This window comes from Streptomyces sp. NPDC044003 (assembly GCF_056435185.1).
Genome location: NZ_JBWKFA010000007.1, coordinates 1 through 111,317 on the forward strand (window position 1 = coordinate 1; position 111,317 = coordinate 111,317).

The following is a 111,317-nucleotide window of genomic DNA, read 5'->3' on the forward strand; positions in this document are numbered from 1 at the left end:
GCCCGGTTACATTCCGAACCCGGAAGCTAAGCCTTTCAGCGCCGATGGTACTGCAGGGGGGACCCTGTGGGAGAGTAGGACGCCGCCGAACAATTATTAGCCTCAACCCCCGGACATTGTCCGGGGGTTGAGGCTTTTTTGCGTTCTGCCGCCAGGTGGTGCCCCTGTGCGCGGCGGTGTTGTGGCTGAGGGTAAGGTCAGGGGGCATCGTCCGTACGTTCCCAGCAGGAGGCCCCCGGGTGGAGGTCCAGGAGACTCGCGTTCAGACCGACCGGGTCCTCACCATCCCCAATATCCTGAGCATGGCTCGGCTCGTGGGTGTGCCACTCTTCCTGTGGCTGATTCTCCGACCTGTGTTCGGCGGTCCCAACAGCGATGGCTGGGCGCTGCTCGTGCTGATGCTCAGCGGCATCAGCGACTATCTCGACGGCAAACTCGCCCGGCGCTGGAACCAGATCAGCAACCTCGGCCGGCTGCTCGACCCCGCCGCCGACCGTCTGTACATCCTGTCCACTCTCGTCGGACTCACCTGGCGGGAGATCCTGCCGCTGTGGCTGACCGCCGCGCTTCTGGCGCGCGAGGCCATGCTGCTCGTGATGGTGGGAATCCTCCGCCGGCACGGTTACCCGCCGCCGCAGGTGAACTTCCTCGGGAAAGCTGCCACTTTCAACTTGATGTACGCGTTCCCGCTGCTGCTTCTCAGTGACGGAACGGGCTGGCTCTCGTCACTCGCTGAAGTTTTCGGGTGGGCCTTCGCCGGATGGGGTACAACTCTGTATTGGTGGGCAGGGATCCTCTACGTGGTCCAGGTCCGTCGACTCGTGAAGGCGGATACCGCGGCCGATTGAGCCCGTCTGTCCTGTGTCGAGCAGCGTCGCCGGCAACAACGAGGACGTCCGAGGGCCCCTGAGCGGACAGGTGAAGTCGGCAGGACCGTCGTCTCTTCAAGGAGGACGCTTCCGACATGAAGGCCGTCGTGATGGCCGGTGGCGAAGGAACCCGCCTTCGCCCCATGACCTCGAGCATGCCCAAGCCTCTGCTGCCGGTGGTGAACCGGCCGATCATGGAGCACGTCCTACGACTGCTCAAGAGGCACGGTCTCAACGAGACCGTCGTCACCGTGCAGTTTCTCGCCTCTCTCGTCAGGAACTACTTCGGCGACGGAGAAGAGCTCGGGATGGAGCTCACGTATGCCAACGAGGAAAAGCCACTCGGTACAGCGGGAAGTGTGAAGAACGCCGAGGAAGCGTTGAAGGACGACGCTTTTCTCGTCATCTCGGGGGACGCGCTCACCGATTTCGACCTCTCCGATCTCATCGCCTTCCACAAGGAGAAGGGCGCCCTCGTCACGGTCTGTCTGACCCGGGTGCCCAATCCGCTGGAATTCGGGATCACGATCGTCGACGAAGAGGGAAAGGTCGAGCGCTTCCTGGAGAAGCCGACCTGGGGGCAGGTCTTCTCGGACACCGTGAACACGGGCATCTACGTGATGGAGCCCGAGGTCTTCGACTACGTCGAAGCGGATGTTCCGGTCGACTGGTCGGGTGATGTCTTCCCGCAGCTCATGAAGGAGGGCAAGCCGATCTTCGGCTATGTCGCCGAGGGCTACTGGGAGGACGTCGGCACTCACGAGAGCTATGTGAAGGCCCAGGCGGACGTCCTGGAGGGCAAGGTCCAGGTCGACATCGACGGCTTCGAGATCTCGCCCGGGGTCTGGGTCGCGGAAGGCGCCGAGGTGCACCCCGACGCCGTGCTCCGTGGACCGCTCTACATCGGCGACTACGCCAAGGTCGAAGCGGACGCCGAGATCCGTGAGCACACCGTCATCGGCTCGAACGTGGTCGTCAAGAGCGGTGCCTTCCTGCACAAGGCGGTCGTCCACGACAACGTCTACATCGGGCAGCAGAGCAATCTGCGCGGCTGTGTGATCGGGAAGAACACCGACATCATGCGGGCCGCCCGGATCGAGGACGGCGCCGTCATCGGGGACGAGTGCCTCGTCGGGGAAGAATCGATCGTGCAGGGCAACGTGCGCGTCTACCCCTTCAAGACGATCGAGGCCGGCGCCTTCGTCAACACCTCCGTCATCTGGGAGTCCCGCGGGCAGGCCCATCTCTTCGGAGCGCGCGGGGTCTCCGGCATCCTGAACGTGGAGATCACCCCCGAGCTGGCCGTACGGCTGGCGGGGGCGTACGCGACGACCCTGAAGAAGGGCTCGACCGTCACCACCGCGCGCGATCACTCCCGGGGTGCCCGGGCGCTGAAGCGGGCGGTGATCTCGGCGCTGCAGGCCAGCGCCATCGACGTACGGGACCTGGAGAACGTACCGCTGCCGGTGGCGCGGCAGCAGACCGCGCGGGGAAGCGCCGGCGGGATCATGGTGAGGACCTCGCCCGGGGTGCCCGATTCCGTGGACATCATGTTCTTCGACGAACGGGGAGCGGACCTCTCGCAGGGCGGGCAGCGGAAGCTCGACCGGGTGTTCGCGCGCCAGGAGTACCGGCGGGCGTTCCCGGGGGAGATCGGCGATCTGTCCTTCCCGGCGAGCGTCTTCGACTCGTACACCGGGTCGTTGCTGCGGAACGTCGACACCACGGGGATCGCCGAGGCGGGGCTGAAGGTCGTCGTGGACGCCTCCAACGGCAGTGCCGGGCTCGTCCTGCCCAGTCTGCTCGGGCGGCTCCAGGTCGACTCGCTGACGATCAACCCCGGGCTCGACGAGTCCCGCCCCACCGAGTCGGCCGAGAGCCGGCGGGCCGGGCTCGTGCGGCTCGGGGAGATCGTGGCCTCGGCGCGGGCCGCTTTCGGTGTGCGGTTCGACCCCGTCGGCGAGCGGCTCTCGCTCGTGGACGAGCGGGGGCGGATCATCGAGGACGACCGGGCGCTCCTGGTGATGCTCGACCTCGTGGCGGCCGAGCGGCGGTCCGGGCGGGTCGCGCTGCCGGTCACCACGACCCGTATCGCCGAACAGGTCGCCGCGTACCACGGCACCCAGGTCGAGTGGACGACCACCTCGCCCGACGACCTCACGAGGGTCGGACGCGAGGAGTCGACGATCTTCGGCGGCGACGGGCGCGGCGGGTTCATCGTGCCCGAGTTCAGCAGCGTCTTCGACGGGGCCGCCGCCTTCGTGCGGCTGATCGGCCTCGTCGCGCGGACACAGCTCACGCTGAGCCAGATCGACGCCCGGATCCCGCGGGCGCACGTCCTGAAGAAGGACATCGCGACCCCGTGGGCCGTGAAGGGTCTGGTGATGCGTCGGGTGGTCGAGGCGGCGGGCAGTCGGTCCGTGGACACCACCGACGGAGTGCGGGTGGTCGAGGCCGACGGGCGGTGGGTGATGGTGCTGCCCGACCCCGCCGAGGCCGTCACCCATCTGTGGGCGGAGGGGCCCGACGACGCCTCCGCGCAGGCCCTGCTCGACGAGTGGGCCGAGGTGGTCGACAGCGCAGGTCGCTGACGGTAGGGGAGGTTCCGGCCGGGAGGCGCCCGAGGGGTGTCTCCCGGCCGTACATGGGGGCCATTCGGCGGTAGGCCGTGCGACGTGCGACGATGTGCGGCATGTCGCAGCAGCCCCCCGTTCGGAGCACCGGATCACCGCCGCCGCGTCCGGACGCGTCGATGTCGCTGCTGAACAACGTGATCGACCACGCGCTCGACGACGGCTACGCCGAGGCGACGGCCCGGCGAGCGGCCGAGGGCGGCGGGATGCCCCGTAACCTTCGGGCCAAGCTGGGTGTCGCCGCGGGTCTTCTGCTCGCCGCCGTCGTGGTGACCGTGGGGGCGGCCGAGGCGCGGATCTCCGCGCCGGTCGTCGCCAAGGAGCGGCAGGAGCTGATCGACCGGATCGAGCGGGAGACGTCGACCGCCGACCAGCTGGAGGCGGACGTCGAGCGGATCCGGACCGAGGTCGGGGACCGGCAGCGGCAGGCTCTGCAGCAGCACGGCGGCGACCAGGCCGAGCTCGTGGCGCTCCTCTCGGGCGCGACGGCCGTGCACGGCCCCGGTGTGAAGCTCGTCGTCGACGACGCCAAGGGCACCGACTCCGGTGGCGGCGGTCCGAGGGAGAGCAGCGGCTTCTCCGACACGGGCCGGGTCCGTGACCGGGACATGCAGCGGGTGATCAACGGGCTGTGGGAGTCGGGTGCCGAGGCCGTCGCGATCAACGGGCAGAGGCTGACATCGCTGTCCGCGATCCGGGCCGCCGGTGACGCCATACTGGTCGACAACAAGCCGCTGGTGCCGCCGTACACCGTCCTCGCGATCGGGGACGGACAGCGGCTGAGCACCGCGTTCCAGGACAGCGCCGACGGGCAGTACCTGCACGCGCTGGTGGAGAACTTCGGGATCAGGAGCAGGATCTCGGCCGAGGGCGATGTGCGCCTGCCGGCCGCGCCGAGCCTGACCGTACGTACCGCAGAGCCGAGGGGGGCCGGGGTGGCGACGCCCTCCGGTCGGGCCACGGCCGACACAGGGAAGGGCACATCGTGATCGCCGTACTGGGCCTGATCGTCGGAGTCGTGGTCGGACTGTTGGTCCGCCCCGAGGTTCCGGCGGTGGTCGAGCCCTATCTTCCGATCGCCGTGGTCGCCGCCCTCGACGCGGTGTTCGGCGGCCTGCGGGCCATGCTCGACGGGATCTTCGTCGACAAGGTCTTCGTGGTCTCGTTCCTGTCCAACGTGGTCGTGGCCGCGCTGATCGTCTTCCTCGGCGACAAGCTGGGCGTGGGCGCGCAGCTGTCGACCGGTGTGGTCGTCGTGCTCGGCATCCGCATCTTCTCCAACGCGGCCGCCATCCGGCGTCACGTCTTCCGGGCGTGAGGCCGATGAGCGAGAACCCTGAGAACTCCGAGCGGCCCGAGCCCGAGCAGCCTCGAAGCCCCGAGAAGCCCGAAGCGTCCGAGACGCCTGAGACGCCCAAGACGCCTGAGGTACCTGAGGCGGCTGAGACGCCCGCGGTCGCGAAGCCCGAGGCCGCGGGTGCCGAGTCGCAGGTGCCCGTCGCGGCCGGGCCGCCGGCCGCGGCCGCGCCGGCCGCCGCCCAGCCGAGTGGGCGGCGGAGGCTCGCCTCCGCGCTGTGGCCGCCGCGGCTGACCCGGGCCCAACTCGTCGTCGCGCTCCTGCTGTTCGTCCTCGGTCTGGGCCTGGCCATCCAGGTCTCCTCGACGAGCGAGAACAGCGCGCTGCGCGGGGCCCGTCAGGAGGACCTCGTGCGGATCCTCGACGAACTCGACGACCGCACGCAGCGCCTGGAGGACGAGAAGTCGCGCCTCGAGAAGCAGCGCTCCGAGCTGGAGTCCAGCTCGGACCAGGCCGAGGAGGCGCGCAAGCAGACCCAGGAGAAGGAGCGGCAGCTCGGCATCCTGGCCGGCAGCGTCGCCGCCGAGGGGCCGGGCATCACCCTCACCGTGGGGGATCCCACCGGGGCGGTCGAGTCGGACATGCTGCTCGACGCCATCCAGGAGCTGCGCGCTGCCGGTGCCGAGGCGATCCAGGTCAACGGTGTCCGGGTGGTCGCGGACAGTTATTTCACCGGTAGCGGTGATGACATGCGGATCGATGGAACGAAGGTGGCCGCTCCGTACGTCTTCAAGGTCATCGGCAAGCCGGAGGATCTCGAGCCCGCGCTCAACATCCCCGGCGGTGTCGTGCAGACCCTGGAGAAGGAGCAGGCCACAGCCACGGTGGAGCGGTCGACGAAGATCGTCGTCGACGCCTTGCGACCCGCGAAGCGGCCTGACTACGCTCAGTCGTCCTCCCAGTGAGAGGGGGACGGAGGGGGTCCCGCGACAAGGGCAAGACGTTGCGGGGGGTCGGCGCACCACAACGGTGGTGCGTGGTGGAAACTGTCCGGAGGATACGGACGTTGTGAAAGTGTCCGGGTCGGCAGGTGTGAAGGATCTCGGTTCGTCCTGCCCCACGGGCGGGTCTGTTTCGGTCAAGGGGAATCGCCCGTGAGTTTTTTTGCGAAGTTGTTCGGCAAGAGCGGACGTGAGGACAGCGGCAACGCCAGGCACGCCGCGCCGCGCCACGCCCAGAGCGAGGAGCAGGGCGGCGAGCGCCCGCTCTTCCGCGACGAGGTCGAGGGTCGGGGCGGTGACATTCCGGGCACACAGGGCGCGTCTTCTGTTGACCCCGCCGGTGCCGCCCGCATAGGTTTCGGAGAACCATCAACCTCAGGTACGGGTGGAGGGTTTGCGTCCGACCCGTACGCGACACAGACCTCCGCGGGGCAGCCGCGGCAGGAGGATGCGTCCATGCCGGTGTGTACGAGGTGCGGTCACCGCAACACGGCCGACAGCCGTTTCTGCTCCCACTGCGGCACGCCGCTGCGGGGCGGGGTCGCCGCCGAGCGTGCGTCGGAGACGACGTCGACGATCTCCATCTCGGGCCTTGAGGCGTACGACGCGGAGGTCACCGGTCAGACCGCCGTTCCGTCGCTGTCTCCCGAGGCGATCGCCGCCGTGGAGGCGCTGCCCGCGGGCAGCGCGCTCCTCGTGGTGCGCCGGGGTCCGAACTCGGGCAGCCGGTTCCTGCTCGACGGCGAGCTGACGACGGCCGGCCGTCACCCGCAGAGCGACATCTTCCTGGACGACTTCACCGTCTCCCGGCGTCATGTCGAGTTCCGCCGGGCCCAGGACGGCAGCTTCACCGTCGCCGACGTCGGCAGCCTCAACGGCACCTACGTCAACCGTGAGCCGATCGACTCGGTCGTTCTGTCCAACGGCGACGAGGTGCAGATCGGCAAGTACCGGCTGGTCTTCTACTCGAGCCAGCGAGGCGTGTGACGCCTCGGGGAATCCCCTTCAGGGAAGGTCCATGCTGCGAACACCGACGGGCGGTGCCGGATCCGGCACCGCCACCGCGGGCGACCGGCTGGTCAGCATCGGCACGGTGCTGAACCAGCTGCGCGACGAATTTCCCGAAGTGACGATCTCCAAGATCCGGTTCCTGGAGGCCGAGGGGCTGGTCGAGCCCCGGCGGACGGCCTCCGGATACCGGAAGTTCAGCCCGCAGGACGTGGAGCGGCTCGCCCGCATCCTGCGGATGCAGCGGGACCACTACCTTCCGCTGAAGGTCATCCGCGAGCACCTCGACGCCCTGGAGCGGGGCGAGCAGATCAAGCTTCCGGCGCCCGGGCGGCGGCGGGACCTCCTCGAAGGGGCCTGGGAGCAGGACGAGACGGAGTCGCCGACCGTCGCGCGGCTCGGGCGGGACGAGCTGATCGCCGCCGCCGAGGTGACCGAGACCGAGCTCGCCGAGTGGGAGTCGTACGGTCTGATCGCCGAGACGGCGGGCGGTGGCTACGACGCCGAGGCCGTCACCGTCGCCAGACTTGTCGCGGATCTGGGGAGGTTCGGTCTGGAACCCCGGCACCTGCGGGCCGTCAAGGCGGCCGCCGACCGGGAGGCCGGGCTGATCGAGCAGGTGGTCGCACCACTGCGCCGGCACCGTAACCCGCAGACCAGGGCCCACGCGGAGGCCACCGCGCAGGAGCTCGCCGCGCAGTCGGTGCGGTTGCATGCGGCACTCGTCCAGACGGCTCTGGGGATCCGCCTGCAGTGACCCGGTTTCCCGGGCACGGTTCCGGTGGCCCGGTTCCCGTGGCACGGGGTGCTCGGGGAGGCCTCGGAGGGTACTCGGGGAGGGGGCCCGGAGGGGCCCGACTATCCAAACCGGTCGGGCACGTCCTAGGGTTGCTGTGTGAACGAGCTCGACGTTGTGGGTGTCCGGGTGGAAATGCCCTCCAACCAGCCGATCGTGCTCCTGCGTGAAGTGGGAGGCGATCGGTACCTCCCCATCTGGATCGGACCGGGTGAGGCGACCGCGATCGCCTTCGCCCAGCAGGGCATGGCTCCTCCGCGGCCGCTGACGCACGACCTGTTCAAGGACGTGCTGGAAGCCGTGGGACAGGAGCTCACCGAGGTCCGCATCACGGATCTGCGTGACGGGGTCTTCTACGCCGAGCTGGTCTTCGCCAGTGGCGTCGAGGTGAGCGCGCGACCGTCCGACGCGATAGCCCTCGCCCTTCGGACCGGAACGCCGATCTTCGGCAGCGACGGTGTGCTGGACGACGCCGGCATCGCGATTCCGGACGAGCAGGAGGACGAGGTGGAGAAGTTCCGCGAGTTCCTCGACCAGATCTCACCGGAGGACTTCGGGAGCAGCAGCCAGTGAGGCGGAGCGGGGCGGCCGGAGGCCGTTCGCGGGGTGCCGTCAGAGCATTCGAGTAGCCTTTCCCCGGAGAGGGACACGCGAAACCACTCTCAGGGTGATTATCACTCGGCGTGCCGAGTGTGGCGATCGTTGACGCACCCCGAGTGACTGCCTACCTTCGTGTGGGCAGGTCAAGGACGGAGGGTCGGCGTGATGAGCAGCGCGGACGGTACGGCAGGGAGCTCGCTCGGACGCGTGTCCGGGGAGAGCGGTCCGTATCCGCTTCACGGCAGTGTGGGCGACTTCGGGACGGACACCGGTGCCGGCGTCGCCGACGCGGCGATCGGATACCGCGGACCGACGGCCTGCGCGGCCGCCGGGATCACCTATCGCCAGCTGGACTACTGGGCACGCACCGGACTCGTGGAGCCGAGCGTGCGGCCCGCGTACGGGTCGGGGACACAGCGGCTGTACAGCTTCCGCGACGTCGTCGTACTGAAGATCGTCAAGCGTTTCCTCGACACGGGGGTGGCCCTCCAGAACATCCGGGCCGCGGTGCAGCACCTGCGCGCCCGGGGCTTTCGGGACCTGGAGCGGATGACGCTCATGAGCGACGGGGCCACCGTGTACGAGTGCTCCTCGCCCGACGAGGTCGTCGACCTCCTCCAGGGCGGGCAGGGCGTCTTCGGTATCGCCGTCGGCGTCGTCTGGCGTGACGTCGAGGCCGCGCTGTCGCAGCTCCACGGGGAGCGGGTCGACACCGGCGAGACGCTGGTCGGGCACAATCCGGGCGACGAGCTGGCGCGGCGGCGGCGCGACAAGGCGGTCTGAGGGCGCGCGTTCCGTGGTTCGGAGCGGTGTGGGGTGCCTTGGGCGTCTTGGAGTGCCTCGGGCGCCTTTCCGGGGGCGGAGGTGGGCCCCTGGCGGGCCTCGGGGGCGTTGTCAGTGGCGTAGGGCAGCATCGGACGTGTGAGAGCCGCGCCCACCATCCTGCATCTCGACATGGATGCCTTCTTCGCCGCCGCCGAGCAGGCGTCGAAGCCCAGCCTGCGCGGGAAACCCGTGGTCGTCGGTGGCCTCGGGCCGCGCGGTGTGGTCGCCACCGCCTCCTACGAGGCCCGTCGCTTCGGGGTGCACTCGGCCATGCCGATGGGCCAGGCGCGGCGGCTCGCGCCGAACGCCGCGTATCTCGTGCCGCGCTTCGCCTTCTACCGTTCCATCAGTGAGCAGGTCATGGAGCTGCTCCGGCGGCTCTCTCCGCTCGTGGAGCCCCTCAGCCTCGACGAGGCCTTCGTCGACCTCGAAGCCGGTGGCGTCGCCGAGGACAGCGCGAGCGCGCGGGCCGTGGGGGAGCGGCTGCGGGCCGACATCCTCGCGACGACGGGGCTCACCGGGTCCGTGGGGCTCGCCGGGTCCAAGATGATCGCGAAGATCGCCTCCGAGGAGGCCAAGCCGGACGGGCTCGTCCTCATCGAGCCCGGCACCGAGCGGGAGCTCCTCGGGCCTCGATCGGTACGGATCCTGCCCGGGGTCGGGCCGGCCACCGGGGAGCACCTGCGGCGCGCCGGGATGACCACCGTCACCGACCTCGCGGAGGCGGGCGAGGACGAGCTCGTACGGCTCCTGGGGCGGGCGCACGGGGCCTCGCTGTACCGGATGGCCCAGGGGTACGACGACCGGCCCGTGGTGGCCGAGCGGGACGCCAAGTCCGTGTCGGTCGAGGACACCTTCGACGTGGACATTCACGACCGGGTACGGATCCGGATCGAGGTCGAACGGCTCGCGGAGCGGTGCGTGGGGCGGCTGCGGGTTTCCGGGCACTCCGGGCGGACCATCGTCCTCAAGGTGCGGCGGTACGACTTCTCGACGCTCACCCGGTCCGAGACGCTGCGGGGGCCGACGGACGACCCGGGCGTCGTACGGGAGGCCGCCGGGCGGCTCCTGGAGGCGGTGGACACGACGGGGGGCGTGCGGTTGCTGGGGGTCGGGGTGAGCGGCCTGGCGGACTACACGCAGGAGGACCTGTTCGCTCAGGCGGACGCGGGGGCCGGTGTGGGGGCTGGTGCTGTTGCCGGGGCTGGTGCTGGGGCTGGGGGCGGTGTGGTGGCTGAGGCCGAGGAGGTCGTCGAGGCCGAGGACCACGGGCCCGTGGAACGGCACTGGGCGCCAGGGCACGACGTACGGCACGCCGTGTACGGGGCCGGGTGGGTCCAGGGGAGCGGGGTCGGGCGGGTCACGGTGCGGTTCGAGGAGCCGTGGTCCGGGCCCGGGCGGGTGCGGACGTTCTCCGTGGACGACCCGGAGCTGGAGCCGTCGGAGCCGTTGCCGCTGGTGCGGGGGGATGCGGCGGCGTGAGGCCGGGGCCGCGGGGCCTTGCGGCCTGGCGGCCGGGCCGTGGTTCCCACCCGCACCGCCCGTGCGGCTTGGTGCACAGAGGTGCGGGTCTTCTTGTGCCGGGGGAGCGCCGTTGGCGGGCGGCGGTGGTGGGTGGGTGGGTGTGCCCGGCCTGGCGGCCGGGCTGTGGGCCCCATCCGCACCGCCCGTGCCGGTGGGCAGAGGTGCAGGTCTTCTTGTGCCGGGGTAGCGCCGTTGGCGGGTGGTGGGTGGGTGTGCCCGGCCTGGCGGCCGGGCTGTGGGTCCCATCCGCACCGCCCGTGCGGGTGGGTGGGCAGAGGTGCGGGTCTTTCTGTGCCGCGGAGCGACGTCGGCGGCGTTCGGAGCGTGCGTGATTCGGGCCGGCCTGAGCCCGGCCCTCAGGCCGGTCTGGGCGGCGCCCTCGGTGGCCTTCTGGGGTGAGCCCTCAGGGCGGGTCTGGGTAGCCCGGCCTCGGTGGGTGGTCCCGGCGTCTCAGGCGCCGTCCTGGCCTGCCAGGTGGCCGAAGTCCTTGTCCGGGGTGTCCGGGGGTGGGGGCGGGAGGGTCAGGCTGTAGTGGCGGTACAGCTGGAGTTCCTGCTCCGGCGAGAGGTGGCGGCCCACTCCGAAGTCCGGGGCGTCCTTGATCAGGGCCCTCTCGTACGGGATGTGGAGGCCGTCGTCGAGCAGCGCGCTCGGCTCCAGGGGGACGAAGGCGTCCCTGCTGAACAGGCCCGTGCGGACCGCGGCCCACTCCGGGATGCCGGTCGCGTCGTCCAGGTACACCTCGTCCACGGTTCCGATCTTGTGCCCGTTCCGGTCGAACGCCTTGCGGCCGATCAGGCTGCGCGGATCGATATCGGTCTGCACGGTCCCTCCAACTGGTCGCAACTGCTCTACACCCCTACGAAAGTGCACAACTGGGATGTCGGCCACTTGAGCGATGGGAGCCGCAACCTCGCTGGTAGGCTGGTTGTGGCTGTCGACCCTGTGCGGGAGAGTCCCCCGGAGAAACCTTCCGGTGGGCGCCGAAGGAGCAAATCCTCCCCGGAATCTCTCAGGCCCCTGTACCGCGCGGACGAGGTCACTCTGGAAAGCAGAGCGGATGCCCGACGGCATTCCGCTCTCACCGACGGTGAAAGCCGGCGGGCCGCGAGGCGTGCCGGTGAAACTCTCAGGTTGAGATGACAGAGGGGGAGGCCGTCCGGGTACCCGCGCCGTGGTGCCCCTCGCAGGTCGTGACGACCAGGAGGCCTCCGTACATGACCGCCAACCGCACTCCGCTCTCCGAGCTCGAACAGGGCATCCCGTTCGAGCAGCGGCACATCGGGCCCGACGCCGAGGCGCGGGCCAAGATGCTCGCCCAGGTCGGTTACGGCTCGCTCGACGAGCTCACTGCCGCCGCGGTGCCGGACGTCATCAAGAACGCCGAGGCGCTGGGTCTGCCGGCCGCGCGCACCGAGGCCGAGGTCCTCGCCGAGCTGCGCACGCTCGCCGACCGCAACCAGGTCCTCGCCCCGATGATCGGTCTCGGCTACTACGGGACCTTCACCCCGCCGGTCATCCTGCGGAACGTGATGGAGAACCCCGCCTGGTACACGGCCTACACGCCGTACCAGCCGGAGATCTCCCAGGGCCGCCTGGAGGCCCTGCTCAACTTCCAGACCATGGTCGCCGACCTCACCGGTCTGCCCACCTCCGGTGCCTCCCTCCTCGACGAGGGCACGGCCGCCGCCGAGGCCATGGCGCTGTCCCGCCGTGTCGGCAAGGTCAAGAACGGTGTCTTCCTCGTCGACGCCGACGCCCTGCCGCAGACCATCGCCGTCATCGAGACCCGTGCCGAGCCGACCGGTGTCGAGGTCGTCGTCGCGGACCTGAGCGAGGGCATCCCCGCCGAGGTCGCCGAGCGCGGTGTCTTCGGTGTGCTCGTCCAGTACCCCGGCGCCTCCGGTGCCGTCCGTGACATCAAGCCGCTGGTCGACGCGGCCCACGAGCTCGGCGCGATCGTCACCGTCGCCGCCGACCTGCTCGCCCTCACCCTGCTCACCTCGCCCGGCGAGCTCGGCGCCGACATCGCCGTCGGCACCACGCAGCGCTTCGGCGTTCCCATGGGCTTCGGCGGCCCGCACGCCGGCTACATGGCCGTCCAGGACAAGCACGCCCGCTCCCTGCCCGGCCGCCTCGTGGGCGTCTCCGTCGACGCCGACGGCAACCGCGCCTACCGCCTGGCCCTGCAGACCCGCGAGCAGCACATCCGCCGCGAGAAGGCCACCAGCAACATCTGCACCGCTCAGGTGCTGCTCGCCGTCATGGCCGGCATGTACGCCGTCTACCACGGTCCGGACGGCCTGAAGCAGATCGCCGAGCGCACCCACCGGTACGCCGCGATCCTCGCCGCCGGTCTCACCGCCGGTGGCGTCGAGGTCGTGCACGGCTCGTACTTCGACACCCTCACCGTCCGCGTGCCCGGCAAGGCCGACGAGGTCGTCGCCGCCGCCCGCGAGGCCGGGGTGAACCTCTACCGCGTCGACGCCGACCTCGTCTCCGTCTCGTGCGACGAGACCACCGGGCGTGAGCAGCTCACCGCCGTCTGGGGCGCCTTCGGCGTCACGGCCGATGTCGAGGCCCTCGACGCGGCCATCGAGGACACGCTTCCCGCCGGACTGCTGCGCTCCGACGCGTACCTGACCCACCCGGTCTTCCACGCGCACCGCTCCGAGACCTCGATGCTGCGCTACCTGCGCAAGCTCGCGGACCGCGACTACGCGCTCGACCGCGGCATGATCCCGCTCGGCTCCTGCACCATGAAGCTGAACGCGACCACCGAGATGGAGCCGGTGACCTGGCCCGAGTTCGGCCAGATCCACCCCTTCGCGCCGGTCGACCAGGCCGCCGGATACCTCACGCTCATCAACGAGCTGGAGGAGCGTCTCGCCGAGGTCACCGGCTACGACAAGGTGTCGATCCAGCCCAACGCCGGATCGCAGGGTGAGCTCGCGGGTCTGCTCGCGGTGCGCGCCTACCACCGTGCCAACGGGGACGAGCAGCGCACGATCTGTCTCATCCCGTCCTCCGCGCACGGCACCAACGCCGCCTCCGCGGTGATGGCCGGTATGAAGGTCGTCGTCGTCAAGACCGCCGACGACGGCGAGGTCGACGTCGAGGACCTGCGCGCCAAGATCGCCCAGTACCGTGACGAGCTGTCCGTGCTGATGATCACCTACCCGTCCACGCACGGTGTGTTCGAGGAGCACGTCGCCGACATCTGCGCCGAGGTCCACGAGGCCGGCGGCCAGGTGTACGTCGACGGTGCCAACCTCAACGCGCTGGTCGGTCTGGCCAAGCCGGGTCACTTCGGCGGCGACGTCTCGCACCTGAACCTGCACAAGACCTTCTGCATCCCGCACGGCGGCGGCGGCCCCGGCGTCGGCCCGGTCGGCGTCCGGTCCCACCTCGCCCCGTACCTGCCGAACCACCCGCTCCAGCCCACCGCGGGCCCGGAGACCGGCGTCGGTCCGATCTCGGCCGCCCCGTGGGGCTCCGCCGGCATCCTGCCGATCTCCTGGTCGTACGTGCGCCTCATGGGCGGCGAGGGCCTCAAGCGCGCCACCCAGGTCGCCGTCCTCGCGGCGAACTACATCGCCAAGCGCCTCGAGCCGCACTTCCCGGTGCTCTACACCGGTCCGAACGGCCTGGTCGCGCACGAGTGCATCGTGGACATCCGCCCGCTGGCCAAGGCCACCGGCGTCAGCGTCGACGACATCGCGAAGCGCCTCATCGACTACGGCTTCCACGCGCCGACGATGTCCTTCCCGGTGGCCGGCACGCTGATGATCGAGCCGACCGAGTCCGAGGACCTCACCGAGCTCGACCGCTTCTGCGACACGATGATCGCGATCCGCGCCGAGATCGAGAAGGTCGCCTCGGGCGAGTGGCCCGCCGACGACAACCCGCTGCACAACGCCCCGCACACCGCGGCCGCGCTGGGCGGCGAGTGGAACCACCCGTACACGCGCGACGAGGCGGTCTTCCCGGCCGGTGTCTCGGCCGCCGACAAGTACTGGCCGCCGGTGCGTCGCATCGACGGTGCCTTCGGCGACCGGAACCTGGTCTGCTCCTGCCCGCCGCTGGACGAGTACGACAACTGAGCACGTGCCGAGGGCCGGTTCGGAGGATCTCCTCCGGGCCGGCCCTCGGCGTTTCCCTCGTACGGTGTCCTGCCGCGCGCCTTCAGGCGGCGGTCGTCACCTGTCCCGCCGTCAGCGGCCGGTGCGGGGCGATGATCTGCCCGTCCGGCAGCAGTTCACCGGTGTCCTCGAAGAGCAGGACACCGTTGCACAGCAGGCTCCAGCCCTGCTCCGGGTGGTGTGCCACCAGTCGGGCCGCCTCCCGGTCGGCGGAGTCGGCGGTGGGACAGGCAGGCTGATGCTGGCACATGGGTGGGTTCTTTCGCTGCGTCGTGGTGGATGTCCTGCGGCTCTGCGCGCTCATGGCCGCCCCCGTCGGTCGGTTCGGTTCCGATCCCAGTCTTGCCCCACGGACGGTCTTCCGCAGGTATTTCGCGGCAGCTCGTCCTCTCCAGGGAAGACGCATCACCCGCAGGGGCGGTTCAGGTCAACTGCACCGTCTCTTCGGGTGGTTCGGGGTGGTCCCAGCGGGCTAGTCCGTACGGGAGGGGCGTTCGGGAGGCGCGTTCGGGCGCACGGCTCGGACAGCAGTGCGCCCCGTGACCCGGCCGGGTCACGGGGCGGCGACGCGTGGGGTCGATCAGGCGGGCGCCGGCGAGCCCAGGAGGGGCGGCGGCGCGAGTCGCGTACTGAGCACGGGCAGGAGATCGGCGACCTGGTACGGGCGGTGGGCCGCGATCCCCGGGGGTGCGGGGGCCAGCGGCACCATCAGATCGGCCGCGGCCGGGGCGACGGTGGTGCCGTCCGCCTCCGGGTCCGCGTGCAGCCAGAGCGTCAGCATGTAGAGCTCCGGTACGGACAGCAGCTGTGGCCGGTACGTGACCGGCAGTGCCTCGGCCTGGAGCAGGGCCCGTTCCGTGGCGGAGACGTACGGACCTTCGAAGAAGTGCGAGAAGGTCCAGCCGTCCGGGGTGAGCATGGTGTCCGCGGCGGCGATCGCCCGGTCCCCGTTCCGGATCAGGAAGCGCCAGCCGGTGAGCCGGGTGCGGGGTGCGAGCCCCGGTGCTCCGGTGACGTCGAGGACGTGCACGGGCAGGGGTCGTTCGGGGCTCAGCGGTCCCTGTGCGGCCCGCAGCGCGGGAGTTCGCGGCTCGCGGACGGCGGTCGGTGAGCCGAGGGCCGCGAGGACACTGCGGAGGGCCGGCGCAGGGGCCGGGGAGGGTCGGAGCATGGTGGGTCGCCTCTCACTCAGGAGACACGGTGATGCGTGGGCAGGTACGACGGCGCTGTCGGCGGCGGGGCCAGAGAGGGGCCATGGGGCCATGGCCGGGCGCCAACACTCTGCCTCGTCCGCGGAGTTTATACGACACGTGTTCACACAGTGTTTCCGCTAGACCTCGCGGATATTCCTGACAAGACGTCATCAGGCCGTAATCGTGGGGAGTTGAAGCGGAATCACGAGGAAGATACCGCTCTCACCTGCGTATTCCTCGCGAAGGCGGACGGCTGAATTCCGACCCGGGGTCTCCGGACAATATGACATTGGTATATGTCGCGCGTTGCTTGCCCTCGGGATGTGCCTGTGGAGCGCTCCGTCCAGCCTATCCTCCGACAGGCCGGTTCCGCAGGCGTTGTGGATCAGCGGGGTGGGCATCATCGTCCGTGACGCGCGGCCGTCCCGCCGGCCGCCCATTCGGGGAGGGACGCTTCGATGGGGCAGAAGGTCGTGGCCGACGGGTTCGGCCCGTCCGACCGGCAGCAGTACCGCAGAAAGCTCCAGCAGTGTCTCGCGGGGCTCGCGCGGCTGTTGGCGGAGAAACGGTTCGACCGGCCCCGCAATCTCATGGGCGTGGAGATCGAACTCAATCTCGCCGGCGCCGACGGGCTGCCCAGGATGCTGAACGGCCCGGTTCTGGAAAAGATCGCCAGCGCCGATTTCCAGACGGAACTCGGAATGTTCAACCTCGAAGTGAACATCGCGCCCCACCAGCTCCACGGCCGCGTATTCGACCGGCTCGCGGAAGAGATCGGGACCGGCATCGGATATGCCGACCGCAAGGCGGCGGAACTCGACGCGGGCGTCGTCATGATCGGCATACTTCCCACGCTCGCCCAGCGCGACCTGGTCCCCGAGAACCTCTCGGACAACGCCCGTTACACGCTCCTCAACGACCAGATACTCGCCGCCCGCGGCGAGGACTTCACCCTCGACATCCACGGCGTCGAACGCCTGTCGTGCACCACCGAGTCGATCGTGCCCGAGGCGGCCTGCACCTCGGTGCAGTTGCACCTCCAGGTGACACCGGCCCGGTTCGCCGCCGTGTGGAACGCGGCCCAGGCCGTGTCCGGCGTCCAGATCGCGCTCGGCGCCAACGCGCCCTTCGTCTTCGGCCGTGAGCTGTGGCGCGAGTCCCGGCCGCCGCTCTTCATGCAGGCCACCGACACCCGGCCGCCCGAGCTGCAGTCCCAGGGCGTACGGCCGCGCACCTGGTTCGGCGAGCGGTGGGTGGACTCGGTGTACGACCTCTTCGAGGAGAACGTCCGCTACTTCCCCTCACTGCTGCCGCTCTGCGACGAGGAGGACCCGCTGCTCGTCCTCGACGGGGGCGGGGTCCCGCGCCTCCAGGAGCTGGTCCTGCACAACGGCACCGTCTACCGCTGGAACAGGCCGGTGTACGGCTGGGTCGACGGGGTCCCGCACCTGCGCGTCGAGAACCGGGTGCTGCCGGCGGGGCCGACCGTCACCGACGTGATCGCGAACGCGGCCTTCTACTACGGGCTCGTCCGCTCGCTCGCCGACGACCCCCGGCCGGTGTGGAAGCGGATGACCTTCCAGGACGCCGAGGCCAACTTCGACACCGCCTGCCGTCATGGCATCGAGGCGGAGCTGCGCTGGCCCCGCTCGGGGCGGGCCGGCGGCATCGCGACCCTGCCGGCCGTACGCCTCGTCCTCGACGAGCTGCTGCCGCTCGCCGCGGCGGGGCTCGACGCCTGGCACATCGAGCCCGCCGACCGCGACTTCTATCTCGGGGTGATCGAGCAGCGCTGTCTGCGCCGGGTGAACGGCGCCTCCTGGCAGGCCGACACCTTCCACCGGGCCCTGGACTCGGGCCTCGACCGGGAAGAGGCCCTCGCGGCGACGACCCGGCGGTACCGGACGCTCATGCTCGCGGGCGAGCCGGTGCACACCTGGCCGGTCGGTATCGACTGACCTCCTCCTCGTCCCCCTCCATGGGCGATCATGTCCAGGTGGTCCCGGCCGACCGGGACCACCGGAACGGCGTGAGCCCGCGACGGGGAAGTGGAGACAGGTGTGGTGTCGGAGCAACGACTGAGGGACGGTTCCCAGCCCCCCGACGGCCTGCCGCGCGGTGTGCTGCGCTCCGAGACGCTCATCGTGCTCGCGCTCTCGCTCGGGGCGAGCGCGGTGTCGGCGCTCATCAGCTTCATCGGCTCGCTGACCAAGCCGGGGTCGCTGAAGGAGCAGGCGGCCACGCTCAACGGCTCGTACGCCCCCGGGCGGCCCTGGCTCGACCTGACCTGGCAGCTCTTCGGCATCGCCACCGCCCTCGTGCCGGTCGTCCTCGTGGCCCATCTGCTGTGGCGTGAGGGACCGGGAGTACGGGGGCTGCGGGCCATCGGCTTCGACCGGAGCCGACCGTGGTCCGACCTCGGGCGCGGGGCGCTGGTCGCGGCCGGGATCGGGAGCGCGGGACTCGCCTTCTACCTGGCGGCGCGGGCGTCCGGGTTCAACCTGACGGTGGTGCCCGAATCGCTGCCCGACGTGTGGTGGAAGTACCCGGTGCTCATCCTCTCGGCGATCCAGAACGCCGTCCTGGAGGAGGTCGTCGTCGTCGGCTATCTGCTGCGCCGGCTGGGCCAGTTGGGGTGGTCGCCGATGGCCGCCCTGGTCGCGAGTTCGGTGCTGCGCGGCTCGTACCACCTCTACCAGGGGGTCGGCGGCTTCATCGGCAACATGGTGATGGGCGTCGTCTTCGTGCTGCTCTACCGCCGCTGGGGGCGGGTCGGGCCGCTGGTCGCGGCGCACGCGCTGCTCGACATCGTGGCCTTCGTCGGGTACGGGCTGCTGGCCGGGAGGGTGGGCTGGCTGCCCACGGTGTGACGGGACGCAGAAGAGGGGGTGTACGGCCGGTCGAGCCGTACACCCCCTCTCGTGCGTCTTGGTGCGTCTTGGTGCGTCTTGGTGCGTCCTCGTGCGTCCTCGTGCGTCTTCGTACGTCTTCGCGCGTCTTCGTGCGTCAGACCCGCAGGTCGCCCTCGATGACCGTGACGGCGTGGCCGTTCAGGAGGGTGCGGTCGCCGCGCAGTCGGGTGCGGACGTGGCCCGTACGGGCGCCGCCCTGGAAGCCGGTGAGCTCCTCGCGCCCCAGCCGGGCCGACCAGAGCGGGGCGAGCGCGGTGTGGGCGCTGCCCGTCACCGGGTCCTCGTCGATGCCGACGGCGGGGAAGAAGCCGCGCGAGACGAACTCGTAGCCGCTGTCCGGGTGTTCGGCGGCGGCGGTCACGATGACGCCGCGCGAGGAGAGACCCTTCAGGGCGGCGAAGTCCGGGGAGAGGGAGCGGACGGTGGCCTCGTCGCGCAGCTCGACGAGGAGGTCGCCGATGTGGTCGGCCGTGTCGTGGACGGCGACGATCTCGGCACCGAGCGCCTTCTCCAGACCCTCGGGGACGGGGATCGGGGTGAGGGAGGAGGTCGGGAAGTCCATCGTGATCGTGCCGTCGGCCTCGGCGGTGGTGATCAGGAGGCCGCAGCGGGCCGCGAAGCGGACGGTACCGCTCGCGATGCCGGTGCTGTGCAGGACGTGGGCCGTGGCCAGGGTGGCGTGGCCGCACATGTCGACCTCGGTGGTCGGCGTGAACCAGCGCAGGGCCCAGTCCGCCTCGCCGCCGGCGGGCAGCGGGTGGGCGAAGGCCGTCTCGGAGAGGTTGACCTCGGCGGCGACCTTCTGGAGCCAGGCGTCGTCGGGGAAGGAGTCGAGGAGCAGGACTCCGGCGGGGTTGCCGGAGAAGGGCCGGTCGGTGAAGGCGTCGACGATTCGGATGCGCATGCGACCGACCGTACCGGGGGAGGAAAACAGCGGACCAAGGCCAATCGCGGAGAACTGGACCCGTTCCCTCGTGTGCCGGCCTGGAAGGTCGTACGTGGGGGCGAGTGGGCCGGGGGGCTTCGATGATGTTCGGGTACGGGGACGAGTGGTGGGCGCTGCTGTTCTACCCGGTGCTGCTGTGGGTGCCGTTCGGGCCGTTCCTCATGGCCGGGACGGGCGTGTGGTGCGCCCGGCGGCCCGGTCCGTGGCCGTGGCTGTGGACGGTGCTGCTGCCGCTGGTGCCGGTCGGCGTCTCGGCGACCGCCCTGCTCCTGCCCTGGGACCAGCCGACGCGGACCGACGACCTCGTCGGCTACCTCCTCGTGTACGTCCTCGGGATCACGGTGCTGCCGTGGGTGCTCGGGTACGGGATCACCCGGGTGGTGCGTGCCGTGCGGGCACGGCGTGGCGGGAGCGGTGGGGCGTGCCCGGACGGGGGACCGGACGTCACAGGGGATTCAGGACCATGAGGATCTCGTCGCGGTCGTCGTCGGCGGTCAGGCGCAGGGCTCCGGGCCAGCGGCCGATCTCCCGCCAGCCGAGCCGGCCGTAGAAGTCCTCGAGGCCGACCCCGCCGCGTGCCGCGAGGCGCAGCTGCTCCAGGCCCATCTCATCGCGGGCGATCGCCCGGGCGTGCCGCACGAGCCCCGCGCCGATGCCCAGGCCTCGTACCCCGAGGCGGGTCTGGACGTGGTGCAGGGTGCCCCAGTGCGCGATCAGGGCGAAGGTGTCGCGGCGGAGGCACAGCCAGCCGGCGAGGGCGCCGTCGAGCGTGGCGACCACGAGACGGCTGCTCGCCGGGTCGAGTCCCGTGACGATGCGGTCGACCGCGGCGGCGACCTCCGCCGGGTCGACCGGCGGGAAGGGGAACCCGGCCGCCCCGCCGGCGTCGCTCACCTCGGTCCAGCAGTCCACGAGGGCCGGCACGAGCCCGTCGGGCAGCTCCTCGGGGGAGGTGAACTGGGTGAAGAGCGGGGCGGTGTCCTTGGCGATCATGGAAGGAGTGTCGCAGACCCTCTCGGTGCCGGCTCTTTCAGGTGAGTTCCAGGGAGAGTTGGGTGCCGAGTTCCTCGAAGCCCAGGGTCGCGGCGACCCGCCGGGAGGCCGGGGGACGCGCACGCCACTGCGGCAGGAGACCGGCGGCGAGGGCGTGGGCGACCGCCGCCGAGGCCGCCGTCCGCGCCAGTCCGCGGCCTCGGGCCTCCGGGGCCGTCAGCACGCTGATGTGGGCGGTCCGACGGGGCCAGGCCTGGTATCCGGCGGCGGCCACCACCCGGCCGTCCTCGCGGACCACGAACGCGGGCGAGGTGATCTCCTCCAGGGAGGCCTCTGCGGAGTCGTCCTGCCCGGCGGCCTCTTCGAGGGCGCGCAGGGCCGGATGGTCGGCGGGCAGTCGTTCCACCGGCGATGGTCCGGTGGCCGGGCGGAAGCCCTCCGGGGACACGTACGCCAGGGTCGCGGGTCCGAGCATCCTGGCCACGGGCAGGACGGCACGGACGGAGGCGGCGTCCACCAGGGCCTCCACCGGCAGGCCCGCCAGGGCGGTGCGCACGGTCGCGGCGCTCTTCTCGCCGGGCACGGTCACGATCGCCGATCCGCCGAGAGCGACCACACCGACCCATCCAGGCGGGCACAGGGCTGATTGCGGCGAAACGATCAGGCGCACAGCGCCCCCGGGTGTGAACGACTGTGCTGCCCCGGCCAGTTCCTCCCAGAGCTCGCGGGCCCTGAGCACGAGGGGATGCGTCGACATGGTGTCGATCATGCCAGTCGGAGGCGGCTCATCCGCGCGCGCGGAGGTACGCCTCCAGTTCGGCGGCCCCGGACAGCATCGCGCGACCACGGGCGGACAGGCGGGTGTGCCAGTCGGTCAGTGTGACCTCCAGGGGTTCCAGGCCGCCGGCCGTCCGTACGTGGGCGATCAGTGGGGCGATCCGCTCCAGCAGGTAGCCGCCGCGCCTGAGTTGGTGGGCCAGCCGGGCGTCCCGTACGGCGGCCTCGTCGTACACGCGGTACCCGGTCCGAGGATCGCGGTGCGGGTGGACCAGGCCGGCGTTCTCCCATGTGCGCAGGGTCGCGGGACGGATGCCGAGCCTCCTCGCCAGCGGGCCGATGAAGGTGCCGCCGGGGTCGGTGCGCGTCGTGGGCTCCAGGTCCAGGTCGCGCAGGGCGTTCTCCACGGCGCGGAGGGTCTGCCGGTCGTCGAGGAGCTGGGCGTGGCTCTCGTCGATCAGCCGGAACGCCTCGTCGACCGCGCCCTCGTTCACGGCCCGCATGATCGCCGTCGCCGTCGGGTGGCCGTGGCCGGGCAGCAGGGCCAGGAACGCGCGCAGGGCCCCGGCATGCAGCGGGGTGTAGGTGCGGTAGCCGTGGGGCGTCCGAGCGGCGGCGGGGAGGATGCCGGCCTCCTCGTAGTTCCTGACCGCCTGCGTCGACAGACCGTGCTCGCGCGCCAGATCGACCGGTCTGAGCCTGAGCCTGATGCGTTCCCCGGTTTGAAGGTTTTTCCCCATGAGATCGATGCTATCGGGGGTTCCACGCTCAAAAGTTTCCACCGAAAGTTCAACGATAGCGTTGAAGGCATGGCGACTGACATCAAGGACACCACCCATGCCGTCGACGCTGCCTCCGTCCTGGGGCTGCTTCCGGCCCGGCCCCGGCTGCTCGCCCTCGGCGAGCCCACGCACGGCGAGGACACCCTGCTCGAACTGCGCAACGAGCTCTTCCGGCAGCTCGTCGAGCAGGAGGGCTACCGGACGATCGTGCTCGAGACCGACTGCCTGCGGGGCCTGGTCGTGGACGACCACGTCACCTCCGGCACCGGCACCCTCGACGAGGTCATGGAGCACGGATTCAGCCACGGCTGGGGCGCCTCCGCGGCCAACCGCGAACTCGTGCGCTGGATGCGTGCGTACAACGAGGGCCGGCCCGCCGCCGAGCACCTCCGCTTCGCCGGATTCGACGGCCCGCTGGAGATCACCGCCGCCGAGAGCCCCCGGCAGGCCCTCACCGCACTCCACGCATACCTCGCGGCCCACGTGGACGCGGACCTCCTCCCCTGCACCCCGGACGCGCTCGACGAGCTGCTCGGCGGCGACGACCGGTGGACCGAGCCCGCCGCGATGATGGACCCCTCCCGGTCCGTGGGGCGGTCCGCCGAGGCCGGCCGGCTGCGGCTGATCGCCGACGACCTGGTGGCGCTGCTCGACGAACAGCGGCCGCACCTGAACGCGGTGAGCCCGCCGGAGGACCTGGACCGGTTGAGCCTGTACGGGCGCACCGCGCTCGGTCTGCTGCGGTACCACCACTGGATGGCCGACACCTCGCCGGCCCGCCTGGCCCGGCTGGTGGCCGTACGGGACCGGATGATGGCCCTCAACCTGCTCGCGCTCGCCGATCGGGGCCCGACGTTCGTCTATGCCCACAACTCCCACCTCCAGCGGGAGAAGAGCTCGATGCGGATGGGTGGGCGGCCGCTGGAGTGGTGGAGCGCCGGCGCGCTGGTGAGCGGTGAGCTCGGCGAGGAGTACGCCTTCGTGGCGATGGCCCTGGGCACGATCCGGCACCAGGGTGTGGACGCGCCGCCGCCGGACACCGTCGAGGGGCTCCTGTACGCGCTTCCGGAGGACCGCTGTGTCGTCGACGCCCGGCGTCTTGCCGCCGTCCTCGGCGATACGCGGTCCGCGCCGCGCGTGTCTCCCTGGTTCGGCTACGCCCCCTTCGACCCGGCCCATCTCCCGGACTGCGACGGGCTCGTGTTCGTCAGGGACGTCCCGCAGCGGTAGAGCCCTCCTTCCGTGACCGATCTGTCGGGTCTTGCTCGGTGAACAGTTCCGATATATCGTTGAGGCATCGCGACAGTTCGACGATGGATTCTCGATGGAAGGAGCGTTGCGATGCGTTCACATGGACACGAGTACGGAAACGGACACGGCCACGGTCGTGGAGGCTGCGGCCCCGGTCCTCGGGGGGACTTCGAGGGGCGGCGTGCCGCGTTCGGGCCGTTCGGGCCCGGGTTCGGCGGCGGGCCGTTCGGTGGCAGCCCCTTCGGCGGGCGCGGTCGCGGTGGCGGCCGGGGGAGGGCGCGGCGCGGTGACGTGCGTGCCTCGATCCTGGCGCTCCTGAAGGACCGCCCGATGCACGGCTACGAGATGATCCGGGAGATCGGCGAGCGCAGCGACGGGGCCTGGAAGCCCAGTCCGGGCTCGGTCTACCCGACCCTCCAGATGCTGGAGGACGAGGGGCTGATCACCAGCGCCACCGAGGGTGGCAAGAAGCTGTTCACGCTCACCGACACCGGGCGCGCCGAGGCCGAGGAAGGTCCCGAGGCGCCGTGGGAGGAGGCCGGGCGCGGGGTCGACTGGGACGCTGTGAACGAGATCCGGCAGGCTGGCTTCGGTCTGATGGAGGCGTTCGGGCAGGTCTGGAAGACCGGCACCCCCGAGCAGCGGCAGAAGGCGGTCACCGTGATCAACGAGGCCCGCAAGAAGCTGTATCTGATCCTCGCCGACGAGAACTGAGATCGGCGAGTCATGGGTTCGGCGCGCACCGAGATCGGCGCGCACCGAGATCGACGCGCACCGAGATCGACGCGCACCGAGATCGACGCGCACCGAGATCGACGAGTGCCGAGATCGGTGAGGGCTGAGATCGACGAGTGCCGAGATCGAGCGGAAGGGCCCCGCGGCCGTGGCCGCGGGGCCCTTCCGTCTTTCCTGCGGTACGGGTCAGGCCACCAGGCCCGCGAGCTTGCGCAGGGACTCGGTCAGCGCCGCCGTTGCCGAGTCCTTGAGCTTGCCCGCCATCAGGGAGACCGCCGCACCGGTGAACTCCCCGTCGATCCGTACCGTCGTCGCGTCCCCCTCCGCCGCCAGCGAGTAGCGGGTGGCGACCACGACCCCCATCGGGCCCTTGCCCCTGATGGCGAAGGCCCGCTCGGACTCCAGCTCCTCCACCGTCCACAGCACCTCGGCGGGGAAGCCCATCAGCTTCATGTTCTCCGTGAAGGTGGCGCCCGCCTCCAGGGCGGTCGGGCCGCCGTTCGGGAAGCTGGTGTGGGTGGCGTTCCACTCGCCGTACGAGGAGAAGTCCGTGAGCCGCGCCCAGACCTTTCCGGCCGGCGCCTCGATCCGTGCCTCCGCGCTGACTTCGGCCATGAGACCACCCCTTCACGCGTGCCAACTGGGTTCCGGTGTCGCGGAACGTAGCGGGGTGGCCGTGAACATTCAATACTGATGAACCGTCAGTTCTGCGGTCGTCGGTCCCGCGCCGTCACCGATCCACCAGATCTCCGCGGCGTCGAAGCTGTCGGAGGCCCGTGGCGCCCCGTCCTCCTCGTGGCAGTGGAAGGCCGCCCAGAACAGATCGGCCGGCAGCGCCTCCCGGGGTGCGTACACCCGGTACACGTACTGCCGCCCGTCGCGTGAGGGCAGAGCCACCATCCAGAACACGCTCGGAGGACGTCCGGGGAGGGGGTCGTGGTTGCAATGGGGGCGCAAAGCAAGGCGGCGCGCGCCCCTCGGGGTCGATGCGCGCGATCTCATCCGTAAGGAGGAGGAACCGTGCGCCCGTGCCCAACTCCGGTGGGATGCGGACATGCTTCTCCCCGGTGATGTTCCGGCCGTCCCGGCCTGATGAGGTGGGAGGGTGCACCATCCCGTCCCGCGCCCTCAGCCGCTCCCGTCCTCCGTCGCCCCACGCGCGGAGCTCGCGCCCTTCCTGACGCCGTCGCTCGCGACGGTCGTGTCGGGCGCGCGCCGCAGAGCCCTCAGGGACGGCGACCGTCAGATCGACACCGCCCACCTCCTGCACTCGCTCGTCGAGTCCGACCCCGAGGTCGGCGCCGCCTTCGAGGGCGGGCACCAGCTCGCCCGCGTCCTCGGCTATCTCGTCCAGCGCTCCATCGGCTACGGCCTGCGCTGGCAGCGCACGGAGGAGCAGTCGGCGGCCCGGCGTCTGCTGCCCGCCGCCCGCGGGGCCGAACCCGCGGGCACCCGCCCCTCCCCGTGGTCGCCGGCCGCTGCCGCCGCCCTGGAAGGCGCCTTCCGGCGGGCCGCCGAGCGCGGCGAGCCCCAGGCCCGCGGCCTCGACCTGCTCGCCGCCGTCGCCGCCGATCCCGAGAGCCGGGCCGTCGAGGTGCTGCGCCGCGCGGGGGTCGAACCGGCCGCGCTGACCGCCCGTGTCACCGGCCTTCTGGCCGCCCGCGACGAGGAGCCGTCTCAACAGGTGTAACGGGGGTTACGCCCCTGACGGCGTCCTGTCATGATGGCCCGATGCACGCGTCTCAGGGGAGAAGCGCCGGCCTGGGACTCGCCCTGGCCTCGGCCTTCGCATTCGGTGGTTCAGGAGTGGCGGCCAAGCCGCTCATCGAGGCGGGACTCGACCCGCTCCATGTGGTGTGGCTCCGGGTCGCCGGCGCCGCGCTCGTCATGCTGCCGGTGGCCTGGCGCCACCGGGACCTCCTGCGCCGCAAACCGGCCCTCCTCGTGGGCTTCGGCCTGCTCGCCGTCGCCGGAGTCCAGGCCTTCTACTTCGCCTCGATCTCCCGCATCCCCGTCGGCGTCGCCCTCCTCATCGAGTACCTGGCCCCCGCCCTCGTCCTCGGCTGGGTCCGCTTCGTCCAGCGCCGGCCCGTCACCCGCGCCGCCGCTCTCGGCGTCGTCCTCGCCGCCGGCGGCCTCGCCTGCGTCGTGCAGGTCTGGTCCGGGCTGAGCTTCGACCTCGTCGGCCTGCTCCTGGCCCTCGCCGCCGCCTGCTGCCAGGTCGGCTACTTCGTCCTCTCCGACCAGGGCGCCGACGAGGCCGAGCAGGCGGAGCGGGCCGATCCGGTGGGAGTCATCGCGTACGGACTGCTCATCGGCGCGCTCGTCCTCACGGTCGTGGCCCGGCCCTGGGGCATGGACTGGGGCGTCCTCGGCGGGCGGGCCGACATGAACGGGGTCAGCGTGCCCGCGTGGCTGCTGCTCGGCTGGATCGTGCTGATCGCCACCGTCCTCGCGTACGTCACCGGCGTCATCTCGGTGCGCCGCCTCTCCCCGCAGGTGGCGGGTGTCGTGGCCTGTCTGGAGGCGGTCGTCGCGACCGTCCTGGCCTGGGTCCTGCTCGGTGAGCACCTGGACGCGCCGCAGATCATCGGCGGTGCGGTGGTCCTGGTCGGGGCCTTCATCGCCCAGTCCTCGACGCCGAAGGCGCCCCCGAGCGAGCCGGTGGCCGGCTCCGCCCCGGCGGCCGGAGCCGGGGATTCCGCGGAGCGGGACGCGGAGTTGTCGGCCGGCCGGACCGCCCCTTAGGGCATGCCTGACCCTTCCCGTCGGGTCCGGCCCGCCCGGCACGCACGCTCGCCGCACGGCCGAAACGCCCAAGTAGCTCCTCCCCCACTCTCGGCTTCGCTCGAGCGGGGGGACCCCCATCAAGGGCGCCCCGGCCGCACGCCGATCGCACGCACCGAACGACCCGGCCTGATCCGTCGCGAATGGTCAGGCATGCCCTAGGATGCCGACCATGCATTCGACCGTGCTTCCGCCTCCCGCCGCCTAGCGCGCGCGGAGACTCTCCTCGACGAAGACCGGGCTCGGCAGGCGTTCCTCGCCGCCGAGCGGTTCGTCGCTGCCCGCGCGCGGAGCCCAGCGACCACCTTTCACTCCTGTCTTCCACGGAGAACTCACGTGTCGAACTCCTCGGGATCCGCCCTGTCCGTCGGGCGGAGCCTCCTCTATCTGATCGTCGCCGGCATCGCCTGGGGCACGGCCGGCGCCGCCGCCTCGCTGATCTTCCGCGTCAGCGACATGGGCCCGCTCGCCCTCTCCTTCTGGCGCTGCGTCGGCGGCCTCGTCCTGCTGCTCGGCGCGCTGGCGCTGCGGCCCCGGCGGGCGGCCGCCCGCGCCGAGCGGGAATCGCGCGGCCGGAAGACGGCCCGCATCCTCGGCACGGGGATCGGTCTCACCGTCTTCCAGAGCGCGTACTTCGCCGCCGTCGAGGCCACCGGCCTCGCGGTCGGCACCGTCGTCACCCTCGGCGCGGGGCCCGTCCTCATCGCGCTCGGCGCCCGGCTCACCATGGGGGAACGCCTCGGCCGGGGCGGGATCGTCGCGGTCACCGGGGCGCTCGCCGGGCTCTTCGTGCTCGTCCTGGGCGGCGGGGCCGCTGAGGTGCGGCCGCTCGGCGTCGTCCTCGCGGTGGTCTCGGCGGCCGGATACGCGGCGATCACCCTGCTCACCCGGTGGCTCGGCCGTGACGGCGGCGGTTCGGACGCGCTGGCGACGACCACCTGGGCCTTCGCGATCGGGGCCGTCGGGCTGCTGCCCGCCGCGGTCGCGGAGGGGCTCGTCCCGCACACCGACGCGCCGGTGAGCGTGGTGCTGCTGCTCGTGTACGTGGCGGCGGTGCCGACGGCGCTCGCCTACGCGCTGTACTTCGCCGGGGCGGCCGTCGTCCGGGCCGCCACCGTCTCCGTGATCATGCTCCTCGAGCCGGTGAGCGCGGCCCTGATCGCGGTCTCGCTGCTGGGCGAGCGGCTCACCGTCGCCATCGTGCTCGGCACCCTGCTGCTGCTCGCCGCCGTGACGGGCCTCGCCCTCGCGGAGGCACGGACGGCGGCGGAGGCGCGCAGGCGGGAGCCGGTGGCGGTGTAGGAGGGTGCCGGTGGGGCGGGTGGCCGGTGCTGCCCGCCCCACCGGTCTCATCCGTTCGTACGGCGGCGCCGCTGGTGGGCCCGGGCGTTCAGGTCGCCGGGTCCCGCCCGCTCGGCGAGCCGCTCCGAGACCCGGTCCTGGACCTCCTGCGGCTTGTTGCCGGCGTACTTGAACTTCGCGCGTACGTCGGTCACCTCCAGGCTCAGCACCCGGATCCCCGACAGGAGCCTGCCGAACGGGGCCTCGCCCGGGGCGGCGGCCGCGGTGCCGCCCTCCGGCTGGAAGTGGGCCACCTGGCGGTTGAGCAGCGCGGCCTTCTCCGCCGGATCGTCGACCACGCGCGCGGTGCAGCGCAGCTGGACGGCCGCGTAGTACGAGGTCGGGGTGCCGTGCTCGGACGGGGCGCCCTCGGGGGCCGTCCAGTGCCCCGGGACGTAGACGTAGTCGTCGACCACGCTCAGGAGCACCGTCGGGTTCGCCTCCAGGGCGCGCCAGAGCGGGTTGGGCCGCGCCAGATGGGTCAGGGCCCTGCCGTACGGGCCGGGCTCGGCGTCGTACCGGAAGTGCAGGGGCTGCACCCACGGCGGCTCGCCGGGCAGGCCGTTGACGGCGAGCTGGCCGAAGTCGTGCCGGGAGAGCCAGTCGCGCCACTCGCCCTCGTCGTGGGCGGCGTCCCAGGGGTGGATCAGCATCGCCGGTCCGTCCTTCCTCGGTCGGAGCGCGGTGTCAGAGCGCGGTGAGGTAGGCGGGCAGGGCGACGGACGGGTCGAGGTCGTCCGACGGGACCGGAGCGCCGTAGCCGCCCTGGACGGGGATCACGCCCGCCCAGTGGGGGAGGCCGAGGTCCTCGGGGTCGTCGTTGGGGCCGCCGGTGCGGACCTTCGCCGAGACCTCGTCCAGGTCGAGCCGGATCACGGCGGTGGCCGCGAGCTCCTTGGCGTTCCCGGGGCGCGAGTCGGCGGAACGGCCGGGGACGACGTGGTCCACCAGGGCGTCGAGGGCCGTCCGCAGCTCCTCGGGGTCGGTGACCTGGTGGGCGGTGCCGTGGACGACGACCGAGCGGTAGTTGAGCGAGTGGTGGAAGGCGGAGCGCGCGAGCACGAGGCCGTCGACGTGCGTCACGGTCAGGCAGACGGGCAGGCCCGGGGCCGACACGCCGTCGCCGGCCGCGCGCAGCGGCCGCGAGCCGGTGGAGCCGTGGACGTAGAGGCGGTCGCCGACCCGGCCGAACAGCGTCGGCAGGACGACCGGAGCGCCGTCGCGGACGAAGCCGAGGTGGCAGACGTAGGCCTCGTCGAGTATCGAGTGGACGAGGTCCTTGTCGTACGAGGCGCGGTGGCGGGAGCGCGTGGGCACGGTCCGGTCGGTCGGCGTGTAGGCGTCGCTCGGCGCGGACGTGTCCGGGGAGGTGCTCGTGTCGGCGGCGGCACTCATTGCGTACTCCATTGCACTAGTGCATAATCATGTTTGTGCTAGGAGAGTATCGGATCGAAGGTCGTCGCGCATCGGACATCGCCGCCAGCGTCGAGCGGGGAGTGGGCACGGGCGCGCTTCAGCCCGGTCAACTGCTGCCGCCCATGCGGGAATTGGCGCTCACCCTCGGCGTGAACCCGAACACCGTCGCCGCCGCCTACCGCACCCTGCGCGAGCGCGGGGTCATCGAGACCGACGGACGGCGCGGCAGCCGGGTGCGGCCGCGCCCCGCCACGACCGCGCGCGGCTCGATCCGCGTGGAGGCGCCCGCCGGGGTCCGGGACGTGGGCAAGGGCAGCCCCGACCCGGCCCTGCTGCCGCCCCTCGGCGAGGCCTTCGCGGAGGTCGCCCGGCGGTACGCCGAGCGGCCCGGGATGTACGGAGAAGCCCCCGTCGACGAGGAGTTCGGCCGCCTCGCGCGCGCCGCCTTCGACGCGGACGGGGTGCCCCCGGGGCCGATCGGCGTCACCTCGGGCTCCCTCGACGCCGTCGAGCGCGTGCTCATCGCCCACCTCAGGCCCGGCGACGCCGTCGCTGTCGAGGACCCGGGCTGGGGCAGCCTCCTCGACCTCGTGCCCGCCCTCGGGCTGCGCCCGGTGCCGGTCGCCGTCGACGACGACGGTCCGCTCCCCGAGGCGGTCGAGCGCGCGATCCGGCAGGACGGGGCGCGGGCCGTGATCGTCACCGACCGGGCGCAGAACCCGACCGGGGCCTGCGTCACCGAGGACCGGGCCCGGGAGCTGCGGCGGGTCCTCGCCGCGCACCCCGGCGTGCTGCTCGTCGAGGACGACCACGGGCACGGCATCGTCGCCCAGCCCCTCCACCCCCTGGCCGGCGTCACCGACCGCTGGGTCCTCGTCCGTTCGGTCGCCAAGGCGTACGGGCCCGACCTGCGGATCGCCGCCTTCACCGGCGACGCCGAGACCGTCGACCGGGTGCTCGGACGGCAGCGGCTCGGCCCCGGCTGGGTCAGCAGGCTGCTCCAGCGGACCGTCGCCCACCTCTGGGCCACGGACGCGGTGGACCCGGCCGCCGTCGCGGGCGCGTACGGCAAGCGGCGCGACGGGCTGGTGCGGGCCCTGGCCCGGCGCGGCGTCGAGGCGCACGGACGGAGCGGCATGAACGTCTGGGTCCCGGTCTCCGACGAGACCGGCGCGGTGGCCCGGCTCCTCGCCGCGGGCTGGGCGGTCGCGCCGGGCGCCCGCTTCCGGATGGAGGCGGGGCCGGCGATCCGGCTCACCGTCTCGGGTCTCGCCGCCACGGACGTCGAGGCGCTGGCGGAGGCCGTGGCGGGGGCGGTGGGGCCGGCGCCCGCGCGGAGCTACGGGTAGGGGCGCGTCGTCGGCTTCGCCGCCTCGTACTACGGGCTCCCGGACATCGGCTTCATCGCCTGGCCGGACATGGTGGCCTTCGTGCAGCGGCTGCGCGGAGCCTTCCCCCGCCACCACCTGCTCGTGGACATCGACGACGGCTACGTCGACCCCGAGGTCGCCTGCCATGTCGTGGAGGGCCTGGAGCGCATCGGCGCCTCGGGCGTGATCCTGGAGGACAGTCTGCTGACCGTCATCGACAACTCGCACGCCGACTCCGTCGTGGAGATCGACCGGGCGGCCAACGTCCAGTACGGCAGCAGCGGTACGGCAGGGAGCGATCACGACGGCAGTGCCGTGGACGCCCTGCACACCCTCTTCGGCGGGGCGCGATCGGGCGGCGACTGACGCCCGGAGCGAACGGAACGGCCGGACACCGCCCTCGTGGTGTCCGGCCGTTCCCGTGCCCCGCCGCTCTGTGCGGTCAGTCCTCCAGCAGGTCGGGGAGGCCCAGCTCGTCGAGCTCGACGGGCTCCGGACCGTCCATGGGGGCGACGGCCGCCACGACGCCGGCGGTGGCGGTGGCCGCCTGCGCCGCGCCGGCGAAGCCGAGGAGGGCGCCGGTCACGGCGAGGGCGGCGACGAGGGTTCGGGGGAGTGCGGTGAGGTTCATGCCCGGGGAACGATCTTGTCCTCGCGGGGGTCGCGGAGAGTGACACGGGAGAGGGAGAGGCGCCCGCCCGAGGCCCGCACGCCCGACGTACGGGTGGAGGCGCGGGTCTGGGTGAGGGCCGCGCCCGCCAGGACCACGAGCGCGCCGACCGGGGTGTTCCAGGTGAGCCGCTCGTCCAGGAGCGCGACGCCCGCCGCCGTGGCGATGACCGGGATGAAGTACGTGACCATGGAGGCCGTCGTCGGGCCGACCTCCGCCACGACGCCGTACTGGAGCAGCATCGCGTACCCCGTACCGAGCGCGCCGAGGGCGATCACGGACAGCAGCGGCATGAGTTCGACCGACGTCGGGACCGAGGTGAACAGCGGGGTGACCACGGCCAGCTGCAGGGTCGCCAGGCCGACCTGGGAGCCCGCGAGCGAGAGGTTCGAGGCGCCGGTGCCGCTCAGGGTCCTGCGGACGTAGATCCAGCCGACCGCGTAGCTGAACGAGGCGAGCAGGGCCAGGGCCGTGCCGGTCACGTCGAGGCCGGAGAAGCCCTGCCAGGCGCCGAGCACGGTGAGGACGCCGATGAAGCCGATGCCCAGACCGGCCGCGCGGACCCGGGTCGGGCGGTCCTCGGAGAGCGCCACGAGCGAGAGCAGCATGCCCCAGAGCGGGGTCGTCGCGTTGCAGATGCCCGCCAGGGTGGAGGGGATCGTGAGCTCCGCGTACGCGAAGAGGGAGAACGGCAGCGCGTTCAGGAGGAAGGCCGCGACCGCAAGGTGGCCCCAGACGCGGGCCGTGCGCGGCAGCCGGTCCCGCTTCACGACGATCGCGACGGCGAGCACCGCCGTACCGAAGAGGAGTCGCCCGAAGGTGACCTGGAAGGGTGCGAAGCCCTCCGTACCGACCTTGATGAAGAGGAAGCTGCAGCCCCAGATGAGGGCGAGGGTGCCGAAACGGACGCGCCAGTCGAGCAAGTGGGAGGGGGAGGGTGAGGGCGGGGCTGCGGGGCTCATGCACTCAGGGTGACCGGAACGATGTCTTAGAACAAGCGAGAATTCCTCGACCCTTCCCCTTAGTATCGCTTACATGTCGAACCTGGAGCGGACATGTTGAACCTGGAGCGCCTCCGCACCCTCGACGCCGTCGCCCGGCACGGCTCGGTCAGCGGCGCGGCCGACGGCCTGCACGTCACGACCTCGGCCGTCTCCCAGCAGCTGTCCAAGCTGGAGCGCGAGGTCGGACAGCAGCTGCTCGCCAAGAACGGCCGGGGCGTGCGGCTCACCGACGCCGGGCTGCTCCTCGCCGAGCACGCCGCCCGGATCCTGTCCCAGGTCCAGATGGCCCAGGCGGACATCGAGGCGCAGCGGGGCCGGGTCGTGGGCGAGGTGCGGCTCGCGGCCTTCCCGACGGCGGCGCGCGGACTGTTCCCGACGGCCCTCGCCGCACTGCGCGCCGGCCATCCCGAACTCCGCGTCCGTACGTCGGAGCTGGAGCCGGAACCCGGCGTGCGGGCGGTCATGCGCGGCGACGCCGACCTGGCGATCGTCCTGGAGTGGAGCAACAAGCGGGCACCCGCCCCCGGCGGTCTGGCGCGCGCCCATCTCCTCGACGACTCCGCCGACGTCGCCCTGCCCGCCGGGCATCCGCTGGCCGGCCGGGAGGCGGTGGACCTGGAGGACTTCGCCGACGAGGAGTGGGTCTCCTGGCCCGAGGGCGAGTTCTGCCACGACTGGCTGATGTTCACGCTGCGCTCGCAGGGCATCGAGCCGCGCATCGGGCACTTCGCGGGGGAGCACCACACCCAGCTGGCCCTGGTCGCGGCCGGGCTCGGGGTGTGCGTCACACCCCGGCTCGGGCGTCCGGTGCCGGACGGGGTCGTCTTCGTTCCCGTACGGCAGAAGGTCCGGCGCCACATCTACGCCACCTGGCGCGCCGACGCGGGCCGCCGGCCCTCCGTACGGGCGGTCGTCGCGGCGCTGCGGGCGGCGGCGGAGCCGCTGTCGAGCTGAGGCGGGGGTCTCAGAGGCCCGCGAGCTTGCGGAAGTCCCAGGACGCGACGGCGTCCGGGGTCAGCCGGAGCCAGGCGTGCCGGCCGTCGTGCGGCATGGCGTCCAGGCCGAAGTTCTTGGCGGCGAAGAGCTGCTCCGGCACGTCGAGTTCGGGGCAGGGCTCCCCGGTGCGGGGCGCCTCGCCGACGAAGACCGCCGTCCCCGACAGCTCCACGCCGCGCAGCTCCCCGTACTCCTCGCCGTCGTCCACCACGACCGCGATCCTCGGATCGGCGCGCAGCTCCGCCCAGCGCCGGCTGCGGGTGATCGAGTACAGCCACAGCGAGGAGCCGTCCCACACGAACCAGAGCGCGCTCACGTGCGGGCGGCCGTCGGCGGAGACCGTCGCGACCCGGCAGGTGCGCTGTTCGGCGAGGAAGGAGTCGAGCTCGGCCGGGGTCATCATGATCCGGCGTCCACGGCGCTGTGCGACGGTCATCGTCCGCACCCTTCTGGATTTCTGATGAGACGTCAGAAAGCATGGGGGGCCAACCGCGCGCGTGCAAGGGGAAGCCATGGGACAGAGTCCGAGAGAACGGCTCGGGGAGCGGATCCGCCCGGACGGCGGAGTCGTCCTGCTCACCGTCGAGTGCCAGCAGGGGGTCGTCGGACCCGACAGCGCCCTGCCCGAACTGGCCGCCGTCGCCCGCGCGTCGGGCGCCCTGCGGAACGTCGCCCGGCTCGTCGCCGCCGCCCACGCGGCGGACGTCCAGGTGATCCACGCCGTCGCCGAGCGGCGCCCCGACGGGCGGGGCGCCAACACCAACGCCCGGCTCTTCACGGCCGCCGCCCGGCTGCCCGTGCAGCAGCACAGCGGCAGCAGGGCCGTCCGGATCGCCGAACCGATCGAGGTCGCCGACGAGGACCTGGTCGTCCGGCGCCTGCACGGGCTCTCGCCGCTCGCCGGCACCGACGTCGACGCGCTGCTCCGCAACCTCGGCTGTCGCACGTTGATCGTCACGGGGGTCTCCGCCAACGTGGCCGTGCCCAACGCGGTCTTCGACGCCGTGAACCTCGGCTACACGGTCGTCGTGCCCGGGGACGCCATCGCGGGGGTGCCGGCCGACTACACCCCCGCGATGATCCGCCACACCCTCGCGCTCGTCGCCACGATCACCACGACGGACGAGGTGCTGGACTGCTGGAAGGCCCCCAGGGGCGCCGGGGGTGCCGTCAGCCGGAGCTGATCTCCTCGCCCACCACCTGGATCGGCTCGGGCGGCAGCGGCGAGGGCGCCGGACCGGCCTTCACGCTGCCGTCCGAGATGTCGAAGTGGCTCTGGTGGCACGGGCAGACGATGACGCCGTCCTTCACGCTGCTCACGGCGCAGCCCTGATGCGTGCACTTCGAGGAGAAGGCCTTGAACTCGCCGGCCTTCGGCTGGGTGATCACCAGGCCCTTGTCGGCGAGGATCTTCCCGCCGCCCACCGGGATGTCCCCGGTCCGCGCGAGGGCGCCGCCCTCCGGGGCGGCGCTCTTGTCGTCCGCGCCGCCCCCGCAGGCGGCGAGCGCCGCCACCAGGCCCGCGCTGCCCGCCGCCGCGACCACCGTCCGGCGTGCCACTCCGCTCATGTACTGCCCCTCTTTCCTCGGTGTGCTTGCTGCATGGGTGACGGTACGTCTGTGAGCTGTGTCCCGTTCACAGGATGCGTACTTCGAGAGCCTTACAGTTCTGAGTAGAGTGTCGGGAACCTGGACATCCTTCGATGAAAGTGTCTAGCTTCGGTGAACTCGTCGGTCAGCACCCATCACGTACGGGCCGTACTGTTCGGCGCCGAGCGGCGCGGGCTGGCTCCCGGGCCGCTCCTCGCCCGCGCCGGACTGCCCGCCGGGCTCCTGGAGGAGGCGCACCGGGCCAGGGTCCCCGCCGAACAGTTCGGACAACTCGTCAGAACACTCTGGGCCACCCTCGACGACGAGCTGATCGGCTTCGGCGGCGCGCCCAGCAAGGTCGGGACCTTCGCGATGATGGCCCACGTCGTGGTCCACGGCAGCCGGGACCTGCGCGAGGCGCTCCGGCGCGCCCAGACCTTCTACTCCCTCTTCCCGGCGGGACCGCGCTTCCGGCTCCTCGAACCCGACACCGGCGCCGGTACCGGCGAAACCGGCGGACTCGACGAGGCGCGGATGGAGTTCGACGTCTCCGGGTACGACGACCCCCTCCACTTCGGCGCCGAGTCCACCGTCCTGGTGGCACACCGCTTCGCCGGCTGGCTCGTCCGGCGCCGGATCGGCCTGCGGCGGGTCGAGTTCGTCCACCCCGCGCCCCGGCACGCGCGCGAGTACGCCCTCCTGTTCGGCGCGCCCTGCGTCTTCGGCGCGGAACGCACGGCGGTCGTCTTCGACCGGGCGGACCTCGACGAACCCGTCCTGCGGGACGCCGCGGCGCTCAAGGTCTTCCTCCGCCGCGCCCCGGTCGACGTCCTGGTCTGCGCCGACTACGGCAGCACGGTGACCGGGCGGGTACGGCACCTGATCGGCCGGGCGCTGCCCGCCGGGCCGGTGCCGACGCCCGAGGAGCTGGCCGACCGGCTGTCCGTCAGCCCGCAGACCCTGCGGCGCCAACTGGCCGCCGAGGGAACCACGTACCAGCGGCTCCGTGACCAGGTGCGGCGCGATCACGCCATCGCCGAACTGACCGGCGGCCGGGTGTCGATCGAGGGGCTCTCCCGGCAGCTCGGCTTCTCCGAACCCAGCGCCTTCCACCGGGCGTTCAGGCGCTGGACCGGCGAGACGCCCCGGTCCTATCAGACGCGCGGTCAACAACCCTGAGCGGTACGGTCACAGCCGCCGCCCACCGCCCGGCCTACCGTCCCGCCATGACCGAAATCGACCGGTCCGGCGCTGTACGGCCGCCGGACCGCACCCGACGCCGATGAACCCGCGCCGGGCGGCCGGCGCCGTCCTCGGGACCGGTGTCCTGCTCTGCCTCCTCGCCGGGGTCGCCGTCACGGCCCTCGGCGTCCGGGTCGACGGCACCAGCATGAGCCCGACCCTCCACCAGGGCGACCGGATCCTCGTCGCCCCGGGCTCGGCGGGCGAGGCGCGCCGGTTCGACGTGGTGCTGCTGCGGGCCACCGGGAAGGACGCCCTCCTGGTGAAGCGGGTGATCGCGCTGCCGGGCGACCGGGTCGCGATCGTCTCCACGCCGGACGAGCCCTTCCAGGTGCTCCTCCAGGAGGGGGGCCGGGGTCCGGTACGGCGGGTGATGGCGCCCGCATGGGCGGCGCAGGCCCACCGTACGGGCGCCTGCTGCGGGCCCGACGGCACCCGGTCGGCCCGGCCCGAGCTGCGGACCGTGCCCGCGGGGGCGTTCTTCTACCTGGGCGACAACCCCGACCTGTCGGACGACTCGCGGGCGTACGGCTGGGGCGCGCTCGACCGGGTCGAGGGCAGGGTCGGCGTACGGGCCTTCCCCGTCTCCGCGTCACCGGACATCGGCAACCGGCCGGTCCTGGAGGAGTACCGGGGGCCGGGCCCCTGACGGCTAGTCGGGGATCCGCTCCCGGCCGGTGCTCAGGGCGACCCGGACCACGGTGTCCGCGATGCGGCGGGCCGACTCCTCCGGCGAGGGGCCGGCCTGGACGATGTGGCTGGCGGTCAGCCGGACCGCCGCGTCCACGGCCAGTTCGCGCGCCACCGGGTCGATGGTGGGCCAGGCCTCCGTGACGTACGCGTCGCACATCGCCGTCGCCATGTCGAAGGCCGCGGCGGACCGGGTCGTGAGGTACGAGAGGAGTCCGTCCTCGCCGGTGCTGGTCAGCATGGCCTTGATCAGCGGGTTCCGGCCGGCCAGCGTGAGCGTGAAGCCGACGGCCGCCTCGACGGCCGCGCGCAGGTCGTCCCGGTGCGCGTCCAGGCCCTGCTGGATGCCGACGAGGCAGCGCTCCAGCTCGCGCTGGAAGAGGGCCTCGCCGACCGCCTCCTTGGAGGGGAACTCCGAGTACAGCGTCTGCCGGCTGACGCCGACCGCGCCGGCCAGGTGTGCCATGCGCAGCTTGTCGAAGCCGCGGTCGGCGACCGCCTCGTACGCGGCGTCGAGCAGCCGCTCGCGCAGCAGTGTCCGGACCGTCTCCCTGAACCGTGGCATCGGCCAAGCCTAGTCCAGGGGGAATTCTCCGCGGGATTGTCAGAAGTGTTGACACTTCTCAATAAAGTGTCCAATTCTCGAACAGGGAGCCGCGAAGTGTCATTCGACCCCAGCGGCACGACGGTTGGAGATCACATGCAGCACGAGACCAGAGGCGTCACCCGCTGGCGCAGATCGGCGTTCCTCGCCGTGCCCGCGACGGCCGCCATCGCCGCCATGGCCACGGCCATGGTCCAGGGCGCGCTCGCCGCGAACCTCTCGCTCACCAGCGTCCCCTTCACCCTCAGCTCCAAGACGGTCGCCGCGCCGCAGGGCATCGGCGCGGTCATGCACACCATCGACGCCGGCGGGGCCAAGGGCGCCGCCGAGGTCGGCATCGCCAAGGCGGGTCTCGACGGCATCTGCGTCCACGCCGTCCAGTCGGTCAACCTCCCGGTGATCGGCAGCCTCGGCACCTGGTCCCTCAACATCTCCTCGCCCGCCGCCGCGACCCCGCTCACCAGCGACCAGCTCGTCGCCGGTGCCGGGCTCCAGGCGAACAAGCTCGTGCTCGACGCGCAGGCCCTCAAGGCGGCGACGGCCACGCTCAACGCGAGCGACACCACCCCGAACGTCATCGGCGCGGCCGCCGACGGGTCCGGGATCAAGGGCACCGGCATCAACGACGGCACGCCGGGCCAGTTCGGCCTCGACGCCACCGGCGGCCGGACCGACATCAAGAACCTCAACGCCGACGCCAACGGCGCCACGATCGCCGGCGCGATCACCCTGCCGGACCTCGCGATCGGAATCGCCCACGGCGACAAGACCTGCGGCGCCTGACCGCACGCACCATCCCGGGGCCCCGTGTCCTTCGTACGGCGCGGGGCCCCGGCCCTCCCACCCCGACCCACCGCTGCGAGGCCTCCATGACCACCGACCCGCCGCCCGAGCCGACCCGAGAGCCCACCCCGGGCGGGCCGCACCGCGCGCGCAGCGCCTTCCGCCGCTGGCGCCGCACCCGCCCGTTCTGGGCGGCCGTCTGGACCGGACTCGGCGGCTTCGTCGTCTTCTTCCTGCCGATGGCACCCCTCGGCCAGATCCTCCAGGTCGGCGTCGGAGGCATCGCGGGCATGGCCGGCGGCGTCCTCCTGATGGCGATGGCGCTGCTCATCCTGCTGCTGCCCGGACAGCGCCACACCGCCGGAGTCATCGCGGTGATCGCGGGCGTCGCATCTTTCCCGCTGTCGAACCTCGGCGGCCTCTTCGTCGGAATGTGCCTGTCGGTCCTCGGCGGCTCCATGGCCTTCGCCTGGCTGCCGGAGAAGCCCGCCAAGCGGCGCCGCCCGCGCCGTACCACCCCGACCGCGTCCGTGGGGAGCGGATCCGCATGAGCGACCTCCTCTCCGGTGCCCGCCGCGCCGCCGCCGACTGGAACGCCCGGATGCTCGCCCAGGCCGCCGACGGCACCCGCCGCGGCACCCGCTGGGGGCGCGGCGCCTTCGCCCTCGTCCCCTCGGCCCTCGCCATCGGCGTCCTCGGCACCGCGCTCGCGCAGGGCGCGCTCGCCGCCAACTTCAGCGTCACCGGGCAGCCCTTCACCCTGACCTCCAACGGCGTCGAGGGCAGTGGCTTCGGCGCCATCGTCCACACCCCGGCCGTCGGGCGCCCCGACGGCACCACGACCACCAACACCGCCATGGCGCGCGTCGGCTTCGCCAGCGCCCATCTCGCCGGACTGTGCGGCATCGTCCACCAGACGATCGCCGGCGTCCCGTACTCGCTGCTCCTGACGGGCGGCCAGACGGTGACGGCGACCCCGCCCGCGACCTTCACCACCGACATCGACGCCTCGAACCTCTACATCCAGGCCACCGAACTCCAGGCGTACGGGCCCACCACCCTCCAGAACGCGGTGCTCGGCCAGTCCGCCGACCAGGTCACCGTCGCCGGCAAGCCGCTCACCGGCGCCCTGCCCGGCGGCTTCGGACTCGGCTCGGCCGGCGGCGAGGGCGGCAGCTCCATCGCGCTGCACGGACTGAACGCCACCGCGTACGACGCCGAGATGGCAGGCGCGCTCGTGCTGCCCGACCTGAAGATCAGGGTCGTCGCGGGAACGGCGACCGCATGCTGAGCCGGGCGAGGGCCGCGCACGTCTGGTTCCGCGCGTTCCGCCGCACCCGGCCGTTCTGGGGCGGGGTGTGGCTGGTCGCCGGCGGCTGGACCGTGCTCAAGTTCTCCCTCAGCTCCCTGCAGTTGATCGTGAGCACCGGCTTCGGGGGAGTGGCGGGCTATCTCGTCGGCGGCGGGATGATCCTGTGCGGGCTCATCCCGCTCGCGCTGCCCGCCCAGCGGTACACCTTCGGGCTGATCGGCGCGGTCCTCGCCGTCGTCTCGCTCGTCGTCTCCAACCTGGGCGGCTTCCTGCTCGGCATGATCCTCGGCGTGCTCGGCGGCTCCATGATGGTCGGCTGGGGCGTCAGACGCCCGCGCGGCCGGGCGGTGGAAGGATGACGGCCCGGGTGCGCGGGGCGCGCCACCGGGCCCTCGCCGTGGCGGCCGCGCTGCTCCTCGCGGTCGTCACGGCGGTCTGGTCCGGGCAGCCGAGCAGCGCCTTCGGGGAGACCGCCGCCGTCGAGCCCCTCGGCGTGCCCTTCCTGCCCTCCCCGGACCCGCTGCACGTCACCATCGACAGCATGGTCGCGGTCTCGATGACGGTCGACAAGAACGTCACCATCCGGCTCTCCGACGGCTCGACCCGCACCACCACCCAGTACACCTTCACCAAGCTGAAGATCCGCTCGCACATGAACGTGGTCCAGCGGGCGGCCGGACACACCGTCACCATCGACGTGCCCGGGGAGGGCTCGCTCGGCGGCTACGACAGCGCCGGGAAGGCCGAGACGACGACGATGTGGGGGAACATCACCAACGTCTGCGTCCGCGTCCTCCTCAAGATCTGCGGCGTGCAGGGGCTGCTCGACTTCTTCGGCTCCCTCATCCCGCTCACCGCCGGAGCCGAGGACTTCACCGGCGACATCTACGCGATCCGCACGGTCGACGACCACGCGGCCCTCGACTCCACCGACAACCCCGTCCACCTCCCCGGAACCATCACGGTGACCACACCATGAGCACCCGTGACATCAGCATCCGTGACATCGGCACCCGTGATATCAGCGCCCGGGAGGAAGGGCGCACCCACTGGCGCCGGTCCCTCGCCGTCGCCGTGCCCGCGCTCCTCGCCGCCGGCGGCCTCGGCTCCGCCATGGCGACCGGGGCGCTCGCCGTCGGCCTCCGCATCCAGGACCGGCCCGTCGACTTCACCACCAGCAGCCTGTACGGGACGCAGTACGGCGCCGCCGTCGTCGACCAGAGCGTCGTACGGCCCGACGGCAGCACCGGAACCGAACGCGTGCTCCGCATGGGCTTCGCGGACGGCGTCATCAACGGCCTCTGTCTGAGCCGGCGGCAGCAGATCGCGGGAGCCACGTACACCCTGCTGCTCACCCTCGGCGACGACAACCCCGGCTCCTGGGAGATCAGGACGAAGAACACCGTCCTCGACCTGCGCAGCGCCACCGGGGTCCTCGACATGGACGGCATCGTCGACCTCAACACGAACGGGGCGGACGTGAAGACCGTGAAGGACGCCACCGGCGCGTACGTCGTGAACCCGCTCGACAGCCCGCAGCACCGCTTCGGCATCCAGGCGCGCTACGCCAAGTTCGACCGGATCACCGGCACCGCCCAGGACTTCCAGATCCCGGGCCTCCTGACGACTCCGAAGCTCTCCCTCTCCGTACGGCCGGGCACGGTCGCCTGCCCCGCCCCGGCGGCCCCCACGGGGACACCCGGCACGCCGTGACGGTCGTCTGACGGATTTCTGACGTTGCTCGGCAACTTCTTGACGTCCGCTTTCAGTTCCTGAATCCGGCTGCAAGGGCAGCCGTGAAATCTGATGGAAGTAGCCACAGTCCTGCACCGGAAGGCGTTGCCGGGATCATCCGGAGCGGGACAACCTTGAATTCATGACCGGCTTCACCGCGGCCTGTTCGAGTTCAAGTGATTTCTGAGGCAGGAGAACTTCCATCGTGCGAAAGGTGCTGATCGCCAACCGCGGCGAGATCGCTGTCCGCGTGGCCCGGGCCTGCAGGGATTCGGGGATCACGAGTGTGGCCGTGTACGCGGATCCGGACCGGGACGCCCTGCATGTGCGGGCGGCGGACGAGGCGTTCGCGCTCGGCGGTGACACGCCGGCGACGAGCTATCTCGACACCGCCAAGGTGCTGCGGGCGGCGGCCGATTCCGGCGCGGACGCGGTGCACCCGGGCTATGGGTTCCTTTCCGAGAATGCCGAATTCGCCCAGGCGGTCCTGGACGCCGGGCTGATCTGGATCGGGCCGCCGCCGCAGGCCATTCGGGATCTGGGCGACAAAGTGTCGGCCCGTCATATCGCCCTGCGCGCCGGTGCGCCCCTGGTCGCCGGGACCCCCGACCCCGTGTCCGGTGCCGAGGAGGTCGTGGCCTTCGCCGAGGAGCACGGACTGCCGGTCGCCATCAAGGCCGCGTTCGGTGGTGGGGGGCGTGGTCTGAAGGTCGCCCGCACCGTGGAGGAAGTGCCGGAGCTGTACGAGTCGGCGGTACGTGAGGCCGTCGCCGCGTTCGGTCGCGGCGAGTGCTTCGTGGAGAGGTACCTCGATCGGCCACGGCATGTGGAGACCCAGTGCCTCGCGGACCGGTACGGCACGGTCGTGGTCGTGTCGACCCGGGACTGCTCGCTGCAGCGTCGCCACCAGAAGCTGGTCGAGGAGGCGCCCGCGCCGTTCCTGTCGCCGGAGCAGAACGCCGAGCTGTACGCGGCCTCCAAGGCCATCCTTCGCGAGGCGGGGTATGTGGGCGCCGGCACCGTGGAGTTCCTGGTCGGCGTGGACGGCACGATCTCCTTCCTGGAGGTCAACACCCGCCTGCAGGTGGAGCACCCGGTCACCGAGGAGATCACCGGTATCGACCTGGTCCGCGAGATGTTCCGCATCGCGGACGGCGAGGCGCTGGGCTACGACGACCCGCCGAGCCACGGCCATGCGTTCGAGTTCCGTGTCAACGGCGAGGACCCCGGGCGGGGCTTCCTCCCCGCCCCCGGCACCGTCACCGTCTTCGACCCGCCGCACGGGCCCGGCGTGCGGCTGGACACGGGGGTCGAGTCCGGATCGGTGGTCGGTCCGGCCTGGGATTCCCTGCTCGCCAAGCTCGTCATCAGCGGAGCCACCCGGGAACAGGCCCTGCAGCGGGCCGCCCGCGCCCTGGACGAGTTCACCGTGGAGGGGATGGCCACCGCCCTCCCGTTCCATCGCAAGGTGGTCACCGACCCCGCGTTCGCCCCCGAACTGCACGGCTCGGACGGTCCGTTCACGGTCCACACCCGTTGGATCGAGACCGGGTTCAGCAACGACATCCCCGTGTTCGCGGCGCCCGGCGAGGCCGGGTCCGACGAGGCGTCCGGCCGCGAGACCCTGGTCATCGAAGTCGGGGGCCGGCGTCTGGAGGTCTCCGTCCCCTCTCCGTCGTCGCTGGGCACGACCGTGCCCCGCAGCGGTGCGGCCGTCGGGGCCAGGCCCGGGCGCCGCCCGGCCAGGACCTCGGGGCCCGCCGTCTCCGGCGCCCCTCTCGTCTCGCCGATGCAGGGCACCATCGTCAAGGTGGGCGTCGAGGACGGCCAGGAGGTGGCCGAGGGCGACCTCGTCGTCGTCCTGGAGGCGATGAAGATGGAACAGCCCCTCACCGCCCACCGTTCGGGCACCGTCAACGGTCTCTCCGCCCAGGTGGGTGCGTCGATCACCTCCGGCCAGGTCATCTGCGAGATCAAGGAATGACCACCCCTGTCGGGGATGGATCACCGCTGCCTCGCGATCCCACGGCCTCGCCGTCCCGCTTCCTCCCGCTCTCCCACAGTCATGCCAGCAAGACCAGTTGAGGAGTGAACCCCATGCACAGCACACTCATCGTTGCCCGCCTGCAGCCCGGCGCGGCAACCGACGTGGCCGAACTCTTCGCCGCGTTCGACGAGACCGAGATGCCCCACCTCATGGGTACGCGGCGCCGCCAGCTGTTCTCGTACCGGGGCCTGTACTTCCATCTCCAGGACTTCGACGAGGACAACGGCGGCCAGCTGATCGAACAGGCCAAGTCCGACCCGCGCTTCATCGGGATCAGCAATGACCTGAAGCCCTTCATCGAGGCGTACGACCCGGCGACCTGGCGTTCGCCCGCCGACGCCATGGCCGAGCGCTTCTACCACTGGGAGGTGTCGTCGTGACCGAGCGACGTGTTGTCGTCACCGGTATCGAAGTACTGGCCCCCGGAGGCATCGGAGCCAAGAACTTCTGGAACCTGTTGAGCGAGGGCCGCACGGCGACGCGCGGCATCACCTTCTTCGACCCGGCGCCGTTCCGCTCCCGGGTCGCTGCGGAGATCGACTTCGATCCGTACGAGCACGGGCTCAGCCCGCAGGAGGTCCGCCGCCTCGACCGGGCCGCGCAGTTCGCCGTGGTCGCGGCGCGCGGTGCGGTCTCCGACAGCGGCGTCGAGCTGGGCGGGCTCGACCCGTACCGGATCGGTGTCACCGTGGGCAGCGCCGTGGGCGCCACCATGGGGCTCGACGAGGAGTACCGGGTGGTCAGCGACGGCGGCCGGCTCGACCTCGTCGACCACGCGTACGCGGCCCCGCACCTGTACAACCACATGGTCCCCAGCTCCTTCGCGGCCGAGGTCGCCTGGGCGGTCGGCGCCGAGGGGCCCAGCACCGTGGTGTCCACGGGCTGCACCTCCGGCATCGACTCGGTGGGCTACGCCGTCGAGCTGATTCGCGAGGGCTCGGCCGACGTCATGATCGCCGGCTCCTCCGACGCCCCGATCTCCCCGATCACCATGGCCTGTTTCGACGCGATCAAGGCCACCACCCCACGCAACGACGACCCGGAGCACGCGTCCCGTCCCTTCGACGGCACCCGGAACGGGTTCGTCCTGGGAGAGGGCGCCGCCGTCTTCGTACTCGAGGAGCTGGAGAGCGCGAAGAAGCGCGGCGCGCACATCTACGCGGAGATCGCCGGCTACGCGACGCGCAGCAACGCGTACCACATGACGGGCCTGCGCCCGGACGGCGCGGAGATGGCGGAGGCGATCCGGGTCGCACTCGACGAGGCGCGGCTGAACGGGGAGGCGATCGACTACATCAACGCGCACGGCTCCGGCACCAAGCAGAACGACCGACACGAGACGGCCGCCTTCAAGAGGAGCCTGGGCGATCACGCCTACCGCACCCCGGTGAGCTCCATCAAGTCGATGGTCGGGCACTCGCTGGGCGCCATCGGCTCCATCGAGATCGCCGCCTCTGCCCTGGCGATGGAACACAACGTGGTGCCTCCCACGGCCAACCTGCACACCCCGGACCCGGAGTGCGACCTCGACTACGTGCCGCTCGTCGCACGCGAGCAGCTGACCGACGCGGTCCTCACCGTCGGCAGCGGATTCGGCGGATTCCAGAGCGCCATGGTGCTCGCACGACCTGAGAGGAGCCTCGCATGACCGCGTCCGCGCCCGCCTCGGTGGTGGTGACCGGACTCGGCATCGCCTCCCCGAACGGCCTCGGCACCCAGGACTACTGGGCGGCCACCCGCAGTGGCAAGAGCGGCATCGGCCGCATCACCCACTTCGACCCCTCGGGCTACCCGGCCCGGCTCGCCGGCGAGATATCCGGCTTCGAGGCGGCGGAACACCTGCCGAGCCGCCTCATCCCGCAGACCGACCGGATGACCCGGATCGCGCTGGCCGCCGCCGACTGGGCCCTCGCCGACGCCGGCGTGACCCCGGACGAACTCCCGGACTTCGACATGGGCGTGATCACGGCCAGTTCGTCCGGTGGCTTCGAGTTCGGCCAGGGCGAGCTGCAGAAGCTGTGGAGCCAGGGCAGCCAGCACGTCTCCGCGTACCAGTCCTTCGCCTGGTTCTACGCCGTCAACAGCGGCCAGATCTCGATCCGAAACGGCATGAAGGGCCCCAGCGGTGTCGTGGTCAGCGACCAGGCAGGCGGCATCGACGCGGTGGCGCAGGCCCGGCGGCAGATCCGCAAGGGCACCAGCCTGGTCGTGTCCGGCGCCGTGGACGCCTCCATCTGCCCCTGGGGCTGGGTGGCCCAGCTCGCGAGCGGCAGGCTGAGCACCAGCGACGAACCGACCCGGGCGTACGTTCCCTTCGACCGTGACGCCGGCGGATACGTGCCGGGCGAAGGCGGCGCGATCCTCATCCTGGAGGACGCCGACGCGGCACGCGCGCGGGGCGCCAGGGTCTACGGCGAGATCGCCGGATACGGCGCCACCATCGACCCCAAGCCGGGGGCCGGCCGTGAGCCCGGCCTGCGCAAGGCCATCGAACTGGCCCTCGCCGACGCCGGCCTCGCGCCGGACGAGGTGGACGTGGTCTTCGCCGACGCGGCGGCCGACCCCGAGCTCGACCGGGTGGAGGCCGAGGCGATCACCGCCGTCTTCGGGCCCCGCGGCGTCCCGGTCACCGCCCCCAAGACCATGACCGGACGCCTCTACTCGGGCGCCGCGCCGCTCGACCTGGCCGCCGCGTTCCTGGCCATGAAGGACGGCGTCATCCCGCCCACCACGCACATCGATCCGTCCCCGGAGTACGACCTGGACCTGGTCGTCTCCCAGCCGCGCCCCGCCCGGATACGCGCCGCGCTGGTGCTGGCCAGGGGCCATGGCGGGTTCAACTCCGCGATGGCCGTCCGCGCCGTCGACTAGCCCGTGCGCGGCGCCACCACCGATGTCTTTCCAGCGACGAACCTCCACGTCACACCGTTGAAAGGGACCACCATGGCCACGGAACTCTTCACCCTCGACGACCTGAAGCGGATCCTCCTGGAGGCCGCGGGCGCGGACGAAGGGGTCGACCTGAACGGCGACATCCTCGACACCGAGTTCGAGCTCCTCGGTTACGAGTCGCTGGCGCTCCTGGAGACGGGCGGGCGTATCGAGCGGGAGTACGGCATCACGCTGGACGACGACGCGCTGACCGACGCCCTCACCCCGCGCGCCCTCATCGACGCCGTCAACGCGCAGTTCGCGGCTGCCCGCGCCGCCTGAGCCGCCTGAACCACCCGGAAGGAAGGGAACGACATGACGCGGGACACGCAGAACGCACAGAACGCACAGAACGCACAGAACGCACCGAGCACCGCACGAGTCGCGCTGATCACCGGAGCCACCAGCGGCATCGGCCTCGCCTCGGCCAGGCTGCTGGCCGCGCAGGGACACCGCGTGTTCATCGGCGCGCGCAGCGCCGAGAACGTCACGGCGACGGTCAAGGAGCTGCGGGAGGAGGGCCTCGACGTCGACGGTTCCGTCGTCGACGTCCGCGATGCCGAGGCGGTGACGGCGTTCGTCCGGGCCGCCGTCGACCGGTTCGGCACCATCGACGTACTGGTCAACAACGCGGGCCGGTCCGGCGGCGGGGTGACCGCGGACATCGCGGACGAGCTCTGGCTCGACGTGATCGACACCAACCTCAACAGCGTGTTCCGGCTGACCCGGGAGGTGCTGAACACCGGCGGAATGCGCCACAAGGACCGCGGCCGGATCATCAACATCGCGTCCACCGCGGGCAAGCAGGGTGTCGTGCTCGGCGCCCCCTACTCCGCCTCCAAGCACGGCGTGGTCGGCTTCACCAAGGCCCTGGGCAACGAACTGGCGCCCACCGGCATCACGGTCAACGCCGTCTGCCCCGGATACGTCGAGACGCCCATGGCGCAGCGCGTGCGGCAGGGGTACGCCGCCGCGTACGACACCGACGAGGACGCGATCCTGGCGAAGTTCCAGTCGAAGATCCCTCTCGGCCGGTACTCCACCCCCGAGGAGGTCGCCGGACTCGTCGGCTACCTGGCCTCCGACACCGCCGCCTCCATCACCGCGCAGGCACTCAACGTCTGCGGCGGACTCGGCAACTTCTGACCCCACCGCCGTGACACAGAGCAAGGAGAAGTGCTCATGACGACTCGCGAGGTCGAGCACGAGATCACCGTCAACGCCCCCGCCGCAGCCGCCTACCGGCTGCTGGCCGAGGTGACCAACTGGCCGCGCATCTTCCCTCCCACGATCCACGTCGACCAGGTGGAGACGAACGAGGCCGGCACCGAGGAGCTGATCCGCATCTGGGCGACGGCGGGCGGCGAGGCCAAGAACTGGACCTCGCGCCGCACCCTGGACCCGGACGCCCTGCGCATCTCGTTCCGGCAGGAGATCACGACGCCGCCGGTCGCCGCGATGGCCGGCACCTGGATCATCGAGCCGCTGGGCGAGACGGACTCCAGGATCCGGCTGCTGCACGACTACCGCGCGATCGACGACGACCCGGACGGGCTGCGCTGGATCGACGAGGTCGTCGACCGCAACAGCCGCTCCGAGCTGTCGGCGCTCAAGGAGAACCTCGAACGCGCCCATGCCGCCGAGGACGTGACGTTCTCCTTCACCGACAGCGTGCTCGTCCAGGGCAGCGCGAAGCAGGCGTACGAGTTCATCGACGAGGCGGGCCTGTGGGCCGAGCGGCTGCCGCACGTGGCGACCGTCCGGCTCACCGAGGACTCCCCGGGACTGCAGACGCTCGAGATGGACACGCGGGCCAAGGACGGCAGCGTGCACACCACCAAGTCGTACCGGGTGACGTTCCCGCACCACAGGATCGCCTACAAGCAGGTCACGCTGCCCGCGCTGATGACCCTGCACACCGGTCTGTGGACCTTCGAGGAGAACCCCGAGGGCACGCTCGCCTCCTCCCAGCACACCGTCACCCTCAACACCGCCAACATCGCGGCGATCCTCGGCCCGGACGCCACCGTCGCCGACGCCCGCGCGTACGTGCACAGCGCGCTGAGCACCAACAGCCTGGCCACCCTCGGCCACGCCAAGAGCCACGCCGAACAGAGCGGCTGACCGTGTCCCCCCACCGGTCGGACACCCAGGTCGTCGTCGTCGGCGCCGGACCTGTCGGGCTCATGCTCGCCGGCGAGCTGCGGCTCGGCGGCGCCGAGGTGGTCGTCCTGGAACAACGCGACGCACCCACCACGGAGTCGAGGGCCTCCACGCTGCACGCCCGCACCATGGAGATCCTCGACAGCCGTGGACTGCTCGCGGCGTTCGGCACCCCGCCGAACGAGCCGCGGGGGCACTTCGGCGGCATTCCGCTCGATCTCACCCTGCCCAGCCCCTACCCCGGCCAGTGGAAGGTGCCGCAGTTCCGCACCGAGGAGGCGCTGCAGGAGTGGGCGCTCTCGCTCGGTGCGGACATCCGGCGCGGCCATGAACTGCGCAAGGTGTCCGTGCCGGCAGCGGACGGGGAGTACGTCGAGGCCGAGGCCGTCGGCCCCGACGGCCCCCTGCTTCTGCGCGCCCGGTATCTCGTCGCCTGCGACGGCGAGGACAGTGCGGTACGCCGCCTCACCGGCGCCGCCTTCCCGGGCCAGGACGCCGGCCGTGAACTGCTGCGCGCCGACGTCGACGGCATCGAGATCCCGAACCGGCGCTTCGAGCGCCTGCCCGGAGGCCTGGCCATCGCGGCGCGCAGGGACGACGGCGTGACACGGGTGATGGTGCACGAGTTCGGCAGCACGGCCGGAGCGCGCACCGGAGCACCGGAGTTCGCCGAGATCGTCGACATCTGGAAGCGGGTGACCGGCGAGGACATCAGCGCCGGCACCCCGCTGTGGGTGAACTCCTTCGGCGACGCCAACCGTCAGCTGGCCCGCTACCGGGACGGCCGCGTCCTGTACGCCGGCGACGCGGCCCACCGGCAGATGCCCATCGGCGGCCAGGCCCTCAACCTCGGGCTGCAGGACGCCTTCAACCTGGGCTGGAAGCTGGCACTGCACCTGCGCGGGGCCGCTCCTGCCGCACTCCTCGACACCTATCACCGAGAACGGCACACCGTGGGCCGGCGCGTGCTGGCCAACATCACGGCGCAGGCGTCGCTGCTGCTCGGCGGAGCCGAAGTGGAACCCACCCGCGCCGTGCTCGCGGAACTCATCGCGATCGACGCGGTGCGCGAACACCTCGCCGCGATGATCAGCGGCCTCGACGTCCGCTATGCCGTCGACGGCCCCCCGCACCCCCTGCTGGGAGCCCGGCTGCCGCACACCGCCCTGACCTCCGGTGACGTCCCGAACCCCGCCGTGCAGGCACTGCGCGCCGGCCGGGGTCTGCTGCTCGACCCGCGCCGCGCCCCGGACACCGTGCCGCGAGTCGGCGACGGGTGGGCGGACCGGGTCACCCGGGTGGTGGCCCCCGCGGAACCGGGCAGCGCCCAGGAAGAGCTCGACGCCGTCCTCGTACGGCCGGACGGTCATGTCGCGTGGGCGGGGCCGGGGACCGACGGCCTGGCGGAGGCGCTGGAGCGCTGGTTCGGCCCACCGCTCTGAGCCCTCCGCACCCGACCCTCCAGGGCATGCCCTGCCCTTTCACTCCACCTCAACGAATCGAAGGGAAGGCAGCCATGCCCATCAACTCGCCCGACGGCGCAGGCACCTTGGACGCCGACGTGATCATCGTCGGTGCCGGTCCTGCGGGTCTGATGCTCGCCGGGGAACTGCGGCTCGGCGGGGTACGCGTCGTCGTGACGGAGCGGCTGGAGCGGCCCACCGGGCAGTCCCGCGGCCTGGGCTTCACCGCGCGCGCCATGGAGGTGTTCGACCAGCGCGGGCTCCTCCCGCGGTTCGGCGAGCTGACCACCAGCCCGATGGGCCACTTCGGCGGGGTGCAGTTCGACTACACCGTGCTGGAGGGCGCCCACTTCGGGGCCCGCGGCATACCCCAGTCGCAGACCGAGGCGGTCCTCGAGGAGTGGGCGACGGAGCTGGGGGCGGACATCCGGCGGGGCTGCGAGTTCGTCGCGCTGGCCGAAGGGTTCCTGGACGCGGACGCGGTCGAGATCACCGTACGCACCCCGGACGGTGACCGACAGCTGCGTGCCGCCTACCTGGTGGGCTGCGACGGCGGACAGAGCGCCGTACGCAGGGCGGCCGGCTTCGACTTCCCGGGCACCCCGGCGACCCGCGCGATGTTCCTCGCCGATGTGGTCGGCTGCGAGCTGCGTCCGCGGTTCCTGGGCGAACGGCAGCCGCACGGCATGGTGATGGCGGCCCCGCTGGGCGACGGCGTGGACCGCATCATCGTCTGCCCCGACGGCGTCCCGGCGCGCGATCGCGAGCAGGCGCTGACCTTCGCCGAGGTCGCGGACGCCTGGCAGCACATCACCGGTGAGGACATCCACGGCGGCGACGCGACATGGGTGAGCTCCTTCACCGACGCGACCCGGCAGGCCTCGGAGTACCGGCGCGGCAGGGTGCTGCTCGTCGGAGACGCGGCGCACATCCATCTCCCGGCCGGCGGGCAGGGGCTGAGCACCGGCGTGCAGGACGCCGTGAACCTCGGCTGGAAGCTGGCGGACGTGGTGCGGGGCTGGGCGCCCGAGGGCCTGCTGGACAGCTACCACGCCGAGCGGCACCCGGTGGGAGCCCGGCTGCTGATGAACACCCGCGCGCAGGGCACGGTGTTCCTCGGCGGGGAGGAGTCGGACCCCTTGCGCGAACTGTTCGCGGAACTCATCGAGTACGACGACGTCAAACGGCATCTGGCCGGAGTGGTCAGCGGCCTCGACATCCGCTACGACATCGCCGACGCCACGACCGGAGCCCACCCGCTCACCGGCCGCCGCGTCGGGCACCGCCGACTGATCGGCGCGGCGGGGGAGACCAGCACCACCGAGCTGATGCACCCGGCGCGCGGTGTGCTGCTCGACCTCGCCGACGACCACGAAGTACGCCGGGCGGCGGTCCGCCATCTGGCGCGGGTGCGCATCACGACCGCGGTACCGAAGCCGGTGGACGGCGAGGACCCGCTCACCGGGGCGTCCGCGGTCCTGGTGCGGCCCGACGGGTACGTCGCGTGGGCGGGTGACGCGGACGACCTCGGCGGACTGAACCGGGCGCTGCGACGGTGGTTCGGGGCACCTGCCTCATGAGTGCCGCGCGGAGCACACCGACCCTGGCGCCGCCCGTCTCCCGCGGCGTACGCCGCATCACCCTGGACGCGGCCGGCATCCCGCTGTCCGCCCTGCTGAGCGAGCCGGAGGGCACCGCGCCGCGCGCGGCCGTCGTCGCCCTCCACGGCGGCGGCATGAGCGCGGGCTACTTCGACGGACAGGCACACCCCGAGCAGTCCCTGCTGGCGCTGGGCGCGAGCCTCGGCTACACGGTGCTCGCCCTCGACCGCCCCGGCTACGGGCGCTCGGCGACGCGACTCCCCGAAGGCCAGACCCTGAGCGAACAGTCCGCGGCGGTGCGCGCGGCGCTCGCCGACTTCACCTCGCGGTACGCGACCGGGGCCGGCACGTTCCTTCTCGCCCACTCGTTCGGCGGCAAGCTGGCGCTGTCCCTGGCGGCCGACCCGGACACGCCCGCCCTCCTGGGCCTGGACATCTCCGGTCTCGGACACCGCTATGCCGTGGACCTCGCCGAGCCCGCCGGTGCGGGGCCCCGGCGGAGGTTCCACTGGGGCCCGCTGTCGCTCTATCCACCCGACACCTTCCGCACCAGTGCCGACGTCGTGGCCCCCATGCCGAAGCGCGAGGAGGACGAACTGCCCCACTGGCCCGGCCTCTTCACCGCGCTGGCCCCGCGCATCCGCATCCCGGTGCGACTGACCTTCGCCGAGCACGAGGCATGGTGGCGGCACGGCGAGCAGGACCTGGCGGACCTCACGGCCCGGCTGACCGCCGCCCCCCGCGTGGTGGTCGACCGGCAGCCCGCCGCGGGCCATAACATCAGCCTGGGCTGGGCGGCCCGCTCGTACCATCTGCGGACCCTGGCGTTCCTGGAGGACTGCATCCCGGACCGGACGCGAGGTGGGACCGCGCACTCATGAACAGCTCACTCAGGCGGCCCTTCCCCTCCCTGTCCGTACGCAACTTCCGGCTCTTCGCGGCCGGACAGGTGCTGTCCGCCACGGGCACCTGGATGATGGTGGTGGCCCAGGACTGGCTGGTCCTGAGCCTCACGGACAACTCCGCGACGACCCTGGGCACCGTCACCGCACTGCAGTTCGCGCCGCTGCTGCTGACGCTGCAGGGCGGCCGGCTCGCGGACCGCCACGACAAGCGTCTGCTGCTGACCGTCGCCAACCTGGCATCCGGCGCCCTGGCGCTGCCGCTGGCCCTGCTGGTGCTCACGGACACCGTGCGCCTGTGGCACATCTGTCTGTTCGCGCTCGGCCTCGGCGTGGTCAACGCCGTCGAGGTGCCGACCCGGATGGCGCTCGTGAGCGAACTGGTCGGCGGTGACCTGCTGCCCAACGCCTCGGCACTCAGTGCCGCCTACTTCAACGTCGCCCGCGTCGTCGGACCGGCGCTCGCCGGACTGCTCATCACCGGCATCGGCACCGGCTGGGTGATGCTCCTCAACGCGGTCAGCTATCTGGCGACGGTGGTGGGACTGCGCATGATGCGGCCCTCCGAGATGCACCGCGGCGCGACGCGGGACGCCCGGTCCCGCGTCGTGGACGGGCTGCGCCATGTGGTGGCCCGCGGCGACCTGGCTCCGGTGCTGGCGCTCGTCGCGGTCGTCGGGCTGTTCGGGATGAACTTCCAGCTCACGCTCCCCTTGCTGGCCAAGACGGTGTTCCACTCCGACGCGGCCTCCTTCGGCCTCCTGACAGCGGGCTTCGCCGCGGGGTCGCTGCTCGCGGCCTTCGCCACCAGCGCCCGAAGGGGCCGCCCGTCCGCCGTCCTGGTGGCCGGGTCCGCACTCGCCTTCGGAATCCTCGAGACGGTCGCGGGGGTGGCACCCACCACCACGACGGCCGTCGCCCTGCTGTGCCTGACCGGCTTCGCGGCGATCTACTTCGTCCAGGCGGCCAACCACCGCGTCCAGCTCGGCAGCGATCCGCGCTACCGCGGCCGCGTCATGGCGCTCTACACCCTGATCCTCCAGGGCTCCACACCGATCGGCTCCCTCGTCCTGGGGCAGGTCACCGAACGGCTCGGGGCCCGGTCGGGACTGTGGCTCGGCGGACTCGTGTCGCTGACGGCGGGAGGCGTCGCGCTGCTGCACGTACGTCGTACGGGACAGGTGCGATCCAAGGAGCGCTCGGCGGCGGCGGAGGAACCCGTGGTGCGCCCATGAGCGTGCCCGCCGTGTCCACGAGCCCGCTCACCGGTGCCGGGCGGCGAGCGACCCTCGCCGTCCCCGAAGACGGCCTGCACGTGTGGATCCTGCGCCTCCCGGCCACGGACGAGGCGGCACCGAGCGGGCTCCCGCCCGAGCTGGACGAGGCCGAGGCGGACCGGGCCGCCTCGTTCGTGCGCCCCCTCGACCGGCAGCGGTACGTGGCGGCGCACCTCGCGCTGCGCCGACTGCTCGCCCGCTACACCGGCATCCCGCCCGGCCGGATACGCCTGGGCAGAAGCGGTGGCCCGCGCGGGAAACCGCTGCTCCTCGACGCCCCGATGCCCCTGCACTTCTCGCTGTCGCACAGCCACGGCCTGATCGCGATCGGTGTGGCCGGACAGCCCGTGGGCGTCGATGTCCAGGCCCTGCCGTCGCCCGAGACGGTCGAGGCGTGTCTCCCGGCGCTGCATCCGGCGGAGCACGAGGAACTGTCCGGGCTGCCCACGGCCGAGCGCCGGGTCGCGTTCGGCCGGCTGTGGACCCGTAAGGAGGCGTACCTCAAGGGCCTCGGCACCGGCCTGGCCCGCCCGGCCGCCGCCGACTACCTGGGGCAGCGCGAGACCCCCGACCGGCCACAGGGGTGGACCGTGCGCGACCTGCCCACACATCCGGGATACGCGGCGGCCACCGCCCTGCGGACACCGGACAGCCGAAGCTGAAGAGAGAGGAACACCATGGCGTCCCCAGAGTCCGCGAACGAGGTTCTCGCCCGTCTTGACCAACTCGCCGCATTCAAGGAGCTGGCCCATCGGGGCCCCGACCCCGAGGCCACCGAGCGGCAGCATGCCAAGGGCAAGCTCACCGCGCGGGAGCGCATCGAACTCCTGCTGGACAAGGGCAGCTTCACGGAGGTCGAGCAGCTGCGCCGGCACCGGGCGGTCGGTTTCGGCCTGGAGGCCAGGAAGCCGTACACCGACGGGGTCGTCACCGGTTGGGGCACGGTGGAGGGCCGCACGGTCTTCGTGTACGCGCACGACTTCCGGATCTTCGGCGGCGCGCTCGGCGAGGCGCATGCCGCCAAGATCCACAAGGTGATGGACATGGCCATCGCGGCCGGTGCGCCGCTGGTGTCGCTGAACGACGGCGCGGGAGCCCGGATCCAGGAGGGCGTCTCGGCGCTGGCCGGCTACGGCGGCATCTTCCAGCGCAACACCCGGGCCTCCGGGGTGATCCCCCAGATCAGCGTGATGCTCGGCCCGTGTGCGGGCGGCGCCGCCTACAGCCCGGCGCTGACGGACTTCGTGTTCATGGTCCGGGAGACCTCACAGATGTTCATCACCGGCCCGGACGTGGTGAAGGCCGTGACGGGCGAGGCGATCACCCAGGACGGACTCGGCGGCGCCGATGTGCACGCCGGGACGTCGGGCGTCGCGCACTTCGTGTACGACGACGAGGAGACCTGCCTCGCCGAGGTCCGCTATCTGTTGTCGCTGCTGCCGCAGAACAACCGGGAGATGCCGCCGCGTGCCGTGTGCGCCGACACGGTGGACCGCACCGGCGACACGCTGCTCGACCTGGTCCCGGCGGACGGCGGCCGCGCCTACGACGTCCGCGGAGTGATCGAGGAGATCGTCGACGACGGCGAGTACATGGAGGTGCACGCGACCTGGGCGCCGAACCTCGTGTGCGCGCTGGCCCGGATCGACGGTCATGTGGTGGGCGTCGTCGCCAACCAGCCGGCCTCACTGGCGGGCGTGCTGGACATCAGGGCGAGCGAGAAGGGGGCGAGGTTCGTCCAGTTCTGCGACTCCTTCAACATCCCGCTGATCACCCTCGTGGACGTGCCGGGCTTCCTGCCGGGCGTGGACCAGGAGCACGACGGCATCATCCGGCGTGGCGCGAAACTGCTGTACGCGTACTGCAATGCCACGGTGCCGCGGATCTCGGTGGTGCTGCGCAAGGCGTACGGCGGTGCGTACATCGTGATGGACTCCCGTTCCATCGGCGCGGACATCGCGCTGGCCTGGCCCGGCAACGAGATCGCCGTGATGGGGGCCGAAGGCGCGGCCAACGTGGTGTTCCGCCGCGAGATAGCCGCCGCCGACGACCCCGAGGCCATGCGCCGGCAGAAGATCGACGAGTACCGCGACGAGCTGGTGCACCCGTACTACGCGGCGGAGCGCGGACTCGTCGACGATGTCATCGACCCCCGCGAGACCCGCTCGGTGCTGTGCCGTGCGGTCGCCATGCTCTCCGCCAAGGACGCCGACCTGCCGCGCCGCAAGCACGGCAACCCGCCCCAGTAGAAGGTGATCGCGATGACCGAGTCCCCGCTCTCCCTGGTCTTCCAGCCCTCCCAGCTCTCCCAGCTCTTCCGCGTGGATCGGGGCAACCCCGGCCCCGAGGAGCTGGCCGCGCTCACGGCAGCGCTCGTCGTCCGGCGCGCCAGGGAGGCCGCGTCGGACGCGCCTTCCGCACGGCGGCGCGATGCGGCGGGCTGGCGGCGACCGGAACGAGCCTCCATGTTCGAGGGCCCGCGTTCGTGGCGGCGGTCCACCAGGCCCGGGAACGGGTGACTGTCCGGATTCCGGACACTCGATGCGCAGGGGCCGGGCGTGTCGGGCCTGATCGCGGGCCGCAGTTGACACCTGGTGCGCGCTACCCGTGTACTGTGGAACCGGAGGAGGATTCCGGTTCCGTTCTCACCCCCTAGGAGTTGCTCCCATGCCTGCCTCGGACTCCACGCTCGAACAGAGCGCACCGTTAAACACCTCGCAGACCCGTGAGGCCCGTAAGCCCGGGATCATCCTGGCGTTCATCGGCGTCGCGCAGTTCATGGTCTTCCTCGACGTGTCGATCGTGAACGTCGCACTGCCGTCCATCCAGGACAACCTCAAGATGCCCGAGGTGAATCTGGAATACATCATCACCGCCTACGGCACCGTGCTCGGCGGATTCCTGCTGCTCGGCGGGCGGTTGGCCGACAGGTTCGGACGCCGCCGGATGCTGCAGAGCGGACTCGTCGTGTTCGCCCTGACGTCACTGGTGGCAGGGCTGGCCCAGAACGGCACGATGCTGATCAGTGCGCGCGCCGTGCAGGGCCTCGGCTCGGCGCTCATCGCCCCGGCCGCCCTGTCCATCCTGACCAACACCTTCGCCGAGGGCCCCGCGCGCAACAAGGCGCTGGGCATCTGGGGTGCGCTGACCGGCCTGGCCTCGGTCGCCGGCGTCATCCTGGGCGGCCTGCTCACGCAGGGGCCGGGCTGGCGCTGGATCTTCTTCATCAACGTGCCCATCGGTCTCGTCGCCGCGCTGATCGCTCCGACGATCGTGCGGGAGGGCCGGGGCAAGGACCGAGCCCCCTTCGACACCGCCGGCGCCGTGGCACTCACGGCCTCGTTGCTGCTGCTGATCTTCACCCTCGGCGAGGCCGTCTACGTCGGCTGGACCACCTTCCGCACGATCGGCAGCCTGGTCGGCGTGGTCGCGCTGTTCGTGGCCTTCCTGGTGATCGAGTCGCGGGCCGCCTCGCCGCTGATCCCGCTCAGCATCTTCCGGCTGAGGGCCCTGCGGACCGCGAACGTCGCCACGGTGCTGCTCTTCGGCACCACGGTGACCCTGTTCTTCTTCGCCAGCCTCTTCATGCAGCAGGTCTACGGCTACTCGCCGACCCGCGCCGGCCTGGCCTACGTGCCCCTCGCCGTCGTCGTGTCGGTCGGCGCCGGCCTCGCCTCGAACCTGGTCACCAAGGTCGCGGCCAAGCCGGTGCTCCTGGTCGGTCTCGCGCTCACCTCCGTGGGGCTGTTCCTGCTCTGGCGCGCACCCGCGTTCGGCAGCTACGCCACCGACCTGCTGCCCGCCTTCCTGATCGTCGGACTCGGGCTCGGCATGTCCTTCGTGACGCTGCAGATCACGGCGTTCGTCGGTGTCGGAAAGGAGGAGTCGGGCCTGGCCGCCGGACTCATCAACACCAGCCAGGAAGCCGGCGGCGCGCTCGGTGTGGCCATCGCGGCGACCATCGCGTTCAGCAAGATCGCCCCGCTGAAGGCTGCCGCACACGGTGACCCGGTCCTGCTGAGGTACGGCCGCGCCGAGGTCTTCCACCAGGCCTTCCTGGTGGGCATCTTCTTCAGCGTCGGTGCGCTGCTCCTCGCGGTGGCGCTGCTGCCCTGGGCGCGGCCCTCCGAGCGTCCCGACGCCCCGCCTGTCGGCTAGAGAGAGGAACGACACGATGTCGCTGTCCGAAGGACGCACGAGCGCACCGGCGTTGACACGATCGGTCGAGGCCTTCCTGGCCGAGCCCGGCCTCGCGACGCTGACGACCTTCCGGCCCGACGGCTCTCCCCATGTGGTGGTCGTCCGGTTCACCTGGGACCCGGAGTCGGGCCTTGCCCGGGTCATGACGGTCGGCTCCTCGCGCAAGGCCCGGAACCTGATCGCCCGTCCGGGCAGCCGCGCCGCGCTGTGCCAGATGGAGGGCTTTCAGTGGGTCACCCTCGAAGGAACCGCCGTGGCCTCCGACGATCCCCGGCGCGTGACCGAGGGTGCGCGGCGCTACGCCCAGCGCTACCACCAGACCCCGCCCAACCCGCCGGGCCGGGTGGTCCTCGAGATCGCGGTCGACCGGGTGATGTCGCTCAACTGCTGACTCACCGCCCGGGCGCGGTGGTGCCGGGAGTCCGGAAAACGCCGGGACGGGGGGAATCCCCTGTCCCGGCACCATCGCGCAGGGGGCGCCGCGTGGTCAGCCGGCGGAGACCGGCGGCCGGCCGGTCGCCCAGATCAGGCGGAACGACAACCTGGTGAGCCGCCAGCCGTCCGGCGTGCGGCGGGCTTCGCCGTCCACCGAGGTACCGGTCGCGAACGGCACCCGGAATGCCTCGTCCGACGGGTCGGCGGCCGGCAGGTGGACATGGGTCGAGATGAGGTTGGCCCGCAGCGAGGCCCGGTCGGCACCGTGGAGAACGACGACGGCGGGCGAATTGAGGTGCTGCGTCCGCTCGAATGCCGCCAGAGCGGCACGGTGGTACTCGGCGAGACCGTCGATTCCCTCATGACGGCTGATCGGGAATTCGATGCACGTGTCCCGGGTGAACAGGCTGCGCGCCCATTCCTCGTCGAGTTCGTCATGGTCAAGACCGATCAGATAGCGATCGAGGAGCGCGCCGACTTCAGCGGCCGCGGCAGCTCCTTCCGTGAACCGGTGTACAGGGGCGCCTGATTGACTTGTCTGGCTCGTGGTCATATCCGAGTTCTACTGAGCGCGCCGAGGCAGGCCAACCCCGCCTGTAGCAGATTTGACGTAGCTGTCACAGCTTTGTATCCGCGGCTATTTACGCCGCGAGACGGTCGAAGCACACTGGAGAAACCCCAGCCGGAAGAGGGAAGATGGAAAACTTCAATGCGGACGTGATCATCGTAGGCGGCGGCCCCACGGGGCTTATGCTGGCAGGAGAACTGGGGCTCAACGGGGTTTCGTCGATTGTCCTGGAGCGGCTCACGGAGCCCATTCAGCAGTCGCGTGCCCTCGGCTTCTCGGCGCGCACCATCGAGGAATTCGACCAGCGCGGACTGCTTTCGCGGCTCGGCGATGTGCAGGTCATTCCCGTCGGTCATTTCGGTGGGGTCCCCCTCGACTACCGCGTGGTCGAGGGAGGTTCGTACGGGGCGCGCGGAATTCCCCAGTCGCGTACCGAGGCCATGCTGGCCGGGTGGGTCGCGGAACTGGGCGGCGATGTGCGCCGCGGCCACACGGCCACCGGGCTCTCCGACGATGACCAGGGCGTCACCGTGGACTTCGACACCGCCGAGGGGCCGGGCAGGCTGCGTGCCCGCTACCTGGTGGGCTGCGACGGCGGCCGCAGCACCGTCCGGCGTCTGGCGGGCATCGACTTCCCCGGCACCGACGCGGCCATCGAACTGCGCCTCGCCGACGTGGCCGGCGCCCGACTGCGGCCACGCTTCAGCGGGGAGCGGGTGCCGGGCGGAATGGTCATGGTGCTGCCGCTCGGCCCGGACCACAACCGCATCGTCTACTACGACCGCAGCGAACCGCTGCGCGAGAGCCGGGAGCCGCTCACCTTCGAGGAGGTGGCCGACACCTTCGAACGACTGACCGGCGAGGACATCCACCAGGCCACGCCCCTGTGGGTCAGCTCGACCACCGATGCCAGCCGCCAGGCCGCCGAGTACCGGCGCGGGCGAATATTCCTGGCCGGCGACGCGGCGCACATCCATCTCCCCATCGGCGCCCAGGGGATGAGCGCGGGCGTGCAGGACGCGGTCAACCTCGGCTGGAAGCTCGCCCTCGACATCAAGGGCCAGGCCCCCGAGGGGCTGCTCGACACGTATCACAGCGAGCGGCACCCGGTCGGCGCCCGCATCCTGACCAACACCCTCGCCCAGCGCTTCCTCTACCTCGGGGGAGACGAGATCAAGCCGCTGCTCGACGTCTTCACCGAGCTGACGGCGTACGAGGACGTCCAGCGCCACCTCGTCGGCATGGTCACCGGCCTGGACATCCGCCACGAGGTCGGTCCCGGCGACCACCCGCTGCTCGGCCGGCGTCTGGACAACCAGGAAGTGGTGCTCCAGGACCGGAAGACCACCAACTTCGAGCTGCTGCACCCCGGCCGCGGCGTGCTGTTCGACCTCGCGGACGACCCCGAGCTGCGGCGTATCGGCGCGGGCTGGGCAGACCGGGTGGACACGGTCACCGCCGACCGCCACAACTGCGACATCCCGCTGGACGGCTTCCTGGTCCGCCCCGACGGATACGTCGCCTGGGTCTCCCCTTCGGGCTCGCACGAGCAGGGGCTCACCGACGCCCTCACCCGCTGGTTCGGCCGGGCCGTCTGAGAACCGACTCGATTCCTGCCGGCTCCTACCGAGAGTTCCCCCTCGCCAGTTCCCTCCCGGAAGTTCCCTCCCGAAACGGAAGAGTAGCCAATGCCCAACATTGCCACCGAAGACCGTCACCTGACCGTTCTCAACCTGTTCACCACGGACGCGGCCGAGAAGCAGACGAGCCTGCTCGGGGCGATGCGGGAGATCGTCGACGCCGCGGCCTACCCCGGCTGGATCTCCAGCACCGTGCACAGCGGCCAGGACAGGTTCGGCACCGCCAACTTCATCCAGTGGCGCAGCGGCGAGGACCTGGAGAAGCGCTACGCGGGGGACGAGTTCCAGCACCGCACGTGGCCGCTCTTCTCCGAGATCACCACGTCGATCCGGCTGCTGCAGACCGAGATCGTCTTCGCCCAGCGGCACCCCTCGCTGGGCGGTGTCACGGAGATATCGCCCGAGCGTGACGACTACACGGTCATCGAGGTCTTCCTGGTGGCGGACGAGAACCAGGCCGACCTGGTCGACGCCCTGGGCCAGGACCAGGAGTGGCTGCTCGACGTGGAGGGCTACCGCTCCCACAGCGTGCTGCGCGGCCTCAAGGCACGCGGAGTCGAGGGGGCCTTCGTGGTCGCCTACTCGCAGTGGAACGACAAGGAGTCGTACGACGCGTTCCGCGCGACCCCGGCCGCCGACCAGCCGGCCGCCCGGCAGAAGGCGCAGGCCCGGGTCGACTCCCTCGCGACCTCCAGCGACTGGAACTCCTACCGCGTGGTCCACACGCGGGCCGCGGGACAGTAACGGCGCGCCGGACGGCGGGACTTCCCGCTCGGCCCGGCGGACGGACATACGCACACAGGGAAAGACCGGACCCCGACAAGGCACCTCTTGTCGGGGTCCGGCCGTGTGTCAGGACGAACGCAGTCCGTCGAGCACGATGTCGATGTAGCGTCGCCAGTCGCCGGTGCGACGATGCACGATCGCGGTGAGGCCGCAGGTGATCGCCAGGATGTCGGCGCCCGCGAGGTCCGGCCGCATGGCGCCGGCCGCCTGGCCCTTGCCGACGAGATCCACGAGTTCGGCCTCGAGGTCGGCCCGCATCTCGCTCGGCGGCCCTTCGGAGCCGAGGGTGCCCTCGACGACGCTGGCGAACCCGCGGTCCCGGGCCTCCACTTCACCGATGTGAGTCAGCAACAGGTGCAGCGCCTCGAGCGGCGCGTCCTCGGCCGTCTCACGGCAGGCGCTGCGGTAGTACTCCACGATCTCGCCGAACCGCTGTTGCGCGGCGGCCTCGATCATGGCTTCCTTCGTGGGGAAGTGGCGGTAGAGCGTGCCGATGCCGACACCGGCGCGGTGGGCCACCTCGTCCATCGAGACGCTCTCCCCTCCTTCGGCGAAGAGGGCCCGTGCGGCGGCCAACACCTTGGCGCGGTTGCGCTCGGCATCCGCGCGGCGCGGCCGGGGACTGTCGTCGGGCTTGGACGGCGAGGTTGAAGCGGAGCTAGGCATACGGAATCTCCTTCCACTTAAACCATACGTGGTAGGGCGCGGTCCGAGCGGTCCCGGGTCGAGGGCGCCGGCGGGCGGGACCCGTCGTCAGGGCCTCCGACGTGATCGGGGGAGTGATCGGTGTATTCGAATTCAACTTCTTCGGACACTGGTGATATGAATCACAGATCGAATATGACACTCGGGGCCGGCGAGTGTGGATCTTCGTGAAATGTCAGATCGCCCCGCGGTGAGGTGTGTCAGTTTTTCGAAAAGTCCCTCAAGGGAGGGCAAAGTTCCCGACGGAAAGTGTCAGCAAGGTCCCGGTGTTACGAAACCGCAACAACCTCTTCATCCCGGTGCTCCACGGATCTTCGAGCGATGCCTGTAGGTTCCTTATCGAGATCTGGTTCGACTCGCAAAATGGGCTAACTGGACGGGGGAGAAGTGAATCAGGGTTCGCTGGGAATACTTGCAGAGCCTCACATGCTCGAAGGGAGTACGCCGGAGGCGGCGCGAAGGGTGGCCGGAATGCCCGACTGCTGGCGCATTCTTGTCGTGGACGACGATTCTGCCGATGCGGAGTCCCTGCTGTGCCGCCTGCGACGGCACGGCCATCAGGTGATCAGTACGGCCAAGGGCGGTGCCGCCCTGCAGGCGCATGACGATGTCGATCTGGTCCTGCTCGACCTCGAACTCCCCGATCTGGACGGCTTAGAGGTCTGCCGGGCCATCCGCGCGGTCAGCAGTGTCCCGATCATCGTCGTCACCGCCCGGGAGTCCGAACTCGACTGTGTGCTGGGCCTTCAGGCCGGCGCGGACGACTACGTGGTCAAGCCCTACGGCTTCCGTGAACTGATGGCCCGCATCGAGGCCGTCATGCGTCGTACGCGGTCCTCCCAGTGGCCCACGGCCAGGGAGATCGTGCACGGCGGGCTCCGGATCGACCTGGACTCCCGCGAGGTCAGCCTGGACGGCCGCAGGATAGAAACCACCCGCAAGGAATTCGACCTGCTGCATCTTCTCGCTTCCCATGCGGGAGCCGTTGTGCCGCGCAAGCGAATTCTGCAGCAGGTGTGGGGAGATTCATGGTCCCGCCGCACCATCGATACACATGTCAGCAGCTTGCGCGGAAAACTCGGCGGGAGTGGCTGGATCATCACCGTACGCGGGGTCGGATTCAAACTCGGGGACGGCTGAATTCTTGCTTCCCCGCATATGAGGACAGGAAAACGAACGGCAGGAAAGGGAACGAGGATCAATCGTGAGCCATCCAGTCATCCTGACCGACGCGCTCGTCGACGAGCCTGTCACCCTGATCAACGCCTTCACCGTGCCGGTGGGCGAGTCCGAGCGGTTCCTGCACCGGTGGAAGGACAATGCCCGGATCATGGCCGCACAGCCGGGGTACATCCGGGCCCGGATGTACCGCTCCCTGGTCGACGACGTGGAGCTGCGCTTCGTCAACGTGGCCGAATGGGAGACCGGGAAGGCCCTGGACGCGGCGCGCGCCAACCCCGAGTGGCGCGCCTCGATGCGGCGGGTGATCGACGACCCCGACCTGCACATCACTCCGCGGCCGGTCGTCTACCAGGTCGCCTTCGACGTGCAGCCCGGCGACCCGTTGTGACCCACCGCCCGTGATCACCCGCGGTTATGCTCACTTCATGCCGGAGGCCGGCAGCAAGGGGCGCGGCACCATCGACGGACCACTGGGGGTGGCGGGGAGACCGGCAGGCTGGTCTCCCCGCCACCCCCAGCACTGTCGAACGGCGACACCCGCCCGTCCGCCCCGAAGTAGCAGTCCGTGGAATACAAGGCTGAAGAGATGGGTGGCCTGAAGAAGTGTTGGAAGAGGTCGTAGCGACCCGCTATGTCACCCCCTTGCGTGAGGGCGGCTCGCTCCCCGGGATCGTCGAGGCCGACGACCTCGGCACGTACGTCATGAAATTCACCGGCGCCGGCCAGGGTCGCAAGACCCTGGTCGCCGAGGTCATCTGCGGGCAGCTCGCCCGCAGGCTCGGGCTGCGGGTGCCGGAGCTCGTCACCATCCAGCTCGACCCGGTCATCGGGCTCTCCGAACCCGATCAGGAGGTGCAGGAGCTGCTCAAGGCGAGCGGCGGGCTCAACCTGGGCATGGACTTCCTGCCCGGCTCGCTGGGCTTCGACCCGCTCGCGTACGAGGTCGACCCCCGCGAGGCCGGCCGGGTCGTCTGGTTCGACGCGGTGATCAACAACGTCGACCGGTCCTGGCGCAACCCGAACATGCTCGTCTGGCACGGCGACCTGTGGCTCATCGACCACGGCGCCACCATGATCTGGCACCACAACTGGCCGGGCGCCCAGGCCTCCGCCGCGAAGCCGTACGACGCCTCGGACCATGCGCTGGCCCCCTTCGCGCCGGACGTCGCCGCCGCGGCCGCCGAGCTCGCCCCGCTCGTCACCCGCGAGCTCCTGGAGGAGGTCGCCGCCGACGTCCCCGACGAGTGGCTCGTCGACGAGCCCGGCTTCGACAGCACCGACGAGGTGCGCGCCGCCTACGTCGCGGCGCTGCTGCCGCGCGCCGCCACCATCCACGAGCGGATCACGCTCGGACCGCGCACCGAGAGCAGGCCGCAGCAGCCGCCCGGCTGGCTCGCCGAGCGCCTCGCGCCCCGGACGCACTCCATCGAGAAGGACAGCACGACGTGACCGACCGCGATGTCTTCGAGTACGCGCTGCTGCGCGTCGTGCCGCGGGTGGAGCGTGGCGAGTGCTTCAACGCGGGCGTGGTCGTCTACTGCCGCGCCCGGTCCTTCGTGGCCGCCCGTACCCATCTGGACGAGGCCAGGCTGACGGTGCTCGACCCGGCGGCCGACGTGACCGGCGTACGGGCCGCGCTGCGTGCCGTCGAGGGGGTCTGCCTGGGCGGCGACGCGGCGGGTCAGGCCGCGCGCGACGACGCGGGGCGCCGCTTCCGCTGGCTGATCGCGCCGCGCTCCACGGTCGTGCAGCCGGGGCCCGTCCACACGGGTCTGACGACCGACCCCGAGGCCGAGGTGGAACGGTTGCTCGACCTCCTCGTGCGGTAAGTGACCGTGGAGTGACCTGGTGCACCCGGTGGGCCGTTGACACCGGGTGCCAGTGCTTCTAGCGTCTCGTCTGCGGACGATACTAAGCGGTCGCTCATGTGCGGGACGCAGGAGCGGCCACCGGTCCGACCGCGACCAGGGACGATCCAAGGGCGAGGAGAACCAAGCATGTCCACCACCGAGCAGCGCGTAGCCGTCGTCACGGGTGCCGCACGGGGCATCGGCGCGGCCACCGCGCTCCGCCTGGCGGCCGAGGGCCGCGCCGTCGCCGTACTCGACCTCGACGAGGCGGCCTGCAAGGACACCGTCGAGAAGATCACCGCCGCGGGCGGCACCGCTCTCGCCGTCGGCTGCGACGTCTCGGACAGCGCTCAGGTGGAGGCCGCCGTCGCGCGGGTCGCCGCCGAGCTCGGCGCGCCGACGATCCTCGTCAACAACGCGGGCGTGCTCCGCGACAACCTGCTCTTCAAGATGTCCGAGGCCGACTGGGACCTCGTCATGAACGTCCACCTCAAGGGCGCCTTCCTGATGGCGAAGGCCGTCCAGAAGCACATGGTGGACGCCGGCTTCGGCCGGATCGTCTCCCTCTCCTCCTCCTCGGCGCTCGGCAACCGCGGCCAGGCCAACTACTCGGCCGTCAAGGCGGGTCTGCAGGGCTTCACCAAGACCCTGGCCAAGGAGCTCGGCAAGTTCGGCATCACCGCCAACGCCGTCGCCCCGGGCTTCATCGTCACCGAGATGACCGCGCAGACCGCCGAGCGCGTCGGCATGGGCTTCGAGGACTTCCAGGCGGCCGCCGCCTCCATGATCCCGGTGCAGCGGGTCGGCCGTCCCGAGGACGTCGCCAACGCGATCGCCTTCTTCACCGGCGACGACGCCGGCTTCGTCTCCGGCCAGGTCATGTACGTGGCCGGCGGCCCGCTCAACTGACGACCCGCAGCGAGAGGAGGAGGCGCGCATGAGCACGCAGGAACGGCCGGAGCTGTCCGGCAAGGTCGCCCTCGTCACCGGCGCCAGCCGGGGCATCGGCTACGGCGTCGCCGAGGCCCTGGTCGCCCGCGGCGACCGGGTCGTCATCACCGGGCGCGGCGAGGAGGCCCTCAAGGAGGCCGTCGAGCGGCTCGGGGCCGACCGGGTCATCGGAGTCCCCGGCAAGGCGCACGACGAGGTCCACCAGGCCGCCGCGGTCGAGGCGGCGATGGACGGTTTCGGCCGTCTGGACTTCCTGGTCAACAACGCCGGCACCAACCCCGTCTTCGGGCCCATCGCGGACCTGGACCTCGGGGTGGCCCGCAAGGTCTTCGAGACGAACGTGATCTCCGCGCTCGGCTTCGCCCAGCGCAGCTGGCACGCCTGGCAGAAGGAGAACGGCGGGGCGATCGTGAACATCGCCTCGATCGCCGGCGTCTCCGCCTCGCCTTTCATCGGCGCATACGGAATGAGCAAGGCGGCGATGATCAATCTGACCCTTCAGCTGGCGCACGAATACGCGCCGCTTGTGCGGGTCAACGCGATCGCCCCGGCCGTCGTGAAGACGAAATTCGCGCAGGCGCTCTACGAGGGCCGTGAGGCGGAGGCGGCCGCCGCCTATCCGCTCGGCCGGCTCGGCGTGCCCGAGGACATCGGCGGCGCGGCCGCCTTCCTGACCTCGTCGCAGTCGGAGTGGATCACCGGTCAGACGCTCGTGGTCGACGGCGGCATTTTCCTGAACGCCGGAGTCGGGTGACCGATAATCGGACACTTTCCGGATTTCCTGTCCGGATTGGGCCCGGTTATACGTCGAATGCCTCAAGTGCCCCGTCGGGCTCGAAGATTGACCTGGCGGGGTGCTGCGGTATCGTCGGCCGACCCCTGGCTGAACGAGGAGCGTGCACGTGTTCAACCGGACCAGTCTGCAGGCCGCTGCAGCCCTTGTGTCCATATCCCTGGTAACCGGATGCGGTGTCTTCTCGGACAGCGAATCCGCCGGGGATCAGAGAATCGTCGTCGGCACGACGAGTTCTCCCACCACGCTTGATCCGGCCGCTGCCTGGGACAATTCCTGGGAGCTCTTCCGGAATGTCTTCCAGACCCTGGTCGCTTTCCCGACGGGCAGCACCACCCCGCAGTCGGACGCCGCCGACTGCAAGTTCACGGACACCTCCAGCCGGGTCTTCGAGTGCAAGCTGGTGGAGGGCCTCACGTTCTCCAACGGGCACAAGCTGGACGCCAACGCCGTGCAGTACTCGATCGAGCGCATCCGCACGATCGACCACAAGGGCGGCCCCAACGGGATGCTCGGCTCCCTCGACAAGATCGAGACCGTCGGCGACCGCACCGTCGTCTTCCGGCTCAACAAGTCGGACGCCACCTTCCCGTTCGTCCTCGCCACCCCCGCGATGTCGCTGGTCGACCCCGCCGAGTACCCGGCCGACCAGCTCCGCAAGGACGGCAAGATCATGGGCTCGGGACCGTACGTCCTCGACTCGTACACCGAGCGCGAGGCGGCGGAGCTGACGAAGAACCCCACCTACAAGGGCTTCGCCGACCGCAAGAACGGCGGCGTCACGATCAAGTACTTCGACGACTCCGACGCCATGGTCGCCGCCCTCCGGAAGAACGAGATCGACGCGACCTACCGGGGCCTCACCGCCGAGGAGGTCGTCGCCCTCCAGGAGGACAAGCCCGAGAACAAGGGCCTCCAGCTCGTCGAGTCGACCGGCGCCGACATCCGCTACCTGGTCTTCAACACCCAGGACGAGTCCGTCGCCAAGCTCCCCGTCCGCAAGGCGATCGCCCAGCTCGTCAACCGCGACGAACTGGTCAACAAGGTCTACCAGGGCACCGCCGAGCCCCTGTACTCGATGGTGCCCAAGGGCATCGCCGCCCACACCACGAAGTTCTTCGACCGCTTCGGCTCGCCCAGCGTGGAGAAGGCGAAGAAGATCCTCCGCAAGGCCGGCATCACCGAGCCCGTCCCGCTGGACTTCTGGTACACCACCGACCGGTACGGCTCCTCGACGGCCGCCGAGTTCGCCGAGATCAAGCGGCAGCTGGAGGAGTCCGGCCTCTTCAAGGTCACCCTGCACGGCAAGCCGTGGAAGGAGTTCCAGGCGGGCTACCAGAAGGGCGAGTACCCGGTCTTCGGCCGCGGCTGGTTCCCCGACTTCCCGGACCCGGACAACTTCGTCGCCCCCTTCCTGGGCAAGGAGAACGTCCTCGGCACGCCCTACGAGAGCCCCCGGATCACCAACGAGCTCCTTCCGAAGTCCCGCCGCGAGAGCGACCGCGGGACCGTCACGGACGAGTTCGTGGAGGCCCAGGAGATCATGGTCCAGGACGTCCGGCTGCTGCCCCTGTGGCAGGGCAAGCTGTACATCGCGGCCGGCGAGGACATCGGCGGCGGCGAGCGGGCCCTCGACCCGCAGACGGTCATGCAGATGTGGGAGCTGAGCCGCCGGGCCAGCTGGTAGGAGACCTGCGGGGGCCACTGTCAGTGGCCCCCGATAGGTTTTCGGACGGAGAAACAGGAACGTCCACCGGAGGTTGTTGACCGTGACCGACACCAGCATGCTGCCCGAGTCCTGGCGGGGTGTCCTCGGCGAGGAGCTGCAGAAGCCCTACTTCGCCCAGCTCACCGAGTTCGTCGAGGAGGAGCGCGCCAGGGGACCGGTCTTCCCTCCGAAGGACGAGGTCTTCGCCGCCCTCGACGCCACCCCGTACGACAAGGTGAAGGTCCTGATCCTCGGTCAGGACCCGTACCACGGCGAGGGGCAGGGCCACGGCCTCTGCTTCTCCGTCCGCCCCGGCGTGAAGACCCCGCCCTCCCTGCGGAACATCTACAAGGAGATGCAGGCGGAGCTCGGCCACCCCATCCCGGACAACGGCTATCTGATGCCCTGGGCCGAGCAGGGCGTCCTCCTGCTCAACGCCGTGCTCACGGTCCGCTCCGGCGAGGCGAACTCGCACAAGAACAAGGGCTGGGAGAAGTTCACGGACGCGGTGATCACCGCCGTCGCCTCCCGCCCCGACCCCGCCGTCTTCGTCCTGTGGGGCAACTACGCGCAGAAGAAGCTCCCGCTCATCGACGAGGAGCGGCACGTCGTGGTGAAGGGCGCGCACCCCTCGCCGCTGTCGGCGAAGAAGTTCTTCGGATCGCACCCCTTCACCCAGATCGACGCGGCCGTCGCCGCCCAGGGACACGAGCCGATCGACTGGCGCATCCCCGACCTCGGCTGAGCCTCGGCCCGATCCGGGCCCGCTGCGGCTAGCGTCGTCACTCCCAGTGGGAGAGCGGGTGGAGGTCGCGGTGACCGAGCAGCAGCAGGTGTCGGACGACGGGGTCATGACCAGGATCGGGCAGGCCATGATGCTGCTCCACGGTGGTGACCGCGAGGAGGCCCGGAACCGCTTCGGGCTGCTGTGGCAGCAGATCGGCCCGGACGGCGACCCGCTGCACCGCTGCACCCTCGCGCACTACATGGCCGACGCCCAGGATGATCCCGACACCGAGCTGGCCTGGGACCTGCGGGCGCTGAGCGCGGCCGAGGGGCTGGCCGAGGAGCGGCTCGCCGAGCACGATTCGGCGGTCGCGCTCCGGGCGCTGTATCCCTCGCTCCATCTGAACCTGGCCGCCGACTACGTCAAGCTCCAGCGGCTCGACGCCGCGCGGGTCCATCTCGACCGGGCCCGCGCGGCCTCGAACCACCTCGACGACGACGGCTACGGGAACGGGGTACGGGCCGCGATCGAGCGCCTGGAGCTGCGGCTCGGGGGCGCGTGAAGGGGCGCGTGAACGGGCCCGCGAAGGCGCCCTCGAAGGGGCGCGTGACGGTTCCGGGGCCGCCGGCGGGGGCTCACCGGCCGTACGCGCCGTGGCAGATCCTCGCCTGATCGCTGCCGGGGTCCCAGCCCCCGTACCGCCGGCCCAGGTCGCAGACGTCGTCCCGGGAGACCGGCGGGTTCTTCGTCAGCCCCCTGAGGTCCGGCAGTCCGGGAAGGTCCGGCCGGGCCGACGGGTGCGGACGCTCGCGCCGCTTCGGTACGGAGTCGGGGTGCGGGGCCTCCGGCCGGGGCGGCGTCGCCGTCCGACGGTGCTGCCCCGCCGGAGGCGTCGCGCGGGGCGCGGCGGACGGCGATGGAGCGGGGAGCGCCGCTTCGAGGGCCTCGCGGGCCGGGCCCTCGACGATCTGCGGGGCCACGTCCTGGGCGGGGCGTACGGTGTCGGCCGCGGCCGCGGGCGCGGGGGTGTGGGCGGGCGCCGTCGGCGGGGCGTCCACCGAGACGCAGCCCGCGAGGGCGGCGACCGCCGCTCCGACCAGGATCTTCGCTGTGGTTCGGGTTCCATGCACCCGCGCAACTCTGCTGGTCCGTACGCGATCTTCGCGCCCCTACCGGCGGGGAATGCCCCGCACGGGTGAGGCGCGCGGGGCCCGGTCTTGACCGGCCCGGCCGGGCGGAGCGACTACGCCCGGCGGCGGGTCAGTCGCCGGTCGCGCCGTCGATCCGCTCGCGGATGAGGTCCGCGTGGCCGTTGTGGCGGGCGTACTCCTCGATCATGTGGAGGTAGATCCACCGGAGGTTGAAGGTGCGGCCGGTGCGGTGCACGCCCACGCCCAGGTCGTCGAGGTCACGGCCGGCGGCCAGGGTGCGCGCGTGCGCGATCTCGGCCTGCCAGGTGGCGTGGGCCTCCTCGTAGGTGTCCTCGTCCGTGACGTGGATGTCCCCGTTGCGGTCCTCCTCCGTCGAGTAGATCCACGGCACCTTCTCGCCGGCCAGGACCTTGCGGAACCAGCCGCGCTCGACCTCGGCCATGTGCCGGACCAGACCGAGGAGGTTGAGGTCCGAGGGCGGGGCGGACAGGGTGCGCAGCTGGGCGTCGTCGAGCCCCTCGCACTTCATCGCGAGGGTCGCGCGATGGAAGTCGAGCCACTGCTCCAGCGCTTCGCGCTCGCCCGTGGTGGTGGCGGGGTCGACGCGCGGGACGGTTTCGGTGCGTTCGGTGGTCATGGGCGGCATCGTTCCCCATGATCGCGAACGGCGCCAGCAGTTTCACGCCCCGGTGTCAGCCCCGGTCGCCGAGCATCCCGCGCAGCAACTCGTCGAATCCGGTGCGCAGTTCCGCGCGGCTCGGCACGGCCGCGTGGAAGGAGCCCGCCGCGCAGGAGAACATCAGCCCCTCGCTCCAGGCGATCAGGGAGAGCGCGTGCCGTTCGGGCTCCGGCGAGCCGGCCGCCGTCATCATCGCGATCAGCGGGGTGTGGAAGGTCGCGCCGGCCGAGTCGAAGAAGCTCCGGAGCTCGGGGCGGCGGGTGGCCTCCAGGGCCAGCTCGTAGCGGGAGACGAGCAGCGAGCGGTGGTCGGTGAGATAGCGGTGCAGCGCGAGGGCGAGCGCGTCGACGAGCGCCTCGCCGCCGCTCCCGGGGCCCGGCAGCTCGTGCGGGGTGAGGACCTCGGCCTCTCGCTGGACCTGGCGCCGTACGGCCGTCTCCAGGAGGGCCTGGCGGGTGCGGGCGTGGTTGGACGTGGAGCCCTGCGGCAGCCCCGCGCGCTCGTCCACGGCGCGGTGGGTCAGGCCCCGCATCCCCCGCTCGACCAGGAGGGCGAGGGCGGCGTCGCCGATCCGCTCGGCGCGGGAGACGGGGGACTCCGGGGCCGGGGGGCCGGCGGTGGCTGAGGTCATGGGGGACAACCTACTACCGGCGCGACTACAGCTGTAGTACGGTCACGGTGTCGGTCTCACTACACCTGTAGTGCCCCTCACCCCGCCCGTACCGAGCCGAGGAGCAGCCATGGAACAGCACCGCGCCGTCGTCGTCGGAGCCGGCATCGGCGGCCTCACCGCCGCCGTCGCCCTGCACCGGCGCGGCTGGCAGGTCACCGTCCTCGAACGCGCCGCGGACCTCACCCCCGTCGGCGCCGGCATCGCCCTCGCCCCCAACGCGCAGCGCGCCCTCGACGTCATCGGCCTCGGCGACCCCGTCCGCGCCCTCTCCGCCTGGCAGGGCGACGGCGGCATGCGCACCCCCGGCGGCCGCTGGCTCGCCCGCACCGACGCCCGGGCCGCCGCCGACCGCTTCGGCGGGCCCCTCGTCCTCCTCCACCGCGCCACGCTCGTCGAGATCCTCACCTCCGCCCTCCCCGAAGGCGCCGTCCGCACCGGCGTGACCGCCACCGTCACCGATCCCGGCGACGACCACCGCCCCGCCCGCGTCACCGTCACGGACGCCGGGACCGGGGCCCGGAGCGAACTCGACGCCGAACTCGTCCTCGGCGCCGACGGCATCCACTCGGCCACCCGCAAGGCGCTCTTCCCCGACCACCCCGGCCCCCGCTACTCCGGAGCCACCAGCTGGCGCGTCGTCGTCCCCGCCCCCGAGCGGGCCTTCGCCCCGCACGAGACCTGGGGCGCCGGCCGGCTGTGGGGCAGTCAGCCCCTCAAGGACGGCCGGGTCTACGCGTACGCCATGGCTGCGGCTCCGGCGGGCGCCCACGCACCCGACGACGAGAAGGCCGAACTGCTCCGGCTCTTCGGGGACTGGCACCACCCCGTCCCCGAGATCCTCGCCGGCGTCACCCCTGACCGGATCCTGCGGCACGACGTCCACCACCTGCCCGACCCGCTGCCCGCCTTCCACGGCGGCAGGGTGGCCCTCCTCGGCGACGCCGCCCACGCGATGATGCCGAGCCTGGGCCAGGGCGGGAACCAGGCCGTCGAGGACGCCGTCGTCCTCGCCCACCACGCCGGCGCCGCCTCCGGCTTCCAGCCGAGCCGGGCGCTCGCCGCGTACACCGCCGACCGGTTGCCGCGCACCACCGGCATCGTCCGCAAGGCCGCCCGCACCGGCGCGCTCACCCTGCTCTCCGCCCGCCCCGCCGTCGCCCTGCGCAACGCGGCCGTCAGCGCCGTCTCCCTGTTCGGGCCCGGCCTCGCGCTGCGCGGCTTCGACGGCATCTGCGACTGGCACCCGCCCGTCGGCGCCGTCCCTTCGGCCGGGGGCGTGATCCCTCCCGCGTAAGCTGACCGGCGCGAACGGCCCTTACGGCCGAGGGCCGGTGAACGACGACAAGGGAGACCCCGTGAAGGTTGGCTGCATCGGACTCGGCGACATCGCGCAGAAGGCCTACCTTCCCGTCCTCGGCACCCTCCCCGGGGTCGAACTGCACCTCCAGACCCGCACCCCGGCCACCCTGGAGCGGGTGGCCGACAGCTTCCACCTGCCCGCCGAACAGCGCCACGGCGACCTCGACTCGCTGCTCTCCGCCGGGCTCGACGCGGCCTTCGTGCACGCCTCCACCGCCGCCCACGCCGAGATCGCGGGCGTGCTCGTCGAAGCCGGTGTCCCCACGTACGTCGACAAGCCCCTCGCGTACGAGTACGCCGACTCCGAGCGGATCGTGGAGCTCGCCGAGAAGCACTCGGTCAGCCTCGCCGTCGGCTTCAACCGGCGCCTCGCACCCAGCTACGCCCAGTGCCTCGACCATCCGCGCGACCTGATCCTCCTCCAGAAGAACCGCCTCGGCCTGCCCGAGGACCCCCGCACCCTCGTCCTCGACGACTTCATCCACGTCGTCGACACGCTGCGCTTCCTGCTGCCCGGCGAGGTCGAGCACATCGACGTGCGGGCCCGGATCCGCGAGGGGCTCATGCACCACGTGGTGCTCCAGCTCTCCGGCGACGGCTTCACCGCCATCGGCATGATGAACCGGATGAACGGCTCCACCGAGGAGATCCTGGAGGTCTCGGGGCAGGACACCAAGCGCCAGGTCCTCAACCTCGCCGAGGTCGTCGACCACAAGGGACAGCCGACCGTGCGCCGGCGCGGCGACTGGGTGCCCGTGGCCCGGCAGCGCGGCATCGAGCAGGCGGTTCACGCCTTCCTCGACTCCGTACGGGAGGGCCGGGTGCTCAGCGCCCGCGACGCGCTCCGGACCCACGAGCTGTGCGAGCGCGTCGTCCGCGAGGCGCTGGCCCAGGCGTCCTGAACGCGCCCGCGCCCTCGGCGGCGCACACCACGCCCACCACCGCGAGCGCGCCGTACAACGGCCAGTCGCCCCACCGCACATAGGCCGTCGTCGTCCCCGAGAGCGGCAGCTCGCGCACGACGGCGGCGCTCGCGTCCGTGCCGAGGACCGGCCCGATCCGGCGTCCGTCGGGACCGTACGCGGCACTGATCCCGGTGAGCGTCGCGTGGACGACCGGACGGCCCGTCTCCGCCGCCCGCAGAGCCGCGAGCGAGGCGTGCTGGGCGGGTGCCCAGCTGTCCTGGAAGGTGCTGGTCGACGACTGCACGACCAGCAGGCCGGCCCCGTCACGGGCCAGCCGGCGGCTCATGTCGGGGAAGGCGGACTCGAAGCAGACCAGCGGCCCGACCCGCAGCGGGGGCGCGCCGGCCTCGCGGGCGGGCAGGGTCATCACGACCGGCTCGGAGCCACGCCGCCGGTCCTCCGTCGCGGCGCGGCCGGCGGACGTCACCCAGCCCAGGAGCGGGCGCGCGGGGATGTACTCGCCGAAGGGGACGAGCCGCATCTTGTCGTAGCGGTCGCCCGTGAGCCCCGCTGGGCCGACCAGGACCGCGCTCTTGTAGATGCCGGGACGATCGGCGCCCCGCGCGTCCACGTTCACCAGAAGCGGCGCGCCCACCGCCCGCGACAGCGCGGCGAGCCGGGCCGTGAGCACCGGGTCACCCGTCGGATCGGCACCCACCCCGCTCTCGCCCCACACGACGAGGTCGACCCGCTGCCCGGCGAGTGAGCGGGTCAGCGACTCGGCCCGCGCCAGGCGCAGTTCGGGCCCCTCGGGGCCGTCGAACACCCCCGGCTGTACGAGGCCGACCCGTACCGTCCCGCTCTCCCGGGGGACCGGCACCCCCCAGGCCGCGGTCCCCATGGCCAGGGCGCAGGCGGCGAGCCCCGCCACCCCGAGCAGGCGCAGCCCAGGTGCCGCCACCAGCAGGACCACGGCCGTGTTCACCGCCACCACCAGGAGACTCACCAGCCAGACCCCGCCGACCGAGGCGAGCCGCAGCGCCGCCGTGACCTGCCACTGGCTCGCCCCGAGGAGCCCCCACGGTCCGCCGAGCCCTTCCCAGGAACGGGCCATCTCGATCAGCAGCCAGCCCGAGGGCACCGCGCACAGGGCTGCGGCCGCCCGCAGCGGCGACGGGGTGCCGCCGAGCAGCGCCCTGACGAGCCACCCCCAGGGCAGCCACAGGAGGCCGAGCAGCGCGGCGACCGGGAGCAGGAACACATGCAGGCTCGGCAGCAGCCAGTGGTGCAGGGCCAGCATGAACCCGAGGCCGCCGAACCAGCCGTCGAGACCGGCACGGCGGGCCCCCGGCGCCGTACGGATCAGCAGCAGCCACGGCACGAGCGCCAGATAGGCCCACCACCAGAGCCCGGGAGCCGGGAACGCGAGCGCGGGCAGGGCGCCGCACCCGACGGCGAGCAGGGAACGCGCGGCCCCGCGCCCGGGGCGTCGGACTCCGGGGACGTCCGCGCGGTCCGTGCCCCGACGGTCGGTCCGATCGCGAGCGCCGTCACGGCCGAGGCCCTCGGCCCGGTCGTCGCCCCGGTCGTCTTCGAGGGCCGCGGCCTCGCTCCGGTCGCCGCTCCGGCCCGGGCCCCGGGCCCGGGCACCGTGGCGGCTCACGAACGGACCACGCATGACGTGCCTCCCGTCGATGCTTCCAGTGTCCGCGCCCCGGACGCCCTCGGGGCCGTATGTCCTCGGGTCCGGACGCCATTGGGCCCGGACGCCCTTGGCTTCGGACCCCCTCGGGCCCGGATCCCCTCGGGCTCGGACGCCCTCGGGCTCGGACGCCCTTGGCCTCGGACGCCCTTGGCCTCGGACGCCTCGGGTCCGGACGCCCTTGGCCCCGGACGCCCTCGGGGGCCATGCCCTCGGGTCCGTGGGCCCGGCGGTCCGGGCGCCCCGGCGCCCCAGCGCCCCGGCGTCCGGGTGTCAGCTGTGGCGGCGCCAGCGTTCGTCGACGACGACCGAGGTAAGCCGCCAGCCGTCGGCGGTGCGGCGCGCAGCGAAGGCGTACCGCCCGCCGCAGACGAACTCCTCGCCGGAGGCGAACCGCATCGGGTTGACGTAATCGGCACCGACCTCCGCCCGGTCCCCGGTCTCCGGGTAGCCGCCCGGATCCCGGAACCGCACCCGCCGGTTCACGATGAGGTGCTGGCGTACGGGAAAGAGGGGCAGGGTCGCGGCGAGCCAGTCCGCGACCTCCGCCGCCGGCCCCTCGATCCCGCCCGAGCCGCGGTAGTCGGCCCTGCCGTCCGGGGCGAACAGATCCCGGTAGGCGCTCCAGTCGCCCTCGTCGACGGCCGCCGCGTAGCCGGTGATCAGGTCGTCGAGGGCGAATCGGTCCATCACGGTCGCGAGGTCCACGCGCTGCGTCATCGGCTCAGTGTCGGGCAGCGGAGGCCAGGGGCCAAGGGGTCGGAAGGACGCCGGTCATACTGGCCGGATGCGCGTGAACATCGATCCCGAACTGACCGACCGCACCTCCTTCTACCGGCTGCTGACCGCCACCGTCGTGCCCAGGCCGATCGCCTGGGTGTCCACGGCCTCGGCCGACGGGACGGACAACCTCGCCCCGCACTCCTTCTTCACCATCTCCTCGGTCGCGCCGCCGGTCGTGCAGTTCACCTCGGTCGGACGCAAGGACACGCTGCGCAACGTGGAGGAGACCGGGGAGTTCGTGGTGAACCTCGCCCCCGAGGGGCTCTTCGAGCGGATCAACGCCACGGCCACGGACTTCCCGCGCGGGGTCAGCGAGTTCGACGCGTGCGGCATCGAGCGGGAGCCGAGCCTGCGGGTGAAGCCGCCGCGGGTCGCCCAGTCGCCGGTGGCGCTGGAGTGCGAGCTGCACAGCACGCTGCGGATCGGCGACTCGACGGTCGTCTTCGGCCGGGTCGTGCACGCGGCGGTCGACGATTCGGTCATGGTCGACGGCCACCCCGAGATGACCCTGATGCGCCCGCTGACCCGGCTCGGCAAGAACGAGTGGGGCACCCTGGGCGGGATCCAGGAGATCGCCAGGGTGCCCCACCGGGGCTGACGCGCAGCGGGGGCCGGGACACACCCGGCCCGGGCTCGTGCGGACGCACCCTTCCGCGCATCGTTTCTGCGTCGTTCGGGCCTCGTATGGTGGATGGCATGTCCGATACGGATCACGGGATCACGACCGGTGCCGTGGCACGGCGTCTGGGCGTCTCTCCCACCACGGTGCGGTCCTGGGACCAGCGGTACGGCATCGGCCCGGCCGTCCGCGCGGACGGCCGGCACAGGCGGTGGACCCCGGCGGACATCGCGATGCTCGACGAGATGTGCCGTCTCACGGCCTCGGGCGTCCCGCCCGCCGAGGCCGCGAGGGCCGCCCGGCGGGCGCGGACCCCGGTGGAGCCGGCCGTTCCCGATGCCACCCCCGACGCCGCGACGGCCCGCGCAGCTCAAGCCCGGTCCGACGGCCCTCCGGTCACGCCGGGGGCCGCGGGCGCGTCCCCCGGGAGGACCCGTCGAGCCGGACCCGGCAGCGGCCTGCCGCTCGGCGACGTACGGCAGGAAGCCCGCGGGCTCGCCCGCGCCGCCGTGCGCCTCGACGGCCCCGCCATGGAAGGGCTGCTCCAGGAGGCGCTGGCCGAGCACGGCCTGGTCACCGCGTGGCAGGAGATCATGGTCCCGACGCTGCACGCCGTGGGCCGCAAGTGGGAGTCGTCCGACGACCGCTACGTGGAGGTGGAGCACCTGCTCTCCTGGCACATCTCCACCGCGCTGAGGCGGGCCGCCGTGACCGGCCCGACGACGGCTTCCCGGGCCGCTCCGGTCGTGCTGGCGTGCGTCCCCGGGGAGCAGCACACGCTGCCCCTGGAGGCACTCGCGGCGGGGCTGACCGAGCGGGGTCTGCCGACCAGGATGTTCGGCGCGGCGGTGCCCGCGGAGGCCCTCGACGCGGCGGTGCGACGTTCGGGACCGACTGCCGTCGCCCTCTGGTCCCAGGCGAGGTCCACCGCGAACCACGCCCTGGCCCGGCACCTCGCGGGGACGGCGTTCGGCGTACGGGGAGCACGCAGGGCCCCCGTGGTCCTGCTCGCGGGACCCGGCTGGCTCGGCCGGACCCCGGCTCCCGGCATCGTGCGTCCCACCGGGCTGCCCGAGGCGATCGGCGTGATCTCCCGGTTGTACGGGGAACCGGCCCTGAGCGCGGGGGAGTGACGCCGCCGCCCCAAGGGCGGGGGCGGGTCGCCCCCAACGCCGGCCGGGGCGTCGCCGGGATCGCTCCGCGTCCGTCGGCCGGCGGGGCGGCCGGGGGACGAAGCCGCCGGTGCGCGCCCGGTGGGCCGCGTAACCGGGACGGTGGGCCGTGTGGGCCTCCAGGAGCCGCTTGCCGCCGGTCGGGTCCGGTCATCCGCCGGTCGCCGCGAGGTCGAGACTGTGGCGCATCCGCAGGAGGCCGCGACGGGCGTGGCTCTTGACCGTGCCGAGCGGCATGCCGGTGCGGTCGGCGATCTGCGTCTGGGTCAGGTCGGCGAAGTAGGCGAGCTCCAGGACGTCGCGCTGGACGCGCGGCAGCCTGGCCAGTTCCTCGGTGACGACGAGTCGGTCGATGATCCGCTCGGGGCCTTCGTGGGAGCCGCCGGTGTGCTCCAGGGCGGCGCCGAGGGCCGCGGTGAGCTCGCTGCGCCGGGTGCGGGCGGTCAGGGCGTCGGCGATCTTCCGGCGGGTGATGCCGGTGAGCCACGCCGGCAGGGTGCCCCGGTCGGGGCGGAAGTTCGCGCGGCCCCGCCAGGCGGCGACGAACACCTGCTGGGTGACGTCCTCCGCCTCGCGGTGGTCGCCCAGGGCGCGGGCCGCGAGCGTGTGCACGAGCCGTCCCCAGCGGTGGTACGCCGCGTCCAGGCAGCGCTCGTCACCCTGGACCAGCCCCCGGGCGATCCGGTCGTCGTCGACCGCCGTGTCGCGGGGGGCGCCGTGGGCGTGCGGCTCCCTGGGGGTGGCGAGGTGTCCGTTCCTCCGGTGCGCGGTCATGACGGTTCCTCCTCCGGGCGGCGGCGCGGGAGACCACCGGGACGTGCGACCGCCGGTCTCGGAAGCGGCGGTACGGCGGAACCTCGTCGATTCCGTGTCCTCACGCTCCGGCGAGAGCCCCGTGTCCCTCAACTCGCATCGTTTCCGCATTGAAATGCGAGGTGACGCGCATCGGCCCGCCCGGGCGTGCGCAGGGGTGCGGCTCCGCTCAGGAGGCCCCCCGGCCCCGGCGGAAGCGCTCCAGCCCCTCGGAGAGCTCGATCAGCGGGTCCGGGTAGTCGTAGGCGGCCCGATCGAGACCGGGGAGGCGCCAGGGCTCGTGGACGGCCGGGCCGTCGAGGCCGGCGAGCTCCGGCAGCCAGCGCCGGACGTAGGTGCCGTCCGGGTCGTACCGCTTGCCCTGGAGCACGGGGTTGAGGACGCGGTGGGGGCGGCTGTCCGTCCCCGTGCCGGCCACCCACTGCCAGTTGAGCTGGTTGTTGGCCACGTCGCCGTCCACCAGGAGATCGAGGAAGTGGCGGGCGCCCTCCCGCCAGTCGATGTACAGCGTCTTGGTGAGGAAGGAGGCGGTGAGCAGCCGACCCCGGTTGTGCATCCAGCCCTCGTGGGCGAGCTGCCGCATCGCGGCGTCGACGACGGGATAGCCCGTCCGCCCCTCGCGCCACGCCGCCAGGTCCGCCTCGGCCCCCGCACCCCGGCGCCAGCGGTCGTGACGCGGACGGTAGTCCACGCCCGCCGCCCGGGGCCGGGCGGCGAGCACCTGGCGGTGGAAGTCGCGCCAGCACAGCTGGCGCACGAAGGCCTCCGCTCCGGCGCCACCGCGCTTCCTGGCCCGCTGCACCGCCTCCAGGGCGGAGACGGCCCCGAAGTGGAGGTACGGCGAGAGGCGCGACGTGACGTCGCCCGCCAGGTCGTCGTGGCCCTGCTCGTACGCGTCACCGTGCGCCGTCAGCCAGGAGGAGAGCCGCTTGCGCCCCTCGCTCTCCCCTCCCGCGGCGAGTCCCGGCGACACGTCCGCGATCCCGGAGCGCCGGGGCATGCGCTCCGACCGCACGCCCGCCGGCACGGAAACCGCCCCGGGGGCAGGCAGCGGCGTCCGCAGGGGCTCGCCCGCCCAGCGCCGGTAGTACGGCGTGAAGACCGCGAAGTGGTCCGAGCCCTGCGGGGTGATGTCACCGGGCGGCACGACGTCCACCACACCGTCGTGCACGTACAGCCGGCGGCCGTCCTCCTCCAGCACCTTGCGCAGGTGCTCCTCCCTCGCCCGGGCGAAGGCCGTCGCACCGCCGGCCAGGTGGACCTCGTCGGCCTCGGTCTGCCGCACCACCGCCCTCACCTCGGAGACCGTGTCGCCCTCCCGCACCACGAGCCGGCCGCCCCGCTCCCTCAGCGCCCGGTCGAGGTCCACCAGACAGTCCGCGAGGAAGGCCAGCCGGTTGGGTGCCGCGAAGCCCGCCCGGTCCACGGCCGGATCACGCACGAACAGCGGCACCACCTCCTGCGCCCCTTCGAGCGCGGCCCGCAGCGGCGGATGGTCGTGCACCCGGAGGTCGGAGGTGTACAGAACGACGGCGACGGTCATCGCATCCTCCCTGCTCGGCCGCCGGTCGCGAGCGCGCCGCCGGCGTGTCGATGTCCCCTTCCTACCTCCGCGGTTCCCCGCGGCCCCGCGTGCCGGATGCACGCGGGGCGGCCGTCTTCGCGGGGTCGGAGAAGACCGCCGGCCGCGTACCCCCGACGGGGCCCGTGCCGCAGGGGGCGGGGCGCGACATGGGTACGCGGGGCAGGAGGCGGCTCCCGTGTGCCGGGAGTGCCTCGGGTCAGGGCCGGTGACGGAGCGAGCCCGGCCACCAGACCGTGGGGCCGATGTCCCGGACGAGGGCCGGCACCAGGAGCGAGCGGACCACCAGGGTGTCGAGCAGGACGCCGAAGGCCACGATGAAGGCGATCTGGACCAGGAAGGCCAGCGGGATGACCCCCAGCGCGGCGAAGGTGGCGGCGAGGACGACACCCGCCGAGGTGATGACGCCTCCCGTGGCGACCAGTCCCCGGCGCACGCCCTCGCGCGTGCCGTGCAGCGCCGTCTCCTCGCGCACCCGTGACATGAGGAAGATGTTGTAGTCGACGCCGAGGGCGACCAGGAAGACGAATCCGTACAGGGGGACGGCGGCGTCGGTGCCGGTGAATCCGAAGACGTGCTCGAAGACCAGGGCGGAGACGCCCAGCGTGGCCAGGAAGTTGAGCCCGACGGTCGCCACCAGGAGCACGGGCAGCAGTAGGGAGCGCAGCAGGCCGACCAGGATCACCAGGATGATCGCCAGCACGACGGGGACGATGAGCCTCCTGTCCTGTGCGGCGGTGACCTGGGTGTCGTACTGCTGGGTGGTGAAGCCGCCGACGAGGGCGTCGGCGCCGGGCACGGCGTGCAGGGCGCCGCGCAGGGCGACGACGGTGTCCTTGGCGGCATCGGAGTCGGCGGCGTCCGCGAGGGTGACGTCGATCCGTACGCGCCCGTCGGCGACGAGCGGCCGAGGGGTGCCGGGGAGGGCGAAGAGGGTCGCGGAGTCGACTCCGTCGACGGCCTGCGCGGCGGCCCTGACCGCCTCCGCCGCGTCGGCGTCGGCGATGACGACGGCGGGGTTGCCGGCGCCGCCGGGGAAGTGCTCGCCCAGGCGGGCCTGCGCGGCGACGGAGGGGGCGTCCTTGACGAAGATCTCGTCGAGCGGGACGCCCTTGGAGTCGAGCGTGAAGGAGAGGGCGGCACAGGCGAGCAGGGCCGCGAGGGAACCGGCCCAGACCTTGCGCGGTGCGCGGTCGACCAGCGCCGCGATCCTGCGCCAGACGGGGTGCGCGTCGTCCCCGACGGTCGCCTTGGGGCGGGCCGGCCAGTAGGCGGCCCGTCCGAGGAGGACCAGGACGGCGGGGAGGAACGTCACCGCGCTGAGGACGGCGCAGCCGATGCCGATGGCGCCGACGGGGCCGAGCGCCCGGTTGTTGGTGAGGTCGCTGAGGAGCAGAGCGAGCAGCCCGAGCGCGACCGTGGCGGCGCTGGCCAGGATCGGGCCGAACGACTGCTTCAGGGCGGCCCGCATGGCCGGCACCCGGTCGCCGTCACGTGCGCCGAGCTCCTCCCGGTAGCGGGCGGCCAGCAGCAGGGCGTAGTCGGTTGCCGCGCCGATGACCAGGATGGACAGGATGCCCTGCACCTGGCCGTCGACGCGGACGACGTCATGGTCGGCCAGGACGTAGACGAGGGCGCAGGCCAGACCGAGGGCGAGGACGGCACCGATGATGATCACCAGGGGGAGCAGGACGCTGCGGTAGACCAGGAGCAGGATCACCAGGACGGTCACCAGGGCGACGACGAGAAGGAGACCGTCGATGCCCGCGAACGCGTCCCGGAGGTCCGCCTGGGAGGCGGCCGGGCCTCCCAGCCAGACCGCCGTCCCCGGTACGGCGGAGACCGCCGCCTCGACCCGGTCCAGCGTGGCGGGCAACCCGTCGCCGAGGTCGGGGCGGAGCTGGACGATTCCCCGCAGGGCCGCTCCGTCCTCGGAGGGGAAGGCCGGCGAGGGGGCGCCGACCACGCCTTCGGCGCCCTTCAGGGAGGCCAGCGCCCTGGTGGCGTCCGCCGTCGCGGACGGGCCGAGGGCGCCGCCGCTCTCGGCGGTCCAGAGGACCAGGACCGGCAGGGTCTCCTCCTGACGGAACGCCTCCTGGGCCCGGAGGACCTGGGTCGACTCCGCGCTGCGGGGCAGGAAGGCGGCCTGGTCGTTGGTCGCGACGTCGCCGAGCTTGCCCGCGTAGGGACCGAGCCCACCTCCGACGGCGAGCCAGACGACGAGCATCAGCAGCGGCAGCAGTCTGCTCGCCCACCGCAGGGGTGTGGACACGGAAAGCCCCCAAGTCTCTCGACAATCGATAATCTCAATGATTGAAAGAAACTGCACCACGGTCCGTCGTGAACCCTGCAAGCGGGTGGCGTGACGGCGCCGTGCCTCGCGCCTCGGACATCCCTTCCGCGCACCGGCACGACATGGATGCACCGGCACGACACGGACGCGCAGAGGGGCCTGTCCTGCTGGAGAGCGCGGTTCGCCGCGTGGCGTCAGCGGCGGGGAGCGCGCAGCTCGCCGAGTTCCTCGTTCAGCGCGTCCAGGTACCTCAGCACGACCGCGAGCTCGTCCTCGGTGAACCGGTCGCGCGCACGGTCCGCCGCCTGCGCGAGCGGCATGAAGTGGGCCCGCGCCACGGCCCGGGCTCCCGGGACGTAATGGATGCGGACCACCCGCCGGTCGTCGTCGGCCCTGCTGCGCCGGATGTGGCCGGCCTTCTCCAGACGGTCGAGGCAGGCGGTCACCGCGCCCGAAGTCAGGCCGAGATGCTCCCTGAGCAGTCCCGGAGTGGCCGTGTCGGGGTGGTCGAGCACGAACGAGAGCGCGTGGACATCGGTGGCATGCAGGCTCTCCGCGGAGGCGAAGCCGTGCACCAGACGGTTCACCTCACCGACCGTCCGGCGCAGGGCGACCGCGAAGGCCTGCCGATCGTCCCTGTTCCCGTTCTCCGTCACGCTCTTCCCCGCCTGCCCGTCGCCCACGCGGCAACCCTATGCGGACGTCCCCCGGGAGAACGCCATCAGGCGCTCTCGACGGCGAGGGGGAAGACCGGGCGCCCGACCTGGGCGATCCGGAGCCACGGGGGTGCGTGGACGGAAGGGGAGCGGCGGCGCCCACGTGGGCCACCTCGGCGCGGAGGGAACGCGCGAGGGCCTCGGCGCCGACTGTGGAGGCGCCGTAGGCGCTCGTCACGGGTGCGTGCGCCGCACCCGGACCAACACGGCGGTGATCACCGCCCGTTCACGTCCGGTCCCGCCGCCCGCTCTCCGTCTCGGCGGTCCGGGCGATGTTCCGGGCCATGCCGCCGAAGACCACGGCGTGGAACGGCGAGACACCCCACCAGTACGCCTGGCCCGCGAGCCCCTTCGGATGGAAGAGCGCCCGCTGCCGGTAGGACGTACGGCCCGCTTCGTCCCGCTCGACGGCCATCTCCAGCCACGCGAGGCCGGGCAGGCGCATCTCGGCACGGAGACGGAGCAGGCGTCCACGGTCGATCTCCTCCACGCGCCAGAAGTCCAGGGCGTCGCCGACCCGGAGACGCGTCGCGTCCCGGCGGCCGCGCCGGAGGCCCACTCCGCCGACGAACCGGTCGGCCCATCCCCGGACGGCCCACGCCAGCGGGAAGGAGTACCAGCCGTTCTCCCCTCCCACGCCCTCGATGACCTGCCACAGCGCGTTCGGGCCGGCGTCGACGACGCGTGACCGTTCGTCCGTGTAGAGGCTGCCGCCCGCCCAGTCCGGGTCGGTCGGCAGCGGGTCGCTCGGCGCGCCGGGCGGCGAGGCGGAGGACCAGCGGGTGGTGACCTGTGCGTCGTGCACCCGGCGGAGGGCGAGACGGAGCGATTCCTCGAACGGGACGGGCTGCCCGGCGCCGTCGGGAACGTACCGGGCGATGTCGTGCTCGCCGCACACCACCTCGTGCCGGAGCGACTCGGTGAGGGGCTTGGCCAAGGAGGCCGGCACCGGTGTGACCAGACCGATCCAGTGGCTCGAAAGCCGCGGGGTGAGGACGGGCACGGGGACGATGAGACGCCTGCGCAGCCCGGCGACCTCGGCGTACCGCACCATCATCTCCCGGTAGCTGAGCACGTCGGGTCCGCCGATGTCGAAGGTGCGGTTGACGTCGGCGGGCATGCCCGCGCTCCCCACCAGACAGCGCAGCACGTCGCGTACGGCGATGGGCTGGACCCTGCTGCCGACCCAGCTCGGCGTGACCATGACGGGCAGCCGTTCCGTCAGGTACCGCAGCATCTCGAAGGAGGCCGATCCGGAACCGATGACGACGGCGGCGCGCAGCACGGTGGTGGGGACACCCGAGTCGAGGAGGATGCGGCCCACCTCGGCGCGGGAGCGCAGGTGCGGCGAGAGCTCGCCCTCCGGCACTCCGCGCGGGGTGAGGCCGCCCAGATAGACGATCCGCCGCACTCCGGCGGAACGGGCCTCCGCGGCGAAGACACGGGCGGCCAGACGGTCCCTGTCCTCGAACTCCGCCGTCGAGCTCATGGAGTGGACGAGGTAGTAGGCGACGTCGACGCCGTCGAGCGCCGCGCGGAGGCTCGCGGCGTCGGTGACGTCACCGCGCACCGCCTCCACGCGGTCGGCCCAGGGAAAGTCACGGAGCTTGTCCGGATGCCGGGCGAGGCAGCGCACGCGGTGACCGCCGTCGAGGAGCTCCGGCACGAGTCGGCCCCCGACGTAGCCGGTCGCGCCGGTGACCAGGCAGCGGGCGCCTGCGGCCGGGCTGGGAGTGTTCATGCGCTGATCCGTTTCGCCGATCGCCTTGGCGTACACGCCCTACGCCGGTTCTTCGCCGTGGCGGGTGCGTGCGGATGCGGGCCGGGTTCATGACGGTACGGACGAGCGCTGCCGGGGGTTCGCGCGATCAGTTCGGGGCGGGGGCCCGGGTGGGGTCGGATGTGGCCGGCGCGGCCGGCCGGTAGAAGATGTCGATGTCCACCTCTTCGCCGCCGACCATCAGGGTGTCCCAGGCGCCGCTCTCCCACAGGGTCCGCAGGGTGGAGGAATCGAGCGTCTCCAGGTGGTTCCGGAGCGTCGCGTCGTCGGGCATGCCGGGGACGCGTGGTGCCAGCCGGTCGCGGATTCCCCGCAGCCGTTCCATCAGCGCGTCGAGGTCCGCGTCCCTCTCCAGGTCCTTCCCCTCCGACTCCTCGATGCTCTGTGCGATCTTCTCCTTGATCGCGCGGCTGACGCCGTTCTCGTCGGTGGTGATCATCGTGTTCCAGGCACGGCTCTTGTGCCGGTACTGGAGCATCGACATGGCCGCTTCGTGGCGGGCGAAGTCGGCGTCCCGGAACGCCCGGCCGGTCCAGGCGCCGTTGAGGGACCGCGCGAGTGAGATCGCCGAGCCCAGACCGCTGTTGAGCCCGCGGCCGGGCCAGAAGTGGATCGCGTTGGCGGCGTCGCCGAGCAGGAAGCCGTAGGTCCCCGGGGTGGTCGACGTGGCCGGGAGCAGCCGGGTGGTGAACCGTGGCCGCTGCACCATGTCGAGCCGGAAGGCCGTGACGGCGCTCAGGTCCCGCTCGGCGACGCCGAACAGGGCCAGCCCCTCCCGCACCCGCTTCCACAGGGCCGAGCCCCTGACCATGGCGGGCAGGAAGAGCGTGCTGTGCGTCGAGCACTGGAAGTCGCCGTGGTCGTCCCGTCCCATGACGCACGGGCGTGAGGCGATGCATTCCTCGAAGACGTGCCGGACCGGGTCGATGCCGATCACTTCCGCGGCCTCGGCGTCGGTGAGCCGCATGTTCAGGAAACCCTCGCCGCGGAGGGCGTTGAGGAGGAAGCGGTTCTGGGCCACGGTCAACAGGACCGTCATGGGGTCCGTCAGGGTCGATCTGACGCGCAGGCCGAGGACCACATCCTGAATGTGCCGGCCGTACAGCGAGTAGATGGACTTGTCGGCGTTGCCGAACTTGTCGGTGAAGTGCTCGCGCGTTCGGGAGCGACCCCCCTCGCAGACGGCGAGTACATGCCCCCGGGCCTCCGCCTGGTGATACTCGGCCGGGTCGAAAACCTCGGGAACCAGCCGGATCCGCTCCGGCTTCTCGTTGGCCAATTCGAGGAGGGTGTCCTCGATGTAGGCGATGCGGAGGTTCCTCGGTTTGTGGCCACGGAGCGAATCGGGGCCGACCGGCCACATTTCGGAGTACGCGTCGCCGCGGAAAAGCCGGGCCTGCACCTCTTCGGGGAGGTTCAGATACTGGCGGCTCTGTACGGTGACGACCTGCTGACGCCTGACGTTGCCCTGCCCTTCGCTCTTCCAGACGACCTTCGCCCCGTCCTGGACCCACCGCCCGTCGTACACGGTGACGGCCACGCGGGGACCCATGAGGTTTTCCAGGAGGAGGGCGAAGCTCAGCCCGACGGGGCCGCCGCCGGTCACCGTGACGTTCAGCACCGGCCCTGCCGCGAGGGTCGCCTCGGACGGGGTGACCGGCCCGAGCACGGAGAGGTCGAGGATGGTCTCCATCGCGTCGGCGGCTTCGAAGCGGAACGTCTCGGTGCCGATCTCGACGAGATCCCCGGGCTGCAGTTCGTGCGAGGTGACGCGCGTCCCGTTGACGCGTGTTCCATTACTGCTGCCGCTGTCGTAGAGGACGAATCCATGGCGTTCGCGACGCACCTCGGCGTGAAAGCGCGAGACGTTCCCCACCGTTATCACCACGCTGTTGTCGCTGTTGCGGCCCAGAGTGAGCGGTGTGGCGCCGATCGGAAACTGCTGTCCCGTCAGAGAGCCTTGATGGCCGACGAGCCGAGGAGGCATGGGTCACCCAATTCCATGAGTCACGGATCCGATGACGAAATGCGAAACCGACCACCCGGACGAACAGCACCCCCTGCGTCACACACGGCGAGCGGACCGGAACGCAGGGCTATGATATTCGGGTCGCGAGGCGTATGAGAAGGCGTGCGGACTCATCGGTCATCACACGGTGACCATACGGTGAAGATCTGAGAGTGGAGTTCCTGCGGGGACGGTTGAGGCCGATGTGCAGAAAGGCGCCCCGTGTTCCGTGCCCGCCTTCGGCCGCCATGCAAAAGGGCCCGCACGCCTGTGGCTGTGCGGGCCCTTTCTCGTCATCTCGTTATCTCGTCAGCCCGCGGACTCGCCGGCGTGCGGGCTCAGCACGCCGGCCGAGACCAGCACGATGAGCAGGATGCCGAGCAGGATCCGGTAGATCACGAACGGCATGAAGGACTTCGTGGTGATGAACTTCATGAACCACGCGATCACCGCGTACCCGACGGCGAAGGCGACGATCGTGGCGAAGACCGTCGGGCCCCAGGAGACGCTGCCGTCCGCGGCCGCGTCCTTCAGCTCCATCCCGCCGGAGGCGAGCACCGCCGGGATGGCGAGCAGGAAGGAGTAGCGGGCGGCGGCCTCGCGCGTGTAGCCCATCAGGAGACCGCCGGAGATGGTCGCGCCGGACCGGGAGACTCCGGGGATGAGCGCCATCGCCTGGCAGACGCCGTAGATCAGGCCGTCCCGCACGCTGAGGTCCCGGAGCGTCTTGCGCTCGCGGGCGGCCCGGTGCCGGCCGCCGACCTCGTCGCGGGCGGCGAGCCGGTCGGCGATGCCGAGGACCACGCCCATCACGATCAGCGTGGCCGCCGTGATCCGCAGATCGCGGAAGGGGCCCTCGATCTGGTCCTTGAGCGTGACGCCGAGGATACCGATCGGGATCGAGCCGACGATCACCAGCCAGCCCATCTGGGCGTCGTGGTCTGAGCGCATCGTCTTGTCCGTGAGGGAGCGGAACCAGGCCGTGACGATCCGGGCGATGTCCTTCCGGAAGTAGATCAGGACCGCCGTCTCCGTGCCGATCTGGGTGATCGCGGTGAACGCCGCCCCCGGGTCCTCCCAGCCGGCGAAGGCCGCGGTGAGACGCAGGTGCGCGCTGGAGGAGATGGGAAGGAACTCCGTCAGCCCCTGGACGAGTCCTAGGATGAACGATTCGAACCAACTCATGGGGCTAGGGCCGTCCCGTTTGTACGTGTGCGGTCAGAAGGTCGAGCGCAGCGTACATGCCCAAGATGACGGGCCCGTGGCGAGGCCCGTGGCGCTACCGGAGCACCGTCTCCCGCTCGGTCTCCGTGGCGGGAGCGGGGACGGCGGCCCGCAGGCCGTGCCGCTTGCGCCAGGCCACCACCGCCGCGCCGAGGCCCGACAGGACGATGAACCCCGCCGAGAAGAGGAAGGCCGGCGAGCCCGGCGAACCGGCCTGGGCGCCCGCCACCACGTACGCCGCCGTGTTCGGCAGCGAGCCGAGCGCGGTCGCCACGAGGAACGGCACGTAGCGCATCCGGGAGACGGCCGCGCAGTAGTTGGCCGCCGCGAACGGCACCCCCGGGAACAGCCGGATCGCCAGCATCGAACGGAACCCGTGCCGGCTCAGCTGCCCGTCCGCCGCCGTCAGCCAGCGGCCCCGCACGAACGGCCGCAGCGCGTCCTGCCCCAGGAACCGGCCGAGCGTGAACGCGATCCCGGCGCCGAGCACCGTCCCCGCCAGCGCGCCCGTCAGACCGGCCGCGGAACCGAACAGCGCGCCCGCCGCCAGATTGAGCACCGGCCGCGGTACGAACGCCGCCGCGCACACCCCGTACGCGAGCCCGAACAGCAGCACCGCACCGGCGCCGCTCGTGTGCGGCGGCCAGCCCGAGGCCAGCATCCGCTGCGGCTCGTAGAGCACCACGAGGGTGGCCGCCGTGAGCAGCAGCAGGGCCAGCAGCGACAGCCGCGAGCGGGGGGAGAGCAGGGCCCGGGAGCAGCGGCCGGCGAGAGAGCCCGGCGGCCGGGGGACGGGAGCGAGCATTCGGGGAGAGTAACGGACGTGTCCGTAGGAGCGCCGTAATGTGCGTCATGTCCGTCCGGTGCGGACCCGGATCGTCCGTCCGGTGCGGACCCGGATCGTCCGTCCGGTGCGCTCCTGGATCGCCCGTGCGTTGCGCGCCCGGATCGCCTGTCCGATGCGGAACCCGGATCGCCTGTCCGGTGCGGAACCCGGATCGCCTGTCCGATGCGGAACCCGGATCGCCTGTCCGATGCGGAACCCGGATCGCCTGTCCGGTGCGCGCCCGGACTGTCCGTTCAGCGCTGCCCCGGAGCGCGCCACGACCGAGAGGGCCCCATGACCGACACCGCGCCGCCCGCGAGCGCCCTCGTCGACACCGTCCTGGAGCGGCTCACCGCGGTCTACCCGGCCGCGGGCAACCCCTTCCGGGCCCAGGAGATGGTCGCGTACATGAAGGGCGCGGCCCCCTTCCTCGGCATCCGCACGCCCGAGCGCCGCGCCCTGTCCCGTACGGTCCTCGACGGCACCCCGCGCCCCGACGAGACCGACTGCGCCGCGATCGCCCTGCGCTGCTTCGACCTCCCCGAGCGCGAGTACCACTACTTCGCCGTCGACTACCTGCGCCGGCACGTCAAGCGCTGCTCCTCCGGCTTCCTCCCGGTCGCCCGCCGCCTCGTCACCACCGTCTCCTGGTGGGACACGGTCGACCACCTCGCCGCACATGTCGTCGGCGGTCTGGTGGCGGCCGATCCCGCCCTCGCCGGCGAGATGGACGCGTGGATCGACGACGAGGACCTGTGGGTCGCCCGCACCGCCCTCCTCCACCAGCTCCGCTTCAAGGACGCCACCGACGCCGACCGGCTCTTCGCCTACTGTCTGCGCCGCTCGGCCCACCCCGACTTCTTCATCCGCAAGGCGATCGGCTGGAGCCTGCGCGAGTACGGCAAGACGGCCCCCGCCGAAGTCCGGGCCTTCGTCGCCGCCCACGGCTCCCGCCTCTCCCCGCTCTCCGTCCGCGAGGCCCTCAAGAACCTCTGACCCCACCCCGGCCGCCGGACGGCACAACTCCTGCGCGAGACTCGGTACATGACGCAGATGGGGAACCGGGCGGGGAAGCGGACGGCACTGGTGCTCGGGGCCGGTGGGCTCGTCGGGGCCGGGTGGGAGATCGGGGTGCTGCGCGGGCTCCTCGACGCCGGAACCGATCTGACCGGTGCCGATCTCATCGTCGGCAGCTCCGCCGGGGCCGTCGTCGGGGCGCAGCTCGCCTGCGGGCGGCCCGGGCTCGACGCGCTGTACGAGCAGCAGCTCGACGGGGAGGCCACCGAGCCGGCCGTGCGGCTCGGCGTCCCGATGATCCTCCGGTACGCCGTCGCCGTCCTCCGGTCCCGTACCCCCGAGGAGTACGGGCGCAGGCTCGGCCGGCTCGCCCTCGCCGCCCCCACCGTCACCGAGGCCGACCGGCGTGCGACCGTCACCCGGCGCCTGGGCCGGGCCGGGGACTGGCCCGCGCGCCCGCTCCTCGTCACCGCGGTCGACGCCGAGACCGGCGAACTCACCGCCTACGACGAGGACAGCGGGGTCCCGCTGACCGACGCCGTCACCGCGAGCTGCGCCATCCCCGGCGTGTGGCCTCCGGCGACCATCGGCGGGCGCCGCTGGATCGACGGCGGCATCCACTCCACCGCCAACGCCCACCTCGCCGCCGGCTACGACCGGATCGTCGTCGTCGCGCCCAGTGCGCAGGGGAGCAAGGTCGTCCTCTCGCCGGCGCGGCAGGGCGCGGAGCTCGCGGCCGGTGGGGCACGGGTGGAGGTGATCACGCCGGACGCGGAGTCCCGGAAGGCCATCGGGCGGAACGCGCTCGATCCCGCGCACCGGGCCGCGGCGGCGCGTGCGGGGCGGGCGCAGGGTGCCTCCCGCGCCGAGGCGGTCGCCGCGGTCTGGACCGGATGACGCTCGCGCGGGCGAGGTCCTGCGGGTCACCGCGCGGGAAGCCGGTGCCCGGCACCGGGGGCACCACAGTGGTCGCGGCACAATGAAGGCGTGAACGAGAGCATTCCCGTCGTCCGTGAGGTCGACCAGGGCACCGCGCGCCTCATGCCCGATGTGGACCGGGAGCGGGCCTGGCTGCTGACCGTCGACGGCGCGCCCCAGTCCTACGTCGACCTCGACGATCCGGCGTACCTGGAGTTCGAGTACGCGCGGCGCCTCGCCCACGTCGTCGACGGCGCCGCCGAGGCCGGCACGCCCCTCGACGTGCTGCACCTGGGCGGCGGGGCGCTCTCGCTGCCCCGGTACGTCGCCGTCACCCGGCCCGGCTCGCGGCAGGACGTCGTCGAGGCCGACCGGGGGCTGCTCGCCCTGGTCGAGGAGCACCTGCCGCTGCCCGAGGGCTCGGGGACCACGGTGCACGGGGCGGACGCCCGCGCCTGGCTGGAGGCGGCACCGGACGCCTCGGCCGATCTGATCGTGGGCGACGTCTTCGGCGGCTCGCGCGTGCCCGCGCACCTCACCTCGGTCGAGTACGCGCGCGAGGTCCGGCGCGTGCTGCGGCCGGGCGGGCTCTACGCCGCCAACCTGGCCGACGGGGCGCCGTTCCCCTTCCTCCGCTCCCAGCTCGCCACCTTCGCCGCCGTCTTCCCGGAGCTCGCGCTCGTCGCGGAGCCCGCCGTGCTGCGCGGCCGCCGCTTCGGGAACGCGGTCCTGGTCGCCTCCGGCCGGGAGATCGACATCGCCCACCTCGCGCGCCGTGCGGCGGCCGACGCCTTCCCCGCGCGCGTGGAGCACGGGGAGACGCTCGTCCGGTTCACCGGCGGCGCGCAGCCGGTCCTCGACGCCGGGGCCGTACCGTCACCCGTTCCCCCGGAGGGCGCCTTCGGCATCGGCTGAGGGACCGGGGGCCCCGGCGCCGCCCGCGACCTCCTTGGTGTGCGGGCGCCGCGTCAGGTTCCGTACGTCCGGCACGAAGAGGACCAGCGCGGTGACCAGGACCATCAGCGCCGCCGCGCCCCACAGCGCCTCGCTCCGGCCGAACGCGCTCTCCGCCGGGCCCGCCAGGGCCGTGGACAGCGGCAGCAGCGCCGTCGAGCCGAACCAGTCGTACGCGGACACCCGGGACAGCTTCTCCTCCGGGATCTCCTGGTGCATGGTCGTCATCCACGAGACGCCGAAGACCTCGATCGCCACGCCGCTGACGAACATCGCCGCCGTCAGGCCCGCCGCGTCCAGCGGCACCGCGAGCGCCGCCGAGGGCAGGGCGATCGGGAAGACGCACAGGGTCCCGACGAACAGCATCCGGCGCGGCTTCCACCGGGTCATCAGGACGGCACCCGCGACGGTCCCCGCCCCGTACGCGGCGAGCGCGATGCCCCAGGGGCGCGAGCCGCCCAGCTCGTCCCGGGCGACCAGCGGCCCGAACACCGACTCGACGGCGCCTATCAGTCCGACCACCACCGAGAACTGGGCGACGATCGACCACAGCCAGGGCCGGCCGACGAACTCCTGCCAGCCCTCCTTCAGATCCGCGAAGAGCCCGCCGCCGGGGGCGCGGTCCGGGATGCCGCTCACGTCGAGGAAGGCCCGCAGACCACCCGCGACGGCGAAGGCGACCGCGTCGATGGCGAGGACCCAGCCCGGTCCGACGAAGGCGACGAGTGCGCCGCCGAGCGCGGCACCGCCGATGGCGGCGCCGTGCATCGCCATCCGGAAGACGGCGAAGGCGCGGCTCGCCTGCTCCCCGCTGACACTGGACATGAGCATGCCCTCGGCCGCCGGGTTGAAGAAGGCCTGGCCGGTGCCGCAGAGCGCGGTGAGCACCATCATCTGCCAGATGCGGGCCTCGCCGGAGAGCACGAGGACGGCGAAGGCGGCCTGCGAGACGCAGTTGAGGGCGTTCGCCGCGACCATCACCCGGTGCCGGGGCAGTCGGTCGGCCACCGCCCCGCCGATGAGCAGGAAGAGGACCAGCGGCAGGAAGCGGGCCATGGCCACGAGCCCCACGTCGCCGGCGTCGCCCCCGGAGTCGAAGACCGCCCAGGTCGTGGCGATCAGCGCGCCGTGCGTGCCGAGGTTGGTCACGATCGTGGCGGCGGTGAGCAGGAGGTAGTTGCGGCCGGCCCACTCGGGACGGCGGGATCGGGACGTGGCCGGGCGGGGGGAGGGGGAGGAGGCGGGTGTGGTCACCCCGGGACTATCCCTGGCCCCTTCCCGTCCTGCCAACCCGATATCCGGACGGTCCGTCAGGGCGCGGAGCCCGACCGGCCGGGGCCACCGGGGCCACCGGGAGGGGCCACCGGGACCGCCGGGACCACCGGGACCGCCGGGGCCACCGGGACCGGCGCGGCCGGGCCCGGTGGCCGGAGGGGTCAGGCGGAGGGCGCGAGCCGGACCGTGGAGAGGATCTGCCGGATCGTCGCGTCGGGCAGCTCGTCCTTGACGCCGTCCGCCCCGTAGAGCACCCAGGTCGAGAAGTCGCCCGCGGCGTTCTTGAAGGAGAAGGCGATCGACTTCCCGTCCGTCTCGCACTTGTTGCGCTTCTTCACGCCCGGCGCGGTGGCCGTCGCCATGCTGCCGGTGAGACCGGACTTCGTCGTGTACGGAACCGGCTTGGTGATCTTGATGGTGCTCTGCGGCATGTGCTGCGCGTAGCCGCCCCACACCCAGGTGCCGGCCTCGCTGCGCGCGAGGGTCAAGGTGTCCTTGGCGCCCTGGCCGCCCTTGGTGCCGGCCGTGGACAGGCCCCAGGACTCCTCGGTGCCGTTCTTGTCGACGTCGTACGTGCACCACTTGCTCTTGAAGCTCGTGGGGCTGGACATCGTCACCAGCGGGGTGCCGCCGCCCTTCTTCTCGTCCTCGAAGAAGGTGATCGAGCCCGGCTTGTACACCTCCCACTCCGGCGGTACGTCGAAGAGGGTGCCGTACTTCGGGTTGTAGACGACCTTCCAGCCGGGGATCGTCGGCTGCTGCGCCGCGCCGTCGCGCGGGTTGGCGATCCCGGAGGACTGGTCGGGCGCCGGGGCGGACGAGGGGTCCGCGGAGGCGGTGGCCGTGACGGACGGCTTGGGGGCGTCGGCGGCGTTCTTCTCGTCGTCGTCCTTGCCGAGCACCAGGAATCCGGTGACTCCGGCCGCGACGACCACGGCGGTGGCGGCGACGATCGCCACGATCGTCGTCTGCTTCTTGTTCCCGCCGTCGGGCCCGCCGGGCTGTCCGGGGCCCGGCACGGCGTACTGCTGCGGCACGGTCGGCTGCTGGTACGGGTTCGGGTAACCCGGCTGCGCGCCGTACCCCTGCTGCGGCTGACCGGGCTGCGCGGGCGGCTGCTGCGGGTAGCCCGGCTGTGTCGGCGGTTGCTGCGGGTAGCCGGGCTGTGTCGGCGGCTGCTGGTACCCGGGCTGGGTGGGCGGCTGCTGATACGGGTTCGGCTGCTGGTACCCCGACTGCTGGTAGGGGTTCTGACTCTGGTCCTGCGGGTTCTGCTCGCCCCCGGGCGGCTGCTGTCCTGGCCACATGGCCAGTAACCATAGAGGTGCGGGGGCCGCTCGACCACGCCCGCCCCCGGGCCGGGGCCGAGCGGGGGGCGGGCAGGGGATGGCCAAGGCTGCTACTCGTGGGTAACATCACGGTCCATGAGCGCAGACCAGAAGTCGATCGGCGAGGCACTCGCCGCCACGGTCCCCATGGCCGGAACCCTGAACCTGGAGTTCCAGGAGACCACCGCCGAGCGCGCCGTCGTGCGCCTCCCGGACCAGTCCGCCTACCACAACCACCTCGGCGGCCCGCACGCCGGAGCGATGTTCACCCTGGCCGAGTCCGCCAGCGGTGCCATCGTGCTCGCGGCCTTCGGCGACCAGCTGCACCGGGCGGTCCCGCTCGCCGTCAGCGCCGAGATCGGCTACAAGAAGCTGGCCATGGGCGTCGTCACGGCCACCGCCACCCTCGGCCGCCCCGCCGCCGAGGTCGTCGCCGAACTCGACGCCGGAGAGCGGCCCGAGTTCCCGGTGCGGATCGACATCACCCGTGAGGACGGCGCCGTGACCGGCGAGATGACGGTCCTCTGGACCCTGCGCCCGAACTCCTGACCCCGGACGCCGCGTACCGCCCCCGCACCCTTCCCGGGTGCGGGGGCGGTCGTGTTCCCGGCGGCGCCCCCTCGGGGTCGAGGGCCGTTCGTCCTGACCAGGTAGGCTTTTCGGGCGTGCCCGCCGACGTGCGTGCAGGGCCATCGAGCAGCTGAGCAGCCGACACGGGAGGAACCGCGTGCACGTCCAGGAGTGGCTGGAGACGATCCCTGCGGTCGCCGTCTACGTCCTTGTGGGGGTGGTGATCGGGCTGGAGAGCCTGGGCATCCCGCTCCCCGGCGAGATCGTGCTCGTGAGCTCGGCGCTGCTCGCCTCGCAGCACGGCGACATCAATCCGTACGTCCTCGGCGCCTGCGCCACCGCCGGCGCGATCATCGGCGACTCGATCGGTTACGCGATCGGCCGCAAGGGCGGACGGCCGCTGCTCGCCTGGCTCGGCAGGAAGTTCCCCAAGCACTTCAGCGAGGCCAACATCGGGCTCGCCGAGAACTCCTTCCAGAAGTGGGGCATGTGGGCGGTCTTCTTCGGCCGCTTCATCGCCCTCCTGCGGATCTTCGCGGGGCCGCTCGCGGGCGTGCTGAAGATGCCGTACTGGAAGTTCCTCATCGCCAACGTCCTCGGCGGCATCCTCTGGGCCGGCGGCACCACGGCCGTCATCTACTCGGTCGGCATCGTCGCCGAGGCCTGGCTCAAGCGCTTCTCCTGGCTGGGCCTCGTCCTCGCCGTCCTGATCGGCATCGCCTCGATGCTCATCGTCAAGAACCGCGCCAAGAAGGCGGCGGCGCAGCGGGCCGAGGCCGCGGAGCCGGAGCCGGTCCCGGCGGCGGACTGAGCACGGACGGTACGCGTACGCGGCGGAGGGCGGCACCCGGGAACGGGCGCCGCCCTCCTTCGCGTACGCCGGTCAGTCCTCGAAGGCCTCGGCGTGCCCCTTGGCGAGCAGCAGGTACATCTCGGCGTTCAGCTGGATGCCCGCCTTCTCCTCGTCGGTCAGCGGCCGGCGCACCTTGGCGGGGACGCCGGCGACCAGCGAGCCCGGCGGGATCTCCATGCCCTGCGGGACGAGCGCCTGGGCGGCGACGAGCGAGCCGGCGCCGATCCGGGCCCCGTTGAGGACCGTCGCGCCCATGCCGACGAGCACGTCGTCCTCGATCACGCAGCCGTGCACGGTCGCGTTGTGGCCGACGGTGACCCGGTCGCCGATGGAGACGGGGAAGCCGGGGTCGACGTGGACGGTGCAGTTGTCCTGGATGTTGGAGTCCTCGCCGATCGCGATCGGACCGCAGTCCGCCCGCAGGACGGCGTGGTACCAGACGCTGGCGCGGGCGCCGAGGGTGACCTCGCCGAGCACCACGGAGGTCGGGGCGGTGAAGGCGGTCGGGTCGATCTGCGGCTCCTTGCCGCCCACTCCCTTGATCAACGCCTCTGTCATGGTTCGCTCCTGATCGTCAGCCGTCGTGTCACGCCCGGGGGTGCCCCCGGGCGCAGCCTATGCCGTGCTCATGACGGACATCACAGCGCACCGCGGTGATCAGGCAGGACGGCGCCGACTACGGTGGCCGGGTGCCCAGGAACAGAAACACGTTCTCATCCCTCGCCGCCTGGCGGCGCCGGGTCCTCGCCCGAGCCGTGCAGGGCGGCTGGCGCTGGGTGCAGCAGGCCGGCTCCGTCACCGCCGAACACCCGGGGAAGCTGCGGTTCCGCCGCCTCGGCGCCGGCACCCGGCTCGCCTTCCCGCAGGGCACGGTCTTCGGTGAGCCGTGGATCGAGATCGGCGAGTGCTGCATCATCGCCGAGCAGGTCACGCTGACAGCGGGGATGCTGCCGGACCTCGACCTCGGGGCGGACACCGTCCTGACCCTCGGCGACGGGGTCGTCCTCGGGCGGGGCAGCCATGTCATCGCCGACGCGAAGGTGACGATCGGCTCGGACACGTACTGCGGCCCGTACGTCTACATCACCTCGACCAACCACAGTTACGACGACCCGGACGAGCCCGTGGGCCGTCAGTGGCCCCGCTCGGAACCGGTCTCCATCGGCCCCGGCTGCTGGCTCGGCACGGGCGCGGTGATCCTGCCCGGGGCGCGCCTGGGCCGGAACGTCGTCGTCGCGGCGGGCGCGGTGGTACGCGGCGAGGTCCCGGACCACTCGGTCGTGGCGGGCGCCCCGGCGAAGGTCGTCCGCAGCTGGGACCCGGAGAACGGCTGGCAGCCCCCACTCCGCACCCCGGCTCCGACCCCCATCCCGGAACACGTCACCCCGGAGCAACTGGCCGCGCTCGCGGCCTGGGAGGCGCATCGCGCCGGGGACTCCGAGTCCGTCCCGTCGTGACCCGAGGGCCCCGGCCTTCCTAGCCCGTCGCCAGGAGGACCGTGCCCACCAGGGCGAGGCCCGCGCCCGCCGCCTGGACGGCGCGGAGGCGTTCCTTGAGGACACCGCGGGCCGCCAGGGCCGTGACCACCGGGTAGAGGCTGGCGAGGACGGCGGCGACGGTGACCGGGCCCTGCTGGGCGGCGAGCGCGTACGTGCCGTTGGCGGCGACGTCCGCCAGGCCCACGAAGGCGAGGGCCGGGAGCGCGGCGCGGACGACCCCGGGCCCGCCCTCGGGGAGCGCGCGGCCGCCGCGCCGCACCGAGGCGTACAGGGCTCCGCCGCCGACCAGGACGTTGGTGACGCGCTGGACGAACAGGGCGAGGAACAGGCCCGTGACGGTCGTGGACGCCTCGGCGATGAGCGCCATCACCGAGCCGAAGCCGAAGGCCGCGACCAGGGTCAGCAGGACCGCCTGGCGCTGGACGGGCGCCCCGCGCAGCTCCGGTCCGCCCGCGAGCACCACGCCGAGGATCGCCACCGCGATCCCGGCGAACTGGAGCAGCCCCGGCCGGTCGCCGACGAGGAGGCCGACGGAGACGGGGACGATCACGCCGAGCGAGCCGAGCGGGGAGACCACGCCCATCGGGCCGAGCGCGAGCGCCTTGTAGAACGCGAGCATGGCCGCCGGGCCGACGACGCCCGCCCCCACCGCGTACCAGAGCTGGGGTCCCGCCTCGGTCCAGGCACCGGTCGCGAGGACGATCGAGCCGAGGACGAGTACCGCGAGGATCTGCGAGACCACGACGACGGTGAGGGCGGGGATCCGCCGGGTGAGGAGCCCGCCCCCGAAGTCGGCGAGGCCCCAGAGAAGGCTGGTGGCCAGGGCGAACAGGGCGGTCATGAATCCTCGCAGGGGCGTGCGGCAGTACAGTGCAGTGAACCATCGGGTGCACCCCACCGTAGTTCAGTGCATTGAACTCTGTCATCCAGAATATTGGACGGAATGTGTCGGACCTCGACCAGCTCACGCAGTCGCTCGCCCGGAACCTGAAGCGCTGGCGCAAGGAGCGGGGACTCACCCTGGACGCGCTCGCCGCACGCGCGGGCGTCAGCCGCGGCATGATCATCCAGATCGAACAGGCCCGGACCAACCCCAGCGTCGGCACCACCGTGAAGCTGGCCGACGCCCTCGGCGTCTCCATCACCACCCTCCTCGACTACGAGCAGGGCCCCCAGGTCCGCCTCGTCCCGCCCGGCCAGGCCGTCCGCATGTGGTCCACCTCCACCGGCAGCCACACCACCCTCCTGGTCGGCACCGAGGCCCGTGGCCCGCTGGAGCTCTGGTCCTGGACCCTCATGCCGGGCGACGGCAGCGCCTCGGACCCGCACCCGGAGGGCACGGTCGAGCTGCTGCACGTCACCGCCGGGACGCTCACCCTGATCGTGGACGACGAAGAGCACCCGCTGCCCGCCGGCACCTCCGCCGTCTTCGAGGCCAACGTCGCGCACTCCTACCGCAACGACGGCGACGAACCGGCCGAGATGACGATGGCCGTCTCCATCCCGCCCGTACGCTGACGCCCGCACGCCGACGCCCCACGCCGACGCCCGTACGCCGACCGCCCACACGCCGACGCCTCGATGCCGACGCCCGCACGCCGACGCCCGAACGCTGAGACGGGCCGCCATGCGCCCGCTCGCGCTTGTTAGCGTGAAGCGCATGCGCGCACCCATCGGAAACTTCGACGACGCCCGGCCCGCCCCCGACTGCCTGGACCTGCTGACCGACCCCGTCGCGGCCGCCGTCCGCAGCTGGGCGGGCCCCGTCCCCGCCGACCAGCTGGTGTACGTGGACACCGACCCGGCCATCGCCGACACGGCCGTCTTCGTGGAGCACTACGGGCCCGAGCTCCTCGACGCGTCCGCCAACTGCGTGGTCGTCGCGGGCAAGCGCGGCGAGACGACGACCCTCGCCGCGTGCCTCGTGAAGTCGGCGACCCGCGTCGACGTCAACGGCGTCGTCCGCAAGCACCTCGGCGCCCGCAAGGCCTCGTTCGCCCCGATGGACACCGCGACCGGCGAGACCGGCATGGAGTACGGCGGGATCACCCCCATCGGCCTCCCGGCCGACTGGCCCCTCCTCGTCGACGCCGCCGTCGTCGACACCGAGTGGGTCCTCGTCGGCAGCGGCCGTCGCCGGGGCAAGCTCATCGTCCCCGGCAAGGCCTTCGCCCAACTCCCGGGCGCCGTCGTCCTGGAGGGCCTCGGCGTCCCCGTCGGCTGAGCCGCCGGACCCTCAGCCGAGGCGCGGTATCTCGATCGCGGGGCAGCGGTCCATGACCATGTCGAGCTCTGCCTCCCGCGTGCGGGCGAAGGCCTCGTCGTCGATGACGTCCAGCTGGAACCAGACCGCCTTGGCGCCGATCGCGACGGCCTCGTCGGCGACGGCGCCCGCCAGCTCGCTGTTCACGAAGACGTCGACGACGTCGACCGGGAACGGGATGTCGGCGAGCGAGGCGTAGCCCTGCTCGCCGTGGACCGTCTCCGCCTTCGGATGGACCGGGACGATCCGCTTGCCGAAGCGCTGGAGGACCGCCGCCACCCCGTACGCGGCACGGGCCCGGTTCGTCGAGAGTCCGACCACCGCCCACGTGTCGCCCGTGGACGTCAGGATCCGCCGCACCGTCTCCGCAGCGGAGTACGCGCCGGGGTCCGTGGTCGTCGTGTCTACGCTCATCGCTTCTGCTGCCTCTCGTCGGCGCGGCCCGTCCTCCATGTGAACGAGCCGCGCCGGGCCGTGATTCCCGTACGCGCGAACCACGGGCCCTGAGATGTCCCCTACGGGCCGCTCAGCCGCCCCACGCCCGCCGTTCGGCCTCCCGCGGCGCCTCGACCAGGGACGGCAGGCCCGGGCCGAAGGTCATCACCGGACGGGCCGGATCCCACGGGCGCCAGCCCGGGTCGCCGGTCTTCGCGAACGCCACCCAGGCCGCGTGCATGGCCGTGGCCAGGCCCTGGGGAGCATCCGGGCCCGTCAGCGCGCGCGTCTCCGGCAGGTCGAGCGTGTCGAAGACGAAGCCGAGTTCGAGCGCGTGGCAGGCGCGGAGGTCGAGTACGGGGGAGGGCCAGCCGAACTCGTACAGATACGTCGCGGCGGCCCCTACGGAGTTCAGCCGCGCGTCCGCGAACATGTTCAGCGGGATCCGCAGCAGCTTGTCCGCCGCGAGGACACCCAGGATCTCGCCCGGCTTCTCCTGCGGCCGGCCCGCTCGGTACACCTTCGCGACGTGGGGCGGTATCTGCCCCTTGCGGAGCAGGAACCGCTGAGCCAGGGACCCCACCCGTTCGGTGAGTCCGCCCGGCACGAACCACAGTCGGTACTCATCCGTGGTCGTGCCCATCAGCAGCTCCACGTCCGCCGAAGCGCCGTCCGCGAGCAGGTCCCCCGGATGGTCCGGCAGGACGTCACCGTCCACCGCGATGTGGAAGGGGTGTCTGCCGAGCACCGGCGTGCCCTTGCCCGTCACCGCGGTCTGCGCCGCGAGCAGCTGCTCCCGGTCCACCCGGGCGAACGCCTCTGCCGTCGCCGGCACCTTGAGCCGCGCGGCCATCGCCTCCGTGGTCCTGCGGGCGAGGGCCATCGACCGGGCGCTCGGCGCCCCGCTCTGGAGCACGGCCCGCCGGAAGAGGCCCTTCGCGAGCGGCGAGGCCATCAGGGCGGCGATCGAGATCGCACCGGCCGACTCGCCGAACACGGTGACCCGCTCCGGGTCCCCGCCGAAGGCCGCGATGTTCTCCCGTACCCAGGTCAGTGCGGCGATCTGGTCGCGCAGACCGAGATTGGCGGGCGCGTCGGGGAAGACTCCGAATCCCTCGATGCCGAGACGGTAGTTGACCGAGACGAGCACCACGCCGTCCCGGGCGAAGGCGGTGCCGTCGTAGACGGGGACCGCCGAGGAGCCGTGGACCAGCGACCCGCCGTGGATCCAGACCATGACGGCACGCCCGCCGTCGCCGGGTCCGGCGGCCGGCCAGGGGGCCCATACGTTGAGGTTGAGGCAGTCGTCGCCCGCGACATCGGGGTCGGGGAGCAGCGCGTCGAGCGGCGGGGCGTACGGGCGCTTGGGCGCCGTCGGCCCGAAGGCGAGGACGTCCCGTACCCCTTCCCAGGGCTCCGCCGGCTCCGGCGCGCGGAACCGCAGCTCCCCGACGGGGGCCTGCGCGTAGGGGATTCCGAGGAAGGCCGCCACGCCGTCCTTCAGGCTGCCGCGCAGAACGCCGTTTTGCGTGCAGACCCCGGGACCGTCCTGGACGTGTTCCGCGATGTGCTCCGACATCTACTCACCTTTCTCAGGGGCGACGGTGACGCACCGTCAAGATGATGCGGCCAGGGCGGAGCCTCCGGTCAACCCCGCGACACCAGCGCGCGCTTGAGGACCTTGCCCGTCGGACCGAGCGGCAGCTCCTCGACGAACCGCACGATCCGGGGGTACTTGTGACGGCCGAGCCGCCCCCGCGCCCAGTGCACCAGCTCCTCCTCGGAGAGCGGGGCGGCGCCGTCCCGGCGTACCACCACCGCGCACACCTCCTCGCCCTTGGCCTCGTCGGGGACGCCGATCACCGCGACCTCCGAGACCGAGGGGTGGCGCACCAGGACCTCCTCGACCTCGCGCGGATAGATGTTGAAGCCGCCCCGGATGACCAGATCCTTCTTGCGGTCCACGATCCGCAGGAAGCCGTCCTCGTCCCGGACACCCAGGTCGCCCGTGCGGAACCAGCCGTCCACGACCGCCGCCGCCGTGGCCTCCGGGTCGTCGAGGTACCCGGCGAACACGTTGTGCCCGCGCACCACCACCTCCCCGATCCCGCCGTCCGCGAGCAGCCGGATCTCCCCCTCGACGGCGGCGTCCGCGATCCCCACCTCGACGCCCCAGACCGGGTGCCCGACCGTGCCGGGCCTGCGGCCGATGTGCGGCTGGTTGAAGGTCGCGACCGGTGAGGTCTCCGTCAGGCCGTACCCCTCCAGGACCTGGGTGCCGAAGGTCTCCTCGAAGCGCTCCAGGACGGCGACCGGCAGCGCCGCACCGCCCGACACGGCAGCCCGCAGGGCCTCCGGCCGCAGCTCGGAGACGGCCGCCGACTCCACCAGGGCGTGGTACATCGTCGGCACGCCCATGAAGACCGTCACGCCCTCGTCGACGAGCACCCGCAGAGCCGCGGGACCGCTGAACCGGGGCATCAGGACGAGCGTCGCACCCTGCCGGAGCGTCCCGTTCATCGCGCAGGTCTGGCCGTAGCTGTGGAAGAGCGGCAGACAGCCGAGGACGACGTCGCCCGTGCCGAGGCCCAGCAGATCCTGCGAGGTCACGGACGCGTTCATGACGATGTTGAGATGGGTCAGCAGGGCGCCCTTGGGGCGGCCCGTCGTCCCGCTCGTGTAGAGGATCACGGCCGTGTCCGAAGGCTCGGCCGGCTCGGCCGCGACCAGCGGCTCCGCGGCCGACGGCGCCCCCTGGAAGGCGCGCACCCCGGCGGCGCGCGCGGCCTCGTCCGCCACCGGCCACAGCGGCCCGCCGCTCACGATGCCGACCGCGCCGCTGTGCTCCAGGACGTACCGCACCTCGTCGGCGACGAGCAGCGCGTGCACCGGCACGACCGTCGCGCCGGCCGCGAGCGCCCCGTAGTACGTCCGCAGGAACTCGGTCGTGTTCGGCAGCAGCACGGCCAGCCGGTCACCCGGCTTCACCCCGGCCTCCCGCAGCCCGGCGGCGCAGCGCAGCGCCTCCGTCCACAGCTCCCGGTAGGTGAGCCGGGTCGCGCCCTCGACGACCGCGATCCGGTCGGGGAAGTGGCGGGCGGACTCGCCCAGCACGCCGGCGACGCTCAGTGACATGACACGCTCCAGGGACGCGGTATCGACGGCGGATGAAACACGCCGTTGACATTCGGGTGACACGGCACAGAATCCACCGCGGACCGCCCGGACACCATGTGCGGATGCCCATCCTGTGGCCGGTCGAGCTGGGCAGCAGCCCCGCGGGGGCGCCCGCCCCGTGGCAATCGCCAAATCACGGCGTTACCGTGCGAGCCATGACGCACCGCCCGGTCACCGCCGACGAGCCCGGAGGGGCCCGCTCCGGCGGCACCCCCACGCCCCTCGGCGGCTCCGGTGGCTCCGGGGCGCTGCGCCGCGCCCTCGCCACGGCGATGCTCGCCGACGTCGACCGGCTCACCGACCGCGCCGTCGACGACATCCGCGCCCACTCCGGTACGTACGCCTCCGGCGCGCCCGTCACCCGCGAGGACCTCTGGGAGATCTGCCGCGACAACCTCCGGCGGGCCCTGGAGGACTTCGGCGGCCTGCCCCCGACCGGCGGCGACTTCGAGCGGGCGGCCCGCGAGACCGGCCGCCGCCGCGCCGAGCAGGGCGTCCCGCTCGACACCGTGCTCCAGGCCTACCGGCGCGGCGGCCGGGTGCTGTGGCAGGTGATGGCCGAGCACCTCCGGGGCCGGGCCGGACGGGAGTCCGACCGGCGGGACCTCGAACTCGACATGGCGGGCGAGGTCTGGGAGACCATCGACCGCTACTCGGTCGCGATGGCCGACGCGTACCGGATCACCCAGCTGGAGTTGCAGAGCCGCCAGGACACCCGCCGGGTCGCCCTCTTCGAGGCCCTGCTCGACGGCCGCGCCGACGACCCGGCCGTCGCCTCCGCCGCGGCGGCCGCGCTCGGCGTCCCCGCCGTCGACCGGTACGTCGTCGTGGTCGCCGCGCAGGACCCCGCCGCCCCGCCGCACCCCGCGCCCGCCCTGGAGGACCAGGGCATGTGGTCCTTCTGGCGGCCCCGCTCCGGCCGCTACGCCGGCATCGTCCGGCTGCCCCGCCGCGCCGCCCACGGCGGACGGCCGGCGACCGCGACCGGCGACGGCGCCGACCCGGCCGTACGGACCCTGCTCGCCGCCCTGCGCGAGCGGACCGGCGCCACCGCGGGGGTCTCCCCGGAGTTCGAACGCCTCTCCCAGGCCGGGCGCGCCCTCCGGCTCGCCGAGCAGACCCTCCGTACCCTCCCCGCAGGCGGCGGCGAGGTCGCCGTCTTCGACGACCGGCTGGCCGAGGTGCTGCTCAGCGGGCGCGCCGACATCGCCGAGCGGATCGTCACCGTCCACCTCGGACCGGTGCTCGCCACCGGCGGCGAGCGGGCGGCGCTCCTCACGACCCTCCGGGCCTGGCTCGACCACGGCTGCTCGGCCTCACGGGCCGCCGAGCAGCTGTACTGCCACCGCAACACCGTCCTCAACCGCATCGGCCGCATCACCGAGCTCACCGGCCGTTCCAGCGAGTCCGGAGAAGCCCGCCTCGGCTGGGCCCTCGCGCTCCGCGCCCTCCCGTACGCCGGACTCGCGCCCGAGGCGGAAGCCCCCGGCGCAGGCCTCGAACCCACCGCCGCGGAACCCGGGCCCGGCGGGCCGTAGCGCACCCGGAACGGCCGCCGCAGAGCCCGGGCCCGGCGGGCCGTAGGCTGGTCGGATGCAGGAGCAGTACCGCACGCTGGCCCGCGAGGGTGTGCACGAGACCGAGATCAACCGCTCGCGCTTCCTCTGCGCGCTCGCGCCCGTCGCCGACGAGCGGGAGGCGCAGGAGTTCGTCGCGCGGATCCGCAGGGAGCACCCGACCGCCACCCACAACTGCTTCGCGTACGTCATCGGCGCCGACGCCTCCGTGCAGAAGGCCAGCGACGACGGCGAACCCGGCGGCACCGCCGGCGTCCCCATGCTCCAGATGCTGCTGCGCCGCGAGATGCGCTACGTCGCCGCTGTCGTCACCCGCTACTACGGCGGCGTGAAGCTCGGCGCGGGCGGTCTGATCCGCGCGTACGGCGGCGTGGTCGGCGAGGCGCTCGACGCGCTCGGCACCGTCACCCGGCAGCGCTTCCGGCTCGCCACCGTCACCGTCGACCACCAGCGCGCGGGCAAGCTGGAGAACGATCTGCGGGCCACCGGCCGCGCCGTCCGCGAGGTGCGGTACGCCGACGCCGTGACGATCGAGATCGGCCTCCCGGACGCGGACGTCCCCGCCTTCCGCGGCTGGCTCGCCGACGCCACGGCGGGCACGGCCTCCTTCGAACTCGGCGGCGAGGCGTACGGGGACGCGTGATGCGTCACACCTGACCTGCCGAACGCCACGTCCGCACCGGGGACCGCCCCACGCACGCGCGTGGACCCGCCCCGCCCACCCTCCCGCTCGGGATAGCGTGGTGGGCGCACTTCGAAGCGCGCGTCGACACGCACAACGACGCACGCATCGAGGCGCGCATCAACGGGAACCGGCGGCGAGGAGCGGGCACATGCGGGGTGGGACGGCATCGTGAGGCTCCTGCACACCTCGGACTGGCACCTCGGCCGGTCCTTCCACCGCGTCGGCCTCCTCGAAGCCCAGGCCGCCTTCCTCGACCACCTCGTGGCGACCGTCCACGCGCACGACGTGGACGCCGTCCTCGTCGCCGGGGACGTCTACGACCGGGCCGTGCCCCCGCTGCCCGCCGTCGAGCTCTTCGACACCGCGCTGCACCGCCTCGCCGAGGCCGGGGTGCCCACCGTCATGATCTCCGGCAACCACGACTCGGCCCGCCGGCTCGGCGTCGGCGCCGGACTCATCGAGCGGGCCGGCATCCACCTGCGTACCGACCCCGACGGCATCGGCACCCCCGTCGTCGTCTCCGACGCCCACGGTGAGGTCGCCCTCTACGGGCTGCCCTACCTCGAACCCGCACTCGTCCGCGAGCGGCTCGGCGCCGAGAAGGCCGGCCACGAGGCGGTGCTCGCCGCCGCCATGGACCGGGTCCGCGCCGACCTCGCCGGCCGGCCCGCCGGCACCCGCTCCGTCGTCCTCGCCCACGCCTTCGTCGCGGGCGGCGCGCCCAGCGACAGCGAGCGGGACATCACCGTCGGCGGTGTATCCGCCGTCCCCACCGGGATCTTCGACGGCGTCGACTACGTCGCCCTCGGCCACCTCCACGGCAGCCAGACCCTCACGCCGCGCGTCCGCTACTCCGGCTCGCCGCTCGCCTACTCCTTCTCCGAGGCCGACCACCGCAAGACGATGTGGCTGATCGACCTCGGCGAGAACGGGGCGATCACCGGCGACGTACGCCTCGACTGCCCCGTTCCACGCCCCCTCGCCCGGATCCGGGGGCGGCTCGACGACCTCCTCGACGACCCCGCGCTCACCCCGCACGAGCAGTCCTGGGTCGAGGCCACCCTCACCGACCCCGTGCGGCCCGCCGAGCCCATGGCCCGGCTCACCGGACGCTTCCCGCACACCCTCAACCTGGTCTTCGACCCCGAGCGGACCGGGGACGACCCCGGCGCCTCCTACGCCCAGCGGCTCCGGGACCGCAGCGACCAGCAGATCGCGGAGGACTTCGTGGCCCACGTACGCGGCGGCGCCGCCCTCGACGGCGCCGAACGGGCCGTCCTGCACGGCGCGTTCGACGACGTCCGCGTCGACCTCACCGAGCGCGAGGTGGGCCGGTGAGGCTGCACCGCCTGGAGATCACCGCGTTCGGGCCGTTCGGCACCACGCAGAAGGTCGACTTCGACGCCCTGTCCTCCGCCGGGCTCTTCCTCCTCCACGGGCCGACCGGCGCCGGCAAGACCTCCGTCCTCGACGCGGTCTGCTTCGCCCTGTACGGCAGCGTGCCCGGCGAGCGCCAGAGCCGCGGCGCCTCCCTGCGCAGCGACCACGCCCCCGTCGGCACGTACACCGAGGTCCTCCTCGAACTGACCGTGGGGGACCGGCGCCTGGAGATCACCCGCCGCCCGGCCCAGCAGCGGCCCAAGAAGCGCGGCGGCGGCTTCACCACCGAGAAGGCCCAGACCTGGCTCCGCCAGTACGACCCGGCCACCGGCGAATGGGCCGGCCTCAGCCGCTCCCACCAGGAGACGGGAGAGGAGATCACCCAGCTCATCGGCATGAGCCGCGAGCAGTTCTGCCAGGTCGTCCTCCTCCCGCAGGGCGACTTCGCCCGCTTCCTGCGCGCCGACGCCGAGGCCCGTGGCAAGCTCCTCGGCCGCCTCTTCGACACCCGCCGCTTCGCCGCCGTCGAGGAACGCCTCGCCGAGCTGCGCCGCGCCGCACAGCAGCAGGTCGAGGACGGGGACGCGCGGCTGCTCACCCTCGCCCACCGCATGACCCAGGCCGCCCATGGCCTCGACGCCGCCCGCACGCCCGTCGAGGGCCGTCCCGGCGACCCCGGGCTCGCCGACTCCGTCCTCACCTGGGCCGCCGTCGCCCGCACCGAGGCCCGTGAGGTCCTCGACATCACGGGCATGCGGCTCGCCGCGGCCGAGGGCGGGCAGGCCGCCGCGCGCGCCGCCCTCGACGCGGCGAACGACCTCGCCGCCCGGCAGGCCCGACACGCCGACGCCCTCCGCCGCCGCGAGCGGCTCACCGAGCAGACCCCCGAGCGCGACCGCCACCAGGACTCCCTCGACCGGAGCCTCAAGGCCGACCGGGTGGCCCCCGCGCTCGGACTGCGCAGGGACGCCGAGCGCGAGCACACCGCCGCGCACACGGCCCGCGAGCGGGCCCGCGCCCAGCTGCCCCCCGGCCTCGCCGAGGCCGGCGCCGAGCAGCTCTCCGCCCTCGAACACCGGCTGCGCGAGGAGCTCGGCGGACTCGACGCGGCCCGCCGCGCCGAGCGCCGTGCGACCGCCGTCGCCGAGGAGCGCACCGTACTCGCCCGGGAGGCACGTGCCGACGAGGACGCCCTCCGGGACGCGGCCGACTGGCTCGCCGGCTGGGAACCGCGCCGAGCCGCCCTCACCGAGCGTGTCGAGGCCGCCCGCGACGCCGCCGCCCGCGCCGAACACCTCGCGGGACGCCTGGACCCTGCCCGCCGCCGGCTCGCCGCGGCCCGCCGCCGCGACTCCCTCGGCGAGGCCACCCTGGCTGCCGAGTCCCGCCTCGCGGAGGCCCGCGAGCGGCGCAACACCGCCCACGAGAGCTGGCTCGACGTCAAGTCCCGCCGTCTGGAGGGCATCGCCGCCGAAATCGCGGTCACCCTCACCCCGGGCGACCCCTGCCAGGTCTGCGGCTCCACCGCCCACCCGGCGCCCGCCCGCACCACCGCCGACCACGTCGACCGTGCCACCGAGGACGCCGCCTACGCGGCCTACACCCGCGCCGAGGAGACCCGCACGGCCGCCGAACGCGACCTTGCCGTCACCCGCGAGTCCTGGTCCGCGGCCCGTACGGAGGTCCAGGCAGGGCCTGAGTCCCCGGAACCGACCGTCGGCGAACTCGCAGCCGAGGCCGACGAGTTGGCCCGGCTGCATGCCGAGGCGCACGCGCTCGCCGGGCAGACGCACAGTGCGCGGGAGGCGCTCGCACGGGCCGAGCGGGAGTACGAGGAGCGGGTCGGCGCGCAGCGGGCGGCCGAGCGGCGGGTCGCCGCGCGGACCTCGCGCCGGGAGGCCCTGGAGCGGGAGCAGTCCGCGCTCGACGAGGAACTCGCCCGGGGACGCGGCGAGTTCGCCAGCGTGGCCGAACACGCCACCCGCCTGGAGCGGCGCATCGCCCTCCTGGTCGACGCCGCCGGAACCGTACGCACCGCCGAACTCTCCGCCCAGCGCCTCAAGGAGGCCGACGACCGGCTCGCCGACGCCGCCTACCGCGCGGGCTTCGTCACCCCGGCCGAGGCCGCCGGCGCGCTCCTCGGCGAGGGCGAACGCCGAGCCCTCCAGCAGCGCGTGGACGCCTGGCAGGCCGAGGCCGCCGCCGTCGCCGACCGGCTCGCCGAGCCCGGCACGGCCGAGGCCGCCGCCCTGCCGCCCGCCGACCCGGCCGGCGCCGAGGCCGCGCACAGGGCGGCGGAACGCGCCCTCCGCGAGGCCGACTCCGCCCTCGCCGCCGCCCGCGAGCGGGCCACCGGACTCGACGGACTCTCCCGGCAGGCCGGCATCGAGGCCCGCCGCCTCGGGCCGCTGCGCGAGGAGTACGACCGGGTGGCCCGCCTCGCCGCCCTCACCGCCGGCACCTCCGTGGAGAACGAGCGCCGGATGCGCCTGGAGTCGTACGTCCTCGCCGCCCGGCTCGAACAGGTCGCGGCGGCCGCGAGCGCCCGCCTCCAGCACATGTCCTCCGGCCGCTACACCCTCGTCCACTCCGACGCGCGCTCCGGCGGCAAGCGGTCCGGCCTCGGACTGCACGTCGTCGACGCCTGGACCGGCAACGAACGCGACACGGCCACGCTCTCCGGCGGCGAGACCTTCTTCGCCTCCCTCGCGCTCGCCCTCGGCCTCGCCGACGTCGTCACCGACGAGGCCGGCGGGGTCCGGCTCGACACCCTCTTCATCGACGAGGGCTTCGGAAGCCTCGACGAGCAGACGCTCGACGAGGTCCTCGACGTCCTCGACTCGCTGCGCGAGCGGGACCGCAGCGTCGGCATCGTCAGCCACGTCGGCGACCTGCGCCGCCGCATCCCGGCCCAGCTGGAGGTCGTCAAGGCGCGCCAGGGCTCCGCGGTCCGGCTGCGCACCGGAGGGGAAGCGCTCAGCGGCTGAGGGAGCGGCGGGGCAGCGGGGAGGAGTAGACGATGCTGGTGGTCACCGCGCCGAGCGTGGCGATCTTCCCCGTGATCCCCTCCAGGTGCTTCATGGAGCGGGCGGCGACCTTGAGGACGAAACAGTCGTCGCCGGTGACGTGGTGGGCCTCCAGGACCTCCGGCGTGGTGTCGATCAGGTCGTGGAACGGCTTGTAGTTGCCGTGCGGGTAGCGCAGCCGCACGAACGCGAGGATGGGCAGGCCGAGACGGTCCTGGTCGACGATCGCCGTGTACCCCGTGATCACCCCGGCGTCCTCCAGGCGCCGCACCCGCTCGGTCACGGCGGACGGCGACATGGACACCGCGCGGGCGAGCTCGGCG

113 protein-coding genes, 1 rRNA gene, 1 pseudogene and 1 riboswitch (1 of these 116 running past the window's edge) are annotated in these 111,317 nt (G+C 72.3%); of the genes and pseudogenes, 75 read left to right on the top strand and 40 right to left on the bottom strand.

Features of this window, described 5'->3' with window-relative positions:
• From rrf to AC07AW_RS26105, 11 genes are all read left to right on the top strand, one after another.
• Positions 1-91 (top strand): 5S ribosomal RNA (gene rrf, locus AC07AW_RS26055); the annotation flags it as partial.
• A gap of 148 nt (positions 92-239) precedes the next feature.
• Complete coding sequence (gene clsA, locus AC07AW_RS26060) at positions 240-848, top strand: cardiolipin synthase ClsA (RefSeq protein ID WP_392158180.1); 609 nt, start codon at positions 240-242, stop codon at positions 846-848.
• Between the two features lie 116 nt (positions 849-964).
• Positions 965-3,460 (top strand): sugar phosphate nucleotidyltransferase, encoded by a 2,496-nt coding sequence (locus AC07AW_RS26065; protein ID WP_478817870.1) that lies wholly within the window; start codon positions 965-967, stop codon positions 3,458-3,460.
• 101 nt (positions 3,461-3,561) lie between these two features.
• Positions 3,562-4,491: a DUF881 domain-containing protein gene (locus AC07AW_RS26070; RefSeq protein ID WP_478817871.1), complete on the top strand. Its 930-nt coding sequence runs from the start codon at positions 3,562-3,564 to the stop codon at positions 4,489-4,491.
• Complete coding sequence (locus AC07AW_RS26075; protein WP_015032176.1) at positions 4,488-4,820, top strand: small basic family protein; 333 nt, start codon at positions 4,488-4,490, stop codon at positions 4,818-4,820. Before AC07AW_RS26070 ends, AC07AW_RS26075 begins: the two co-directional genes overlap by 4 nt.
• Positions 4,821-4,825: 5 nt before the next feature.
• Positions 4,826-5,764, top strand: coding sequence for a DUF881 domain-containing protein (locus AC07AW_RS26080; protein WP_478817872.1), 939 nt, complete (start codon positions 4,826-4,828; stop codon positions 5,762-5,764).
• Positions 5,765-5,845: 81 nt separating this feature from the next.
• Positions 5,846-6,787, top strand: coding sequence for an FHA domain-containing protein (locus AC07AW_RS26085; RefSeq protein ID WP_478818257.1), 942 nt, complete (start codon positions 5,846-5,848; stop codon positions 6,785-6,787).
• A gap of 31 nt (positions 6,788-6,818) precedes the next feature.
• Positions 6,819-7,565 carry a transcriptional regulator FtsR gene (gene ftsR, locus AC07AW_RS26090; protein ID WP_478817873.1) on the top strand — a complete coding sequence of 249 codons (747 nt, stop codon included), beginning with the start codon at positions 6,819-6,821 and terminating at the stop codon, positions 7,563-7,565.
• A gap of 138 nt (positions 7,566-7,703) precedes the next feature.
• Positions 7,704-8,177 (top strand): bifunctional nuclease family protein, encoded by a 474-nt coding sequence (locus AC07AW_RS26095; protein ID WP_030686418.1) that lies wholly within the window; start codon positions 7,704-7,706, stop codon positions 8,175-8,177.
• A gap of 192 nt (positions 8,178-8,369) precedes the next feature.
• Positions 8,370-8,987 (top strand): MerR family transcriptional regulator, encoded by a 618-nt coding sequence (locus tag AC07AW_RS26100; RefSeq protein WP_478817874.1) that lies wholly within the window; start codon positions 8,370-8,372, stop codon positions 8,985-8,987.
• Between the two features lie 138 nt (positions 8,988-9,125).
• Positions 9,126-10,511 (top strand): DNA polymerase IV, encoded by a 1,386-nt coding sequence (locus AC07AW_RS26105; RefSeq protein WP_478817875.1) that lies wholly within the window; start codon positions 9,126-9,128, stop codon positions 10,509-10,511.
• Positions 10,512-11,003: 492 nt separating this feature from the next.
• Here AC07AW_RS26105 and AC07AW_RS26110 read toward each other — a convergent pair whose 3' ends face one another.
• Positions 11,004-11,378: a PRC-barrel domain-containing protein gene (locus tag AC07AW_RS26110; protein WP_478817876.1), complete on the bottom strand. Its 375-nt coding sequence runs from the start codon at positions 11,376-11,378 to the stop codon at positions 11,004-11,006.
• A 113-nt stretch (positions 11,379-11,491) separates the two neighbouring features.
• Positions 11,492-11,591: riboswitch (glycine riboswitch) on the top strand.
• A gap of 179 nt (positions 11,592-11,770) precedes the next feature.
• Here AC07AW_RS26110 and gcvP point away from each other — a divergent pair.
• Positions 11,771-14,656, top strand: coding sequence for an aminomethyl-transferring glycine dehydrogenase (gene gcvP, locus AC07AW_RS26115; protein WP_478817877.1), 2,886 nt, complete (start codon positions 11,771-11,773; stop codon positions 14,654-14,656).
• An 82-nt stretch (positions 14,657-14,738) separates the two neighbouring features.
• Here the strand turns inward: gcvP and AC07AW_RS26120 are convergent, their stop codons facing one another.
• On the bottom strand, positions 14,739-14,945 hold the full coding sequence (locus AC07AW_RS26120) for a DUF5999 family protein (RefSeq protein WP_116162112.1): 207 nt from the start codon (positions 14,943-14,945) through the stop codon (positions 14,739-14,741).
• Between the two features lie 330 nt (positions 14,946-15,275).
• Positions 15,276-15,866 carry a hypothetical protein gene (locus AC07AW_RS26125; protein ID WP_478817878.1) on the bottom strand — a complete coding sequence of 197 codons (591 nt, stop codon included), beginning with the start codon at positions 15,864-15,866 and terminating at the stop codon, positions 15,276-15,278.
• A 480-nt stretch (positions 15,867-16,346) separates the two neighbouring features.
• On the opposite strand from AC07AW_RS26125, the gene AC07AW_RS26130 reads away from it, so the two are divergent.
• Positions 16,347-17,846 (top strand): glutamate-cysteine ligase family protein, encoded by a 1,500-nt coding sequence (locus AC07AW_RS26130; protein ID WP_478817879.1) that lies wholly within the window; start codon positions 16,347-16,349, stop codon positions 17,844-17,846.
• A 120-nt stretch (positions 17,847-17,966) separates the two neighbouring features.
• A complete protein-coding gene (locus AC07AW_RS26135; protein WP_478818258.1) occupies positions 17,967-18,758 on the top strand; it encodes a CPBP family intramembrane glutamic endopeptidase in 792 nt (263 codons plus the stop codon).
• Positions 18,759-18,894: 136 nt separating this feature from the next.
• On the opposite strand, the gene AC07AW_RS26140 is transcribed toward AC07AW_RS26135, so the two are convergent.
• Positions 18,895-19,704: a PhzF family phenazine biosynthesis protein gene (locus AC07AW_RS26140; protein ID WP_478817880.1), complete on the bottom strand. Its 810-nt coding sequence runs from the start codon at positions 19,702-19,704 to the stop codon at positions 18,895-18,897.
• A gap of 122 nt (positions 19,705-19,826) precedes the next feature.
• Between AC07AW_RS26140 and AC07AW_RS26145 the strand changes: the two genes are divergently transcribed.
• The gene (locus AC07AW_RS26145) at positions 19,827-20,213 is read left to right on the top strand and encodes a hypothetical protein (RefSeq protein ID WP_478817881.1); all 387 of its coding nucleotides are present in this window, start codon (positions 19,827-19,829) and stop codon (positions 20,211-20,213) included.
• Here the strand turns inward: AC07AW_RS26145 and AC07AW_RS26150 are convergent.
• Genes AC07AW_RS26150 through AC07AW_RS26160 form a run of 3 tightly spaced genes read right to left on the bottom strand, consistent with a single transcriptional unit; the run spans position 20,191 to position 22,256 of the window.
• On the bottom strand, positions 20,191-20,739 hold the full coding sequence (locus AC07AW_RS26150) for a GNAT family N-acetyltransferase (protein WP_478817882.1): 549 nt from the start codon (positions 20,737-20,739) through the stop codon (positions 20,191-20,193). The genes AC07AW_RS26145 and AC07AW_RS26150 overlap by 23 nt on opposite strands.
• A 37-nt stretch (positions 20,740-20,776) precedes the next feature.
• Positions 20,777-21,496 carry a GNAT family N-acetyltransferase gene (locus AC07AW_RS26155; protein WP_478817883.1) on the bottom strand — a complete coding sequence of 240 codons (720 nt, stop codon included), beginning with the start codon at positions 21,494-21,496 and terminating at the stop codon, positions 20,777-20,779.
• Between the two features lie 28 nt (positions 21,497-21,524).
• A complete protein-coding gene (locus AC07AW_RS26160; protein ID WP_478817884.1) occupies positions 21,525-22,256 on the bottom strand; it encodes a TioE family transcriptional regulator in 732 nt (243 codons plus the stop codon).
• 69 nt (positions 22,257-22,325) lie between these two features.
• On the opposite strand from AC07AW_RS26160, the gene AC07AW_RS26165 reads away from it, so the two are divergent.
• Positions 22,326-23,528 (top strand): erythromycin esterase family protein, encoded by a 1,203-nt coding sequence (locus AC07AW_RS26165; RefSeq protein ID WP_478817885.1) that lies wholly within the window; start codon positions 22,326-22,328, stop codon positions 23,526-23,528.
• Between the two features lie 111 nt (positions 23,529-23,639).
• Positions 23,640-24,263: a PadR family transcriptional regulator gene (locus AC07AW_RS26170; protein WP_478817886.1), complete on the top strand. Its 624-nt coding sequence runs from the start codon at positions 23,640-23,642 to the stop codon at positions 24,261-24,263.
• Between the two features lie 207 nt (positions 24,264-24,470).
• On the opposite strand, the gene AC07AW_RS26175 is transcribed toward AC07AW_RS26170, so the two are convergent.
• Positions 24,471-24,899, bottom strand: coding sequence for a type II toxin-antitoxin system Rv0910 family toxin (locus tag AC07AW_RS26175; RefSeq protein ID WP_478817887.1), 429 nt, complete (start codon positions 24,897-24,899; stop codon positions 24,471-24,473).
• 69 nt (positions 24,900-24,968) lie between these two features.
• The gene (locus AC07AW_RS26180; protein WP_392158210.1) at positions 24,969-25,193 is read right to left on the bottom strand and encodes a hypothetical protein; all 225 of its coding nucleotides are present in this window, start codon (positions 25,191-25,193) and stop codon (positions 24,969-24,971) included.
• 196 nt (positions 25,194-25,389) lie between these two features.
• Here AC07AW_RS26180 and AC07AW_RS26185 point away from each other — a divergent pair, with 196 nt between their 5' ends.
• Together AC07AW_RS26185 and AC07AW_RS26190 are read left to right on the top strand one after the other, a co-directional pair.
• A complete protein-coding gene (locus AC07AW_RS26185) occupies positions 25,390-25,974 on the top strand; it encodes a Clp protease N-terminal domain-containing protein (protein ID WP_478817888.1) in 585 nt (194 codons plus the stop codon).
• Between the two features lie 41 nt (positions 25,975-26,015).
• Entirely contained in the window at positions 26,016-27,032 is a 1,017-nt protein-coding gene (locus AC07AW_RS26190) for an EamA family transporter (protein ID WP_478817889.1), read from the top strand.
• A 243-nt stretch (positions 27,033-27,275) separates the two neighbouring features.
• Here the strand turns inward: AC07AW_RS26190 and AC07AW_RS26195 are convergent, their stop codons facing one another.
• Complete coding sequence (locus tag AC07AW_RS26195; RefSeq protein WP_478817890.1) at positions 27,276-27,407, bottom strand: hypothetical protein; 132 nt, start codon at positions 27,405-27,407, stop codon at positions 27,276-27,278.
• Between AC07AW_RS26195 and AC07AW_RS26200 the strand changes: the two genes are divergently transcribed.
• Positions 27,408-28,373: a DMT family transporter gene (locus tag AC07AW_RS26200; protein WP_478817891.1), complete on the top strand. Its 966-nt coding sequence runs from the start codon at positions 27,408-27,410 to the stop codon at positions 28,371-28,373.
• Between the two features lie 47 nt (positions 28,374-28,420).
• Here AC07AW_RS26200 and AC07AW_RS26205 read toward each other — a convergent pair whose 3' ends face one another.
• Positions 28,421-29,065, bottom strand: coding sequence for an FMN-binding negative transcriptional regulator (locus AC07AW_RS26205; protein ID WP_478817892.1), 645 nt, complete (start codon positions 29,063-29,065; stop codon positions 28,421-28,423).
• A 34-nt stretch (positions 29,066-29,099) separates the two neighbouring features.
• Complete coding sequence (locus tag AC07AW_RS26210; protein ID WP_478817893.1) at positions 29,100-29,807, bottom strand: pyridoxamine 5'-phosphate oxidase family protein; 708 nt, start codon at positions 29,805-29,807, stop codon at positions 29,100-29,102.
• 35 nt (positions 29,808-29,842) lie between these two features.
• Between AC07AW_RS26210 and AC07AW_RS26215 the strand changes: the two genes are divergently transcribed.
• Both AC07AW_RS26215 and AC07AW_RS26220 read left to right on the top strand, forming a co-directional pair.
• A complete protein-coding gene (locus AC07AW_RS26215) occupies positions 29,843-31,177 on the top strand; it encodes an aminotransferase class I/II-fold pyridoxal phosphate-dependent enzyme (protein WP_478817894.1) in 1,335 nt (444 codons plus the stop codon).
• Positions 31,178-31,189: 12 nt separating this feature from the next.
• Positions 31,190-31,564, top strand: a pseudogene (locus AC07AW_RS26220) (isocitrate lyase/phosphoenolpyruvate mutase family protein); the annotation flags it as partial.
• 76 nt (positions 31,565-31,640) lie between these two features.
• On the opposite strand, the gene AC07AW_RS26225 reads toward AC07AW_RS26220, so the two are convergent.
• Together AC07AW_RS26225 and AC07AW_RS26230 are read right to left on the bottom strand one after the other, a co-directional pair.
• A complete protein-coding gene (locus AC07AW_RS26225) occupies positions 31,641-31,829 on the bottom strand; it encodes a hypothetical protein (protein ID WP_478817895.1) in 189 nt (62 codons plus the stop codon).
• Positions 31,826-32,830, bottom strand: a complete 1,005-nt coding sequence (locus AC07AW_RS26230; protein ID WP_478817896.1) for a DMT family transporter — start codon at positions 32,828-32,830, stop codon at positions 31,826-31,828. Before AC07AW_RS26230 ends, AC07AW_RS26225 begins: the two co-directional genes overlap by 4 nt.
• A gap of 93 nt (positions 32,831-32,923) precedes the next feature.
• On the opposite strand from AC07AW_RS26230, the gene AC07AW_RS26235 reads away from it, so the two are divergent.
• Complete coding sequence (locus tag AC07AW_RS26235; protein ID WP_478817897.1) at positions 32,924-33,826, top strand: LysR family transcriptional regulator; 903 nt, start codon at positions 32,924-32,926, stop codon at positions 33,824-33,826.
• Positions 33,827-33,836: 10 nt separating this feature from the next.
• Here AC07AW_RS26235 and AC07AW_RS26240 read toward each other — a convergent pair whose 3' ends face one another.
• Positions 33,837-34,304, bottom strand: coding sequence for a pyridoxamine 5'-phosphate oxidase family protein (locus tag AC07AW_RS26240; RefSeq protein WP_392158228.1), 468 nt, complete (start codon positions 34,302-34,304; stop codon positions 33,837-33,839).
• A gap of 76 nt (positions 34,305-34,380) precedes the next feature.
• Between AC07AW_RS26240 and AC07AW_RS26245 the strand changes: the two genes are divergently transcribed.
• Positions 34,381-35,052: a cysteine hydrolase family protein gene (locus AC07AW_RS26245; protein WP_478817898.1), complete on the top strand. Its 672-nt coding sequence runs from the start codon at positions 34,381-34,383 to the stop codon at positions 35,050-35,052.
• Here the strand turns inward: AC07AW_RS26245 and AC07AW_RS26250 are convergent.
• The gene (locus tag AC07AW_RS26250) at positions 35,039-35,437 is read right to left on the bottom strand and encodes a Rieske (2Fe-2S) protein (RefSeq protein WP_478817899.1); all 399 of its coding nucleotides are present in this window, start codon (positions 35,435-35,437) and stop codon (positions 35,039-35,041) included. The two genes, AC07AW_RS26245 and AC07AW_RS26250, sit on opposite strands and share 14 nt — an antisense overlap.
• A 153-nt stretch (positions 35,438-35,590) precedes the next feature.
• On the opposite strand from AC07AW_RS26250, the gene AC07AW_RS26255 reads away from it, so the two are divergent.
• Together AC07AW_RS26255 and lepB are read left to right on the top strand one after the other, a co-directional pair.
• On the top strand, positions 35,591-36,637 hold the full coding sequence (locus tag AC07AW_RS26255) for an AraC family transcriptional regulator (protein WP_478817900.1): 1,047 nt from the start codon (positions 35,591-35,593) through the stop codon (positions 36,635-36,637).
• A gap of 103 nt (positions 36,638-36,740) precedes the next feature.
• Positions 36,741-37,349 carry a signal peptidase I gene (gene lepB, locus AC07AW_RS26260; protein WP_478817901.1) on the top strand — a complete coding sequence of 203 codons (609 nt, stop codon included), beginning with the start codon at positions 36,741-36,743 and terminating at the stop codon, positions 37,347-37,349.
• Positions 37,350-37,352: 3 nt separating this feature from the next.
• Here the strand turns inward: lepB and AC07AW_RS26265 are convergent, their stop codons facing one another.
• Positions 37,353-37,955 (bottom strand): TetR/AcrR family transcriptional regulator, encoded by a 603-nt coding sequence (locus AC07AW_RS26265; protein WP_478817902.1) that lies wholly within the window; start codon positions 37,953-37,955, stop codon positions 37,353-37,355.
• A 135-nt stretch (positions 37,956-38,090) separates the two neighbouring features.
• Here AC07AW_RS26265 and AC07AW_RS26270 point away from each other — a divergent pair, with 135 nt between their 5' ends.
• The 22 genes from AC07AW_RS26270 (at position 38,091) to AC07AW_RS26375 (ending at position 58,798) form a co-directional block, all read left to right on the top strand.
• Positions 38,091-38,777 (top strand): DUF6230 family protein, encoded by a 687-nt coding sequence (locus tag AC07AW_RS26270; protein ID WP_478817903.1) that lies wholly within the window; start codon positions 38,091-38,093, stop codon positions 38,775-38,777.
• Positions 38,778-38,863: 86 nt separating this feature from the next.
• Complete coding sequence (locus tag AC07AW_RS26275) at positions 38,864-39,328, top strand: DUF6114 domain-containing protein (protein WP_478817904.1); 465 nt, start codon at positions 38,864-38,866, stop codon at positions 39,326-39,328.
• A complete protein-coding gene (locus AC07AW_RS26280) occupies positions 39,325-40,068 on the top strand; it encodes a DUF6230 family protein (protein WP_478817905.1) in 744 nt (247 codons plus the stop codon). The genes AC07AW_RS26275 and AC07AW_RS26280 overlap by 4 nt, the downstream gene beginning before the upstream one ends.
• Positions 40,062-40,448 (top strand): DUF6114 domain-containing protein, encoded by a 387-nt coding sequence (locus AC07AW_RS26285; protein WP_478817906.1) that lies wholly within the window; start codon positions 40,062-40,064, stop codon positions 40,446-40,448. The genes AC07AW_RS26280 and AC07AW_RS26285 overlap by 7 nt, the downstream gene beginning before the upstream one ends.
• 8 nt (positions 40,449-40,456) lie before the next feature.
• Positions 40,457-41,068: a hypothetical protein gene (locus AC07AW_RS26290; protein WP_478817907.1), complete on the top strand. Its 612-nt coding sequence runs from the start codon at positions 40,457-40,459 to the stop codon at positions 41,066-41,068.
• The gene (locus tag AC07AW_RS26295) at positions 41,065-41,802 is read left to right on the top strand and encodes a DUF6230 family protein (protein WP_478817908.1); all 738 of its coding nucleotides are present in this window, start codon (positions 41,065-41,067) and stop codon (positions 41,800-41,802) included. Before AC07AW_RS26290 ends, AC07AW_RS26295 begins: the two co-directional genes overlap by 4 nt.
• A 226-nt stretch (positions 41,803-42,028) precedes the next feature.
• Positions 42,029-43,807: an acetyl/propionyl/methylcrotonyl-CoA carboxylase subunit alpha gene (locus AC07AW_RS26300; protein WP_478817909.1), complete on the top strand. Its 1,779-nt coding sequence runs from the start codon at positions 42,029-42,031 to the stop codon at positions 43,805-43,807.
• A gap of 113 nt (positions 43,808-43,920) precedes the next feature.
• A complete protein-coding gene (locus AC07AW_RS26305; RefSeq protein ID WP_478817910.1) occupies positions 43,921-44,250 on the top strand; it encodes a TcmI family type II polyketide cyclase in 330 nt (109 codons plus the stop codon).
• Complete coding sequence (locus tag AC07AW_RS26310; protein WP_478817911.1) at positions 44,247-45,518, top strand: beta-ketoacyl-[acyl-carrier-protein] synthase family protein; 1,272 nt, start codon at positions 44,247-44,249, stop codon at positions 45,516-45,518. Before AC07AW_RS26305 ends, AC07AW_RS26310 begins: the two co-directional genes overlap by 4 nt.
• Positions 45,515-46,741: a ketosynthase chain-length factor gene (locus AC07AW_RS26315; RefSeq protein WP_478817912.1), complete on the top strand. Its 1,227-nt coding sequence runs from the start codon at positions 45,515-45,517 to the stop codon at positions 46,739-46,741. Before AC07AW_RS26310 ends, AC07AW_RS26315 begins: the two co-directional genes overlap by 4 nt.
• A 72-nt stretch (positions 46,742-46,813) precedes the next feature.
• On the top strand, positions 46,814-47,083 hold the full coding sequence (locus tag AC07AW_RS26320; protein ID WP_478817913.1) for an acyl carrier protein: 270 nt from the start codon (positions 46,814-46,816) through the stop codon (positions 47,081-47,083).
• Positions 47,084-47,116: 33 nt separating this feature from the next.
• Positions 47,117-47,947: a 3-oxoacyl-ACP reductase FabG gene (gene fabG / locus AC07AW_RS26325; protein ID WP_478817914.1), complete on the top strand. Its 831-nt coding sequence runs from the start codon at positions 47,117-47,119 to the stop codon at positions 47,945-47,947.
• Positions 47,948-47,983: 36 nt separating this feature from the next.
• The gene (locus tag AC07AW_RS26330; protein WP_478817915.1) at positions 47,984-48,925 is read left to right on the top strand and encodes an aromatase/cyclase; all 942 of its coding nucleotides are present in this window, start codon (positions 47,984-47,986) and stop codon (positions 48,923-48,925) included.
• Between the two features lie 62 nt (positions 48,926-48,987).
• Positions 48,988-50,406 (top strand): FAD-dependent monooxygenase, encoded by a 1,419-nt coding sequence (locus AC07AW_RS26335; protein ID WP_478818259.1) that lies wholly within the window; start codon positions 48,988-48,990, stop codon positions 50,404-50,406.
• Positions 50,407-50,480: 74 nt separating this feature from the next.
• Complete coding sequence (locus tag AC07AW_RS26340; RefSeq protein WP_478817916.1) at positions 50,481-52,007, top strand: FAD-dependent monooxygenase; 1,527 nt, start codon at positions 50,481-50,483, stop codon at positions 52,005-52,007.
• Positions 52,004-52,909 carry an alpha/beta hydrolase gene (locus AC07AW_RS26345; RefSeq protein ID WP_478817917.1) on the top strand — a complete coding sequence of 302 codons (906 nt, stop codon included), beginning with the start codon at positions 52,004-52,006 and terminating at the stop codon, positions 52,907-52,909. The genes AC07AW_RS26340 and AC07AW_RS26345 overlap by 4 nt, the downstream gene beginning before the upstream one ends.
• Entirely contained in the window at positions 52,906-54,165 is a 1,260-nt protein-coding gene (locus AC07AW_RS26350; protein WP_478817918.1) for an MFS transporter, read from the top strand. The genes AC07AW_RS26345 and AC07AW_RS26350 overlap by 4 nt, the downstream gene beginning before the upstream one ends.
• The gene (locus tag AC07AW_RS26355; protein WP_478817919.1) at positions 54,162-54,869 is read left to right on the top strand and encodes a 4'-phosphopantetheinyl transferase family protein; all 708 of its coding nucleotides are present in this window, start codon (positions 54,162-54,164) and stop codon (positions 54,867-54,869) included. The genes AC07AW_RS26350 and AC07AW_RS26355 overlap by 4 nt, the downstream gene beginning before the upstream one ends.
• Before the next feature lie 15 nt (positions 54,870-54,884).
• Positions 54,885-56,456 (top strand): acyl-CoA carboxylase subunit beta, encoded by a 1,572-nt coding sequence (locus AC07AW_RS26360; RefSeq protein WP_478817920.1) that lies wholly within the window; start codon positions 54,885-54,887, stop codon positions 56,454-56,456.
• Positions 56,457-56,468: 12 nt separating this feature from the next.
• Positions 56,469-56,726 carry an acyl-CoA carboxylase subunit epsilon gene (locus tag AC07AW_RS26365; RefSeq protein ID WP_478817921.1) on the top strand — a complete coding sequence of 86 codons (258 nt, stop codon included), beginning with the start codon at positions 56,469-56,471 and terminating at the stop codon, positions 56,724-56,726.
• A gap of 148 nt (positions 56,727-56,874) precedes the next feature.
• Positions 56,875-58,365 (top strand): MFS transporter, encoded by a 1,491-nt coding sequence (locus tag AC07AW_RS26370; RefSeq protein ID WP_478817922.1) that lies wholly within the window; start codon positions 56,875-56,877, stop codon positions 58,363-58,365.
• Positions 58,366-58,381: 16 nt separating this feature from the next.
• The gene (locus tag AC07AW_RS26375; protein WP_478817923.1) at positions 58,382-58,798 is read left to right on the top strand and encodes a pyridoxamine 5'-phosphate oxidase family protein; all 417 of its coding nucleotides are present in this window, start codon (positions 58,382-58,384) and stop codon (positions 58,796-58,798) included.
• Positions 58,799-58,894: 96 nt separating this feature from the next.
• Here the strand turns inward: AC07AW_RS26375 and AC07AW_RS26380 are convergent, their stop codons facing one another.
• The gene (locus AC07AW_RS26380; RefSeq protein ID WP_478817924.1) at positions 58,895-59,395 is read right to left on the bottom strand and encodes a nuclear transport factor 2 family protein; all 501 of its coding nucleotides are present in this window, start codon (positions 59,393-59,395) and stop codon (positions 58,895-58,897) included.
• 164 nt (positions 59,396-59,559) lie between these two features.
• Between AC07AW_RS26380 and AC07AW_RS26385 the strand changes: the two genes are divergently transcribed.
• Both AC07AW_RS26385 and AC07AW_RS26390 read left to right on the top strand, forming a co-directional pair.
• Positions 59,560-61,008 carry an FAD-dependent monooxygenase gene (locus AC07AW_RS26385; protein WP_478817925.1) on the top strand — a complete coding sequence of 483 codons (1,449 nt, stop codon included), beginning with the start codon at positions 59,560-59,562 and terminating at the stop codon, positions 61,006-61,008.
• A gap of 90 nt (positions 61,009-61,098) precedes the next feature.
• Positions 61,099-61,794 (top strand): antibiotic biosynthesis monooxygenase family protein, encoded by a 696-nt coding sequence (locus tag AC07AW_RS26390; protein ID WP_478817926.1) that lies wholly within the window; start codon positions 61,099-61,101, stop codon positions 61,792-61,794.
• Positions 61,795-61,902: 108 nt separating this feature from the next.
• Here AC07AW_RS26390 and AC07AW_RS26395 read toward each other — a convergent pair whose 3' ends face one another.
• A complete protein-coding gene (locus AC07AW_RS26395) occupies positions 61,903-62,502 on the bottom strand; it encodes a TetR/AcrR family transcriptional regulator (RefSeq protein ID WP_478817927.1) in 600 nt (199 codons plus the stop codon).
• A 510-nt stretch (positions 62,503-63,012) separates the two neighbouring features.
• Here AC07AW_RS26395 and AC07AW_RS26400 point away from each other — a divergent pair.
• The 9 genes from AC07AW_RS26400 (at position 63,013) to AC07AW_RS26440 (ending at position 70,314) form a co-directional block, all read left to right on the top strand.
• Positions 63,013-63,681 carry a response regulator transcription factor gene (locus AC07AW_RS26400; RefSeq protein WP_478817928.1) on the top strand — a complete coding sequence of 223 codons (669 nt, stop codon included), beginning with the start codon at positions 63,013-63,015 and terminating at the stop codon, positions 63,679-63,681.
• Between the two features lie 64 nt (positions 63,682-63,745).
• The gene (locus AC07AW_RS26405; RefSeq protein WP_478817929.1) at positions 63,746-64,111 is read left to right on the top strand and encodes an antibiotic biosynthesis monooxygenase family protein; all 366 of its coding nucleotides are present in this window, start codon (positions 63,746-63,748) and stop codon (positions 64,109-64,111) included.
• A 215-nt stretch (positions 64,112-64,326) separates the two neighbouring features.
• Positions 64,327-65,172, top strand: a complete 846-nt coding sequence (locus tag AC07AW_RS26410) for a HipA family kinase (RefSeq protein WP_478817930.1) — start codon at positions 64,327-64,329, stop codon at positions 65,170-65,172.
• Positions 65,169-65,552: a DUF3037 domain-containing protein gene (locus tag AC07AW_RS26415; RefSeq protein ID WP_478817931.1), complete on the top strand. Its 384-nt coding sequence runs from the start codon at positions 65,169-65,171 to the stop codon at positions 65,550-65,552. Before AC07AW_RS26410 ends, AC07AW_RS26415 begins: the two co-directional genes overlap by 4 nt.
• A 168-nt stretch (positions 65,553-65,720) precedes the next feature.
• Positions 65,721-66,482 (top strand): 3-oxoacyl-ACP reductase FabG, encoded by a 762-nt coding sequence (gene fabG, locus AC07AW_RS26420; RefSeq protein WP_369142978.1) that lies wholly within the window; start codon positions 65,721-65,723, stop codon positions 66,480-66,482.
• 28 nt (positions 66,483-66,510) lie between these two features.
• Positions 66,511-67,278: an SDR family oxidoreductase gene (locus tag AC07AW_RS26425; protein WP_392158287.1), complete on the top strand. Its 768-nt coding sequence runs from the start codon at positions 66,511-66,513 to the stop codon at positions 67,276-67,278.
• A 148-nt stretch (positions 67,279-67,426) separates the two neighbouring features.
• Positions 67,427-69,004 carry an ABC transporter substrate-binding protein gene (locus tag AC07AW_RS26430; RefSeq protein ID WP_478817932.1) on the top strand — a complete coding sequence of 526 codons (1,578 nt, stop codon included), beginning with the start codon at positions 67,427-67,429 and terminating at the stop codon, positions 69,002-69,004.
• A gap of 82 nt (positions 69,005-69,086) precedes the next feature.
• Positions 69,087-69,770, top strand: a complete 684-nt coding sequence (gene ung / locus AC07AW_RS26435; RefSeq protein ID WP_478817933.1) for a uracil-DNA glycosylase — start codon at positions 69,087-69,089, stop codon at positions 69,768-69,770.
• Between the two features lie 70 nt (positions 69,771-69,840).
• The gene (locus tag AC07AW_RS26440) at positions 69,841-70,314 is read left to right on the top strand and encodes a hypothetical protein (RefSeq protein WP_478817934.1); all 474 of its coding nucleotides are present in this window, start codon (positions 69,841-69,843) and stop codon (positions 70,312-70,314) included.
• Between the two features lie 73 nt (positions 70,315-70,387).
• Here the strand turns inward: AC07AW_RS26440 and AC07AW_RS26445 are convergent, their stop codons facing one another.
• The 3 genes from AC07AW_RS26445 to AC07AW_RS26455 all read right to left on the bottom strand — a co-directional run bounded on the left by AC07AW_RS26445 (position 70,388) and on the right by AC07AW_RS26455 (position 72,213).
• Positions 70,388-70,882, bottom strand: a complete 495-nt coding sequence (locus AC07AW_RS26445) for a hypothetical protein (protein ID WP_478817935.1) — start codon at positions 70,880-70,882, stop codon at positions 70,388-70,390.
• A 130-nt stretch (positions 70,883-71,012) separates the two neighbouring features.
• Positions 71,013-71,540 (bottom strand): DinB family protein, encoded by a 528-nt coding sequence (locus AC07AW_RS26450; RefSeq protein ID WP_478817936.1) that lies wholly within the window; start codon positions 71,538-71,540, stop codon positions 71,013-71,015.
• 55 nt (positions 71,541-71,595) lie between these two features.
• Positions 71,596-72,213 carry a TetR/AcrR family transcriptional regulator gene (locus AC07AW_RS26455; RefSeq protein WP_478817937.1) on the bottom strand — a complete coding sequence of 206 codons (618 nt, stop codon included), beginning with the start codon at positions 72,211-72,213 and terminating at the stop codon, positions 71,596-71,598.
• A 109-nt stretch (positions 72,214-72,322) separates the two neighbouring features.
• Between AC07AW_RS26455 and AC07AW_RS26460 the strand changes: the two genes are divergently transcribed.
• Together AC07AW_RS26460 and AC07AW_RS26465 are read left to right on the top strand one after the other, a co-directional pair.
• On the top strand, positions 72,323-73,549 hold the full coding sequence (locus AC07AW_RS26460) for an FAD-dependent monooxygenase (RefSeq protein WP_478817938.1): 1,227 nt from the start codon (positions 72,323-72,325) through the stop codon (positions 73,547-73,549).
• Positions 73,550-73,610: 61 nt separating this feature from the next.
• On the top strand, positions 73,611-74,516 hold the full coding sequence (locus AC07AW_RS26465; protein WP_478817939.1) for a Gfo/Idh/MocA family protein: 906 nt from the start codon (positions 73,611-73,613) through the stop codon (positions 74,514-74,516).
• Here AC07AW_RS26465 and lnt read toward each other — a convergent pair.
• Both lnt and AC07AW_RS26475 read right to left on the bottom strand, forming a co-directional pair.
• Entirely contained in the window at positions 74,440-76,197 is a 1,758-nt protein-coding gene (gene lnt / locus AC07AW_RS26470) for an apolipoprotein N-acyltransferase (protein ID WP_478817940.1), read from the bottom strand. The two genes, AC07AW_RS26465 and lnt, sit on opposite strands and share 77 nt — an antisense overlap.
• Positions 76,198-76,494: 297 nt before the next feature.
• The gene (locus tag AC07AW_RS26475; RefSeq protein ID WP_478817941.1) at positions 76,495-76,941 is read right to left on the bottom strand and encodes a nuclear transport factor 2 family protein; all 447 of its coding nucleotides are present in this window, start codon (positions 76,939-76,941) and stop codon (positions 76,495-76,497) included.
• Positions 76,942-77,008: 67 nt separating this feature from the next.
• On the opposite strand from AC07AW_RS26475, the gene AC07AW_RS26480 reads away from it, so the two are divergent.
• Both AC07AW_RS26480 and AC07AW_RS26485 read left to right on the top strand, forming a co-directional pair.
• Entirely contained in the window at positions 77,009-77,602 is a 594-nt protein-coding gene (locus tag AC07AW_RS26480; protein WP_478817942.1) for a flavin reductase family protein, read from the top strand.
• A 98-nt stretch (positions 77,603-77,700) separates the two neighbouring features.
• Positions 77,701-78,756 (top strand): MerR family transcriptional regulator, encoded by a 1,056-nt coding sequence (locus tag AC07AW_RS26485; RefSeq protein WP_478817943.1) that lies wholly within the window; start codon positions 77,701-77,703, stop codon positions 78,754-78,756.
• Between the two features lie 189 nt (positions 78,757-78,945).
• Here the strand turns inward: AC07AW_RS26485 and AC07AW_RS26490 are convergent, their stop codons facing one another.
• The 8 genes from AC07AW_RS26490 to AC07AW_RS26525 form a co-directional block, all read right to left on the bottom strand.
• Positions 78,946-79,569 (bottom strand): sigma-70 family RNA polymerase sigma factor, encoded by a 624-nt coding sequence (locus tag AC07AW_RS26490; protein WP_478817944.1) that lies wholly within the window; start codon positions 79,567-79,569, stop codon positions 78,946-78,948.
• A gap of 208 nt (positions 79,570-79,777) precedes the next feature.
• Complete coding sequence (locus AC07AW_RS26495) at positions 79,778-81,151, bottom strand: cryptochrome/photolyase family protein (protein ID WP_478817945.1); 1,374 nt, start codon at positions 81,149-81,151, stop codon at positions 79,778-79,780.
• 238 nt (positions 81,152-81,389) lie between these two features.
• Positions 81,390-83,462, bottom strand: coding sequence for an MMPL family transporter (locus tag AC07AW_RS26500; protein WP_478817946.1), 2,073 nt, complete (start codon positions 83,460-83,462; stop codon positions 81,390-81,392).
• A gap of 215 nt (positions 83,463-83,677) precedes the next feature.
• Positions 83,678-84,166, bottom strand: coding sequence for a MarR family winged helix-turn-helix transcriptional regulator (locus AC07AW_RS26505; RefSeq protein ID WP_478817947.1), 489 nt, complete (start codon positions 84,164-84,166; stop codon positions 83,678-83,680).
• Between the two features lie 259 nt (positions 84,167-84,425).
• Positions 84,426-85,940 (bottom strand): SDR family oxidoreductase, encoded by a 1,515-nt coding sequence (locus AC07AW_RS26510; RefSeq protein WP_478817948.1) that lies wholly within the window; start codon positions 85,938-85,940, stop codon positions 84,426-84,428.
• A gap of 127 nt (positions 85,941-86,067) precedes the next feature.
• Positions 86,068-87,966, bottom strand: coding sequence for an FHA domain-containing protein (locus AC07AW_RS26515; RefSeq protein ID WP_478817949.1), 1,899 nt, complete (start codon positions 87,964-87,966; stop codon positions 86,068-86,070).
• Between the two features lie 330 nt (positions 87,967-88,296).
• The gene (locus tag AC07AW_RS26520) at positions 88,297-89,172 is read right to left on the bottom strand and encodes an undecaprenyl-diphosphate phosphatase (protein WP_478817950.1); all 876 of its coding nucleotides are present in this window, start codon (positions 89,170-89,172) and stop codon (positions 88,297-88,299) included.
• Positions 89,173-89,266: 94 nt separating this feature from the next.
• Positions 89,267-90,016 carry a TVP38/TMEM64 family protein gene (locus AC07AW_RS26525; protein ID WP_478817951.1) on the bottom strand — a complete coding sequence of 250 codons (750 nt, stop codon included), beginning with the start codon at positions 90,014-90,016 and terminating at the stop codon, positions 89,267-89,269.
• Positions 90,017-90,331: 315 nt separating this feature from the next.
• Between AC07AW_RS26525 and AC07AW_RS26530 the strand changes: the two genes are divergently transcribed.
• The 3 genes from AC07AW_RS26530 (at position 90,332) to AC07AW_RS26540 (ending at position 92,887) form a co-directional block, all read left to right on the top strand.
• Entirely contained in the window at positions 90,332-91,033 is a 702-nt protein-coding gene (locus AC07AW_RS26530) for a DNA alkylation repair protein (protein ID WP_478817952.1), read from the top strand.
• Positions 91,034-91,081: 48 nt separating this feature from the next.
• On the top strand, positions 91,082-91,951 hold the full coding sequence (locus AC07AW_RS26535) for a patatin-like phospholipase family protein (protein WP_478817953.1): 870 nt from the start codon (positions 91,082-91,084) through the stop codon (positions 91,949-91,951).
• A 90-nt stretch (positions 91,952-92,041) separates the two neighbouring features.
• Complete coding sequence (locus AC07AW_RS26540) at positions 92,042-92,887, top strand: spermidine synthase (RefSeq protein WP_478817954.1); 846 nt, start codon at positions 92,042-92,044, stop codon at positions 92,885-92,887.
• On the opposite strand, the gene AC07AW_RS26545 is transcribed toward AC07AW_RS26540, so the two are convergent.
• A complete protein-coding gene (locus tag AC07AW_RS26545) occupies positions 92,849-94,180 on the bottom strand; it encodes an MFS transporter (RefSeq protein ID WP_478817955.1) in 1,332 nt (443 codons plus the stop codon). The genes AC07AW_RS26540 and AC07AW_RS26545 overlap by 39 nt on opposite strands.
• A 182-nt stretch (positions 94,181-94,362) precedes the next feature.
• Positions 94,363-95,508 (bottom strand): DUF8017 domain-containing protein, encoded by a 1,146-nt coding sequence (locus tag AC07AW_RS26550; protein WP_478817956.1) that lies wholly within the window; start codon positions 95,506-95,508, stop codon positions 94,363-94,365.
• 117 nt (positions 95,509-95,625) lie between these two features.
• Between AC07AW_RS26550 and AC07AW_RS26555 the strand changes: the two genes are divergently transcribed.
• The gene (locus AC07AW_RS26555) at positions 95,626-96,078 is read left to right on the top strand and encodes a DUF4442 domain-containing protein (RefSeq protein ID WP_478817957.1); all 453 of its coding nucleotides are present in this window, start codon (positions 95,626-95,628) and stop codon (positions 96,076-96,078) included.
• A gap of 178 nt (positions 96,079-96,256) precedes the next feature.
• A complete protein-coding gene (locus AC07AW_RS26560) occupies positions 96,257-96,910 on the top strand; it encodes a DedA family protein (protein ID WP_478817958.1) in 654 nt (217 codons plus the stop codon).
• A gap of 72 nt (positions 96,911-96,982) precedes the next feature.
• Here the strand turns inward: AC07AW_RS26560 and AC07AW_RS26565 are convergent, their stop codons facing one another.
• Complete coding sequence (locus AC07AW_RS26565) at positions 96,983-97,510, bottom strand: gamma carbonic anhydrase family protein (RefSeq protein ID WP_453510798.1); 528 nt, start codon at positions 97,508-97,510, stop codon at positions 96,983-96,985.
• A gap of 131 nt (positions 97,511-97,641) precedes the next feature.
• On the opposite strand from AC07AW_RS26565, the gene AC07AW_RS26570 reads away from it, so the two are divergent.
• The gene (locus tag AC07AW_RS26570) at positions 97,642-98,409 is read left to right on the top strand and encodes an acyltransferase (protein WP_478817959.1); all 768 of its coding nucleotides are present in this window, start codon (positions 97,642-97,644) and stop codon (positions 98,407-98,409) included.
• A 19-nt stretch (positions 98,410-98,428) separates the two neighbouring features.
• Here AC07AW_RS26570 and AC07AW_RS26575 read toward each other — a convergent pair whose 3' ends face one another.
• Positions 98,429-99,292, bottom strand: coding sequence for an EamA family transporter (locus tag AC07AW_RS26575; RefSeq protein WP_478817960.1), 864 nt, complete (start codon positions 99,290-99,292; stop codon positions 98,429-98,431).
• Between the two features lie 104 nt (positions 99,293-99,396).
• Here AC07AW_RS26575 and AC07AW_RS26580 point away from each other — a divergent pair, with 104 nt between their 5' ends.
• Both AC07AW_RS26580 and AC07AW_RS26585 read left to right on the top strand, forming a co-directional pair.
• Positions 99,397-99,969 carry a helix-turn-helix domain-containing protein gene (locus AC07AW_RS26580; protein WP_392158347.1) on the top strand — a complete coding sequence of 191 codons (573 nt, stop codon included), beginning with the start codon at positions 99,397-99,399 and terminating at the stop codon, positions 99,967-99,969.
• Between the two features lie 142 nt (positions 99,970-100,111).
• Positions 100,112-100,675, top strand: a complete 564-nt coding sequence (locus AC07AW_RS26585) for a YbaK/EbsC family protein (RefSeq protein ID WP_478817961.1) — start codon at positions 100,112-100,114, stop codon at positions 100,673-100,675.
• A gap of 12 nt (positions 100,676-100,687) precedes the next feature.
• Here the strand turns inward: AC07AW_RS26585 and AC07AW_RS26590 are convergent, their stop codons facing one another.
• The 3 genes from AC07AW_RS26590 to AC07AW_RS26600 all read right to left on the bottom strand — a co-directional run bounded on the left by AC07AW_RS26590 (position 100,688) and on the right by AC07AW_RS26600 (position 104,284).
• Positions 100,688-101,128 (bottom strand): CoA-binding protein, encoded by a 441-nt coding sequence (locus AC07AW_RS26590; protein ID WP_478817962.1) that lies wholly within the window; start codon positions 101,126-101,128, stop codon positions 100,688-100,690.
• A gap of 112 nt (positions 101,129-101,240) precedes the next feature.
• Positions 101,241-102,728 (bottom strand): carboxylesterase/lipase family protein, encoded by a 1,488-nt coding sequence (locus AC07AW_RS26595; protein ID WP_478817963.1) that lies wholly within the window; start codon positions 102,726-102,728, stop codon positions 101,241-101,243.
• A 68-nt stretch (positions 102,729-102,796) separates the two neighbouring features.
• On the bottom strand, positions 102,797-104,284 hold the full coding sequence (locus AC07AW_RS26600; RefSeq protein ID WP_478817964.1) for a long-chain-fatty-acid--CoA ligase: 1,488 nt from the start codon (positions 104,282-104,284) through the stop codon (positions 102,797-102,799).
• A gap of 197 nt (positions 104,285-104,481) precedes the next feature.
• Between AC07AW_RS26600 and AC07AW_RS26605 the strand changes: the two genes are divergently transcribed.
• The 4 genes from AC07AW_RS26605 to AC07AW_RS26620 all read left to right on the top strand — a co-directional run bounded on the left by AC07AW_RS26605 (position 104,482) and on the right by AC07AW_RS26620 (position 110,955).
• Entirely contained in the window at positions 104,482-105,864 is a 1,383-nt protein-coding gene (locus AC07AW_RS26605; RefSeq protein WP_478817965.1) for a PucR family transcriptional regulator, read from the top strand.
• A gap of 55 nt (positions 105,865-105,919) precedes the next feature.
• Positions 105,920-106,546: a YigZ family protein gene (locus AC07AW_RS26610; RefSeq protein WP_478817966.1), complete on the top strand. Its 627-nt coding sequence runs from the start codon at positions 105,920-105,922 to the stop codon at positions 106,544-106,546.
• 210 nt (positions 106,547-106,756) lie between these two features.
• Positions 106,757-107,926, top strand: coding sequence for an exonuclease SbcCD subunit D (locus tag AC07AW_RS26615; RefSeq protein WP_478817967.1), 1,170 nt, complete (start codon positions 106,757-106,759; stop codon positions 107,924-107,926).
• Positions 107,923-110,955, top strand: coding sequence for an AAA family ATPase (locus tag AC07AW_RS26620; protein ID WP_478817968.1), 3,033 nt, complete (start codon positions 107,923-107,925; stop codon positions 110,953-110,955). Before AC07AW_RS26615 ends, AC07AW_RS26620 begins: the two co-directional genes overlap by 4 nt.
• Here the strand turns inward: AC07AW_RS26620 and AC07AW_RS26625 are convergent.
• Positions 110,945-111,317, bottom strand: the 3' portion of a protein-coding gene (locus AC07AW_RS26625) for an Lrp/AsnC family transcriptional regulator (protein WP_478817969.1). 77 nt of this gene lie beyond the right edge of the window; only the last 373 of its 450 coding nucleotides appear in the window; its start codon lies off the right edge, out of view; the stop codon is at positions 110,945-110,947. The genes AC07AW_RS26620 and AC07AW_RS26625 overlap by 11 nt on opposite strands.

Coding starts and splice junctions, on each gene's coding strand:
- AC07AW_RS26065 (WP_478817870.1), top strand. CDS start 965: ATGAAGGCCGTCGTGATGGCCGGTGGCGAAGGAACCCGCCTTCGCCCC.
- AC07AW_RS26070 (WP_478817871.1), top strand. CDS start 3,562: ATGTCGCAGCAGCCCCCCGTTCGGAGCACCGGATCACCGCCGCCGCGT.
- AC07AW_RS26080 (WP_478817872.1), top strand. CDS start 4,826: ATGAGCGAGAACCCTGAGAACTCCGAGCGGCCCGAGCCCGAGCAGCCT.
- ftsR (WP_478817873.1), top strand. CDS start 6,819: ATGCTGCGAACACCGACGGGCGGTGCCGGATCCGGCACCGCCACCGCG.
- AC07AW_RS26100 (WP_478817874.1), top strand. CDS start 8,370: ATGAGCAGCGCGGACGGTACGGCAGGGAGCTCGCTCGGACGCGTGTCC.
- gcvP (WP_478817877.1), top strand. CDS start 11,771: ATGACCGCCAACCGCACTCCGCTCTCCGAGCTCGAACAGGGCATCCCG.
- AC07AW_RS26120 (WP_116162112.1), bottom strand. CDS start 14,945: ATGTGCCAGCATCAGCCTGCCTGTCCCACCGCCGACTCCGCCGACCGG.
- AC07AW_RS26125 (WP_478817878.1), bottom strand. CDS start 15,866: ATGCTCCGACCCTCCCCGGCCCCTGCGCCGGCCCTCCGCAGTGTCCTC.
- AC07AW_RS26130 (WP_478817879.1), top strand. CDS start 16,347: ATGGGGCAGAAGGTCGTGGCCGACGGGTTCGGCCCGTCCGACCGGCAG.
- AC07AW_RS26140 (WP_478817880.1), bottom strand. CDS start 19,704: ATGCGCATCCGAATCGTCGACGCCTTCACCGACCGGCCCTTCTCCGGC.
- AC07AW_RS26145 (WP_478817881.1), top strand. CDS start 19,827: ATGATGTTCGGGTACGGGGACGAGTGGTGGGCGCTGCTGTTCTACCCG.
- AC07AW_RS26150 (WP_478817882.1), bottom strand. CDS start 20,739: ATGATCGCCAAGGACACCGCCCCGCTCTTCACCCAGTTCACCTCCCCC.
- AC07AW_RS26155 (WP_478817883.1), bottom strand. CDS start 21,496: ATGTCGACGCATCCCCTCGTGCTCAGGGCCCGCGAGCTCTGGGAGGAA.
- AC07AW_RS26160 (WP_478817884.1), bottom strand. CDS start 22,256: ATGGGGAAAAACCTTCAAACCGGGGAACGCATCAGGCTCAGGCTCAGA.
- AC07AW_RS26165 (WP_478817885.1), top strand. CDS start 22,326: ATGGCGACTGACATCAAGGACACCACCCATGCCGTCGACGCTGCCTCC.
- AC07AW_RS26170 (WP_478817886.1), top strand. CDS start 23,640: ATGCGTTCACATGGACACGAGTACGGAAACGGACACGGCCACGGTCGT.
- AC07AW_RS26175 (WP_478817887.1), bottom strand. CDS start 24,899: ATGGCCGAAGTCAGCGCGGAGGCACGGATCGAGGCGCCGGCCGGAAAG.
- AC07AW_RS26190 (WP_478817889.1), top strand. CDS start 26,016: ATGCACGCGTCTCAGGGGAGAAGCGCCGGCCTGGGACTCGCCCTGGCC.
- AC07AW_RS26205 (WP_478817892.1), bottom strand. CDS start 29,065: ATGCTGATCCACCCCTGGGACGCCGCCCACGACGAGGGCGAGTGGCGC.
- AC07AW_RS26210 (WP_478817893.1), bottom strand. CDS start 29,807: ATGAGTGCCGCCGCCGACACGAGCACCTCCCCGGACACGTCCGCGCCG.
- AC07AW_RS26225 (WP_478817895.1), bottom strand. CDS start 31,829: ATGAACCTCACCGCACTCCCCCGAACCCTCGTCGCCGCCCTCGCCGTG.
- AC07AW_RS26230 (WP_478817896.1), bottom strand. CDS start 32,830: ATGAGCCCCGCAGCCCCGCCCTCACCCTCCCCCTCCCACTTGCTCGAC.
- AC07AW_RS26235 (WP_478817897.1), top strand. CDS start 32,924: ATGTTGAACCTGGAGCGCCTCCGCACCCTCGACGCCGTCGCCCGGCAC.
- AC07AW_RS26240 (WP_392158228.1), bottom strand. CDS start 34,304: ATGACCGTCGCACAGCGCCGTGGACGCCGGATCATGATGACCCCGGCC.
- AC07AW_RS26245 (WP_478817898.1), top strand. CDS start 34,381: ATGGGACAGAGTCCGAGAGAACGGCTCGGGGAGCGGATCCGCCCGGAC.
- AC07AW_RS26250 (WP_478817899.1), bottom strand. CDS start 35,437: ATGAGCGGAGTGGCACGCCGGACGGTGGTCGCGGCGGCGGGCAGCGCG.
- lepB (WP_478817901.1), top strand. CDS start 36,741: ATGAACCCGCGCCGGGCGGCCGGCGCCGTCCTCGGGACCGGTGTCCTG.
- AC07AW_RS26265 (WP_478817902.1), bottom strand. CDS start 37,955: ATGCCACGGTTCAGGGAGACGGTCCGGACACTGCTGCGCGAGCGGCTG.
- AC07AW_RS26270 (WP_478817903.1), top strand. CDS start 38,091: ATGCAGCACGAGACCAGAGGCGTCACCCGCTGGCGCAGATCGGCGTTC.
- AC07AW_RS26275 (WP_478817904.1), top strand. CDS start 38,864: ATGACCACCGACCCGCCGCCCGAGCCGACCCGAGAGCCCACCCCGGGC.
- AC07AW_RS26280 (WP_478817905.1), top strand. CDS start 39,325: ATGAGCGACCTCCTCTCCGGTGCCCGCCGCGCCGCCGCCGACTGGAAC.
- AC07AW_RS26285 (WP_478817906.1), top strand. CDS start 40,062: ATGCTGAGCCGGGCGAGGGCCGCGCACGTCTGGTTCCGCGCGTTCCGC.
- AC07AW_RS26295 (WP_478817908.1), top strand. CDS start 41,065: ATGAGCACCCGTGACATCAGCATCCGTGACATCGGCACCCGTGATATC.
- AC07AW_RS26305 (WP_478817910.1), top strand. CDS start 43,921: ATGCACAGCACACTCATCGTTGCCCGCCTGCAGCCCGGCGCGGCAACC.
- AC07AW_RS26315 (WP_478817912.1), top strand. CDS start 45,515: ATGACCGCGTCCGCGCCCGCCTCGGTGGTGGTGACCGGACTCGGCATC.
- AC07AW_RS26320 (WP_478817913.1), top strand. CDS start 46,814: ATGGCCACGGAACTCTTCACCCTCGACGACCTGAAGCGGATCCTCCTG.
- fabG (WP_478817914.1), top strand. CDS start 47,117: ATGACGCGGGACACGCAGAACGCACAGAACGCACAGAACGCACAGAAC.
- AC07AW_RS26330 (WP_478817915.1), top strand. CDS start 47,984: ATGACGACTCGCGAGGTCGAGCACGAGATCACCGTCAACGCCCCCGCC.
- AC07AW_RS26335 (WP_478818259.1), top strand. CDS start 48,988: ATGCTCGCCGGCGAGCTGCGGCTCGGCGGCGCCGAGGTGGTCGTCCTG.
- AC07AW_RS26340 (WP_478817916.1), top strand. CDS start 50,481: ATGCCCATCAACTCGCCCGACGGCGCAGGCACCTTGGACGCCGACGTG.
- AC07AW_RS26345 (WP_478817917.1), top strand. CDS start 52,004: ATGAGTGCCGCGCGGAGCACACCGACCCTGGCGCCGCCCGTCTCCCGC.
- AC07AW_RS26350 (WP_478817918.1), top strand. CDS start 52,906: ATGAACAGCTCACTCAGGCGGCCCTTCCCCTCCCTGTCCGTACGCAAC.
- AC07AW_RS26355 (WP_478817919.1), top strand. CDS start 54,162: ATGAGCGTGCCCGCCGTGTCCACGAGCCCGCTCACCGGTGCCGGGCGG.
- AC07AW_RS26360 (WP_478817920.1), top strand. CDS start 54,885: ATGGCGTCCCCAGAGTCCGCGAACGAGGTTCTCGCCCGTCTTGACCAA.
- AC07AW_RS26365 (WP_478817921.1), top strand. CDS start 56,469: ATGACCGAGTCCCCGCTCTCCCTGGTCTTCCAGCCCTCCCAGCTCTCC.
- AC07AW_RS26370 (WP_478817922.1), top strand. CDS start 56,875: ATGCCTGCCTCGGACTCCACGCTCGAACAGAGCGCACCGTTAAACACC.
- AC07AW_RS26375 (WP_478817923.1), top strand. CDS start 58,382: ATGTCGCTGTCCGAAGGACGCACGAGCGCACCGGCGTTGACACGATCG.
- AC07AW_RS26380 (WP_478817924.1), bottom strand. CDS start 59,395: ATGACCACGAGCCAGACAAGTCAATCAGGCGCCCCTGTACACCGGTTC.
- AC07AW_RS26390 (WP_478817926.1), top strand. CDS start 61,099: ATGCCCAACATTGCCACCGAAGACCGTCACCTGACCGTTCTCAACCTG.
- AC07AW_RS26395 (WP_478817927.1), bottom strand. CDS start 62,502: ATGCCTAGCTCCGCTTCAACCTCGCCGTCCAAGCCCGACGACAGTCCC.
- AC07AW_RS26400 (WP_478817928.1), top strand. CDS start 63,013: ATGCCCGACTGCTGGCGCATTCTTGTCGTGGACGACGATTCTGCCGAT.
- fabG (WP_369142978.1), top strand. CDS start 65,721: ATGTCCACCACCGAGCAGCGCGTAGCCGTCGTCACGGGTGCCGCACGG.
- AC07AW_RS26425 (WP_392158287.1), top strand. CDS start 66,511: ATGAGCACGCAGGAACGGCCGGAGCTGTCCGGCAAGGTCGCCCTCGTC.
- AC07AW_RS26450 (WP_478817936.1), bottom strand. CDS start 71,540: ATGACCACCGAACGCACCGAAACCGTCCCGCGCGTCGACCCCGCCACC.
- AC07AW_RS26455 (WP_478817937.1), bottom strand. CDS start 72,213: ATGACCTCAGCCACCGCCGGCCCCCCGGCCCCGGAGTCCCCCGTCTCC.
- AC07AW_RS26460 (WP_478817938.1), top strand. CDS start 72,323: ATGGAACAGCACCGCGCCGTCGTCGTCGGAGCCGGCATCGGCGGCCTC.
- lnt (WP_478817940.1), bottom strand. CDS start 76,197: ATGCGTGGTCCGTTCGTGAGCCGCCACGGTGCCCGGGCCCGGGGCCCG.
- AC07AW_RS26475 (WP_478817941.1), bottom strand. CDS start 76,941: ATGACGCAGCGCGTGGACCTCGCGACCGTGATGGACCGATTCGCCCTC.
- AC07AW_RS26480 (WP_478817942.1), top strand. CDS start 77,009: ATGCGCGTGAACATCGATCCCGAACTGACCGACCGCACCTCCTTCTAC.
- AC07AW_RS26485 (WP_478817943.1), top strand. CDS start 77,701: ATGTCCGATACGGATCACGGGATCACGACCGGTGCCGTGGCACGGCGT.
- AC07AW_RS26490 (WP_478817944.1), bottom strand. CDS start 79,569: ATGACCGCGCACCGGAGGAACGGACACCTCGCCACCCCCAGGGAGCCG.
- AC07AW_RS26495 (WP_478817945.1), bottom strand. CDS start 81,151: ATGACCGTCGCCGTCGTTCTGTACACCTCCGACCTCCGGGTGCACGAC.
- AC07AW_RS26510 (WP_478817948.1), bottom strand. CDS start 85,940: ATGAACACTCCCAGCCCGGCCGCAGGCGCCCGCTGCCTGGTCACCGGC.
- AC07AW_RS26515 (WP_478817949.1), bottom strand. CDS start 87,966: ATGCCTCCTCGGCTCGTCGGCCATCAAGGCTCTCTGACGGGACAGCAG.
- AC07AW_RS26520 (WP_478817950.1), bottom strand. CDS start 89,172: ATGAGTTGGTTCGAATCGTTCATCCTAGGACTCGTCCAGGGGCTGACG.
- AC07AW_RS26525 (WP_478817951.1), bottom strand. CDS start 90,016: ATGCTCGCTCCCGTCCCCCGGCCGCCGGGCTCTCTCGCCGGCCGCTGC.
- AC07AW_RS26530 (WP_478817952.1), top strand. CDS start 90,332: ATGACCGACACCGCGCCGCCCGCGAGCGCCCTCGTCGACACCGTCCTG.
- AC07AW_RS26535 (WP_478817953.1), top strand. CDS start 91,082: ATGACGCAGATGGGGAACCGGGCGGGGAAGCGGACGGCACTGGTGCTC.
- AC07AW_RS26550 (WP_478817956.1), bottom strand. CDS start 95,508: ATGTGGCCAGGACAGCAGCCGCCCGGGGGCGAGCAGAACCCGCAGGAC.
- AC07AW_RS26555 (WP_478817957.1), top strand. CDS start 95,626: ATGAGCGCAGACCAGAAGTCGATCGGCGAGGCACTCGCCGCCACGGTC.
- AC07AW_RS26565 (WP_453510798.1), bottom strand. CDS start 97,510: ATGACAGAGGCGTTGATCAAGGGAGTGGGCGGCAAGGAGCCGCAGATC.
- AC07AW_RS26575 (WP_478817960.1), bottom strand. CDS start 99,292: ATGACCGCCCTGTTCGCCCTGGCCACCAGCCTTCTCTGGGGCCTCGCC.
- AC07AW_RS26585 (WP_478817961.1), top strand. CDS start 100,112: ATGCGCGCACCCATCGGAAACTTCGACGACGCCCGGCCCGCCCCCGAC.
- AC07AW_RS26590 (WP_478817962.1), bottom strand. CDS start 101,128: ATGAGCGTAGACACGACGACCACGGACCCCGGCGCGTACTCCGCTGCG.
- AC07AW_RS26595 (WP_478817963.1), bottom strand. CDS start 102,728: ATGTCGGAGCACATCGCGGAACACGTCCAGGACGGTCCCGGGGTCTGC.
- AC07AW_RS26600 (WP_478817964.1), bottom strand. CDS start 104,284: ATGTCACTGAGCGTCGCCGGCGTGCTGGGCGAGTCCGCCCGCCACTTC.
- AC07AW_RS26605 (WP_478817965.1), top strand. CDS start 104,482: ATGACGCACCGCCCGGTCACCGCCGACGAGCCCGGAGGGGCCCGCTCC.
- AC07AW_RS26610 (WP_478817966.1), top strand. CDS start 105,920: ATGCAGGAGCAGTACCGCACGCTGGCCCGCGAGGGTGTGCACGAGACC.